This is a genomic window from Streptacidiphilus jeojiensis (assembly GCF_042510965.1).
Classification (GTDB): Bacteria; Actinomycetota; Actinomycetes; order Streptomycetales; family Streptomycetaceae; genus Streptacidiphilus; species Streptacidiphilus jeojiensis.
The window spans coordinates 1-114,621 of the sequence record NZ_JBEUKS010000009.1; the positions used below are offsets into that span (position 1 = coordinate 1).

The 114,621-nt window shown below is 71.9% G+C and carries 96 protein-coding genes, 1 other RNA gene and 1 riboswitch (1 of these 98 only partly in view); of the genes, 43 read left to right on the plus strand and 54 right to left on the minus strand.

Going from position 1 to position 114,621, the window contains the following annotated elements:
• Nucleotides 1–168 precede the first annotated feature (168 nt).
• The 4 genes from ABUW04_RS24135 to ABUW04_RS24150 form a co-directional block, all read right to left on the minus strand.
• Nucleotides 169–2,415, minus strand: coding sequence for a GmrSD restriction endonuclease domain-containing protein (locus tag ABUW04_RS24135; RefSeq protein WP_380566565.1), 2,247 nt, complete (start codon nt 2,413–2,415; stop codon nt 169–171).
• A 170-nt stretch (nt 2,416–2,585) separates the two neighbouring features.
• On the minus strand, nt 2,586–3,947 hold the full coding sequence (locus ABUW04_RS24140) for a glutamine synthetase family protein (protein WP_030251384.1): 1,362 nt from the start codon (nt 3,945–3,947) through the stop codon (nt 2,586–2,588).
• A gap of 157 nt (nt 3,948–4,104) precedes the next feature.
• Nucleotides 4,105–4,986 (minus strand): C40 family peptidase, encoded by an 882-nt coding sequence (locus ABUW04_RS24145; RefSeq protein WP_380566566.1) that lies wholly within the window; start codon nt 4,984–4,986, stop codon nt 4,105–4,107.
• On the minus strand, nt 4,983–6,086 hold the full coding sequence (locus ABUW04_RS24150) for an SPFH domain-containing protein (RefSeq protein WP_380566567.1): 1,104 nt from the start codon (nt 6,084–6,086) through the stop codon (nt 4,983–4,985). Before ABUW04_RS24150 ends, ABUW04_RS24145 begins: the two co-directional genes overlap by 4 nt.
• A gap of 232 nt (nt 6,087–6,318) precedes the next feature.
• On the opposite strand from ABUW04_RS24150, the gene ABUW04_RS24155 reads away from it, so the two are divergent.
• The gene (locus ABUW04_RS24155) at nt 6,319–8,088 is read left to right on the plus strand and encodes an NAD+ synthase (protein WP_380566568.1); all 1,770 of its coding nucleotides are present in this window, start codon (nt 6,319–6,321) and stop codon (nt 8,086–8,088) included.
• Between the two features lie 42 nt (nt 8,089–8,130).
• Here ABUW04_RS24155 and ABUW04_RS24160 read toward each other — a convergent pair whose 3' ends face one another.
• The 3 genes from ABUW04_RS24160 to ABUW04_RS24170 form a co-directional block, all read right to left on the minus strand.
• Nucleotides 8,131–9,144 (minus strand): endonuclease/exonuclease/phosphatase family protein, encoded by a 1,014-nt coding sequence (locus ABUW04_RS24160; RefSeq protein ID WP_380566569.1) that lies wholly within the window; start codon nt 9,142–9,144, stop codon nt 8,131–8,133.
• Nucleotides 9,145–9,267: 123 nt separating this feature from the next.
• Entirely contained in the window at nt 9,268–9,921 is a 654-nt protein-coding gene (locus ABUW04_RS24165) for a TetR/AcrR family transcriptional regulator (protein WP_380566570.1), read from the minus strand.
• A gap of 4 nt (nt 9,922–9,925) precedes the next feature.
• Nucleotides 9,926–11,530, minus strand: a complete 1,605-nt coding sequence (locus tag ABUW04_RS24170) for a DHA2 family efflux MFS transporter permease subunit (RefSeq protein ID WP_037594461.1) — start codon at nt 11,528–11,530, stop codon at nt 9,926–9,928.
• Nucleotides 11,531–11,720: 190 nt separating this feature from the next.
• On the opposite strand from ABUW04_RS24170, the gene panB reads away from it, so the two are divergent.
• The 4 genes from panB to ABUW04_RS24190 all read left to right on the plus strand — a co-directional run bounded on the left by panB (nt 11,721) and on the right by ABUW04_RS24190 (nt 15,371).
• Entirely contained in the window at nt 11,721–12,632 is a 912-nt protein-coding gene (panB, locus tag ABUW04_RS24175; RefSeq protein WP_380566571.1) for a 3-methyl-2-oxobutanoate hydroxymethyltransferase, read from the plus strand.
• A gap of 80 nt (nt 12,633–12,712) precedes the next feature.
• The gene (locus tag ABUW04_RS24180; RefSeq protein ID WP_380566572.1) at nt 12,713–13,462 is read left to right on the plus strand and encodes a class I SAM-dependent methyltransferase; all 750 of its coding nucleotides are present in this window, start codon (nt 12,713–12,715) and stop codon (nt 13,460–13,462) included.
• Nucleotides 13,463–13,551: 89 nt separating this feature from the next.
• A complete protein-coding gene (locus ABUW04_RS24185) occupies nt 13,552–14,562 on the plus strand; it encodes an ATP-binding cassette domain-containing protein (protein ID WP_380566573.1) in 1,011 nt (336 codons plus the stop codon).
• Nucleotides 14,562–15,371: an ABC transporter permease gene (locus ABUW04_RS24190; protein WP_380566574.1), complete on the plus strand. Its 810-nt coding sequence runs from the start codon at nt 14,562–14,564 to the stop codon at nt 15,369–15,371. The genes ABUW04_RS24185 and ABUW04_RS24190 overlap by 1 nt, the downstream gene beginning before the upstream one ends.
• A gap of 29 nt (nt 15,372–15,400) precedes the next feature.
• Here ABUW04_RS24190 and ABUW04_RS24195 read toward each other — a convergent pair whose 3' ends face one another.
• Entirely contained in the window at nt 15,401–18,763 is a 3,363-nt protein-coding gene (locus tag ABUW04_RS24195; protein ID WP_380566575.1) for a BTAD domain-containing putative transcriptional regulator, read from the minus strand.
• A gap of 146 nt (nt 18,764–18,909) precedes the next feature.
• Between ABUW04_RS24195 and ABUW04_RS24200 the strand changes: the two genes are divergently transcribed.
• A complete protein-coding gene (locus ABUW04_RS24200) occupies nt 18,910–19,716 on the plus strand; it encodes a site-2 protease family protein (RefSeq protein ID WP_380566576.1) in 807 nt (268 codons plus the stop codon).
• A gap of 38 nt (nt 19,717–19,754) precedes the next feature.
• On the opposite strand, the gene ABUW04_RS24205 is transcribed toward ABUW04_RS24200, so the two are convergent.
• On the minus strand, nt 19,755–19,916 hold the full coding sequence (locus tag ABUW04_RS24205; protein ID WP_380566577.1) for a hypothetical protein: 162 nt from the start codon (nt 19,914–19,916) through the stop codon (nt 19,755–19,757).
• Between the two features lie 120 nt (nt 19,917–20,036).
• A complete protein-coding gene (gene npdG, locus ABUW04_RS24210; protein ID WP_030251349.1) occupies nt 20,037–20,753 on the minus strand; it encodes an NADPH-dependent F420 reductase in 717 nt (238 codons plus the stop codon).
• A gap of 47 nt (nt 20,754–20,800) precedes the next feature.
• Here npdG and ABUW04_RS24215 point away from each other — a divergent pair, with 47 nt between their 5' ends.
• Both ABUW04_RS24215 and ABUW04_RS24220 read left to right on the plus strand, forming a co-directional pair.
• Nucleotides 20,801–21,427, plus strand: a complete 627-nt coding sequence (locus ABUW04_RS24215) for a hypothetical protein (RefSeq protein ID WP_380566578.1) — start codon at nt 20,801–20,803, stop codon at nt 21,425–21,427.
• Between the two features lie 74 nt (nt 21,428–21,501).
• Nucleotides 21,502–22,854 carry an MFS transporter gene (locus tag ABUW04_RS24220; RefSeq protein ID WP_380566579.1) on the plus strand — a complete coding sequence of 451 codons (1,353 nt, stop codon included), beginning with the start codon at nt 21,502–21,504 and terminating at the stop codon, nt 22,852–22,854.
• Between the two features lie 16 nt (nt 22,855–22,870).
• Here the strand turns inward: ABUW04_RS24220 and ABUW04_RS24225 are convergent, their stop codons facing one another.
• The 6 genes from ABUW04_RS24225 to ABUW04_RS24250 form a co-directional block, all read right to left on the minus strand.
• Complete coding sequence (locus ABUW04_RS24225) at nt 22,871–23,446, minus strand: hypothetical protein (protein ID WP_380566580.1); 576 nt, start codon at nt 23,444–23,446, stop codon at nt 22,871–22,873.
• The gene (locus ABUW04_RS24230; RefSeq protein WP_380566581.1) at nt 23,443–24,858 is read right to left on the minus strand and encodes a DUF58 domain-containing protein; all 1,416 of its coding nucleotides are present in this window, start codon (nt 24,856–24,858) and stop codon (nt 23,443–23,445) included. The genes ABUW04_RS24225 and ABUW04_RS24230 overlap by 4 nt, the downstream gene beginning before the upstream one ends.
• Nucleotides 24,855–25,910: an AAA family ATPase gene (locus ABUW04_RS24235; RefSeq protein ID WP_380566582.1), complete on the minus strand. Its 1,056-nt coding sequence runs from the start codon at nt 25,908–25,910 to the stop codon at nt 24,855–24,857. The genes ABUW04_RS24230 and ABUW04_RS24235 overlap by 4 nt, the downstream gene beginning before the upstream one ends.
• A 70-nt stretch (nt 25,911–25,980) precedes the next feature.
• Nucleotides 25,981–26,589, minus strand: a complete 609-nt coding sequence (locus tag ABUW04_RS24240; protein WP_380566583.1) for an NfeD family protein — start codon at nt 26,587–26,589, stop codon at nt 25,981–25,983.
• On the minus strand, nt 26,586–27,548 hold the full coding sequence (locus ABUW04_RS24245) for a DUF4129 domain-containing protein (protein WP_380566584.1): 963 nt from the start codon (nt 27,546–27,548) through the stop codon (nt 26,586–26,588). The genes ABUW04_RS24240 and ABUW04_RS24245 overlap by 4 nt, the downstream gene beginning before the upstream one ends.
• Before the next feature lie 324 nt (nt 27,549–27,872).
• Nucleotides 27,873–28,061: a hypothetical protein gene (locus ABUW04_RS24250; protein ID WP_030251329.1), complete on the minus strand. Its 189-nt coding sequence runs from the start codon at nt 28,059–28,061 to the stop codon at nt 27,873–27,875.
• A 116-nt stretch (nt 28,062–28,177) separates the two neighbouring features.
• Here ABUW04_RS24250 and map point away from each other — a divergent pair, with 116 nt between their 5' ends.
• Nucleotides 28,178–29,026 (plus strand): type I methionyl aminopeptidase, encoded by an 849-nt coding sequence (gene map, locus ABUW04_RS24255; protein WP_380520811.1) that lies wholly within the window; start codon nt 28,178–28,180, stop codon nt 29,024–29,026.
• 116 nt (nt 29,027–29,142) lie between these two features.
• On the opposite strand, the gene ABUW04_RS24260 is transcribed toward map, so the two are convergent.
• Nucleotides 29,143–29,868, minus strand: coding sequence for a bifunctional DNA primase/polymerase (locus ABUW04_RS24260; RefSeq protein WP_084713688.1), 726 nt, complete (start codon nt 29,866–29,868; stop codon nt 29,143–29,145).
• A 114-nt stretch (nt 29,869–29,982) separates the two neighbouring features.
• On the opposite strand from ABUW04_RS24260, the gene ABUW04_RS24265 reads away from it, so the two are divergent.
• Nucleotides 29,983–30,243, plus strand: coding sequence for a hypothetical protein (locus ABUW04_RS24265; RefSeq protein WP_380566585.1), 261 nt, complete (start codon nt 29,983–29,985; stop codon nt 30,241–30,243).
• On the opposite strand, the gene ABUW04_RS24270 is transcribed toward ABUW04_RS24265, so the two are convergent.
• Nucleotides 30,221–30,793 carry a hypothetical protein gene (locus ABUW04_RS24270; RefSeq protein ID WP_084713686.1) on the minus strand — a complete coding sequence of 191 codons (573 nt, stop codon included), beginning with the start codon at nt 30,791–30,793 and terminating at the stop codon, nt 30,221–30,223. The genes ABUW04_RS24265 and ABUW04_RS24270 overlap by 23 nt on opposite strands.
• A 140-nt stretch (nt 30,794–30,933) precedes the next feature.
• Between ABUW04_RS24270 and ABUW04_RS24275 the strand changes: the two genes are divergently transcribed.
• Nucleotides 30,934–32,538, plus strand: a complete 1,605-nt coding sequence (locus ABUW04_RS24275; protein WP_380566586.1) for a phytoene desaturase family protein — start codon at nt 30,934–30,936, stop codon at nt 32,536–32,538.
• Nucleotides 32,539–32,604: 66 nt separating this feature from the next.
• Here the strand turns inward: ABUW04_RS24275 and ABUW04_RS24280 are convergent, their stop codons facing one another.
• Entirely contained in the window at nt 32,605–33,315 is a 711-nt protein-coding gene (locus tag ABUW04_RS24280; RefSeq protein WP_084713684.1) for a TetR/AcrR family transcriptional regulator, read from the minus strand.
• A 142-nt stretch (nt 33,316–33,457) separates the two neighbouring features.
• On the opposite strand from ABUW04_RS24280, the gene ABUW04_RS24285 reads away from it, so the two are divergent.
• The 4 genes from ABUW04_RS24285 to ABUW04_RS24300 all read left to right on the plus strand — a co-directional run bounded on the left by ABUW04_RS24285 (nt 33,458) and on the right by ABUW04_RS24300 (nt 39,909).
• A complete protein-coding gene (locus ABUW04_RS24285; protein ID WP_380566587.1) occupies nt 33,458–35,401 on the plus strand; it encodes an anti-sigma factor RsbA family regulatory protein in 1,944 nt (647 codons plus the stop codon).
• Nucleotides 35,402–35,576: 175 nt separating this feature from the next.
• A complete protein-coding gene (locus ABUW04_RS24290; protein WP_380566588.1) occupies nt 35,577–36,995 on the plus strand; it encodes an aldehyde dehydrogenase family protein in 1,419 nt (472 codons plus the stop codon).
• 41 nt (nt 36,996–37,036) lie between these two features.
• The gene (locus ABUW04_RS24295; protein WP_380566589.1) at nt 37,037–38,116 is read left to right on the plus strand and encodes a Zn-dependent alcohol dehydrogenase; all 1,080 of its coding nucleotides are present in this window, start codon (nt 37,037–37,039) and stop codon (nt 38,114–38,116) included.
• A 179-nt stretch (nt 38,117–38,295) separates the two neighbouring features.
• The gene (locus ABUW04_RS24300) at nt 38,296–39,909 is read left to right on the plus strand and encodes a peptide chain release factor 3 (RefSeq protein ID WP_030251301.1); all 1,614 of its coding nucleotides are present in this window, start codon (nt 38,296–38,298) and stop codon (nt 39,907–39,909) included.
• Nucleotides 39,910–40,011: 102 nt separating this feature from the next.
• Here ABUW04_RS24300 and ABUW04_RS24305 read toward each other — a convergent pair whose 3' ends face one another.
• From ABUW04_RS24305 to rnpB, 11 genes are all read right to left on the minus strand, one after another.
• Nucleotides 40,012–40,362: a hypothetical protein gene (locus ABUW04_RS24305; RefSeq protein ID WP_380566590.1), complete on the minus strand. Its 351-nt coding sequence runs from the start codon at nt 40,360–40,362 to the stop codon at nt 40,012–40,014.
• A 9-nt stretch (nt 40,363–40,371) separates the two neighbouring features.
• The gene (locus ABUW04_RS24310; RefSeq protein ID WP_380566591.1) at nt 40,372–40,986 is read right to left on the minus strand and encodes a DUF2269 domain-containing protein; all 615 of its coding nucleotides are present in this window, start codon (nt 40,984–40,986) and stop codon (nt 40,372–40,374) included.
• Between the two features lie 77 nt (nt 40,987–41,063).
• Entirely contained in the window at nt 41,064–42,113 is a 1,050-nt protein-coding gene (locus ABUW04_RS24315) for a LacI family DNA-binding transcriptional regulator (protein ID WP_380566592.1), read from the minus strand.
• A gap of 181 nt (nt 42,114–42,294) precedes the next feature.
• Nucleotides 42,295–42,933, minus strand: coding sequence for a response regulator (locus ABUW04_RS24320; RefSeq protein WP_380566593.1), 639 nt, complete (start codon nt 42,931–42,933; stop codon nt 42,295–42,297).
• Entirely contained in the window at nt 42,930–44,282 is a 1,353-nt protein-coding gene (locus ABUW04_RS24325; protein ID WP_380566594.1) for a sensor histidine kinase, read from the minus strand. Before ABUW04_RS24325 ends, ABUW04_RS24320 begins: the two co-directional genes overlap by 4 nt.
• Before the next feature lie 13 nt (nt 44,283–44,295).
• Complete coding sequence (locus ABUW04_RS24330) at nt 44,296–45,099, minus strand: ABC transporter permease (RefSeq protein WP_380566595.1); 804 nt, start codon at nt 45,097–45,099, stop codon at nt 44,296–44,298.
• Nucleotides 45,100–45,164: 65 nt separating this feature from the next.
• A complete protein-coding gene (locus ABUW04_RS24335; protein WP_380566759.1) occupies nt 45,165–46,112 on the minus strand; it encodes an ABC transporter ATP-binding protein in 948 nt (315 codons plus the stop codon).
• 221 nt (nt 46,113–46,333) lie between these two features.
• Complete coding sequence (locus ABUW04_RS24340) at nt 46,334–49,489, minus strand: DUF3427 domain-containing protein (RefSeq protein WP_380566596.1); 3,156 nt, start codon at nt 49,487–49,489, stop codon at nt 46,334–46,336.
• Nucleotides 49,490–49,558: 69 nt separating this feature from the next.
• Nucleotides 49,559–50,737, minus strand: a complete 1,179-nt coding sequence (locus tag ABUW04_RS24345; RefSeq protein WP_380566597.1) for a caspase family protein — start codon at nt 50,735–50,737, stop codon at nt 49,559–49,561.
• Between the two features lie 7 nt (nt 50,738–50,744).
• Complete coding sequence (locus ABUW04_RS24350) at nt 50,745–51,119, minus strand: effector-associated constant component EACC1 (RefSeq protein WP_380566598.1); 375 nt, start codon at nt 51,117–51,119, stop codon at nt 50,745–50,747.
• 164 nt (nt 51,120–51,283) lie between these two features.
• An RNA gene (gene rnpB, locus ABUW04_RS24355) (RNase P RNA component class A) lies at nt 51,284–51,686 on the minus strand.
• A 144-nt stretch (nt 51,687–51,830) separates the two neighbouring features.
• Here rnpB and ABUW04_RS24360 point away from each other — a divergent pair.
• Nucleotides 51,831–52,391: a Uma2 family endonuclease gene (locus ABUW04_RS24360; RefSeq protein ID WP_380566599.1), complete on the plus strand. Its 561-nt coding sequence runs from the start codon at nt 51,831–51,833 to the stop codon at nt 52,389–52,391.
• Nucleotides 52,392–52,406: 15 nt separating this feature from the next.
• Here ABUW04_RS24360 and ABUW04_RS24365 read toward each other — a convergent pair whose 3' ends face one another.
• Nucleotides 52,407–53,852 (minus strand): RNB domain-containing ribonuclease, encoded by a 1,446-nt coding sequence (locus ABUW04_RS24365; RefSeq protein WP_380566600.1) that lies wholly within the window; start codon nt 53,850–53,852, stop codon nt 52,407–52,409.
• 368 nt (nt 53,853–54,220) lie between these two features.
• Between ABUW04_RS24365 and ABUW04_RS24370 the strand changes: the two genes are divergently transcribed.
• Complete coding sequence (locus ABUW04_RS24370; RefSeq protein WP_157623635.1) at nt 54,221–54,400, plus strand: hypothetical protein; 180 nt, start codon at nt 54,221–54,223, stop codon at nt 54,398–54,400.
• Between the two features lie 156 nt (nt 54,401–54,556).
• The gene (locus ABUW04_RS24375; RefSeq protein ID WP_380566601.1) at nt 54,557–56,317 is read left to right on the plus strand and encodes an HEXXH motif domain-containing protein; all 1,761 of its coding nucleotides are present in this window, start codon (nt 54,557–54,559) and stop codon (nt 56,315–56,317) included.
• A gap of 14 nt (nt 56,318–56,331) precedes the next feature.
• On the opposite strand, the gene fxsT is transcribed toward ABUW04_RS24375, so the two are convergent.
• Nucleotides 56,332–59,037, minus strand: a complete 2,706-nt coding sequence (fxsT, locus tag ABUW04_RS24380) for an FxSxx-COOH system tetratricopeptide repeat protein (RefSeq protein ID WP_380566602.1) — start codon at nt 59,035–59,037, stop codon at nt 56,332–56,334.
• A gap of 117 nt (nt 59,038–59,154) precedes the next feature.
• On the opposite strand from fxsT, the gene ABUW04_RS24385 reads away from it, so the two are divergent.
• Nucleotides 59,155–59,514 (plus strand): hypothetical protein, encoded by a 360-nt coding sequence (locus tag ABUW04_RS24385; protein WP_380566603.1) that lies wholly within the window; start codon nt 59,155–59,157, stop codon nt 59,512–59,514.
• 755 nt (nt 59,515–60,269) lie between these two features.
• On the opposite strand, the gene ABUW04_RS24390 is transcribed toward ABUW04_RS24385, so the two are convergent.
• From ABUW04_RS24390 to ABUW04_RS24400, 3 genes are all read right to left on the minus strand, one after another.
• A complete protein-coding gene (locus tag ABUW04_RS24390; protein ID WP_030251255.1) occupies nt 60,270–61,820 on the minus strand; it encodes a VMAP-C domain-containing protein in 1,551 nt (516 codons plus the stop codon).
• A 114-nt stretch (nt 61,821–61,934) separates the two neighbouring features.
• Nucleotides 61,935–62,885: a toll/interleukin-1 receptor domain-containing protein gene (locus tag ABUW04_RS24395; RefSeq protein WP_380566604.1), complete on the minus strand. Its 951-nt coding sequence runs from the start codon at nt 62,883–62,885 to the stop codon at nt 61,935–61,937.
• A gap of 137 nt (nt 62,886–63,022) precedes the next feature.
• Nucleotides 63,023–65,116: an NEW3 domain-containing protein gene (locus ABUW04_RS24400; protein ID WP_380566605.1), complete on the minus strand. Its 2,094-nt coding sequence runs from the start codon at nt 65,114–65,116 to the stop codon at nt 63,023–63,025.
• A gap of 263 nt (nt 65,117–65,379) precedes the next feature.
• Between ABUW04_RS24400 and yaaA the strand changes: the two genes are divergently transcribed.
• Entirely contained in the window at nt 65,380–66,177 is a 798-nt protein-coding gene (yaaA, locus tag ABUW04_RS24405) for a peroxide stress protein YaaA (protein ID WP_380566606.1), read from the plus strand.
• A 78-nt stretch (nt 66,178–66,255) separates the two neighbouring features.
• On the opposite strand, the gene ABUW04_RS24410 is transcribed toward yaaA, so the two are convergent.
• The 3 genes from ABUW04_RS24410 to ABUW04_RS24420 are packed head-to-tail and all read right to left on the minus strand — an operon-like array spanning nt 66,256 to nt 69,074.
• On the minus strand, nt 66,256–67,422 hold the full coding sequence (locus tag ABUW04_RS24410; protein ID WP_380566607.1) for a bifunctional RNase H/acid phosphatase: 1,167 nt from the start codon (nt 67,420–67,422) through the stop codon (nt 66,256–66,258).
• Nucleotides 67,423–67,439: 17 nt separating this feature from the next.
• Complete coding sequence (locus ABUW04_RS24415) at nt 67,440–68,183, minus strand: zinc ribbon domain-containing protein (RefSeq protein ID WP_380566760.1); 744 nt, start codon at nt 68,181–68,183, stop codon at nt 67,440–67,442.
• Between the two features lie 51 nt (nt 68,184–68,234).
• Complete coding sequence (locus tag ABUW04_RS24420; RefSeq protein WP_380566609.1) at nt 68,235–69,074, minus strand: Nif3-like dinuclear metal center hexameric protein; 840 nt, start codon at nt 69,072–69,074, stop codon at nt 68,235–68,237.
• A 258-nt stretch (nt 69,075–69,332) separates the two neighbouring features.
• On the opposite strand from ABUW04_RS24420, the gene ABUW04_RS24425 reads away from it, so the two are divergent.
• Together ABUW04_RS24425 and ABUW04_RS24430 are read left to right on the plus strand one after the other, a co-directional pair.
• On the plus strand, nt 69,333–71,489 hold the full coding sequence (locus tag ABUW04_RS24425) for an alpha/beta hydrolase family protein (RefSeq protein WP_380566610.1): 2,157 nt from the start codon (nt 69,333–69,335) through the stop codon (nt 71,487–71,489).
• Nucleotides 71,490–71,677: 188 nt separating this feature from the next.
• The gene (locus ABUW04_RS24430; protein ID WP_030251245.1) at nt 71,678–71,866 is read left to right on the plus strand and encodes a hypothetical protein; all 189 of its coding nucleotides are present in this window, start codon (nt 71,678–71,680) and stop codon (nt 71,864–71,866) included.
• A gap of 81 nt (nt 71,867–71,947) precedes the next feature.
• Here ABUW04_RS24430 and ABUW04_RS24435 read toward each other — a convergent pair whose 3' ends face one another.
• The 5 genes from ABUW04_RS24435 to ABUW04_RS24455 form a co-directional block, all read right to left on the minus strand.
• Entirely contained in the window at nt 71,948–72,892 is a 945-nt protein-coding gene (locus ABUW04_RS24435; RefSeq protein WP_030251244.1) for a 3-oxoacyl-ACP reductase, read from the minus strand.
• Between the two features lie 97 nt (nt 72,893–72,989).
• On the minus strand, nt 72,990–74,066 hold the full coding sequence (locus tag ABUW04_RS24440) for a Zn-dependent alcohol dehydrogenase (protein WP_030251243.1): 1,077 nt from the start codon (nt 74,064–74,066) through the stop codon (nt 72,990–72,992).
• A 90-nt stretch (nt 74,067–74,156) separates the two neighbouring features.
• The gene (locus ABUW04_RS24445; protein WP_380566611.1) at nt 74,157–75,020 is read right to left on the minus strand and encodes a MaoC/PaaZ C-terminal domain-containing protein; all 864 of its coding nucleotides are present in this window, start codon (nt 75,018–75,020) and stop codon (nt 74,157–74,159) included.
• A 276-nt stretch (nt 75,021–75,296) separates the two neighbouring features.
• Entirely contained in the window at nt 75,297–76,490 is a 1,194-nt protein-coding gene (locus ABUW04_RS24450; protein WP_030251240.1) for a lipid-transfer protein, read from the minus strand.
• Nucleotides 76,491–76,540: 50 nt separating this feature from the next.
• Nucleotides 76,541–78,706, minus strand: a complete 2,166-nt coding sequence (locus tag ABUW04_RS24455) for an acyl-CoA dehydrogenase family protein (RefSeq protein WP_380566612.1) — start codon at nt 78,704–78,706, stop codon at nt 76,541–76,543.
• A 148-nt stretch (nt 78,707–78,854) separates the two neighbouring features.
• Between ABUW04_RS24455 and ABUW04_RS24460 the strand changes: the two genes are divergently transcribed.
• From ABUW04_RS24460 to ABUW04_RS24485, 6 genes are all read left to right on the plus strand, one after another.
• The gene (locus ABUW04_RS24460) at nt 78,855–80,135 is read left to right on the plus strand and encodes a M48 family metalloprotease (protein WP_380566613.1); all 1,281 of its coding nucleotides are present in this window, start codon (nt 78,855–78,857) and stop codon (nt 80,133–80,135) included.
• Between the two features lie 171 nt (nt 80,136–80,306).
• On the plus strand, nt 80,307–80,978 hold the full coding sequence (locus ABUW04_RS24465) for a class I SAM-dependent methyltransferase (RefSeq protein WP_051724976.1): 672 nt from the start codon (nt 80,307–80,309) through the stop codon (nt 80,976–80,978).
• Between the two features lie 606 nt (nt 80,979–81,584).
• Nucleotides 81,585–82,847, plus strand: a complete 1,263-nt coding sequence (locus ABUW04_RS24470; protein WP_380566614.1) for a hypothetical protein — start codon at nt 81,585–81,587, stop codon at nt 82,845–82,847.
• On the plus strand, nt 82,837–83,901 hold the full coding sequence (locus tag ABUW04_RS24475; RefSeq protein WP_380566615.1) for an N-acetylmuramoyl-L-alanine amidase: 1,065 nt from the start codon (nt 82,837–82,839) through the stop codon (nt 83,899–83,901). The genes ABUW04_RS24470 and ABUW04_RS24475 overlap by 11 nt, the downstream gene beginning before the upstream one ends.
• Before the next feature lie 176 nt (nt 83,902–84,077).
• A complete protein-coding gene (locus tag ABUW04_RS24480; protein WP_380566616.1) occupies nt 84,078–85,256 on the plus strand; it encodes a hypothetical protein in 1,179 nt (392 codons plus the stop codon).
• A 176-nt stretch (nt 85,257–85,432) separates the two neighbouring features.
• The gene (locus ABUW04_RS24485; RefSeq protein WP_380566617.1) at nt 85,433–86,449 is read left to right on the plus strand and encodes an LLM class F420-dependent oxidoreductase; all 1,017 of its coding nucleotides are present in this window, start codon (nt 85,433–85,435) and stop codon (nt 86,447–86,449) included.
• A gap of 7 nt (nt 86,450–86,456) precedes the next feature.
• On the opposite strand, the gene ABUW04_RS24490 is transcribed toward ABUW04_RS24485, so the two are convergent.
• Nucleotides 86,457–87,236: a maleylpyruvate isomerase family mycothiol-dependent enzyme gene (locus tag ABUW04_RS24490; protein WP_380566618.1), complete on the minus strand. Its 780-nt coding sequence runs from the start codon at nt 87,234–87,236 to the stop codon at nt 86,457–86,459.
• Nucleotides 87,237–87,316: 80 nt separating this feature from the next.
• Here ABUW04_RS24490 and ABUW04_RS24495 point away from each other — a divergent pair, with 80 nt between their 5' ends.
• Entirely contained in the window at nt 87,317–87,595 is a 279-nt protein-coding gene (locus ABUW04_RS24495) for a hypothetical protein (protein ID WP_030251225.1), read from the plus strand.
• Nucleotides 87,596–87,623: 28 nt separating this feature from the next.
• On the opposite strand, the gene ABUW04_RS24500 is transcribed toward ABUW04_RS24495, so the two are convergent.
• The 3 genes from ABUW04_RS24500 to ABUW04_RS24510 form a co-directional block, all read right to left on the minus strand.
• Entirely contained in the window at nt 87,624–88,709 is a 1,086-nt protein-coding gene (locus tag ABUW04_RS24500; protein ID WP_030251223.1) for a prenyltransferase/squalene oxidase repeat-containing protein, read from the minus strand.
• A complete protein-coding gene (locus tag ABUW04_RS24505; protein ID WP_380566619.1) occupies nt 88,706–89,458 on the minus strand; it encodes a class I SAM-dependent methyltransferase in 753 nt (250 codons plus the stop codon). The genes ABUW04_RS24500 and ABUW04_RS24505 overlap by 4 nt, the downstream gene beginning before the upstream one ends.
• Nucleotides 89,459–89,615: 157 nt before the next feature.
• Complete coding sequence (locus ABUW04_RS24510) at nt 89,616–90,953, minus strand: glycosyltransferase family 4 protein (protein WP_380566620.1); 1,338 nt, start codon at nt 90,951–90,953, stop codon at nt 89,616–89,618.
• A 225-nt stretch (nt 90,954–91,178) separates the two neighbouring features.
• Between ABUW04_RS24510 and ABUW04_RS24515 the strand changes: the two genes are divergently transcribed.
• A complete protein-coding gene (locus ABUW04_RS24515) occupies nt 91,179–91,775 on the plus strand; it encodes a TetR family transcriptional regulator (protein ID WP_030251215.1) in 597 nt (198 codons plus the stop codon).
• Between the two features lie 143 nt (nt 91,776–91,918).
• On the opposite strand, the gene ABUW04_RS24520 is transcribed toward ABUW04_RS24515, so the two are convergent.
• Both ABUW04_RS24520 and ABUW04_RS24525 read right to left on the minus strand, forming a co-directional pair.
• Nucleotides 91,919–92,149 carry a ferredoxin gene (locus tag ABUW04_RS24520; protein WP_030251213.1) on the minus strand — a complete coding sequence of 77 codons (231 nt, stop codon included), beginning with the start codon at nt 92,147–92,149 and terminating at the stop codon, nt 91,919–91,921.
• Nucleotides 92,149–93,651, minus strand: coding sequence for an aldehyde dehydrogenase (locus tag ABUW04_RS24525; RefSeq protein WP_380566621.1), 1,503 nt, complete (start codon nt 93,649–93,651; stop codon nt 92,149–92,151). The genes ABUW04_RS24520 and ABUW04_RS24525 overlap by 1 nt, the downstream gene beginning before the upstream one ends.
• Nucleotides 93,652–93,840: 189 nt before the next feature.
• Here ABUW04_RS24525 and ABUW04_RS24530 point away from each other — a divergent pair, with 189 nt between their 5' ends.
• The 6 genes from ABUW04_RS24530 to ABUW04_RS24555 all read left to right on the plus strand — a co-directional run bounded on the left by ABUW04_RS24530 (nt 93,841) and on the right by ABUW04_RS24555 (nt 100,785).
• Nucleotides 93,841–94,896: an MBL fold metallo-hydrolase gene (locus ABUW04_RS24530; protein ID WP_030251207.1), complete on the plus strand. Its 1,056-nt coding sequence runs from the start codon at nt 93,841–93,843 to the stop codon at nt 94,894–94,896.
• Between the two features lie 84 nt (nt 94,897–94,980).
• A riboswitch (cobalamin riboswitch) is annotated at nt 94,981–95,088 on the plus strand.
• A 44-nt stretch (nt 95,089–95,132) separates the two neighbouring features.
• Nucleotides 95,133–96,410: a prenyltransferase/squalene oxidase repeat-containing protein gene (locus tag ABUW04_RS24535; RefSeq protein ID WP_380566622.1), complete on the plus strand. Its 1,278-nt coding sequence runs from the start codon at nt 95,133–95,135 to the stop codon at nt 96,408–96,410.
• Complete coding sequence (locus ABUW04_RS24540; RefSeq protein WP_380566623.1) at nt 96,407–97,084, plus strand: SCO2322 family protein; 678 nt, start codon at nt 96,407–96,409, stop codon at nt 97,082–97,084. The genes ABUW04_RS24535 and ABUW04_RS24540 overlap by 4 nt, the downstream gene beginning before the upstream one ends.
• Before the next feature lie 7 nt (nt 97,085–97,091).
• Complete coding sequence (locus ABUW04_RS24545) at nt 97,092–98,240, plus strand: CbiQ family ECF transporter T component (protein ID WP_380566624.1); 1,149 nt, start codon at nt 97,092–97,094, stop codon at nt 98,238–98,240.
• Complete coding sequence (locus ABUW04_RS24550) at nt 98,237–99,877, plus strand: ABC transporter ATP-binding protein (RefSeq protein ID WP_380566625.1); 1,641 nt, start codon at nt 98,237–98,239, stop codon at nt 99,875–99,877. The genes ABUW04_RS24545 and ABUW04_RS24550 overlap by 4 nt, the downstream gene beginning before the upstream one ends.
• Nucleotides 99,874–100,785, plus strand: coding sequence for an ECF transporter S component (locus ABUW04_RS24555; protein ID WP_380566626.1), 912 nt, complete (start codon nt 99,874–99,876; stop codon nt 100,783–100,785). The genes ABUW04_RS24550 and ABUW04_RS24555 overlap by 4 nt, the downstream gene beginning before the upstream one ends.
• 32 nt (nt 100,786–100,817) lie before the next feature.
• Here ABUW04_RS24555 and ABUW04_RS24560 read toward each other — a convergent pair whose 3' ends face one another.
• Nucleotides 100,818–101,987, minus strand: coding sequence for a steroid 3-ketoacyl-CoA thiolase (locus ABUW04_RS24560; RefSeq protein WP_030251191.1), 1,170 nt, complete (start codon nt 101,985–101,987; stop codon nt 100,818–100,820).
• 215 nt (nt 101,988–102,202) lie between these two features.
• On the opposite strand from ABUW04_RS24560, the gene ABUW04_RS24565 reads away from it, so the two are divergent.
• The 3 genes from ABUW04_RS24565 to ABUW04_RS24575 all read left to right on the plus strand — a co-directional run bounded on the left by ABUW04_RS24565 (nt 102,203) and on the right by ABUW04_RS24575 (nt 106,773).
• Nucleotides 102,203–103,435, plus strand: coding sequence for a cytochrome P450 (locus ABUW04_RS24565; RefSeq protein ID WP_380566627.1), 1,233 nt, complete (start codon nt 102,203–102,205; stop codon nt 103,433–103,435).
• A 175-nt stretch (nt 103,436–103,610) separates the two neighbouring features.
• Nucleotides 103,611–105,635 carry an MFS transporter gene (locus ABUW04_RS24570; protein ID WP_380566628.1) on the plus strand — a complete coding sequence of 675 codons (2,025 nt, stop codon included), beginning with the start codon at nt 103,611–103,613 and terminating at the stop codon, nt 105,633–105,635.
• Between the two features lie 127 nt (nt 105,636–105,762).
• Nucleotides 105,763–106,773: a peptidoglycan-binding domain-containing protein gene (locus tag ABUW04_RS24575; protein ID WP_380566629.1), complete on the plus strand. Its 1,011-nt coding sequence runs from the start codon at nt 105,763–105,765 to the stop codon at nt 106,771–106,773.
• 11 nt (nt 106,774–106,784) lie between these two features.
• On the opposite strand, the gene ABUW04_RS24580 is transcribed toward ABUW04_RS24575, so the two are convergent.
• On the minus strand, nt 106,785–107,369 hold the full coding sequence (locus ABUW04_RS24580; protein ID WP_030251179.1) for a TMEM165/GDT1 family protein: 585 nt from the start codon (nt 107,367–107,369) through the stop codon (nt 106,785–106,787).
• 338 nt (nt 107,370–107,707) lie between these two features.
• On the opposite strand from ABUW04_RS24580, the gene ABUW04_RS24585 reads away from it, so the two are divergent.
• The 3 genes from ABUW04_RS24585 to ABUW04_RS24595 all read left to right on the plus strand — a co-directional run bounded on the left by ABUW04_RS24585 (nt 107,708) and on the right by ABUW04_RS24595 (nt 111,203).
• Nucleotides 107,708–108,694 (plus strand): aldo/keto reductase, encoded by a 987-nt coding sequence (locus tag ABUW04_RS24585; RefSeq protein ID WP_030251178.1) that lies wholly within the window; start codon nt 107,708–107,710, stop codon nt 108,692–108,694.
• A 258-nt stretch (nt 108,695–108,952) separates the two neighbouring features.
• Nucleotides 108,953–110,638: a glycosyltransferase family 39 protein gene (locus ABUW04_RS24590; protein WP_380566630.1), complete on the plus strand. Its 1,686-nt coding sequence runs from the start codon at nt 108,953–108,955 to the stop codon at nt 110,636–110,638.
• Nucleotides 110,639–110,642: 4 nt separating this feature from the next.
• A complete protein-coding gene (locus ABUW04_RS24595) occupies nt 110,643–111,203 on the plus strand; it encodes a DUF1697 domain-containing protein (RefSeq protein ID WP_380566631.1) in 561 nt (186 codons plus the stop codon).
• A 51-nt stretch (nt 111,204–111,254) separates the two neighbouring features.
• Here ABUW04_RS24595 and ABUW04_RS24600 read toward each other — a convergent pair whose 3' ends face one another.
• Complete coding sequence (locus ABUW04_RS24600) at nt 111,255–111,689, minus strand: MarR family winged helix-turn-helix transcriptional regulator (protein WP_030251170.1); 435 nt, start codon at nt 111,687–111,689, stop codon at nt 111,255–111,257.
• 201 nt (nt 111,690–111,890) lie between these two features.
• Here ABUW04_RS24600 and ABUW04_RS24605 point away from each other — a divergent pair, with 201 nt between their 5' ends.
• Nucleotides 111,891–113,339 (plus strand): DHA2 family efflux MFS transporter permease subunit, encoded by a 1,449-nt coding sequence (locus ABUW04_RS24605; protein WP_380566632.1) that lies wholly within the window; start codon nt 111,891–111,893, stop codon nt 113,337–113,339.
• 37 nt (nt 113,340–113,376) lie between these two features.
• Here ABUW04_RS24605 and ABUW04_RS24610 read toward each other — a convergent pair whose 3' ends face one another.
• Complete coding sequence (locus ABUW04_RS24610) at nt 113,377–113,982, minus strand: methylated-DNA--[protein]-cysteine S-methyltransferase (protein WP_380566633.1); 606 nt, start codon at nt 113,980–113,982, stop codon at nt 113,377–113,379.
• A gap of 42 nt (nt 113,983–114,024) precedes the next feature.
• Nucleotides 114,025–114,621 carry the 3' portion of a class I SAM-dependent methyltransferase gene (locus tag ABUW04_RS24615; protein ID WP_380566634.1) on the minus strand. 108 nt of this gene lie beyond the right edge of the window, so the window shows 597 of its 705 coding nt (coding positions 109–705); the start codon falls outside the window, past its right edge; the stop codon is at nt 114,025–114,027.

Genomic DNA, 114,621 nt, shown 5'->3' on the forward strand with positions numbered 1-114,621 from the left:
CTCTGCCGCCGACACCACCTCACCAAACACCGCGCCGGCTGGCACACCCGCTACAACCACCACACCGGCAACGTCACCTGGACCGCCCCCACCGGCCACACCTACACCGACCAACCCGTGCCCCGTCTATGAAGAAGTGGAGCAGGTCGGCTCCCTGGTCCCCGACCGTCACGTTCGGCTGCCCCGTGTCAGGCGACCGTCCTGCTGGGCCTGCAGGCGTAGTTCCCGCAGGGAGACCCGCTGACCGTCTGCCGCAACCACATGCCAGAAGGCCATTCCGGCGCAGTGTCGCGTGCCACAGGCGATCTTTCCCGCCTCATCGGCGCTCACGAAGTAGTCGCCACTGGGCATGGCGATCCCTCCGTCCGCGTCGACCGTGGCGGTGTAGCTGACATCCCGGTACATACCTTCGATCCGGGTTCCCGGCGTAAGCACGTGTGCACGCATCATCCGTGCGAGGTCGGTTCGCAGAGGTCGGTGGCGCGGGGGTACAACGCACCCATTCGCGCCGGCCGGCGTCAGGCCGGCGACAGCGGGTTGCTCGACCGCAGAGCTGAAGCCGAGAGCAGCCGGGGCCCAGATCTTCGCGCACAGGCGGCGATACAGCTCGCCCCGGACCTCGACCACCCTCGTCAGGGATTCATTGCCGAACTCGCGAAATTGCTGTTCGATGCCGTTGTCTGCAATGAACCCTTTGAGCGTCGGATTGTTCTTCCGATAGTCGGGAGCAAGCACCGCTGCCAGAACGTTCTCGCGGGCATAACGCAGCCTCTTCTCCTCCAAGGGCAGGTCGTTGTAACTGGCATTGTCGGAGCGACGCAACAGGACCAGGACACCGAGCCGGGCCCGCAGTGCTCGGAACGCAGCGGCATCCGGCACTTCGTGCCGATGGCGCTCAGGGTGATTCGCATACAGGTGCTCGATCTGCCATGCGCGCTCCTCGCCGAGGTACTCAGCGATGAGGTTCGGCCTGCGGCAACCCGTCTCGATGTAGGCGGTAAGCCTGGCAAGCAGGTAGCGCACCTGGGCCTTGTTGTTGCCCCTCATGCCGAAGGTGCAGACACTCTCGAACGCAGTGCTCGGCAGTGCGGCCGACAGCACGTCAGCGACATCGTCCCGGGTGGCGCACCTACGCAGTCGGGGAATCAGCAACTGGAGGTCCGGCTCGAAATCCTTGGCTTGCACAGGATCGTCCGCGAGTACGCGCTCCACGTACAGACAGTCGAGGAAATTGGCTGCCAAGGCCGCCTTCTCCTTGGCCGAGGTGTCGGTGTCGTGCGACCGAACTGCGGCCAGGACGAGCGCCATCTGGTTGGTCAGCCCGTTGACCTCGTTGTAGAACAACGCCTCCAGCCCGTTCTCCCCATAGAGCCCCCTGCTGGCCCGGAGGAAGGTGCGATAGTGACCAGCGAGTTCGATCAAGTGGTCGACGAAGCGGAAGAAGTCCTCGGGACGGTGCAGCCCCAGCCGGTCGGTGTTCTTGCGGACCCAAATGTTCAGCCCGGCCTCGATCGAATCGCTGTCCGCCGTTCCCTCCTCGCCGAGCGTCGCGTAGTGGGCGATCAGGGCTGCCTTGAGGAACGTACGGGGTGCATGCGTATCGTCGCGGACGCTGGTGAGTTCGGCGAGCATGTGCCGCCAGCGCTGATTGAGCTTCTCCTCACCCTCACCGACATGGGACAGCAGGAAGCTCTTCAGGAGGTCGACCGGGGTCAGCCGGGCCCCGCGGTCGTTCATCGACTCAAAGATCCGGAAGCCGCTGTCGCGGCCGGGTGCCCGTATGCCCACCATGATGACCCTGGTGAGCAGCCAGTCGACGAACGACCTCAGCCGCTCCTCACCGAGGCGCTCGTCGATGAGTTCACTGATCTGGGCACTTCGCTCATGCAGGTTACGCACCGACAGTGACGCTCCCGGCTGCAGCTCGTACGGCTCGTCCCGGTAGAGCGCTTCCAGTAACTTCTGGCGCTCCTCGATATCGATACGAAATCGAGGACGGTCGCCGATGTAGAAGGCCGTGATCACTCGGTCCAGCTTGCTCTCCACGTCCCGGCGCCCCAGAGCGGCGGCCATCTGACGAAGATGCAGAAAGAGCAGGTGCAAGGTGGTGAACCGCTGCTGCCCGTCGACCAGGAAGCGGACCTGTCGATCCTGTTCCACAAAGACGAACGGTCCAAGGAAGAAAGGCTCACCGCGGTCACGTCGGGGAGCCCTTCCATCCTGCCAGGCCCGCTCGAATGAATCGAACAGATCAGCGACCAGGGTGCGTACATCCTCGGCCGACCAGGCATATTCACGCTGGTAGTACTCAATGTGATAGATGGCCTTCTCGAACAAGTCCATCAAGTCAAACGTGTCACCCTGAATCGTTCCAGCCGCCATCGTCGCCCCCTCCCGGTCGACTGCCGCGAGCACTGCCAGGAAACCTTCCCAAGCCCAGCGCTCGCCAAAGCCAATCCGCCCGTTCGGGCGGCGTCAGACATCGCCGTCCGGAGTGCGGGAACCAAGGAGCCCGGCCCGGTGGATCGCTCCACCGGGTCGGGCTCCTCTCGTCGGCCGTCGGCAGTTGGCCGGGTGACCTGTGGTTACAGGACCGGGAGGTTCTTGCGGAGTTCGAAGGCGGTGACCTCGGAGCGGTACTCCTCCCACTCCTGGCGCTTGTTGCGCAGGAAGAAGTCGAAGACGTGTTCGCCGAGGGTCTCGCGGACGAGTTCGCTGCGCTGCATCAGGTCGATGGCCTCGCCGAGGTTCTGCGGGAGGGGCTCGATGCCCATGGCGCGGCGCTCCATGCTGCTGAGCGCCCACACGTCGTCGTCGGCGCCGGGGGGCAGTTCGTAGCCCTCCTGGATGCCCTTGAGGCCGGCCGCGAGGATCACCGAGTAGGCCAGGTAGGGGTTGCAGCCGGTGTCCAGCGAGCGGACCTCGACCCGGGTCGAGCCCTGCTTGCTGGGCTTGTACATCGGCACCCGGACCAGGGCGGAGCGGTTGTTGTGGCCCCAGCAGATGTACGAGGGGGCCTCGCCGCCGGCGCCCGCGGCGCGCTGGGAGCCGCCCCAGATCCGCTTGTAGGAGTTGACCCACTGGTTGGTGATCGCGGCGGACTCGGCCGAGTGCTTCAGCAGTCCGGCGATGAAGGAGCGGCCCACCTTGGAGAGCTGGAACTCGGCTCCGGCCTCGTGGAAGGCGTTGCGGTCGCCCTCGAACAGGGAGAGGTGGGTGTGCATGCCCGAACCCGGGTACTGCGAGAAGGGCTTGGGCATGAAGCTGGCGTGCACGCCCTGCTCCAGCGCGACCTCCTTCATGACCGAGCGGAAGGTCATGATGTTGTCGGCGGTGGACAGCGCGTCCGCGTAGCGCAGGTCGATCTCCTGCTGGCCCGGGGCGCCCTCGTGGTGGCTGAACTCCACCGAGATGCCCATCGACTCCAGCATGGTGATGGCCTGGCGGCGGAAGTCGTGGCCGACGCCGCGCGGGGTGTGGTCGAAGTAGCCGGAGTGGTCCGCCGGGGTGGGCACCGAGCCGTCGCCGGGGAGGTCCTTCAGCAGGAAGAACTCGATCTCCGGGTGGGTGTAGAAGGTGAAGCCCTGCGCGGCCGCCTTCTCCAGGGTGCGCTTGAGGACGTAGCGCGGGTCGGCGTAGGACGGGGAGCCGTCGGGCATCAGGATGTCGCAGAACATCCTGGCCGTGCCGGGCGCCTCGGAGCGCCAGGGCAGTATCTGGAAGGTCCCCGGGTCCGGCTTGGCCAGCATGTCGGACTCGTAGACCCGGGCGAAGCCCTCGATCGCGGAGCCGTCGAACCCGATGCCCTCCTCGAAGGCCTGGTCCAGCTCCGCGGGGGCGACGGCCACGGACTTCAGGAAGCCCAGGACGTCGGTGAACCACAACCGGACGAACCGGATGTCGCGCTCTTCGAGTGTGCGGAGAACGAACTCCTGCTGCTTGCCCATGGCGACAGTCTCACCTCTGCTCTTTACGAATACGTTACGTGGGGGCGGCCACCAGGGGGCAGCGCTCCGCGCGCTGACTCGTCCGCTTGTCGCATCATTGCAGATTCAGCGCCGGGAAGAACTCCGTGCACGCAGCGAACCACGTCCGCACGGGCGCTCAGCGGGCGACACGGCCGAAGAACGTCGGGTAGTAGCCGGTGGACAGGATGGAGATCCGGACGTGCACGCCCGGGCGCGGTGCCTCGATGTAGCGGCCGCCGCCCAGGTACACCGCGACATGGTGGATGCCGGTGACCCGGCTGCTGGACGACCAGAACAGCAGGTCGCCGGGGCGGAGGTCGGCCGCGGTGATCGGACGGGCGGCCCGGAACTGGTCCACCGCCACCCTCGGCAGATGCAGTCCGGCCCGCAGGAACGCCTGCTGGACCAGGCCCGAGCAGTCGTAGCCGTTGGGACCGTTGCCGCCCCAGACGTACGGCTTGCCCAGCTGCGCCTCGGCGAAGGCCAGGGCGGCGTCGAGGGAGGACGGAGCGGCCTTCGGCGGGACGGGGTGGCCGCTGCCCGAGGTGTAGCGGAGGTAGATGTCGTAGTGGCTGGTCCAGCGCCATTGGCCGTTGCGCTGGAACCAGTAGCGGTGGCCGTCCCAGCCCTGGTGCAGACCGCCGGAGGACACGGTCTTGGCCGCCGACGAACCGGAAGCAGCACCGGACGTGCCGCCGGAACGGGAGGTGTTCTGCAGGTAGACGGCGTAGTGGCTGGTCCAGCGCCATTCGCCGTTGCGCTGGAACCAGTAGCGGTGGCCGTCCCAGCCGGCGTGGGAGGGGGCGGCCTCGGCGCCGGCCGGTGAGGTGCCGGCCAGGGCGAGGGCGGTGCCGCCGACGGCGACGAGGGCGCCGGTCGCGGCGAGGCGCAGCCGCGGGCGGTGCCGCGTCGGGAGCGTGGCCAGGGGCGCGCGGGGGGCGGCGGGGGCGGTGCAGCGGGAGCATCGGCAGATGCCGGGGTCGAGGGTGCTCGCGTCGAAGTCTATGAATCCGGTCATGCGGGGGTGGCTCCGTTCACGGAGGTGGCGTTACGGGGGGTGACCACGGTCGACGACGGCGCGTCAGCAGCTGCGGCAGAGGCGGCAGAAGCAGCAGAAGCAGAGGCGGCGGGCAGGGCCGGGGACGTCGCCGCCGGGGCGAGGAATCCCGCCACCAGGTCGCGGAGCAGGGCCGCGCGGGCCTCCGGGGGCAGCGACAGGCCCTGGGTGTGCTCCAGCTGGGACACCGTCAGGGCGGCGGTCTCCAGGGCGTCGCCGACGATGACCTCGCGGGTGCCCGCGTCCAGCTCGGCGAGCCGGCGGCGGCGCATCGCTGCGGCGAACTCCGCGGTGTAGTCGAGGGTGAGGGCCTGGGCCGAGAAGACGGTGACGCCCACCGGCGCGGCCTCGGCCGCCAGCAGCCGGGTGAGTTCGCCGCCCAGCCACTGCCCGTCGCGCAGGCTGGGGCCCGGGCTGGCGAAGCTGTCGCAGGGCAGCGTCGCGGCGACCCGGCAGAGCGCGGCCTCGGCCGCCGCGGCGAGGTAGGCCTGGTGGTCCGGGACCGAGAGGCGGGCCCTGGCGGTGTCCCGCACCGCCCAGACCAGCAGCAGCTCGGCCCGCAGCGGAGAGCCCTCGCGGTCGGTGGCGGCGATCGGCTCGCTGCGCCAGTGGCGCACCCTGACGTCCACCGTGCGCCGCTTGAGCAGCGGGTTCACCCAGACCAGGCCGGTGCGGCGGACGGTGCCGCGGTAGCCGCCCCAGCGGGTGAGCACCCTGGCCCGGCCGACCGGGTTGGCCATCAGCCCGAACACGGCGAGCACGGCCAGCAGCGCGCAGCCCGTCAGCAGGCCGCCGGCCAGCTCGCGGCTGAGCGGCGCTCCGGCCAGTGCGACGTCGAGACGGGCCGCTCCGGGGAGGCGGGCCGGCAGCGACCGCTGCCGCGCCTGCACCAGGACGGCGGCGACCGCCGCCGCGAGCAGGGCCACCAGGGCGACCCAGCCGGGGAGCACGCCCCGGGCCGGACGCTCCCTCAGCTCGCTGTCCACACGGGGCGGGCGCCGCACGGCGGAGCTGCCCACGACCGCTGACGGGGCTTCGGCAGGGCTGTTGTGCTGATCCACGTGGACGGTCTCCCTCTACGGGCGCGGGCCCGGTTCAGATACGGCAACGCTGGAATCGGCTCTGCTGGCGATGGGGCGAACGTACCTTTATTTCGGACAAATCGTCAATACGGCTATATCTCACCCCAGATAGGGTGTCCCCGCCCGGAATGGTGGTGGAAACCACCCCCTGACGCCCCGTCCGGCCCCGTTCGGAACCCCATAGCGTCGATTAGACGATTAGACTCATCGGGTGCCTTCTCTTCGCCTCGCGCTGAATCAGATCGACACCACCGTCGGTGACATCGCCGGCAACGGCGAGCTGGTCGTCCGATGGACCCGGCACGCCGCCGAGCAGGGCGCCCACCTGGTGGCCTTCCCAGAGATGGCGCTCACCGGCTACCCGGTGGAGGACCTGGCGCTGCGCCCCTCCTTCGTGGACGCCTCGCGCGCCGCGCTGGTGGCCCTGGCCGAGCGGCTGGAGGCGGAGGGCCTCGGCGGCACCGCCGTGGTCGTCGGCTACCTGGGCAGGTCGACCACCGCCTCGGACCGGCTCGGCCTGCCGGTCGGCTCGCCGCAGAACTGCGCGGCGCTGCTGCACGGCGGCAGGGTGGTCACCCGGCTGGCCAAGCACCACCTGCCGAACTACGGGGTGTTCGACGAGTTCCGCTACTTCGTGCCCGGCGACACCCTGCCGGTGTTCCGGCTGCACGGCGTGGACGTCGCCCTGGCCGTCTGCGAGGACATCTGGCAGGACGGCGGCCGGGTCCAGGCCGCACGGCAGGCGGACGCCGGGCTGCTGCTGGTGGTCAACGCCTCCCCGTACGAGGCCGACAAGGACGACGCCCGGCTGGAGCTGGTGCAGCGGCGGGCCGCAGAGGCGGGCTGCACCCTGGCCTACGTCAACCAGGTGGGCGGCCAGGACGAGCTGGTGTTCGACGGCGACTCGCTGGTGGTCGACGCCTCCGGCGAGGTGCTGGCCAGGGCGCCGCAGTTCGAGGAGGGCTGTCTGCTGCTCGACCTGGAGCTGCCGCAGGCCACGGCGCCGACCGACCCCCGGGAGCACAGCAGCCGCTTCGTCGCCGACGGGCTGGAGGTGGTCCGCACCGTGCTCTCCGAGGACGTGCTGCCGGTACCCGCCGAACCGGTGACCGCGGGTCAGGGCCCGCGCCTCGGCCAGCTGGAGGAGGTCTACGGCGCACTGGTGGTCGGGCTGCGCGCCTATGTGCAGAAGAACGGCTTCAAGTCGGTGCTGGTCGGGCTGTCCGGCGGCATCGACTCGGCCCTGGTCGCCACGATCGCGGTGGACGCGATCGGCGCCGGCAACGTCCACTGCGTGTCCATGCCCAGCGCCTACTCCTCCCAGCACTCCCGCGACGACGCCGCCGAGCTGGCCCGCCGTACCGGGCTGCACTTCCGCACCGTCTCCATCGAGCCCATGTTCGACGCCTACATGGACGCGCTGGGGCTGACCGGCCTGGCCGAGGAGAACCTGCAGTCCCGGCTGCGCGGCACGCTGCTGATGGCGATCTCCAACCAGGAGAACCACCTGGTGCTGGCCCCGGGCAACAAGAGCGAGCTGGCCGTCGGCTACTCCACCCTCTACGGCGACTCGGTCGGCGGCTACGGCCCGATCAAGGACGTCTACAAGTCGCTGATCTTCCGGCTGGCCAGGTGGCGCAACCAGGCCGCGGCCGAGCGCGGGGAGACCCCGCCGATCCCGGAGCACACCATCAGCAAGCCGCCCAGCGCCGAGCTGCGCCCCGACCAGGTGGACACCGACTCGCTGCCCGACTACGACCTGCTGGACGCGGTGCTCACCGCCTACGTCGAGCAGGACAAGGGCCGCGCCGAGATCCTCGCCGAGGGCTTCGATCCGGCCGTGGTGGACCGGGTGGTGCGGCTGGTCGACACCGCCGAGTACAAGCGGCGGCAGTACCCGCCGGGCACCAAGATCTCGTCCAAGAACTTCGGCAGGGACCGCCGGCAGCCGATCACCAACCGCTGGCGCGAAGGGTCCTGACCGGAGGTCAGTGTCGATTGGTCCTGACAGCCAGCGGGGCCGCTAGAGCTCGATGTGGGCGGCGATGGGCAGGTGGTCGCTGCCGGTCTGCGGCAGGGTCCAGGCATCGGTCGGGGTGACCCCCCTGGTCATGATCTGGTCGATCCGGGCCATCGGGAACGCGGCCGGCCAGCTGAAGCCGAAGCCCGCCCCGGCCGAGCCCTGCGCCGAGCGCATCTGCGCGGTGATGGGGGCCAGGCTGCGGTCGTTCATGGTCCCGTTGAGGTCGCCGAGCAGCACCACCTTGGACAGCTTCTCGGCGGCCAGCGCCTCCCCCAGCGCCTCGGCGCTGTTGTCGCGCTGGTTGGCGGTGAAGCCGCCGTCGAACTTCACCCGGACGGAAGGCATGTGGGCGACGTAGACGGCGACGTCGCCGTGCGGCGTGGCGACCGTGGTGCGCAGCGCCCGGACCCAGCCGATCTTGATGTCCACCGGCTCGCTGTCGGACAGCGGGTACTTGGACCACAGCCCGACCGTGCCCTCGATCACGTGGTACGGGTAGGCCGCGGCCAGGTCCTTCCGGAAGGTGCCGACCTGGTTGACGGACAGCTCCTCCAGCGCGATGACGTCCGGCTTCGCCGCCTCCAGGGTGGCCACCGTCCCGGGGATGTCGCTGTTGGTGGCGTTGACGTTGTGCTGGACCACGGTGAAGTCGTAGGAGCCGCCGCCCTTGTCGGTGAGCAGCGCCCCGAACAGGTTGAACCAGACCAGCACCGGCACCAGCAGCACCACCAGCGCCGTCGCCGAGCGGCGCAGCAGTCCGAGTACCAGCAGCACCGGGACCGCCAGGCCGGCCCAGGGCAGGAAGGTCTCCACCAGGCTGCCCAGATTGCCGACGCTGTTGGGGATGTCGGAGTGGAAGATCAGCAGCAGCCCCAGGGCCAGCGCCAGCGCGGCCAGGACCCACCCCCGCCGCCAGGTGCTGCGGCCCCTGCCGTCCCGTCCCCAGCCGCCGACGCCGGGAATCCGCGACCCCTTCGGGGCAGTGCTCGGCTGTGCTGTGTCTGCCTGTGCCATCGATGAACCCCAACGCCGTTCGCGTACCCATCCGCAACCCTAGGGGGTGCGGGTAAGCCGGACTCCTATGCGAATCAGGACGCGCCGGGCGGCGGCAAAGGTTCCGTTCTGTGGCAAATGCCGCTATAGGGGTGGTGCTCCGGACCCGGTCACGGGCGGTGCGATGCCCTGCAGCACGGTGTCCACGATGGTGGCGCTGAGGGTGGGGTCGTCCAGTTCGGCGCCCGGCCGCAGCAGCGTCCTGGACAGCATCGGGCCGATGACCAGGTCGCCGAGCAGGTCGAGGTCCAGGTCGCCGCGGATCTCGCCGCTCTCGACGCCGCGGGCCAGCAGCTCCCGCATCCGGGCCCGGCGCGGTTCGATCACCTTCTCGTGGTACCTGCGGTAGAGCTCGGGCATGGAGCGCAGCTCGGTCGACAGCACCGCCAGCGAGGTGTGCGCCCGCCTGGCCAGTGCCGCCTGGCGGAGGAACTCCAGGACCGCGACCAGCGCGTCCCGCACGCTGCCGTCGTGCCGCGGCGGCTCGGGTTCGTCGATCCGCTGCAGCACGTCCAGCAGCAGTTCCTCCTTGTTGGGCCAGCGCCGGTAGATGGTGGCCTTGCCGACCCCCGCCTCGGCGGCGATGCCCTCGACGGAGAGCAGCGCGAGCGGGTAGCCCCGCTCGATCAGCCGCAGCACCGCCGCCACGATGGCCTGCTCGGCCGCCTCGCTGCGGGGGCGGCCGCGGCGCGGCGCGGGGGCGGCCGCCGTCTCTTCGCTGGTCCCGGTCCTGGTCACGCGCCTATCCTGCCGGGTTTTCCGGGGCGCCGGTCCCGGCCCCCTCCTGCGCCGCGGCCGGCGGCCTGCCGGGCAGGAAGGAGAAGGCCACCACGGCTCCGATCGCGGCCACCCCGCCGGCGGTCAGCGCGGTCACGTGCATGGCGTGGATGAATGCCTCCTTGGCCGGGTCGACCAGGGCCGCGGCGCGCGGGCCGATCTTCTCCACCACACCCAGGGTGCCCTCGATGGACTCCCCCGCCGTGCCGCGGTACGGCGCCGGCAGCGCGCCCAGCCTGTCCTGGATGCCGCTGCGGTAGGTGGTGGACAGCAGCGCGCCCAGCACCGCGACCCCGAGCGAGCCGCCGACCTGCCGGAAGGTGTTGTTGACGGCCGATCCGGAGCCGGCCTTCTCGCGGGGCAGGGTGCCCATGATGGTGACCGTGGCCGGTGGCATCACCAGGGCCATCCCGGTGCCCTGGAAGAAGGAGAGCACCTCCAGCACCCAGATCCCGGTGTGCTGGCCGAGCAGCAGGAACCCGGCGAAGGTGGCGGCGATCAGCAGCATCCCGGTCGCGCAGGTGGCCCGTACCCCGAAGCGGGCGACCACGAAGCGGGCCCGCGGCGACACCAGCAGCTGGGCGGCGGCCAGCGGGAGCAGCAGCAGGCCGGCCTGCAGCGGCGAGTAGCCGCGCACGCTCTGCAGGTAGAAGACGCCGAAGAAGGTGACGCCCATCAGCGCGAAGAAGGTCAGCCCGACCGAGACCACGGCGGCGGAGAAGTGCCGGTTGCGGAACCAGCCCATGTCCAGCATCGGGGTCCGGCTGCGCAGTTGGTGCAGCACGAAGCCGGCCAGCACCAGGATGCCGACCAGGATCGGCAGCCAGGCCTGGGTCACCGTGAAGTCGGCGACCTGGCCGCCCTTGATGATCCCGTAGACCAGCGCGACCAGGCCGACCACCGACAGCAGCACGCCCAGCGGGTCGGGTCGGCCGGGGTTGGGGTCGCGGGAGTCCGGGACCAGCCAGACCATCCCGATCAGCGCCAGCACCACGATCGGGACGTTGACCAGGAAGACCGAGCCCCACCAGAAGTGCGCCAGCAGCAGCCCGCCCGCGATCGGCCCGATGGCGATGGCCAGGCCGACCGCTCCGGACCAGATGCCGATGGCCTTGGGCTGCTCCTCGCGCTCGAAGACGTTCATGATGATGGCGAGGGTGGCCGGCATCACGAAGGCGCCGCCGAAGCCCATCGCCGCGCGGTAGCCGATCAGTTCGGCCGGCGAGGTGGCCATGGAGCAGAGCAGCGATCCGGCGCCGAAGACCACCATGCCGAACAGCAGGGTCTTCTTGCGGCCCAGCCGGTCACCGAGCATGCCCGCGGTGAACAGCAGCCCGGCGAAGACCAGGGTGTAGGAGTTGATGGCCCATTCCAGCTGGCTCTGGGTGGCGCCGATGCCGGTGGGGGCGGGGCTGGCGATGGTCTTCATCGCCACGTTGAGGATCGAGCTGTCGAGTACGACGACCAGCAGGCTGAAGATCAGTACGGTCAGGATCCCCCAGCGGCGGCGGTGCACGGCCTCGGGTATCCGGCGTTCGACGCCGGCGGGGGTACGGGATGTGGTGGCCATGAGACCACGCTACCGCCCTTTACGATACGACTCCGTCTCGTATCGTAAAGATTGGGCAATGCCCCGGCTCGTCCGAGTGTTCCGATGGTCCGCACCCGCCTCTTTGCGGGCAGACCGCGACGTGTCAGCATGGAGGGGAATCCGGGGACGCCCTCCGCGGCGCCACGAGACGACCAACAGGAGAACAGCCATGCAGCACGGTTCGCTCCCGCCTGCCCAGAATTCCGGCCACGGCGACAAGCCCGCCGCCGAGAAGCCCGCCGCCGAGAAGGCGCCGCAGTCCCTCTACGGCGGTGTCACCTCCCGCCGCGTCACCGTCCGCGACCTCGCCTCCGCCAAGCAGCGCGGCGAGCGCTGGCCGATGCTCACCGCCTACGACGCCCCCACGGCCGCCGTCTTCGACGAGGCGGGGATCCCGGTGCTGCTGGTCGGGGACTCGGCGGGCAACTGCCACCTCGGCTACGAGAACACCGTGCCGGTCACCATGGACGAGATGGTGATGATGTCCGCCGCCGTGGTGCGCGGCACCAAGCGCGCCCTGATCGTCGCCGACCTGCCGTTCGGCTCCTACCAGGAGTCCCCCGCCCAGGCGCTGCACAACGCGGTCCGGCTGATGAAGGAGGCCGGGGTCGGCGCGGTGAAGCTGGAGGGTGGCGAGCGCTCCGCCGCCGCGACCGAGCTGCTGGTGCAGGCCGGCGTCCCGGTGATGGCGCACCTCGGGCTCACCCCGCAGTCGGTGCACGCCTTCGGCGGCTACCCGGTGCAGGGCCGCGGCGACGAGGCTGCGCACCAGCTGCTCGCCGACGCCAAGACCGCCCAGGCCGCCGGCGCCTTCGCCGTCGTGCTGGAGGCGGTCCCGGCCGAGCTGGCGGTCCAGGTCACCGCCTCGCTGCACATCCCCACCGTCGGCATCGGCGCGGGCGTCGGCTGCGACGCGCAGGTGCTGGTCTGGACCGACATGGCCGGAATGACCGGCGGCCGGGTGCCCAAGTTCGCCAAGCAGTACGCCGACCTCCGGGCCACCCTCGGCGACGCAGCCCGGGCCTTCTCGGCCGACGTCATCGGCGGCAGCTTCCCGGCGGCGGAGCACACCTTCCACTGACGGGCCGTCACCCGGGTCCCCTCGGGGCCCGGGTGAAACCCCGGCGACGCCCGGGCCGGCGGGATGAGAAGGTACGCGGCATGAATCGACAGAGGATCTCCGCCATCGCGCACCAGTACCACTCGATAGCCGCCCCGCTCGACTCCGACTCGGCCGACCTGCTGCTGCGCTGGGGGCTGCCGGTCGGGGACGAACGGGTGCTCGACCTCGGCTGCGGGCGCGGGGCCTGGCTGGAGCTGGCCCTGGACGGGCGCCCCGAGCTGCAGGTGGTCGGGGTGGACCTGGACCCCGCGGCGTTCGAGAACGTCCCCGAGGTGCTGACCGGGAAGAACGTGGAACTGCGGGTCGGGGACGCCGCCGAGTACAGCTCCGAGGAGCCGTTCCACCTGGTGCTCTGCATGGGCGCCACCCATGCCTTCGGCGGCCTGCTGCCGACCCTGGAGGCCGCCCGCCGGCACCTCGCCCCCGGCGGGTCGGTACTGGTCGGCGACGGCTACTGGGAGCGCGAGCCCGGTCCGGCCGCCCTGGAGATCTTCGGCGACGGCAGCGGCGCCGACCCCTTCACCGACCTGGCCGGCACCGTCGACCGGGTGGTGCAGGCGGGCTGGACCCCGGTGTTCGCCCACACCAGCACCACCGCGGAGCTGGACGAGTACGAGTGGTCCTGGACCGGGACGCTGTCGGAGTGGGCCCTGGACCACCCGGACGACCCCGACAGCGCGGCGGCCCTGGAGGCGGCCCGGGTGCACCGCGAGGAGTGGCTGCGCGACTACCGGCGCACGTTCGGGTTCGTCTCGCTGGTGCTGCGCAGGACGGACGGCGGGGCCTGACACCCGGAACGGCCGCCTCGACGGAGGTCTGACGGGGCCTGACGGAGGCGTGACGGGGGCCTGACGGCCGGGGGCGCGAGAGTCCTGCCATGACCAAGAGCGCAGGAAGCCCCTCGGCCGTCACGGTACGGGGGATGGCGAAGTACTACGGGGAGACCAGGGCGCTGGACGGCGTCGACCTGGAGGTGCGGGAGGGGACCGTCCGCGGTGTGCTCGGCCCGAACGGGGCCGGGAAGACCACGCTGGTCCGCATTCTGTCCACGCTGATCAGGCCGGACGCCGGCAGCGCCACGGTGGCCGGCTGGGACGTGCTGCAGCAGCCCCGGCAGCTGCGTCGGGCGATCGGGCTGACCGGGCAGTACGCCTCGGTGGACGAGCTGCTGTCCGGCTACGAGAACCTCTACCTGATCGGCCGGCTGCTGGACCTCAGCGCCAAGGGCGCCAGGGCCAGGGCGCTGGAACTGCTGGAGCGCTTCTCGCTGACCGAGGCGGCCAGACGGCCGGTGAAGACCTACTCGGGCGGGATGCGGCGCCGGCTGGACCTGGCCGCCTCCATGATCGGTCAGCCGCGGGTGCTGTTCCTGGACGAGCCGACCACCGGCCTGGACCCGAGGACCCGCAACGAGGTCTGGCAGGAGGTCCAGCGGATGGTCTCCGAGGGCTCCACCGTGCTGCTGACGACCCAGTACATGGACGAGGCCGAGCAGTTGGCCGACGACGTGACGGTCGTCGACCGGGGCCGGGTGATCGCCGAGGGCAGTGTCGAGGCGCTGAAGCGGCAGGTCGGCGGGCAGACGCTGACGGTCCGTCCGGCCCGTCCCGAGCAGCTCGACGAGATGGTGCGCTGCCTGGCCGGGCACGGTGCCGTGGCGGCCCGCGGCGAGCTGGTGCTGCCGGTGGGCGACGAGGAGCAGCTGACCGCGTTGATCGGGGAGCTGGGGCGCCGGGGGTTCGGCGTCGCCGGGATCGAGACCAGGCTGCCGAGCCTGGAGGACGTCTTCCTGGCCGTCACCGGCGCGACCGCGAAGGACGTTCCGGCGCAGCCCGCAGAGCGGGATCAGCAGGCAGAGCAGGACCAGAGCCGGATGGAGCGTGTCTGATGAGTGCCGCCGTACTTCCCCTGCCGCCGCTGGACGACCAGCGGATCAGCCCGCGCGCCTACCTGGCCCACATCGGCGCGCTGACCCGCCGCAATCTGATGCGGATCAAGGCCGACCCCGAGTCGATGTTCGACGCCATCCTGATGCCGATCATCTTCACCGTGCTCTTCGTGTACGTGTTCGGCGGTGCGGTGGCGGGCAGCCAGGGCCACTACATCCAGTACATGGTCCCCGGGATGCTGGGGCAGATCGGCATCAGCCTGGCCATGGCCGTGGGCACCGGGCTGAACTCCGACTTCCAGACCGGCGTGATGGACCGGTTCCGCACCCTGCCCATCGGCCGGGCCTCGGTGCTGATCTCCAAGCTGATCTCGGAGAGCTGCCGTTCGCTGCTGTCGCTGGTGATCCTGATCTCCTTCGCGATGCTGCTGGGCCTGCGGATCCACACCGGGCCGCTGCAACTGCTGCTGGCGCTCGCGCTGGCGATGGCGTTCGGGGCCGGGATGGTCTGGGTGTCGATGCTGCTCGGCATGGCGCTGAAGAGCCCTCAGGCGGTGCAGGGGATCGGGTTCCTGATCATCATGCCGCTGCAGTTCGGCAGCTCCACCTTCGCACCGACCAGCACCATGCCGGGTTGGCTGCAGGCGTTCACCAAGGTCAACCCGCTGTCCGCACTGGCCGACTCCAGCCGGGCGCTGATCAACGGCGGCCCGGTGCTGCACCCGGCGCTGGAGGTGCTGGCCTGGTCGGTGGGGCTGACGGCGGTGTTCGCACCGCTGGCGGTGATGAAGTTCAAGAAGCGGACCTGACGGTCCGACGGGGGTGCGAGGACAGGCGCTCAGTCCCGCAGCAGCGCGACGATGCCGTCCGTGTCGAGGGCCGCTCCCTCGGCGCGGGCGGCTTCGTAGGCCTCGTCGCCGACGATCCGGCGCAGCTCGTCCGCCGTCTCGGCCAGCATCGGTCGCGCCAGGTGGTGGACGGCGGTGAGCGGGATCCTGCTGTCGTGGGCGCCGAGCAGCCGGATCGCCCGCAGTTCCGGGTGCTCGGCCCGGCCGAGGCCGGCCCGGTGGCAGGCGAGCAGGATGTAGGCCGAGGTGGGCGCCATCAGCAGCGCGAAGGTCTCGTCGACGAACGAGGCCATCGGGTGGTCCAGGATGGACGCGAGGCCGCGCCGCAACCGCTGCCGGCCCTCCTCGGGCCGCCCCTCCATGGCGTCGATCCAGCCGAGGAAGCAGTCCAGCATCCCGCCCAGCATGGAGGCCAGACTGTCGTCGCTGAACGGCGGGAGCAGCGGTTCCAGGAAACCGCGCGCCTCCGCGAACCGGCCCTGCTGGGCCCGCAGCGCAGCCAGCACCACCGCTCCGTAGAAGCCCGCGCCCTGCCCGAACGGGCCGTGGCTGTGGGACGACTCCACCCCGAGCCGCAGCCAGTGTTCGCCCTCCTCCGGACTGCCCGCACCCAGCAGTGCGTCGCCGAGCCGTACCTGGAGGATGGGGATGCTCTGGTCGGCGCCGACGCTCTCAGCGAGTTCGATGGCCTCGCGGGCGCAGCGGGCGGCGGTCCCGTAGTCGCCGATCATCCCCGCCGTCTCCGACTGCCCCGCCAGTGCCTCGGCCATGCCCCAGCGGTCGCCGAGCCGGGTGAACAGGCCCAGGCTCTCGGCGGCGTCGGCCTCGGCGGGCACCCGCTGCCCCGACTGGTCGTTGCGCAGCTTGCAGCGCAACTGCAGGGCGTAGGCGAGTTCCCAGGGGCGGTCGTGCAGCCGGCAGGACTCGACCAGGTCGTCGATGCCCGGGTACAGCTCGTTCATCAGCCCCGACTGCATCGCCAGTTGCACCCGGTAGAGCACCGGAAGCCGGGCCGACTGCGGGAGTTCGGGGCGGTAGCCGGTCAGCATCGCGGCGACGGCCTGCTGTTGCGGCTGTGTCGGCATCCGGCCGAACTCGCTTCCCAGGCTCACCAGTTGCAGTACTCGCAGTCCGCGTACGGCCTCGTCCTGCAGCTCGGCGGACCAAGGCGGCGGCAGGTCGAGCGGTCCCTGCGGCAGCGGTTCCTGCGACGGCGGTCCGGGCCGCTCCGCCGCCGGCTCGTCCGGGTAGATCGCGGCCACCGCCGCGACCCAGTTGCGGGCCTCCTCCTGGAAGTCGCGCAGCGTCCAGAACCAGGCCAGCGAGAGCACCAGGCAGAGCGCCTCCTGCTGCTCCCCGCCGGCGACGGCCCGGCGCAGCGCGGCCCGGAGGTTGTCGTGCTCGGCCTCCAGCAGGGCGAGGGCGCCGAGCTGCTCACCGCCGCGCAGCAGCGGGTCGGTGGTACGCGCCAGCTCCCGGGCCCAGACCAGATGACGGCGCGTCATCTCTGCTTCCTCGTCGGCCGGTTGTTCGGCCAGCCGCTCGCGGGCGTACTCGTGGATGGTCTCCAGCATCCGGTAGCGCGGGCCGCGGCCGTCCGCGGTCCGCAGCGAGACCTGGACCAGCGACTTGTCGACCAGGGAGGCCAGCAGGGCGACCGCCTCCTCGCGGGGCAGCGAGTCGTCCGCGCAGATCTCCTCGACCGCCTCCAGGGTCCAGCCGCCGGCGAACACCGAGAGCCGGGCCAGCAGGGTGCGTTCCGGCTTGTCCAGCAGGTCCCAGCTCCAGTCGACCACGGCGCGCAGGGTCTGCTGGCGCGGCAGCAGGGTGCGGCTGCCGGTGCCGCCGCCGAGCAGCTGGAACCGTCCGTCCAGCCGGTCGGCGAGTTGACGTGGCGTCAGGGCCCTTAGCCGGGCCGCCGCCAGCTCGATGGCGAGCGGCAGCCCGTCCAGGCGGCGGCAGATCTCGGCGCAGGCCTCCGGGTCCTGGGCCGGATCGGCCGGGTCGAAGCCGGGGCGGGCGGCGGCGCCGCGCTCGGCCAGCAGCCGCAGCGCGGCCGGGTCGGGCAGCGGGTCGACCGGGACGACGGCCTCGCCCGGCACGCCCAGCGGCTCCCGGCTGGTGGCCAGGACGGTGACCCCGGGGCAGCCGGTGATCAGCCGCTCGGCCAGCTCGGCGGCGGGCTGCACCAGGTGCTCGCAGTTGTCCAGGACCAGCAGCAGCCGGCGCTGGGCGCAGTGGTCCAACAGCTGCCGCAGCGGCGTCTCGGCCTCGGGCGCGGTGCCCAGCGGACCGGAGAGCAACTCGGCCGCCAGCGGATCGGTCTTGCCGCCGACGTGCAGCTGAGTGGCGCGCAGCCCGAGGGCGCTGAGGACGGCGCCGGTGACCGCCTGCGGATCGTCCAGCGGCGCCAGCTCGACCATCCACACCCCGTCCGGGAAGTCGCCGGCCCGTGCCTCGGCGGCCTGCTGGGCCAGCCGGGTCTTGCCGCTGCCGCCGGGACCGATCAGGGTCAGCAGCCGCCGGGACGCGAGCGCGGACCGCAGCGCGGCCAGGTCGGTGTCGCGGCCGACGAAGCTGGTCATCCGGGGGCGGAGGTTGGTCCGGGCGGCCTGCGGCGCTGGCGCGCGCTCGGGCGGGGCCGCGGGCGCCGGGGCGGGGGTCGGTCCGGGCGCCGGCGCGAGCAGTTCGAGGTGCAGGGCGCGCAGCTCGGGTCCCGGGTCGGTGCCCAGCTCCTCGGCGAGGCGGCGGCGGAAGTCCTGGTAGCCCAGCAGTGCCTCGGGGGTGCGCCCGGCCCGGTGCAGGGCGCGCAGCTGGAGCGCCCGCAACGGCTCGTCCAGCGGCTGCCGCTCGATCAGCTCCGCCAGCTCGGCCAGCACCCCGGCCGGGTTCCCGAGCGCCAGCTCCTCGGCCAGCAGCCGCAGCCGCACCGCGTCCCGCTGCGCCTCGCAGCGGGCGGCCGCGTCGGTCCGGGTCGGCAGGTCGGCCAGGGCGGGTCCGCGCCACAGCGCCAGCGCGGCGCGCAGCGAGCCGGTGTCGGCGGCCGTCGCCAGCTCCTCGAAGCGCCGCAGGTCGCTGCGGTGGCCCGTCAGCCGGTAGCCGTCCGCCGCCGAGACCAGCTGGTCGGCGCCCAGGGCCCGGCGCAGCCGGGCGACCAGCGTCTGCAGCGCGTCCTGCGGATCGGCCGGGGGCTGCTCGCCCCAGATCTCCTCGATCAGCGCCCAGGCCGGCACCGCCCGCCCGCCGCGCAGCACCAGCGCGGCCAGCAGGGCGCGCAGCCGCTGCCCCCCGAGCGGCACCTCGGTGCCGTCGTCGCGGAGCGCCTGCGTGGTGCCGAGGACGCCATACTGCATCGGATCATTCTCCCGTATGGACGCCATCGGTTGGAACGCACTGCCGAACACGGTCGTTCCAGTGGTTGACACCTGGGTGTCGCTTGTCGCGGGGAGAGGCGAGGCGGCATGATCGGCACTCCCCCGCCCTTCGGAGCCACGCACTGATGACGTACACCGACGCCCGTCCCTCACCCTCGGCCGACCGGAAGATCAGCGTGATCTTCTGGGTGCTGCTCGCCGTCCTGGTCGCCTCCGGGTGGGCCCTCTGGAGCGGATGGGGCGACGCCAGGGTCGGCGTGTTCCTATTCGTGGTGGCCGGCTGGCTGATCTCGCTCTGCCTGCACGAGTACGCGCACGCCCGGACGGCACTGCACGGCGGGGACATCTCGGTGGGCACCAAGGGCTACCTGACCCTGAACCCGCTGAAGTACACCCACCCGATCTACAGCTTCGTGATGCCGCTGATCTTCATCATCCTGGGCGGCATCGCGCTGCCCGGCGGCGCGGTCTTCATCGAGCGCGGCCGGATCCAAGGGAAGTGGAAGCACAGCCTGATCTCGGCGGCCGGCCCGGCCGTCAACCTGGTGCTGGCGCTGGTGCTGCTGATCCCGCTGAGCCAGGTCGGCACCGACACCGCCCACCCGGCGTTCTTCTCCGGCCTCGGCTACCTGGCGATGCTGCAGCTGATGGCCGGCATCCTCAACCTGGTGCCGATGCCCGGGCTGGACGGCTACGGGATCATCGAGCCCTGGCTCTCCTACGACAACCGGCGCGCGTTCGGCAACCTGGCCCCGTACGGGATGATGATCGTCTTCCTGCTGCTGTGGAACCCGACGGTCAACAACTGGTTCTTCAACGACGTGATCTACCGGGTGCTGAGCTGGTTCGGCGACAGCGCGCTGTTCGCCTCGGTCGGCTCCAACGCCTTCCACTTCTTCAACTTCCACCTGGGCAGCCTCTTCGGCAGCTGACCGGCGGAGGCCCCGGGCTCGGACCGGGTCACATCGGCTCACATCCGGGCGCGCCGCCACTGCACCCAGCCGACGTTGCTGGAGATCCCCGCCAGCAGCACCCAGACCAGGCCGATCCAGAAACCCGCCAGCACCGAGACCACGGCGGCGACCAGGGCCAGGGCGGCGAGGACGAAGGCAAGCAGGGCGAAGCGGGGCATCGGGGACTCCGGGGAGCGGGACGACGGAACGGGCCGGACGAGGACCATTGTGTCCGACGTCCGGCCCGTTCCGGTCCGAGGGGTCCCAGGGATCCGTGCCGGGGTCCCGTCCCGGGGGTTTCAGATGTCCGTGACCCGCAGGCCCGCGTGGGCCTTGTAGCGGCGGTTCACCGAGATCAGGTTGGCGACCAGCGACTCCACCTGGTGCGCGTTGCGCAGCCGTCCCGCGAACACCCCGCGCATCCCCGGCACCCGGTTGGCCAGCGCCTGGACGGCGTCGGTCGCGGCCCGCTCCTCGCCCAGCACCAGCACGTCGATGTCGACCTCGTCCACCGCCTGGTCCAGCAGCAGCACCGCCGAGAGGTGGTGGAAGGCGGCGGTCACCCGCGAGTCCGGGAGCAGCGCGGCGGCCTGCTGGGCGGCGCTGCCCTCCTCCGGCTTGAGCGCGTAGGCGCCCTGCTTGTCGAAGCCCAGCGGGTTGACGCAGTCGACGACGATCTTCCCGGCCAGCTCGGTGCGCAGCGAGGCCAGCAGCTCCGCGTGGCCCTCCCAGGGCACCGCGACGATCACGATGTCGCTCTCGGCCGCGGTGGTCGCGTTGTCCGCGCCCCGCACGCCGTGGCCCAGCTCGTCGGCCTTCTCCTGGGCGCGCTCGGCGCTGCGGGAGCCGATCACCACCTGCTGGCCGGCCTTGGCGAGCCGGTAGGCCAGGCCACGGCCCTGCGGCCCGGTGCCGCCGAGGACGCCGACGACCAGGCCGGAGACGTCCGGCAGGTCGAAGGGGCTGCGCGCGGGGGCCGGAGCGGCGCCGGCTGTGGTCTCTTGAGGTGCAGTCATTCCCGAATACTCCCATCAGCGGCGCCGACTACGGCAGCATGAGGGGCATGGATGCGGCCAGGGTCACAGTGCTGCGGGAACTGCTCGCCGGATCGGGCTGGCCGGAGCGGACCCAGGGCTTCGCCGGCGCCCTGCGCGGCGCGGTCACCCGCCGCTCGGCCGCGCCCGGCGGGCTGCTGCTGGTCGGCGCCGACTCCGAGGAGCCCTGGCACCTCGCCGCGCACCTGGACGACGAGGCGTCCTGGAGCGGTCTCCCCGAGCTCTCCCCCACCCTGTTGCGGCGCACGGTTCCGCCCGGCGCGCCCCCGCACCTCGCCGTCCCGCTGCACCGTCTGGAGCAGGCCGGACGCGGCGAGACCGTGCTGGTCGTCGCCCCCGGCGGCTCCGACGGCGGGCTGCTGGAGCGGGTGCACGGGGCGCGGCGCTCCGGCGCCACCATCCTGGCCCTGGAGGCGGACCTGGGCGCCGCCGACGGCGAGCTGCGCGGGCTGGCCCACGAGGCGCTGACCGTCCCCGACGGCGCCGGGGCGCCGGACTTCGACATCGTCCAACACCTCGTCAGCGCGGCCGCCGGCGAACCGTCAACTCCCGCACCGCGCAGCGGCGCACTGCGCGGCGCACTGGCCCGCGCGATCGAACGGCTGACCGCCGCGCCGCCGCCGATGCGCTGGTGAGCAGCCGCGACGACGGCTCCGCCCGCGGATAACGGTTTGCCTCCGCCCGGCTGCCCGGGTCAGGATCGACCGCTGTGACCTCGAACGACATCCCGCCCGCCGCCCCCGGTGCACTGCGCCGCCTCGCCGCCGCGTTCACCGTGGACCTCTCCCCCTGGCGCGGCTCACGGGACTTCAGGCTGCTGTGGAGCGCCGGGGCGATCACCGTCTTCGGCAGCTACCTCACCCTGGTCGCGGTCCCGCTCCAGCTGAAGCAGCTGACCGGCTCCTCCCTGGCGGTCGGGCTGATCGGCGCGGTCGAGCTGGTCCCGCTGATCGTCTGCGGTCTGTGGGGCGGGGCGCTCGCGGACGCGATGGACCGGCGCAGGCTGGTGCTGCGCAGCGAGGTCGCCCAGGGCCTGTGCGCCGCGGCGCTGCTGGGGAACGCGCTGCTGCCGCATCCGGCTGTCTGGCCGCTGTACCTGGTCGCCGCACTGAGCTCGGCCTTCGGCGCGATCCAGCGTCCGGCCCTGGACGCCCTCACCCCGCAGATCGTCGCGCACGACCAGCTCACCGCCGCCGCCTCGCTGAACTCGCTGCGCTGGAACGCCGGCGCCATCGCCGCCCCGGCCCTGGCCGGTGTCATCGCCACCTCGGCCGGTGTCTCCGTCGCCTACGCGATCGACCTGGCGACCTTCGTCGCCTCGGTGCTGCTGATGTACCGGCTGAAGCCGGTCCCCGCCCTGGCCTCCGCCGAGAAGCCCTCGCTGCGGGCGATCGCCGACGGCCTGCGCTACGCCCGCAGCCGTCCGGAACTGCTCGGCACCTACGCGGTCGACATCGCCGCGATGCTCTTCGCGATGCCGACCGCGGTCTTCCCCTTCCTCGCGGACCGGCTGCACGCCGACTGGTCCCTGGGGCTGATGTACGCGGCCTTCGCGGTCGGCGCGCTGCTGACCACCCTCACCAGCCGCTGGGCCTCCTCGGTGCACCGGCACGGCCGGATGGTGGTGTGGGCGGCGATCGGCTGGGGTGCGGCCGTCGCCGGCGCCGGGCTGTTCAGCAACGTCTGGCCGGTGCTGCTCTGCCTGGTCGCGGCGGGCGCGGCGGACATGGTCAGCGGGCTGTTCCGGGCCACCCTGTGGAACGGCACCATCCCGGACGAGCTGCGCGGTCGGCTCGCCGGTGTGGAACTGCTCAGCTACTCGGTCGGTCCGCAGCTCGGCCAGGTCCGGGCCGGCGGGATGGCCGCCCTGGTCGGCGTGCGGGCCTCGATCTGGGTCGGCGGCCTGGCCTGCGTCCTCGCGGTCAGCGCCCTGGCCGCCGCGCTGCCCTCGCTGATGCGCTACGACGCCCGCACCGATCCGCACGCGGTCGCGATGCGGGAGCGGCGCGCCGCGGAGGCGGTGCGGCAGCAGGAGGCCGACCCGGCCGTCCTGGCCGGCTGACCCCGCCGCCCGGCCGCTATCCCCGCCGGCCCCTGATCCCCAACGCGACCGCCACCGCGGCCCCGGCGCCGATCAGGGCGAGGGCGGCGATCAGGCGGGACGACGGGCCCAGCGAGGTGGTCGGGAGCAGGGCGGCCGCCAGCACGGCTGCGGTGCCGCCGTAGGCGGCGAGCAGGGTGAGCGGGCGGCGGAGCAGGCGCAGGCCGGGCGGGCCCGCGGCCACCGCGTCGACCGCGAGCAGGTAGGTGAGCAGCAGGGCCGCGTCGACGGCGGCGAGCCAGGCCGGGGGCGGGTCGGTCGCGGCGAGGACGATGCACAGCACCGCGAAGGCGGTGTTGCGGTGCCGGGCCAGCCGGGCGTACCAGCGGTAGCCGTCGGCGACCGGACGCGCCGTCAGCGGGGCCGCCGCGAACAGGGCCGCGGCCAGGGCGAAGAGCGGCACGACGTAGTCGACGGCGGGCCGGCCGGCCCAGGAGGTGGGGTCGGTGACCAGCAGCGCCAGCGCGCAGCCGAGGAGCTGGACCGGGCGGTCGAGGCCGGGCCCCGGTGTTTCGGTGGTCGTGGCCGAGGTCGAGGCCTTGGTCGTGGTCAACCGACCCTCCCGGAGAGACGGCTGCGCAGCAGCGGGGCGAGGGACAGGTCGAGGGTCTCGCCCAGCCAGGGGACGACCGGGATGCCCTTCTCGACCAGGCTGAAGCGGACCGCCTCGCGGTCCAGTCGCCAGAGCCGCAGGGCCAGTTGCTCCACCGGGTCGTCCGCGGCGATCCTGGGGTCGCCGATCGGGATCTCGACCACCGCGATCGGGTTGCCGTGCTCGGCGAGGCCGCCCAGCACGTCCATGATCCGGTTGTCGGCCAGCGGCGTGACCGCGTAGACCAGCGCGCCGTGCGGCAGCGCGGGCGGCGGGAGCCGGCTGAGGTCGGGTGTGTGGAAGGTGAGGTCCCGGCGGACGTCCAGGACGGTCTGCACGATGCGGTAGAAGTAGGCGTCGCCGGTGCCGGGCTGCAGCCAGTGCAGCTTGCCGCCGACCGAGACGATGCCGACCCGGTCGTGGCTGCGCAGATAGGTGCGGACCAGGCCGGCGGCGACCCGCAGCGACTCGTCCAGGCTGGAGCTGCCGGTGACCGGGTCCGCGACGTCGCTGAAGGCGTCCAGCAGGACCACCGCGTCGGCGGTGCGCTCGGCGGCGAACTGGTTGATCTGGATGGAGCCGCGCCGGGTCGTGGACGGCCAGTGGATGCGGCGCTGGCGCTCGCCCCAGACGTGCGGCCGCACCCCGATGACCTCGATGCCCTCGCCGGACTGGCGGGCGGTGTGCTCGCCCAGCCGGTCCGGCAGCCGGACCGGGATAGGGGTGAGCCTGCCGTCCGCCGGCACCGGGAAGACCTCGATCTCGCCGAGGTCGACCCGGACCGTGGAGCGGGCCAGCCCCCCAGCGTCGTAGAGGTCGAGGTCGACCACGCCGAGCGACCAGCGGCCCCAACGGGTGGCGGTGAAGCCCAGGGTGACGACGGATCCGGTGACGTCCACGGAGAGCAGTTCGGTGCCCGGGCCCGGGGCCACACCGGGGTCGATCCAGCCCACGGCGCCGTCGAAGTGGACGGTGATCCGCACGGTGACCGTCTCGTCCTCGAAGTAGCGCCGGGAGCCGACCTCGGCGGTGGCCCCGGCCCGGTCGGGTCGGCCGCCGACGCCGGCCAGGACCAGCAGCACCGCCGGGCCGACGGCCAGCGCCAGCAGCCAGGGCTGCCCGGTCAGCACCGCGGCCGCCGTCGCCACCGCGGCCACCGTGGCCAGCCGCAGCGCCCGCTCGGACGGGCGGGCGCCGTCCGGGCCGGGGGCGGGCGGCTCGGAGTCCGGGCGGTGGGTGCCGTCGCCGCCGAGCGCGCGGCGCACCTCCGGCGGGAGCAGCGGCGCGGGCTCGACCGGGGCCGCCGCGGCACCGGTCGCGCGTCCCGCTGCGGCCCGGGCCGATCTGCGCCGGAGCGTCCGACCCACTGTCATGCCTGGGGCGGAGTGGTCTGCGGGGCGATCTGCGCACCGGTCCGCGTGGCGCTGCGGGGCGTGGTCCGCGGTGTGGGCACGGTCTCCACCACCCCCGCGATCACGTCGTCGGCGCTGATCCGGCGCACCCAGAGCTCCGGCTTGAGGCTGATCCGGTGCGCCAGCGCGGGGACCGCCACCGACTTGACGTCCTCCGGGGTGACGAAGTCGCGTCCGGCCATGACCGCCCGGGCCCGGGCCAGCTGCACCAGCGCCAGGCCGCCCCGGGGCGAGGCGCCGACCTGGATCTGGGCGTGCTTACGGGTCGCGTCGATCAGCGCCACGATGTAGTCGACCAGATCGTCGTCGATCTCGACCCGCTCCAGGCTGTCCCGCATCGCCAGCACCTCGGCCGGGTCGGTCAGCGGCTTGAGGACGGCCTCCGGCGCGGACCGGTCCAGGCGGGCCCGGAGCATCGCGGCCTCGTCGGCGACCGGCAGGTAGCCCATCCTGACCCGGAGCAGGAAGCGGTCCAGCTGGGCCTCGGGCAGGGTGTAGGTGCCCTCGTACTCGATCGGGTTGTCGGTGGCGATGACCACGAAGGGCGAGGGCAGCCGACGGGTGGTGCCGTCCACCGAGACCTGGGCCTCGGCCATCGCCTCCAGCAGCGCCGCCTGGGTCTTCGGCGGGGTGCGGTTGATCTCGTCCGCGAGCAGCAGGTTGGTGAAGACCGGCCCGGGACGGAACACCATCTCTCCGCTGCGCTGGTCGTAGAACGGGGCGCCGGAGACGTCGGAGGGCAGCAGGTCGGGGGTGAACTGGATCCGGCTGAAGTCCAGGCCGAGCACGGTGGCGAAGGACCGGGCCAGCAGGGTCTTGCCCAGGCCGGGCAGGTCCTCGATCAGGACGTGTCCGCCGGCCAGCACGCCGAGCATGACCAGTTCCAGCGCCTGGCGCTTGCCGACGACGGCGCGCTCGACCTCGGTCAGCACCTCGTGCGCGCGGCTGCCCGCCTGCTGGGGCGTCAGGACCGGGGCGTCCTGCGGGCTCACGGTTGTCACTGCGCTCCTCATGTCCGGTTCGGACGGTTCGGACGGTTCGGGAAGGGGCGGTATCGGCGGGGTCGACGGATCCGGCGTCACGTCACATCTTTTCCAGGCGTTCGACGAGGGCGGTCAGGACGGGCCCGCTGATGGGGTCGGGGGCGAGCCGGGGGTCGACCCGGCGGGTGGTGCTGCGCCGCTGCCGGCCCGCGGCCCCGTTGCCGGCCGCGGGCGCCGGCGGGCCGACGTCCAGCGGATGGCGCCCGGTGCGGGGCCGGGTGGGGTCGATCCAGGGCCACAGCTCGGGGCCGATGATCGCGGCGGCCTGCCGGGGCTGGGTGTCCAGGGAGACCCCGTGCCGCTCGGCCAGGCGCACCGCGTAGAGGCGCTGCAGCAGCGGCCGCAGGTGCAGTTCGTAGCCGCTCATGGAGTCGAGGGCGTCCTCGATCGCGGCGTCCCAGTAGCGCAGGGTCGGCTCGCGGCTGCCGACCAGGTGGACCTTGCGGCGGTAGTCGCTGTCCATGGCCTGGGCGCCGTGGACGTAGCGCACCGCCAGGATCCCGGCGACGGCCAGGACGGCGGCCCCGGTGGCCGCCCCCGGCAGCCCGCCGACCAGCGCCAGCGCCACCTCGGAGCAGAGCGCGGCGGCGCCGAGCCAGAGGAGCGACTCCGGCAGGACGGCCAGGCGTGGTACCGCTCGCGGACTCATCGGGCCTCCGCCCCCTTCGACACCGGCACCGCTGCCGCCTCGGCCGCTGCCGCCTGCTCGGCCAGCGCAGCCGCCGCTGCGGCCTCGGCCTCCAGCCGGGCGGCGCGCTCCGCGAGCAGGGCGCTGATCTCGTCGAGCGCGGCCCGCGCCTGCTGCAGGTCGGACTCGGTCATCGGATGGGTGGAGTAGCGCGCCTCGCGGAACAGGCCGGCGAGCTGATGCGGTGCCAGACCGGCCAGCAGACCCGCCTCGGAGGCCCGGCGCAGCAGGTCGGCCGGGCTGTCGGCGGCGTGGCGGCGCACCCCGCCGGCGACCAGGGACTCCTCCATCGCGGCGTAGCAGGCGATCACCGCGGCCCTGACGTCCTCGCCCTGCAGCGCCAGCCGCCCGGCCCGGACGGCGTCGCCGAGCGTGGCGCCGTCGTCGTCCTCCGGGGCGAGGGTGGACCGGAGCACCGGCGGGGGCGTCCTGCGGGCCTGGAGCCAGCGGCTCACGAAGACCGCCAGGACCACGACGGCCGCCACGGCCAGCAGGCTGATCAGGACCAGCAGCACCTCGCCGACCGGAAAGGGGTGCGAGCCGCTCTTCCTGGCCGGTGCCAGGCTGGGCAGGGCCAGGGGGCTGGGCTGCTGGTTCGGCGGCGGTGTGACCGGGGTCAGGTCCGGTGGCGGCAGGTCCGGCGGGCCGGTGTGGGTCAGTCCGAGCATGGCCACCCCGACGGTGGTCGCCAGCCCGATGATGCCGAGCGCGGCGACGGTCAGGGTCTGCAGGCGCTCCTCGCGCGGCGTCCCCAGCGGCCGCTCGCCCTGCCGGGCCTGGTACTGGGCCACGCCGTACCAGCCGCCGGCGAAGACCACCAGGGCGACCAGCAGCCACAGCCCGTGCAGCACGCCGACCCCGCCCAGCGGGGCGGAACCCCCGGCCCGCAGGCACACCGCGGCCACGGCGGTTCCGACCACGACGGCGAGCAGCAGGAGCGGTCCGCGGGCACTGGGGCGGCGGGCGCTGCGGCTAGGGGCGCCGGAGCGGGATTCGGCAGGGGCTGACCCGGGATCACCGCTCCGCCGCTGTGCCGCCGCTGCCCTGTCCGCCACCCGCGTGCGCCCCCGCCGTGCCCGTACCCTCACCGGTGCGGGAAGTGCGTACCCATGCCGGTCTCGACGGCAACCCTGGCACGATCAGCGCCGCCACGCCAAGAGCTGTCCGGAATATCCGGAATGCCAGCCCCTTACCGTGTCGCTGCCGTCCGCCCGCCGTCCGTGCGGGGTTGGTGCGGGGTCCGCTCACTGCCAGCGGGGGTCGTTGTCCCACTCCTCGTTGCGCTCCTTGGTCTTCTCCAGTGCCCTTGCGGCCTCCGCCTCGGTCGCATACGGCCCGAGCCGGTTGCGCGCGGGGCAGACCATGCCCTGCTCCACGGTCTTGTGCTTGAGGCAGTAGAACCAGCCCTCGGCCTTGTCGGCACCGTCGGCCATCACGCTTCTCCCTACGTTTCCCGGTGTTGCGCCGCGCTCGCGTCCGCCATCAGCATCCTGCCCAGGGCTTCGCGTCGCACTCCGGGGCCCGCCGGACACCCCCTAGAATCGCCCGCATGTCTCCACTCGTTCCCGGCACCCTGTCACCGACCCGCAGCGTCCCGGCGCACATCCCGCGCCCCGAGTACGTGGGCCGCAAGGGGCCCGCCCCCTACACCGGCCCGGAGGTGCAGTCCGCGGAGACCATCGAGAAGATGCGGATCGCCGGACGGATCGCGGCCAGGGCCATGGACGCCGCGGCCGCGGCCATCGCGCCCGGCGTGACCACGGACGAGCTGGACCGGATCGCCCACGAGTACATGTGCGACCACGACGCCTACCCCTCGGACCTGGGCTACCGGGGCTTCCCCAAGTCCATCTGCACCTCGGTCAACGAGGTGATCTGCCACGGCATCCCGGACTCGACCGTGCTCCAGGACGGCGACATCGTCAATCTGGACGTCACCGCGTTCATCCATGGGGTGCACGGCGACCTCAACGCCACCTACCTGGTCGGCAATGTGGACGAGGAGTCCAAGCTGCTGGTGGAGCGGACCAGGGAGGCCACCCGACGCGGGATCGCGGCGGTCAAGCCCGGGCGGCAGATCAATGTGATCGGGCGGGTCATCGAGTCCTACGCCAAACGCTTCAACTACGGCGTCGTACGGGACTTCACCGGGCACGGCATCAACACGTCGTTCCACTCCGGCCTGATCGTGCCGCACTACGACAGCCCGTATGCGACCACGGTGATGCAGCCGGGGATGACTTTCACCATCGAGCCCATGCTGACCCTGGGCACCTACCAGCACGACATCTGGCCGGACGGGTGGACGGTGGTGACCAAGGACCGCAGGCGCACTGCGCAGTTCGAGCACACGCTGGTGGTGACCGAGAGCGGGTCCGAGGTGCTGACTCTGCCGTGACCTGTGGTGCGGTGGCTGGTCGCGCAGTTCCTCGCGCCCCTAGGGGGCTGCAAGTGAGCCAGTTGCAATCGGCAGGGGCGCGGGGAACTGCGCGACCAGCCAGGCAGGCGCCGCAGCTAACCGATAAGCCAATGCTCCCCCACCGCGACGGCGCCAACCGCGGTGCAGGCGTCCGTGAGGACGTCCAGGACGCGTAGCGGGTCGGGGAGGGGGCGGTCCGGGTCGCGTACCCAGCTGACCGTGGAGCCGTCGGCGAGACGGGACGGGGGCAGCAGCACGTAGCTGCCGCGCGTGTGCCACCGCAGGCCCGGGTGTTCGGAGACGTCCTCGGGGCTGGTGTCCAGTTCCGAGGTCCACCACTCGTCCTCGTCCAGCGCGTAGCGGCTGGTGGTGAAGAAGAGGTAGCGGTCCTCGCCGACCGCGGCGACCGGACCGACCGCCACGCCCAGGCTGTCCATCCGCTCCAGCGCCAACCGACCGGCCTCCGCCGGTACGTCCAGCACGTCGTGGTTGCGGCCGGTCGCGGTGACCGCGTTGGCCTCGGGGTCCCGGGTCAGCCAGCGGGTGACCTGCTCGGCGTCGGCGGACGCCTGCGACTGCCAGGCGAAGGAGAGCGGGTGCTGCGCGGGGGCGGGACAGCCCACCCGGCCGCAGGAGCACCGGTAGTCGACGGCGTGCGCGGCCGGGGCGACCGGGAAGCCCGCGCGGACCGCGCGCAGCAGCTGTTCCAGCCGGGACTCCAGGCGGGCGGCAGCCTCCGCGGCGCCCAGCGGACCGGTTTCGCGCGCGCCCAGGCCCGAGCGCCTGCGCCACCAGTTGGATCGCCTGCCCGCGGATTGCATCGAGCCCCTCTCGCCACCGTACGCACCCCAGGGTTACCGGAATGTGTACAGAGCAGGATACGGGTGCGACAGGGGTGGTGTGTGCCAGGGGCCGGAAGTGAGAGGCTGGGGTCCATGCGCCGAGCCCGGGTCCAGTTCGTGGGAGGGCCGCTGGACGGCAGGGTCGCGGCGGTCCCGGTCAACCTTGCCGAACGCGTGCCCCCGGAGCAGCGGACCACGGTGCCCGCCGCGTCGGACCGGCCGGCCCAGACGCTGGTCTACGTCCGGGAGCAGTTCCACGCGGCGGACGGCCGCAGGCAGTGGCGCTACGTCTTCGCGCGGGCCGAGGCCGGTGCGGCCGGGGCCGAAGGGGTCAGCTCGACACCATCTGGGTGAGCTGGCCGGCCGAGGGCACCTGGTCGGTGACGTTGAGGCCGTTCTGCGAGGCGGCCTTCTTCACCCCGTCGACGACGCTCTGCACCTGGTTGAAGTCCGCGTCGGTGGCGTTGCCGCCCCTGATCTTGCTCGGCAGGTTCTTGATGCTCTCGATACCGGACGACAGCGCGTCGGTGGCCTTGGACAGGGTGGGGTCACCCTTGGCGTCGTTGAGCGCGGCCTTCAGCCGGTTGTAGGTGAAGGCGCCGGCCAGGCCGCCCTTCACCAGGGCGAAGGTCCTGCCCTTGGCGCCGCTCTTGAAGGTGCCCGCCTTGAACGGCTTGTAGAGCCACTGGTACGCGGCCCCGGCGGCCAGGCTCGCGTTGGCCACGAACTTGGTCTTGGCGAACTTGACCCGGTCGGCGCTGCTGGTCGGCGTCGCAGCCACGGCGGCACCGACCGCGCTGACGGAGCTCTTGCTGCTGCCGCTGGAGCAGGCCGGCAGCACCAGCAGCGACGCGGCCAGCGCCACCGCCGCGAGCGAGGTACGAAGGCGGGTGTTCGTCAGCACGACGGGTCCTCCGGAAATCTGGCTGTCTCGGACGCCCTCACGCTCACACGCGCCCGCCCGCCCGGCGACCCGCTGCGGGCCGAACGGGTGAGCGACGACGAGGTCTGGCCGAGGACCCGTCCGGCTGGTAGGACTTCCGAATGAGCGATTCCTCTTCCGTCTACGTGTCCCCGCTGCAGCGCCGCTACGACGTGGTGGTGGTCGGGGGCGGCCACAACGGGCTGGTCGCAGCCGCCTACCTGGCCCGGGCCGGGCGCAGCGTGCTGCTGCTGGAGCGGCTGGGGCACACCGGCGGCGCGGCGGTGTCGGAGCGGGCTTTCGCCGGGGTGGACGCCCGGCTGTCGCGCTACTCCTACCTGGTGAGCCTGCTGCCCGAGCGGATCAGGACGGATCTGGGCCTGAAGGTGGAGCTGCGCCGGCGCAGGGTGTCCTCCTACACGCCGGTGCAGCGGGCGGACCGGTCGACAGGGCTGCTTGTCGACAACGGCGACGAGACGGCCACCGCCGAGGGGTTCCGCCGGCTCACCGGCTCGGGGCGGGAGTTCCAGGCCTGGCGCGAGTTCTACGGGCGGACCGGGCAGGTGGCCAGGGCGGTCTTCCCGACGCTGACCGGACCGCTGCCGACCCGGACGGAGCTGCGCAAGCGGATCGGCGACGACGCCGCCTGGGAGGCGCTGTTCGAGCGCCCGCTCGGGGAGGCGGTGGAGGCGTCCTTCGCCGACGACCTGGTCCGCGGGGTGGTCCTGACCGACGCCCTGATCGGCACGTTCACCCATGCCCACGACCCCTCGCTGCGGCAGAACCGCTGCTTCCTCTACCACGTGATCGGCAACGGCACCGGTGACTGGGACGTCCCGGTCGGCGGGATGGGCGCGGTCACCGACGCGCTGGCCTCGGCCGCCCGGAAGGCCGGGGCCGAGCTGCTGACGGGCTGTGAGGTGACGACGGTGCGGACCGACGGCAGCGAGGCCGAGGTGGTGTTCCGCCTCGGCGGGGAGGAGCTGCGGGTCGACGCGGCGCAGGTGCTGTGCAACGCCGCCCCGCGCGAGCTGGAGCGGCTGCTGGGCGAGGCGCCCGCCGGGCCCGACCCGGAGGGCTCGCAGCTGAAGGTGAACATGCTGCTGCGCCGGCTGCCCCGGCTGCGCGACCGGGACGTGGACCCGCGGGCCGCCTTCGCCGGGACCTTCCATGTGGCGGAGGACTACCGGCAGTTGGAGGACGCCTACCGGGACGCCGAGGCGGGTGCGGTGCCGTCCGTCGCACCGTCCGAGCTCTACTGCCACTCGCTGACCGACCCGTCCATCCTCGGCCCGGAACTGCGCGAGCAGGGCTACCAGACGCTGACCCTGTTCGGGCTGCACCTGCCGGCCCGGCTGTTCGCCGGCTCCGACCACGACAGCGTGCGTGAGGCCGCGCTCGCGGCGGTGCTGGCCCAGCTGGACGCGGTGCTGGACGAGCCGCTGGCCGACTGCCTGGCGGTGGACGCCGAGGGCAGGCCCTGCCTGGAGGCGCGCAGCCCGCTGGACCTGGAGCGCGACCTCGGCCTGCCCGGCGGCAACATCTTCCACCGCGACCTGGCCTTCCCCTTCGCGGAGGACGACACCGACGCCGGTGCGCCGCCGGACCGCTGGGGCGTCGCCACCGCCCACCCCAACGTCCTGCTCTGCGGCGCCGGCGCGGTCCGCGGCGGCGGCGTCAGCGGCATCCCCGGCCACAACGCCGCGATGGCCGCGCTGGGTTGGTGAGAGCCCGTCAGACCGCGGTCGTCACCAGGCCGCAGTCGTCACCGAGCCGCCGTCACCGAGCCGCCGTCACTCCGACGGCTTGCGGTAGCGGGCGCCGTGCAGGCGGGGTTCCAGGCCGATCCAGATCACCGACATCAGCCGGCGGGCGGTCTCCTCGGGCGGCTCGGGGCCGGTGTCGAGGACCCAGCCGGCCAGGGCGTCCGCAGCGCCGACGATGGCCTGGGCGACCGCGGCGGCCTCGCCGCGGTCGGGGCGCTCGCCGGGGCGCGGCGGCGGGACGGAGTCCAGCGCCGCCCGGCGGACCAGCGCGGTGACCGCGGCGGTGACCTGGCGGCGGGCCGCGGCGACCTCCTCGACCACCGGCTCGCCCTGGGCCCGGGCCTGCTGGTAGAGCACGATCCAGCTCTCCCGGTGCTCGGCGACGAAGCCGAAGAAGGCGGTGAGCCCGCGCCGCAGCTGCTCCCCCGCCTCCAGCCCCGGCTCGGCCGCCTGGCCCACGGCCACGATCAGCCGGTCCGCCTCGCGCCGGATGCAGGCGGCGAAGAGCTCCTCCTTGGACCCCAGGTAGAGGTAGAGCATCGGCTTGGAGACCGCGCACTCCTCGGCGATCTCGTCCATGGAGGCCGCGTGGTAGCCGGAACGGGAGAAGACGCGCACGGCGGCGTCCAGCATCTGCTGTTCGCGCTGGGCCCGCGGCACCCGCTTCGCCCTGGGCGCGGGCGCGGTGGCGCGCGCGCCGGTGGCACTCTTGGCCGCGGGGTGTGCATCCGATCGCATTGCCTGAGTCTATGGGTTCGCGGGGGCACGGAATCGCTCACCGCAGGCATCGGATTTCGCCAAGGTGCTGACCTGATCTACCGTTCCGCCCTAGATTTGCGGCATCCGCGGCATTCGGAAGCCGCCGGCAGCAGGAGGCCTGATGGCCACCGTCCAGCAGCCCGTGCCCGTCGGCGCCGTGCGGCCCAATGACCACCTCTGCTTCGTCTTCGGGGACGAGCGCGAACGCGCCGCGGTGACCGCCGCCTTCGTCCGCGACGGGGTGCAGTGGCACGACAAGGTCATCTACATCGCCGAGGACGACGGCCCGGCCCTGGTCCGGGTGCGGGAGACGCTGACCGGCGCCGGCATCGACGTGGACGGCCTGGCGGCGAGCGGGCAGTTGCTGATCGTCCCGGCCGACCTGGTCTACATGATCGACGGGTACTTCGACATCGACCGCACCGTCGCCATGATGGACTCGCTGATCGAGCAGGCCGCCGCCGAGGGTTACCGGCTGCTGCGGGTCACCGGCGAGACCGGCTGGGTGCCCAGGCACGGCATCACCATGCAGCAGATCGTCGCCTACGAGCAGGCGGTCTCCCCGCTGGCGGTCGGCGGCAAGGTGCTGGCGCTGTGCCAGTACGACCACCGGGCCTTCGCCTCGGCCGACATGGCCGTGGTGGACGCGGCGCACAACGGCAGGGCGGCCGAGAACGCCCAGTTCGAGGACGGCGAGCTGGTCATCCGCCGGCACCGCGGGGCGACCCCGGGGCTGGGGCTGAGCGGGGCGGTCGGCGACGGCGGGCACACCCCGCTGGCCCAGGCGCTGAAGGCGGCCCTGGCCGACGGGGCCGACCTGGACGAGGATCTCCATGTCGACATGTCGGGTCTGGACTTCATCGACCTGGAGGGCCTGCGGCTGCTGATGGCCACCAAGCAGGACCTCAGCGACGGCCGCTCGCTGCACCTGGAGCGTCCGGCCGCCCACGTCCGACGGGTCATCAGGATGGCCGGCTGGGACACCGCCGACAGCTTCCGCTCCACCGATCCGGACTTCCGGCACCAGGTCTGCGTCTACGGCTCCGACGAGGAGTTCCTGGCCATGGCGCTGCCCTTCGTGGAGGAGGGCTTCCGGCGCGGCGAACCGGTGCTGGCCGCCACCACCTCCGCCAATCTGGAGCTGCTCAGCGAGGCCCTGGGCGACCGGGCCGACCGACTGGACTTCGCCGAGACGGCGTACTTCGGCCGCCGCCCGCCCCAGCGCGTGGCCGCGTTCGAGCGCTACTGGCGGCACACCGCGGCGACCGGCGGCAGCACCGCGAACGGGGACGGCCCGCGCCACGTCCGGATCATCGCCGAGCCGGTCTGGGCCGGCCGCTCCCGGGCCGAGGCCGCCGCCTGGAAACAGATGGAGTCGCAGCTCAACGCACTGCTCACGGACACCAACATCTGGATGATCTGCCCCTACGACTCCCGCATCGCCGGCCCCGACGTGCTGGCCGACGCGCTGCGCACCCATCCGCAGCGGATCGACGGCACCAGGACCACCGTCTCCGACGCCTACCTGGAACCGGTCCACTTCCGTGTGCAGAGCCCGGCGGCCGCACCGCTGGAGCCGCCGCCGGCCGGCGCCGCCCGGCTCAGCTGGAGCACCCCCGCACCCGGCAGCGCCCATCTGCGCGGCTTCGTCGCCGACCACGCCATGCACCTGGGCCTGGACCGGGAGCGGGCCGAACTGCTGGTGCTGGCCGTCGCCGAGGTCTCCCGGCTGCTGGCCCACGCCGCGGCGGAGGCCGAGGACCCGGACCCGGCCGTACCCCTCACGGACGGATCCGTGGCGATCTGGTCCAAGGCCAGGACCGTCTCGGTGGAGCTGACCCAGCCCGGCCCCCGCCCCGCCGACAGCGCCCTGGACGACCCCACCCTCGGCTACCGGCTCCCCCGCCCGGACGGCCCGCAGCCCGGCGAAGGGCTCTGGCTGGCCCGCCAGATCTGCGAGAGCGTCGAGGTCAGGACCTCGGACACGGGCTGCACCGTGCGGATGGAGCTGGCCGGCGCGCGGGCCGAGGAGCTGCGCCAGCGCGAGGCGCCGTTCCCGTCCTGACCTCGCCCGACCCCCCGGCGCCGACCTGACGCTGCATGTCGGATGCACCGTGACGTGCGGCACTCGACACGGCACTTGCGTCGGAGCTGCCCGGAGCGATTAATTAGCATTGCTAGTTAACGTCGGCCGACCAACAGCCGGCCCGGCAGCGCAGCCGCGACGGAAGGACCACCTGGTGCAGCAGCATGGAGATCAGTACATCGGCGGCGAGTGGGTCCCGTCCCTGGGGACGGACAGCATCCCGGTACTGAACCCGGCGACCGAGGAGGTCATCGCGTCCGTCCCGGCCGGCACCGCCGAGGACGTGGACGCCGCGGTACGCGCCGCCCGAGCGGCGGCCCGCGGCTGGGGCGCGACCACCCCGGCCGAGCGCCTGCTGCCGCTGACCCGGCTGCGCGACGGCCTCGCCGCCCGCCAGCAGGAGATCGCCGCCACCGTCGTCGCCGAGCTCGGCTCCCCGATCGGCTTCGCCACCAACGTCCAGGCCGCCCTGCCGCTCGGCGTCGCCGGCTCCTACCTGGACATCCTGGCCGGGTACGAGTTCACCGAGCAGGTCGGCAACTCGACCGTGTACGCCGAGCCGGCCGGGGTGGTCGCCGCCATCACGCCGTGGAACTACCCGCTGCACCAGGTGGTCGCCAAGGTCGTCCCGGCCCTGGCCGCGGGCTGCACCGTGGTGCTCAAGCCGGCCGAGGACACCCCGCTGGTGGCCCGGCTGTTCGCCCGGATCGTGCACGAGGCCGGCTTCCCGGCCGGGGTGTTCAACCTGGTCACCGGGGTCGGCACGGTCGCCGGCGCGGCCCTGGCCGGACACCCGGGGATCGACCTGGTCTCCTTCACCGGCTCCACCGCGGTCGGCGCGAAGATCGCCGAGATCGCCGGCGGCGGCATCAAGCGGGTCGCCCTGGAACTCGGCGGCAAGTCCGCCAACGTCGTCCTGCCCGGCGCCGACCTGGCCCGCGCGGTCAACGTCAACGTCGGCAACGTCTTCGCCAACTCCGGCCAGACCTGCACCGCCTGGACCCGGCTGCTGGTGCACCAGGACCAGTACGAGGAGGCCGTCGCGATCGCGGCCAAGGCCGCCGCCAAGTACGTCCCCGGCGACCCGACCTCCCCGGAGACCCGGCTCGGCCCGGTTGTCAACGCCAAGCAGCGGGACCGGGTCCGCGGCTACATCGAGACCGCGGTCGCCGAGGGCGCCAGGGTCGTCGCGGGTGGCCCGGAGGCCCCCGAGGGCCTGGAGACCGGCTTCTACATCCGCCCGACCGTCCTCGCCGACGTCACCCCGGACGCCACCGTCGCCCAGGAGGAGATCTTCGGCCCGGTGCTGTCGATCCTGTCCTACCGCGACGAGGCGCACGCCCTGGAGATCGCCAACGGCACCGCCTACGGCCTGGCGGGCGGCGTCTGGGCCGCCGACAACGAGACCGCGGCCGCCTTCGCCCGCGGGATGGACACCGGCCAGATCGACATCAACGGCGGCCGCTTCAACCCGCTCGCCCCCTTCGGCGGCTACAAGCAGTCCGGCGTCGGCCGCGAACTGGGACGCCACGGCCTGGAGGAGTTCCTCCAGCCGAAGTCGCTGCAGTTCTGATCCGCACCGCCCACCCCCTCCCGCCGAGAAAGGCCCGAGCCATGGTCCGCGCCGCCCTGCTCCCCACCGTGGGAGCCCCGCTCGAACTCACCGAGATCGAGCTCCCCGAGCCCGGCCCCGGCCGGGTCCGGGTCAAGCTGGCCGCCGCCGGCGTCTGCCACTCCGACCTCTCACTGGCCAACGGCGTGCTCAGGGCCAAGACCCCGGTGGTCCTCGGCCACGAGGGTGCGGGCACCGTGGTCTCCGTCGGCGAGGGCGTGGACTCGGTCCGTCCCGGCGACCCGGTCGTACTCAACTGGGCCCCCGCCTGCGGCAGCTGCCACCTCTGCACCATCGGCGAGCCCTGGCTCTGCGAGAACCAGTACGCCGCCTCGGTCGAGACCTACGCCGCCCTCCCCGACGGCACCGGCCTCTACCCCGGCCTGGGCGTCGCCGCCTTCGCCGAGGAGACGATCGTCAACGAGAACGCGATCATCCCGCTGCCCGAGGGCGTCCCGCTGACCTCGGCCGCGCTGCTCGGCTGCGCCGTGCTCACCGGCTACGGCGCGATCCACAACGCGGCGCGGGTGCGCGCCGGCGAGTCCGTGGTCGTGTTCGGCCTCGGCGGGGTCGGCCTGGCCGTGCTCCAGGCGGCCCGGATCGCGGGCGCGTCACCGATCATCGCGGTGGACGTCAGCCCGGAGAAGGAGGAGCTGGCCCGGCTGCACGGCGCCACCGAGTTCCTGCTCGCCGACGAGCAGACCCCCAAGGCCGTACGGAGGCTCACCGGCGGCAACGGCGCGGACCACGCCTTCGAGTGCGTGGGCCGCAGCACGACCATCCGCGCGGCCTGGTCCTCCACCCGCAAGGGCGGACGGGTGACGGTCGTCGGCATCGGCGGCAAGGACGACCTGGTCTCCTTCTCGGCCCTGGAGGTCTTCCACTTCGCCCGCACGCTCACCGCGTGCGTCTACGGCAACAGCGACCCGGTCAAGGACATCCCGGTCCTCGCCGAACACGTCCGGGCCGGACGGCTCGACCTGGACGCCCTGATCACCGACCGGATCACCCTGGACGAGATCCCGGCCGCGTTCGAGCGGATGGCCGCGGGGCGCGGCGGGCGCTCGCTGGTGGTCTTCTAGTCTTTTAGGGGCGCGGGGCTCTGCTCGATCAACTGCGCGCGCTGCCGACCATGCACCTTCGTAGGGGGCTGGTCGCGCAGTTCCCCGCGCCCCTGGGTAGGAGCGTGGTTCGACTCGGGGGCGGGTTCCTCGTTAAGGTGGTTTGTTCCCCCGCATGCTTCAGGACCGAGGAAATCACCGTGAGCTCCGACCAGCCCGCCAGCGCGACCCAGGTCCTCCAGGAAGCCTCGCGGCGGCGAACCTTCGCCGTGATCAGCCACCCCGACGCCGGTAAGTCCACCCTCACCGAGGCCCTGGCCCTGCACGCGCAGGCGATCACCTCGGCCGGTGCAGTCCACGGCAAGAGCGGGCGCAAGGGCGTCACCTCGGACTGGATGGAGCTGGAGAAGGAGCGCGGGATCTCGGTCACCTCCGCCGCGCTGCAGTTCGGGCACCGCGACCACGTGATGAACCTGGTCGACACCCCCGGCCACGCCGACTTCTCCGAGGACACCTACCGCGTCCTCTCCGCCGTCGACTGCGCGATCATGCTGGTGGACGCGGCCAAGGGCCTGGAGGAGCAGACCCGCAAGCTGTTCTCGGTCTGCCGCCACCGCGGCGTCCCGGTGATCACCTTCATCAACAAGTGGGACCGCCGCGGCCGCGAGTCGCTGGAACTGCTGGACGACATCCAGAACGTCCTGGAGATCACCCCGGTGCCGGTGGTCTGGCCGGTCGGCAACGCCGGCAACCTGCGCGGGCTGGTCGAGGCGAGCAACCCGGAGCAGATGCGCCGCTTCACCCGCGTCCCCGGCGGCACCCACAAGGCCGAGGAGGAGAAGCTGACGGCCGATCAGGCCGCCGAGCAGGAGGGCGAGGTCTGGCAGACCGCCCTGGAGGAGATGGAGCTCGTCCTCTCCTCCGGCCCCGGCTGGGACGAGGAGGAGTTCCGGGCCGGAAGGATCACCCCGGTGTTCTTCGGCGCCGCGCTCACCAACATCGGCGTGGGCCTGCTGCTGGACGCCGTGGTCGACCTGGCCCCGGCCCCCGGCCCGCGCCCGCTGGCGACCACCGGCTCCCGCCCGGTGGAGTCCGACTTCTCCGGCCTGGTCTTCAAGATCCAGGCGAACATGGACCCGGCCCACCGCGACCGCATCGCCTTCGTCCGGGTCTGCTCCGGCGTCTTCGAGCGCGGCATGTCGGTCACCCGGGCCGCGAGCGGCCGCTCCTTCGCCACCAAGTACGCCCACACCGTCTTCGGCGCGGAGCGCACCGTCGTCGACACCTCCTACCCCGGCGACGTGGTCGGCCTGATCAACGCGACGGCGCTGCGCGTCGGCGACACCCTCTACGCGGGCAAGAAGGCCGAGTTCCCGCCGCTGCCGGCGTTCGCCCCGGAGCACTTCGCGGTGGCCCGCCCCAAGGACATCAGCCGCTCCAAGCAGTTCCGCAAGGGCATCTCGCAGCTGGACGAGGAAGGCGTGGTGCAGGTGCTGGTCTCCGACCGCCGCGGCGACCAGGCGCCGGTCCTGGCCGCCGTCGGCCCGATGCAGTTCGACGTCGTGCTGCACCGGATGGAGCACGAGTTCTCGTCCCCCATCGCGCTGGACTACCTGCCCTACAACATCGCCCGGGTCACCGACGCCGAGGGCGCCGCCGTCCTCGGCCGCAGCCGCCTGGTCACCGGCGAGGCACTGACCCGCCGCTCCGACGACGTGCTGCTGGCCCTGTTCGGCGACAAGTGGCAGATGAACAGCTTCGTCCGCAGCAACCCGGACGTGAAACTGGAAACCCTGATCGCCACCGCGGATTAGTTCCGTTCCGCACAGCGGGCAAGTTGCAGCCCCATAGGGGCGCGGGGAACTGCGCGACCAACCCCTCGCGACCCGCAGCCGAAGAACAGCAGAACCCCGACCTCACCGCCGCCAGCGGCTCCCGCCTCCCCGTTCCCCCGGCTCCGCCCGGGCCACCTGCTCCACCGCCTGCTTCGCCTCCAGCAGCCCCACGTGGGTGAGCTCCCGGTACGCCTTGATGGCCTGGATCAGCTTGTCCTGCCGGAGGAACGCCATCACCTCGGGCATCCCGCGCGGATCGGTGGCGTCGTACGCCACCGGCGCCGCGTCCACCGGTGCCGCCGGTCCCGTCGGCGTCGCCTGCGCCGCCGCCGCGCCGATCCCCAGATGGGCGATGATCGAGTCGAGCTTGGCCTCGATGTCCGCCAGCCGCTGGTCCGTGGTCCGAATGTCGATCTTGCCGAACATATCCATGGCCAGAAACTAGGGCATCGACGCCCGCCTGCGTGAGCCCCTCGGCTTGTAGACCGAGAGCGCCGTCGCCGTGGTGTAGAGCGTCCCGGCCACGATCGGCGCCGCAACCAGGCTGTTCCCGGCCCCACCGGGCCCGCCACCGGCCAGGCAGTTCGCCACGGCCCGGTCCATCAGCGGCAGCAGCGCGAACACCGTAGCGACCAGGGCCACCAGCGTCAGCACCAGCTTGATCACCACCCAGCGGTACCGCAGCAGCCCCCAGTACGTCCCCAGCGACAGCACCACCCCGGACACGCCCGCGACCAGCGCGACCGGCAGCACCACCGCGTACCCGAGCAGGTCGATCGCCCGGTACACCCCCAACTCCCCGTCCCCGGGCGTGAACCAACGCCCCGTCACCCCCAGCGCCAGCACCCCCAGGTCCAGCCCCAGCCACCCGACGGACGTCACCACGTGCAGCAGCACCCACAGCCGCCGCCCGCGCCGCGACAACCGGAACAGCGGCGGCGCGGCAACAGCGGCCCGGGTCGGTACGGCAGGCGTCGCTGCGGCAGGCGTCAGCGCGGCGGGCGTCGCTGCGGAAGGGATGCTCGACGCGGTGTGGTCGGAGGTCTCGGCGGACATGTGCCCACCCTGCCGCGCCGGCCGCACCCGCGCGTCGTAGCCGGAGCGGCACTTCGACTACTCCGGCGGGAGTAGGGCTACGCCGATCCGCGGATCACCAGCGTCGGCTGGAACACCACCGACTGCAGCGACTCCTCCGGTTCCGCGATCTGCTGCAGCAGCAACTGCGCCATCCGGGACGCCATCTCCTCCAGCGGCTGCCGGACCGTGGTGAGCTGCGGGTCGCAGGCCAGCGCCGCGCTGCTGTCGTCGAAGCCGACCAGCGCCACGTCCTCGGGGATCCTGCGGCCGGCCCGGTTGAGGACCGGGACCGCGCCCAGGGCCATCAGGTCGGAGGCGATGAAGACCGCGTCCAGCTCGGGGGCCTGCTCCAGCAGCAGCCGCATCGCCGCGGCGCCGCCGGCCTGGGTGAAGTCGCCCTCGACCACCCCGGCCTCCGCCAGGCCGTGCGCGGCCATCGCCTGCCGGAAGCCGGCCAGCCGCTCCTGGGCGGACGGCATGTCCAGCGGGCCGGTGAGCGTGGCGATCCTGCGGCGGCCGATGGCGACCAGGTGCTCGACCCCGAGTACCGTACCGGCGCGCTGGTCGGCCTCGACGAAGCTGATCGGAGTGGGCTGCCCGGGTCGGCCGGACAGCACCGCCGGAACGGCGGCGTCGGCGAGCAGCCCGGGCAGCGGGTCCGCCGCATGACCCGAGATCAGCACCACGCCGTCCACGTGCCCCTGGCGCAGATAGCTGACCAGGTGGGTACGGGAATCGGCGTCGTCCACCAGCATCAGCACCAGTTGCACGCCGCGCGGGCGGATGACCTCCATGACGCCGGTGACCATCCGGCCGAAGAAGGGGTCGGTGAACATCCGGCCGAGGAAAGGGTCGGCGACGTTGCGCTGCTCGGCCTCGGAGACGACCAGGGCGATCGAGTCGGTGCGCCGGGTGACCAGGGAACGCGCTGCCCGGTTGGGGACGTAGTCGGTGGCGGCCACGGCGTCCTCGACCAGCCGACGCATGGCGGGATCCACGGTGGTGCTGCCGTTGATGACACGCGAAACCGTGGCCCGGGACACGCCTGCGACCCGGGCCACGTCCTCGAGCGTGACCGAACCATTGGACGGCGGCTTCCTGTTCATGCCGTAGTTATACCTGCTGTCACGACGTGGGGAACCGCCGACCGCCGGGTCAATCGATCACGGACGGCCGATCAGCTCACCGCCGTCGGCACGAACCTTCCGCAAGCGCCCCAGTTCCGCCCTGCAACCGCTAGGGAACCGCTCCGGATCCGCCCCGGAACCGCCCCGGAACCCCCGCGGCTCAGTCGCGCCCGAGCAGCCCGCGCTCGTACGCCGCCGCCACCGCCGCCGCGCGGTCCCGCACCCCGAGCTTGGTGTAGAGGTGCATCAGATGGGTCTTGATGGTGGCCTCGCTGACGTGCAGTTCGCGGGCGACCGCCTGGTTGGTGGCACCGGCCGCGACCCTGCGGAGCACCTCCAGTTCGCGCGGGCTGAGACTGCCCGCCTCGCGCACCCCGAGCCGACCCATCAGGGCCCCCGCGATGGACGGAGCGAGCACCGACTGGCCGGCGTTGGCCGCCCGCACCGCGCGGATCAGCTCCTCCCGCGGTGCGTCCTTGAGCAGGTAGCCGGTGGCCCCGGCCTCGATCGCGGGCAGCACGTCACGGTCGGTGTCGAAGGTGGTCAGCACCAGCACCCGGGCGGGATGCCGCAGTTCGCGCAGCCGGGTGATGGCCTCGACGCCGCCGGTGCCGGGCATCCGCAGGTCCATCAGGATGACGTCGACGCCGATGTCGGTCCGCTGCGCCTGCCGCACCGCCTCCGCTCCGTCCCCAGCCTCGCCGACGACCTCGAACGCGTCGTCGCCGGCGAAGACCCCGCGCAGGCCGTCGCGCATGACCGGGTGGTCGTCCACGATCAGCAGCCGGATCGGGCTCATCGGACCGCCCCCAGCGCCGGGTCGCGGACCGGGACGGCGGCATTGACGGTGGTGCCGTAGCCGGGGGTGGACTCCACGTTGAGGTTGCCCGAGAGGCGTTCCAGCCGGCGCCGCATCCCGGGCAGGCCGTAGCCGCCGGAGCGGTGGGAGTCGCCGGAGGAGCCGGCTTCGTCGCCGGAGGGACCGGCTTCGTCTGCGGAGCGACCGGCTTCGCCGGCGGGGGCGGTTTCGTCGGCGGGCGTGAATCCCACCCCGTCGTCGGCGACGTCGAGCAGCAGCATGTCGTCAAGATAACTGAGGGTCAGATGCACCTGGGTGGCCCGGGCGTGCTTGCCGACGTTCGCCAGTGCCTCCTGCGCGACCCGGAACAGCGCCGCCTCCACGTCCGTGCCCATCGGAGCCGGGATCCCGGTGGTCTCCACCTCGGCGGCGATGGCCGACTGCTCGGACCAGCTCCGGGCGAGGGCCTCGATGGCCTCCGGCAGCGTGGCCCGCTCCAACTGCTCCGGACGCAGCGCCCGTACCGACCGGCGGGCCTCGGTGAGATTGGCCCGGGCCAGCGAGTCCGCCAGGTCCAGGTGGCGGTTCCACTCCGGCTCGTCGTGGCGTGCCCGCCGGGCGGCCTCCAGTTGGGTGATGATGCCGGTCAGTCCCTGCGCCAGGGTGTCGTGGATCTCGCCCGCCAGCCGCTGCCGTTCCTCGACGATGCCCGCTTCGCGCGCCTGGACCAGGAGTTGGGCGTGCAGGCCGGCGTTCTCGGCCATCGACTCCTGCAACCGGCGGTTGGCCTCACCCAGGTCGTCGATCATCCGGCCCCGCTCGGTGTTCTGCTCCAGTACCCGATTGAGCAGGCCGACCATGAACAGGACCGCTGTGACGTTGAAGGCCACCATCACCAGGTAGATCACGGTGTGCAGGTTCCAGGCCACCGGATAGCCGTTGGTCTGCGAGGCCGAGAGCACCGCGGCGACCAGGACGAACGCGGCCTTGCGACGGTCCGGCTCCAGCTCGTCGGCGAAGAAGTAGCAGCTGAAGGCGAACACCCCGAACCAGGGGTTCGCCCAGACCAGGACTCCGCTCAGCAGGATGTGCACGCAGAAGACCACGGCCCGTACGTTGCCCGGCACCCCGGTGACCGGGTAGCGGATCAGCGCCGCCGACCAGCAGGCGGCCACGGCGACGGCGACCGTACCGGTCAGACCGTGGGCCGAGGTGAGCGACGGACCGCCACTGTCCGAGGGGCCCAGCACGGCCAGCGTCGTGGCCACGCCCAGGATCGGCAGGAGCAGCAGCCGGGCCAGGCGATCGGAGCGGGCCTGCCAGGCATCCGGAACGGGGACAGCAGTCATGGTCTCGATGGTGTCACTCCCAGCGGAACATCCGCGACGCCGCGAAGCCGCAGACGATCGCGTACCCGGCCAGCACCAGCAGCGCCGCGGTGGGCGGCCAGTGCCCGGCGATGGACGCCTGCAGGGCGCGCACACCGGCACCCAGCGGGCTGTAGTCGCTGATCGTGCGCAGCGGCACGTTCATCTTGTCCCGGGGGATCCACAGCCCGGCGAAGAACATCAGCGGGAAGAAGGTGACCAGCCCCAGCGCGTTGGCGATCCGCTCGGTCTTGGCGATGGCGGTGATCAGCATCCCGATCCCCAGCGTGGCCGCGGCTACCAGCAGCAGCGACACCACGAAGCCGCCGAACTGTCGCGGCGCCGGCGCCCCGCAGACCGTCGCGACCACCAGGATCACCACGTCGATGACGACGCCCAGCCCAAGGTAGATCAGCCCTTGAGCGCCGAGCAGACGGCCGGGCGGCACCGGCGTCGTGGACAGCCGGCGCAGCACGCCCTTCTCCCGATAGCTGCTGAGCACCGCCGGAAGCATGTTCACGGCCGCCATCAGGAACACGTACATCATCAGGATCGGCACGTATACCTGCAGCGGACTGAGCCCGCCGAAGGACCGGCTGGCGTGACGGGTGCCGGGGACGATGCCCAGCACCACCACGGCGACGATCGGCAGCAGGGCGGTCCACACGACCGACCCGGCGTTGCGGAAGAACAGCAGCGCCTCGGTCCGGGCCAGCAGCCAGAACGCCCTACGTCGGACGGCCATCGCGCCGGCCGGCGCGGGTGCGGGCGTGGATGCGGGGGATGCGACGGTGGTCATGGCAAACTCCTCGAAGTCAACGGTCGTGTCTCGTGGGTCGTATCTCTATGTCCCGATGTCTCGTGTCAGCGGTCGTGACGCAACGGTCGGACACCTGGGCCCGGGTCCGTCACCTCGTCCCGCCCGGTGATGGCGAGGAAGGCGTCGTCCAGGCTCGGCTGCTCGACCCGCAGCCGGTGCGCCAGCACCCCCTGCCGGGCCAGCCGCGCGGCCACCGCGGCCAGCGCGTCGGCACCGCCGACCACCAGCACCTCGTCCCCGCGCCGGCTCACCGACTCGACCTCGGGCAGGTCGGCGAGCAGGGAGTCCTCGATCGGGACGGACGGCACGAAGCGGATCCGCTGCTGCACGTCCAGGCGCGCGGTCAGCTCGGCGGGCGTGTCCAGGGCGACCACCCGTCCGGTGTCGATCACCGCCACCCGGTCGCAGAGCCGCTCCGCCTCCGCCATGAAGTGCGTGACCAGCAGGATGGTCACGCCCCGGTCCCGCACCGACTCGATCAGCTCCCAGGTGTCGCGTCGCGCGGCCGGGTCCAGACCGGTGGTCAGCTCGTCGAGGATCGCCACCCGGGGGTTGCCGACCAGCGCCAGCGCGATCGACAGCCGCTGCTGCTGTCCTCCGGACAACTTCCCGTACCGGGTCCCGGCCTGCGGACCGAGGCCCAGCACCTCCAGCAACTCCCGCCAGTCGGCCGGGCGTTCGTAGAAGGAGCTGTACAGCCGCAGCGCCTCGCCCACCTTGAGGTTGGGCGGCAGCTCACTGTGCTGCAGCTGCACCCCGAGCTCGGCGACGACCCGGGCCCGGTCCCCGACCGGATCCAACCCGAGCACCCGCAGCCTGCCGCCGTCCGCGCGCCGCAGCCCGCCGATGCACTCCACCGTGGTGGTCTTCCCGGCCCCGTTGGGCCCCAGGATCCCGAAGATCTCGCCCTCGTTCACCGAGAACGACACATCGGCCACAGCCGTCCGCTCCCCGTACTGCTTCCGCAGCCGCTCCACCTCGATCACCGGCACCGACATCACCCACGACTCCCGCCCGCTCACCCGAGCCCACCCGCCGACGCCCTTCGCCGACAACAGCCAGTCTCGGCGCGGTGCCGGGGTCGCCGAATCGCCTGACCGGCCAGAAGCCGATGACCGTCCGGTGGAGCCGCACCATCAACCGATCGGCTGATGGCAACGGCAGAACCCGGGGACCGCCACAGCGGAACGTGCCGGGTGGAGCGCGCTCTGCGTCAGCCGACGCCGGCGACGGCTGAGTAGAGCTCGATGTCGGCCGGGATCGGGGTGCGTACCTGCCAAACCACGGCCATCGGCTTGCTGCCCTCGTGCGACTTGTAGTCCACCGGCCCCAGCAGGGTCCACGGCTGGGGTCCGCCGGAGTCGGTGTTCTTGAAGCGGCGGACGAACAGCAGCACATGACTGCCCTGCTCCCGATGCTGGCGGTAGCGCATGCCCACCCCGGAGGTCGGCGAGGTGCTGTTCTGGGACTCCCAGTGGAAGAGGGTCGGGCTGAGAGCGTAGTCGTGGTAGCGGGTGGTGGGGCTGAAGTCCTTCTCATCCTTGGTGAGGGTGACCATGAGGGCGTCGGTGTTGATGGCCGGGCACCACTTCACACCCTCGCGGAAGTTGCCAGGCACAAAGCCCCCGAGCTCGGCGGCCTGGAGCGCCGGCAGGATCTCCTCGCGCGAGTACTCGGCATGCAGCGCCAACGGCACGCTGCTGTGAGCTCCCAACAGCGGACTGGTGGGGCGGCGCGTGTGGTCCAGGTTCCAGGCCAGCAACTGCCGAACCTCGCTGCGGAAGGCGCTCTGCTCGCGCAGGCTGTCGAATCCCGCCCGGTAGTCGGCGAAGCCGCCGCCGGTGGGCCAGAGGGAGAAGAAGAGCATGTGAGCGAAACCGCGCTGTTGCTCCGTCAATTCTCCGTAGTCGGGGGCATCGTCGGACAGGATCTCGGTGTACGCCGCGACCCGTAGCGGGTCGGCTGCGTGCAGGAACGTGGGGACCCGCTTGAGCAGCGCGTCCTCGCCCGCCGGAGGCTCGCCGTCCAGCAGGCCGGCGCGGCGCAGCAGAGTCGTCCAACTACTGCGGCCACGGTAGAGGTCGACCGGCTCGCGGCGGCTCTCCCTTAGATACTCGGCCAACTCCGGGCGGGCGTACTCGCGCACCTCGTTCGTCAGTCCCTTGATGCCGAGATTGAGTTGGGCCTTGATGTTGTCGAGGACCGCCTGCTTGGACTTGCGATCCAGGATGATCTGGCAGCCGGAGGGCAACTGCGGGAAGTCCTGCTCGACGTGCTCGACCAGGCGCCGCCGCGTGAGGTTGGTCAGCGCTCGGAACTGCTCCTCGATGCGGAACTCGGCCCGGTGCTGGCCCACGAAATCTATGACGGTCAGCACCGGCTTGTCCTCGGTGCGCCGCAGGCCGCGCCCGAGTTGCTGGAGGAAGACCGTCGCACTCTGGGTGGGACGAAGGAGCAGCAGCGTGTCCACGTCCGGGATGTCCAGGCCCTCGTTGAACAGATCGACGGAGAACAACACCTGCAGGTCGCCCCGCCGCAGCGACTCGAGCGCGGCGTCGCGCTCGGACTGTGGCGTGCTGCCGTCCACGGCGCCCGCGGCGATTCCGGCTCTGCGGAAGTACTCCGCCATGAAGTAGGCGTGGCTGACGGAGACGCAGAAGCCGAGCGCGCGCATCCGCTGCGGTTCGGCAACCTTGTCCTGCAGCGCTTTGACGACGAGTCGGGCACGGGCCTCGTCGCCGGTGAAGAGTCGGTCCAACTCGTCCGGGTCATACGCCCCTCGGCGCCAGCCGACCGTGGACAGGTCGGTGTTGTCGGCGATGCCGAAATAGTGGAACGGGCTGAGCAGGTCGTTCTCCAGGGCCTCCCACAGCCGCATCTCGGCGGCGATGCGGCCATCGAAGTACTCGACGTGGACGTGCCGACCGTCGCCGCGCTCGGGGGTCGCCGTGAGCCCGAGCAGTTCCCTCGGCTGGAAGTGGTCGATGATCCGCCGATAGGTCGGCGCGGTGCTGTGGTGGAACTCGTCGATGACGATGACGTCGAAGTGGTCGGGCGCCAGTTCTTCGAGCCGGTCGCGTCCCAGCGACTGCACGCTCGCGAAGACATGCCGCCAGTTCTCCGGCACCTTGCCGCCGACCAGCAGTTCGCCGAAATTGGCGTCGGTCAGCACATCCTGATAGGTGCGCAGCGACTGCTTGAGGATCTCCTGCCGGTGCGCGACGAAGAGCAGCGAGAGTTGCTCCGGCTTCCGCCCGAGCTTGCGCAGCATCGCACGGTAGTCCAGGGCCGCCATTACGGTCTTGCCGGTGCCGGTGGCCGCGACCAGGAGATTCCGGTGCAGACCATGGACCTCACGCTCGGCATTCAACTGGTCGAGCATGTCGCGCTGGTGAGGATAGGGGCGGACCTCCAGGCCGGACAGGCTGATGCGGGTGGTCTCCTGGCCGCCGTCACTTCCACCGCGCCCGGAGGCCGAGCGCAGCGCCTCGTCGAGCCGGGACGCGTCCTGGTCGGGGGTGTAGAGCTCGAAGGAGGGGTCGCTCCAGTACGACTCAAAGGTCGCCTCGAACTTCTTCAGCACCGCGGGAGTACTGACCGAGGACAGCCGCACGTTCCACTCCACGCCGTCCAACAGCGCGGCGCGGGAGAGGTTCGAACTGCCGACGTACGCCGTGTCGAACCCGCTGCGGCGGCGGAACAGCCATGCCTTGGCGTGCAGCCGGGTGGAGCGCAGCTCATAGTTGACCTTCACCTCCGCCCCGAACTCGCGCACCAGACGGTCCAGCGCATAGCGGTCCGTAGCCCCCATGTACGTCGTGGTGACGACCCGGATCGGTACGTCGCGGGCTGCGGCGGCGCGCAGCGGCTCCTCCAGAACGCGCAACCCGTACCATTTGACGAAGGCGCAGATCAGGTCGACCCGGTCGGCGGTGGCCAACTCGGCTCGCAGTTCGGTACCCAGACTCGGGTCCTCCGGAGCATTGGTGAGCAGGGCGGACTCGGACAGGGGGGTGGCCGGCCGGACCGTGTACACCCCCGGCGCCTCCTTCTCGGCGATGGCCAGGAGTTGCCGTGGGCCGTCGGCGATGCGCTCCGCGGGGCCGCCATCGCGTCGCTGCTCAAGGGCGCGCAGAACCTCGTTCGCCGCGGCGACCCGTTGCTCCTCAGGCAACGCGGCGAGGGCCTCCGCAGCGCGTTGTCCCAGGTAGCGAGCCAGTACATGCGGTGACGACTCCGTACCGACCGGCGCCTCCACAACCTGCCAGCCCGCACTTCGCAGAGCTTCGACCTGTTCCTCGACGGTCCGTGTCACCAGTTGCTCGTACAGACCGGCGGCCGGCTCCTGGCCACTCTCGAGGTTCCCCACAACGGCTCCTGACCATCACTTGGATTCTCTGCAAACGAACAGGCCACTACCACACCACACTGAGGATCCTCAGAAGGTCACATACTCGCGCATCCGTCCCTGCACGGCTGGATGGGCATCACCGAGTGCGAAGGGCAATCCGGGTAGCCGTTCCGCCAGCCGTTCCGGAGCCAGCAAGGGCGCACTCACCTGCAGCGCCAGCTTGCCGTTGTCGCCAGCGGCGGTGCGCTCCTCGTCCACCCCGAACACTTCGCGTATGCGATGGACTCGGCCGTCGCTGACCACGACCAGTGCCTTGAGGTTCGGGATGCGCCATCGCGCTATGGGCCACCACATCCGGTCGGCCTCCTGCTGCACCTGCTCGTCACGCCCGGTCTCTCCGTACCAACGACCGGTCGGGTCAGCCAGCAGAGTGACGCTCTTGCGCCACACCACCAATGCGTAGCGCTCCCCCACCCCGAGCTCGGTCGACGCTGTGGACGGCACCTCGACGCTCTGCATCACTGCTGCCAGATGGGCGCGGTTGCGCGCCAGCGGGAAGAGGCCGGCGGTGTCCGTGGTGCGCTGATTCGGCTCCGGGAGTCCGCGCTCCACCAGCCGGTTCCGCAGCAGCGGATAGATCTCCTGGAGGGTGAGGGTCTCCGTACCGTGCGGCCGACCTGCTTTGACGACGTCCAGCAGGTGGCGGGTGAAGGAGGTGCACGCTTCCACCTGCTCTGCGGCAGGCACCACATGGGCGGTCTGATCGTGATCGGCGGCGGTGATGACGGTGGTGCCCGTGGCGACCATGCTGTCGATGACGTCGCCGCCGAGCGACTCGATGGCCTGCCCGGAGAAACAGCAGTCGAGCACCACGGCCTTGAGTCTCGCCGGACTGCGCCGGAGGACCTCCTTGACCTTGCGGTACTCCAACCCGGTCATGTCGGCGTGCCGTCTGTCGGTATCACTCAGCGTCAGACAGAGCTCTGACCTGGCGCTCAGAGTGCCGTGCCCCACGAAGTAGAGGAACAGCGCGTCCTCGGCTGAGGCCGCCAGGTCCGCCAGCTGTGCTGCGAACGCACCTGTGGCGCGCGGGTCCAGGTAGACCGAGACGCGCTCCTCCGGCCATCCGCCCAGCGTCGGGTCGGTGAGCATGGCCTGCATCGCAGCCAGACTGTTCGCCGCAGCCGGGACGGGGCGGAAATCCTCGTCGTCGTACTGGGCCACGCCGATCAGAATGGCGCGGGAATGGGCGTAGTCGATGCCCACAGACCCCTCAGGCACGAGCGTCGTCGCCCTTGACCGCCTTGAGGTACTGCGCCACGGCCTCGGGCTTGGTGCCGGTGGGAAATTCCGCACTCCTCCCGTCAACCGTGATCTTGATCGTCTGCTGCCGACCACCGAGCCAGGCGCTGAGGGCGCTGCTCAGTACCGAGACCACACCGCCCGAGCCGATGGCCACCGACAGGAGTTCAACGGCCCCGCCGCTCAACTCCTGCTCACCGACCTCCCCCTGCACCTGGACGACTCTGCCCACGAGGCCCCGCTGAGCCGCCAGCCAACGTCCCAGCTCGGCCACCTCGGCCCTGCCGGCTTCCCCCACGACCCGTATCTCCGCGTTCATGCCCTTCCCCGCCTGATCCTCGACCATGTCGATACTGATCGACCACGAAGGCATCTTGCCAAGAAGCGGCCTAGCAGGGTGGGCACTTGAACACTTTTGCGCAAGCTGTGAACCGGTGGCGGCATTGCCCGGCGCTAAGCGAGTAGGCAAAAGGAAGGCCCCCGCCGTAGCGGAGGCCGCTCTGCAGGCGGCGGACGAGTCGGCCTGTACGCCGGGTTTTGTCTCGCGGGGGCCTTGCGGCCCGCGCGGAGGCGGTCATCCATCTACGACTGCCGTTGCCGACAGCCTCCAGCGGTCTACCCGCAGGCTCGGGCGGGCAGCCCTCGAACGCCTGCGCGGAGCGCCTTCCGGCGTTCCATCTTGACCTTGCTCCAGGTGGGGTTTACCTAGCTGCCCAGGTCACCCTGGGCACTGGTGGTCTCTTACACCACCGTTTCACCCTTACCGGCTGCCGAAGCGGCCGGCGGTCTGTTTTCTGTGGCACTTTCCCGCGGGTCACCCCGGGTGGGCGTTACCCACCACCCTGCCGTGTGGAGCCCGGACGTTCCTCGGCACACCCCGTGAGGGGTGTAACGCGACCGCCCGGCCGGCTCGTCCGCCGTGTGGACCATGGTAGCCGCTCACAGCGAGGCTCCTGACCCCCGTGACTTCGGCGAAGGCGTCTCATTGGGCGATAAAGTCGGTTGTGGACCGCAACGCGCTCGGGAACCGGCAGCGCCGGGGAGGAGTAGGCACATGATGGTTGCGCACGAGGTGTTCACTTACCAGGAACTGCTCGACATTCTTGAGAAGCTCGAGGCTCCCCCCGGTTTCAAGTCCGAACTGGTACGTGGGGAGATCGTCTTGTCACCTCAGGGGCGTGTGCACAGCGAGATCATCCTGGCGGGGCAGGAAGCGGCTCGGGCCGCCGGGTTGCCACGCTGGCGGGTCCTGTCGGACGTACTGAGTCCGTTTCCCCACACCAGGAGTGGTTTCTGCCCCGATGTGTCGATCCTGCGGAGCACTGCCTCCAGGACGGCCAAGCCGTTGCCCCGAAGCGACATCGCCGGGGCCATCGAGGTCATCTCCAGCGACCTCGGGGAGAAGGACTACGGCATCAAGGTCCAGGAGTATGCGGTCGCCGGGATTGATTCCTACCTCATCGCCGACCCGTACAAGGGCCTGTGCACGCTGTTCACCAGGCCGGAGAACGGGGTGTACCCGGAGCCCGAGACCTACCCCTTCGGGGAGACGGTGACCTTCACCGCCGACGGCACCGACTTCGTTCTCGACACCTCCGACTGGCCCCGGATCGGCTAGTCGGCTAGCCGATCCTCACGCCGGGGCGAAGCGCACCGTCCCGCTGCCGGGCTCGACGATGGTGAGGCGGACCCGGAGGTGGGTGCCCAGCGGGAGGGCCAGGGCGCCCGGGCGGTCGTCGGTGAGGCGGGCGCGGACGGCCGGGTCGCGGAGTTGGACGGTGCCGGTGAGTTGCTTGCGCTCGTCCACGTCGACGACCACGCCGTCGAAGACCTCGCCCTCGCGGCCGCGTAGCAGTTCCGCCTCGACCAGGTCGACGCTGGCGCGTTCCACCTCGTGGGCGCGGCGGTCGCCGGTCTCCATCAGCTTGGGGATCTCCGGCAGCGCGGCCCGTACCCAGTCCGGCACCGGCTCCCCCGCCGCCAGCGCCGCGCAGACCTCGCCGGCGAAGCGGTCGGCCAGGCGGCGCAGCGGGGCGGTGCAGTGCGCGTACGGGGCGGCGACGGCCGCATGGCCGGGCTCCGGCGGGACGCTGCCGTCGAAGGCGGTGTAGCCGGCGCCCCGCAGCAGGCCGGTGCACTCGTTCAGGAAGGCGGCGTGCGCCGGGAGCTCGGGGTTGAGCGAGCGGATCAGCTGCGGGTACGGGAGGCCGGCCGGCCAGTCCACGCCGAGCGCGGCTGCGGTGCGGCGCAGCCGGTCCTGCGCGCTTCGCGGGGCGGCCGGGAGGGTGCGCAGCAGGCCGACGGCGCCGTCGAGCATCATCTCCGCCGCCGCCATGCCGGTGAGCAGGGAGATCTGCGCGTTCCAGCCGTCGGCGGGACGCGGTGCGCGGTAGCTGAGGGCGTAGCCGCCGTCGACCGGCTCGATCTCCTGCTCGGGGATGGGCAGGCTGATGCCGCCGCGGTCCTGTTCGCGTTCCTCGCGCAGCGGTCCGATGACGCCGAGCAGTGCCAGGGCCTCGTCGGCGGTGCCGCTGTCGATGGCATGCTGTACGCCCGCGTAGTCGAGCTTGCGGCGGCTGCGGACCAGGGCGCGGCGCAGGTCGGTGCAGAGCAGCACCCCGTCGGCGTCCAGGTCGAGCTGCCAGAGCAGGGCGGGGACGTCCTGGCCCGGGAGCAGGCTGGCCGTTCCCTCGGAGAGCTGCGGCGGGTGCAGCGGCACCCGGACGTCGGGAAAGTAGAGGGTCTCCACCCGGCGCCTGGCCTCGGCGTCGATCGCCCCGCCGGGACGGACGAATGCGCCCACGTCGGCGATGGCGTAGTAAACCCGATAGCCGCTGCCGCGTCGCTCCAGGTGCATGGCCTGGTCGAGGTCGCGGGAGTCGGGCGGGTCGACGGTGAACAGCGGCAGCGCCGTGGCATCGTGGAGCGGCGGCCTGGGCGTCCGGGCCGCCTGCTCGACCTCGGCCAGCACCTCGGGGCTCCAGCCCTCCGGGATCTCCATCCTCTCCCGGACTGCGACGAGTTCGCTGTCGATCAGCGCGGTGCCTGCGGTGCGCAGGTTGAGATGGCGGCGGGGCATGGGGGCCAGCGTACGAGCAAGGACAGGTGAGTGCGTGGCGACGCTCCAGTCTGCGTCCTGTTCGACGCAAACACATTCGAAGGGCGAGCAGCTCCCAACGGGTCGAACGCGGGACTTCGCTCGCCGCCAGCTTTCCTGGACCTATCGCCCGGCCGGACGCAGCTGTTCAATTACTCCTAATACGGGACACTCACATCGTCAGATCAGAACATCAGGAGAACCTGAACGACCAGGGGCCCTACGGGCACCCCACGATTGGTACTCACTGTCCACTCATGGCAAAGTTACCCACCATCTGTTTCTCTGGTTGAATCGCACCTCAGACATGTGCGCGATTCGGCCGGTCGAGCCCATTCAGGAGCCCGCCGATGGACCTGTCCGAGACGCCGCCAAGCCGTGTGCTCACGTCATGGCTGCCTGATCTCACTCGCGTCTCGCTGGCAGAACTCACCTCACTGGACCAAACCACACTTGGCCCAGCCATTGCGTCCATGCTGAGCCGGGTCGAACGCCCGCTGGCAACCATCGCCGGCAGCAACGGGAGCTGAGGCAGTCCCGTGCAGAGTTCGCTCCTGGGGGGAGCCGCTGGTGTCCCCGCCGGCCATCGTTTATCATCCCAGGCCCTTCTGGCCCTTAGTTCGGCGTACGAGCACGAGTCCGTGGTCGCGCCACTCCTCGGAGCGGCACTCAGCAACCGTCTGCTCATGCTGCGCACGCTGCTGTTCCGCGCGCCCCAGGGGCGACTGAGTGAAGCCTGGAACCTTCTGGTACTCGCCGAGAAGTGCGACCCGGACCTGGTGCGACGCCTCCTGCTCGACCCGCAGACCGGGCTCTGGCTCACTCAACTGCTCCGACGTCTCGGCAGCACCGACGCCGAGGACGGACCTTACCGGTTCCCACTTGCGGTCGACCTCGGCTATCTGAGTCAGCTCGCAGCAGGAGCAGCGATTGCCTCCTGTCTCGACGCCACCATCGACGTCCCTCTCCGCGACGGCAGCGTCATGTTGCCCGGCCTCGGTCGCGCCACCTTCGACCACCCGGGCGAGGGCGGCTTCGCCGAGGTCCGCGTTGTGTCCGGGGCCGCGACCGTGTCCGCATACGGCCAGACCATGGAACTCCCCGCCGACCCCGAGAACGACGCGCCCGGATGGGAGGGCCTGCGTCGGCTGCGGGCCGCGGCAGGCGAGCACCTGCTCGTCGTGGCCGTCGACGACCTGGGCCCCTACGGACTAACCGAAACTGCCCCACCTGCTGCCAGGATCGATGCCGCCTCGCACCGGCGCTGGCAGGAGTTGACCGAGGCGGCCTGGTCCCTGCTGTTGCGCGAGCACCCCACGAGCGCGCGTGCACTCTCGGCGGGGCTGCTGTCGGTGATACCGCTGCCACGCGGTGAGATCCTGCGGCCGTACAGTGCCTCCACCTCGGACGCCCCGGGATGCGTCCTTCTTTCGGAACCGGAAGGAAGTGACGAGCATCAGGCCGCAGTACAGCTGGCGGTGACACTCATTCACGAATTCCGCCATTCGCTGCTCAATGGCCTTCTCTACCAAGTACCGTTGTTCGGGGAATGTTCAGATCTGTTTCACGCCCCTTGGCGCGACGACCCGCGACCGCTCGGCGGGCTTCTGCACGGCGCCTATTCCTTCTCCGGCGTGACCGCCTTCTGGCGCGATCGGCTCCACCGGGACAGCGGCCCTGAAGCGGAACTTGCCGTATTTGAATTCTCGCTCTGGCGTCGACAGACCTGGTCGGTCCTCAGCTCCTTGGATTCCCATGCCGCACTGACCGGAACCGGTGCGGACCTGGTCCGCTCCCTGCAGGCGCAGGTGGCGCCCTGGCTGAGGGAGCCGGTGGCCGAGGGGCCGCGGCAATCCGCCACGGTCGCAGCCTGGCATCACCACCTGGGCTGGCGCGCCCACCATCTCACGCCGGCGAACGCGACGGTGCGTCGAGCCGTTGCTGCCTGGAAGGCCGGCCAGGCCGCTCCGACGGCCTGGGGCAGGGGCGACGGTGACAGCGAGAGTTCGGTCCTTCACATCGATCCGCTGGCCTGCCGTCTCGACGTGTTGGCCGTGCTGCACCGGATGCGCATCGTCCGACCTGAGGATTTCGAACGGTTGCGGGCTCGCCCCACGCTTCTGCCGGCGGAGGTCCCCGGCGCGACCCGCGCCGACCTCGCGCTGGTCGCGGGAGAAACCGGGGACGCAGTGAAGCTCTACGAGGAGGAGTTGCTCTGCCCGGAACCGCGGCCGAACGCCTGGGCAGGCTTGGTACTGGCCATGTCGTCGTGCGCGAGCGGTAGTGCCGACGACGTGGAACGCAGCGCCAATGAGCCGTACGATCCCCCGTTCACTCGGACAGAACTGATCAGAGCCGTCCATCGGACGCTCAGTTCGTCCCTGTCAGCATCCTCAACGCAGCCGACGGAGCTGGTGCGTTGGTTCCTCTCCGCTGGAAGCCGGTGACCCGGCCGCTGTTCTCATAGCGGCATCGGATCTATGTCGCAGTCGGCACGGTGGTCGCCTGCCACCGCCTGGGCGACTGCCGGGTGTTCGGAACCGAGACGGTCGCGAAGCAGGTTCACCGTCTCGTCGTGGAGGATCGACGCCGCGTCCTGCTGCCCCAACGCCCGAAGGTCCATGGAGAGGTTCACTGCACAGGCCAGCGTCGAAGGATGTCCGGCGTCAAAGACCCTGCTGGTACGTCGTAATGTGTCCTGATCCAGTGCCTCCGCCTGCGCGAAGTCGCCGAGGCTGAAGAAGTCGCTGGCCAGGTTCGTCCGACAGACGAGACTGGCTGGGTGATCTTCTCCCAGGCAGTCGCGGAACTTGCTCAGAACCCGGTCGTTGATGTCGCGTGCGGTTTCCGGATGGCCGAGGAGGCGGTGGGTGATCGCGAGATTCACAGCAGCCGAGAGGGTGTGCGGGTGGTCGGTCCCGTAGGTGGCGGCGTATTCGTCCAGAATCTGCTCACCCAGACTGCGGGATTCGCTCAGTTCCTCAGGGGTGCGCTGCGCGGAATCGGTCTGCTCGGGATGCCTGAGGTGAACGGTCAGTTCCAGCGTCGCAGCCATCGACTCCGGATTGTGCTCACCGTACCGTCGAATGAGGCTTCCCCTGGCCAGTTCGGCCACCTCTCGGGCTTCGTTGTGCTCTCCGGCCTTGCGTAGCGCCACCGCCAGGTGGCGGACCGCCGACAGCGTCAACGGGTTCTCGGGGCCCAACAGGCTGCGCGCCTGTTCGACGATCTCCCGGTGATAGGTCAGCGCCGCACCGTAGTCCCCCAGTTCACGGATGTCCAGGATGAGTCCGAGCCAGGTCCGCAGACTGTCCACGTGGTCCTGCCCGTATATCTGGGTCCAGCTGTGCCAGGTCTCCCGGTCCAGGTTCTGGGCGCCGTTGAAGTCACCGGTCAGCCGCAGACTGACGCCCAGGTTGTGCGCCGCCCGCAGCGTCTCCGGTTCATCAGGGCCGAGCAGTCGAAGATAGCGCTGGTGCACGGACCGGGACAGCTCCAGGGCGGCGCTGAACTCCCCCTGCACCCGACGGTCGATGGCGACATTCCCGGTCGCGTCGACGGTGTCCTGGTGGTCCTCACCGAACGACCGGCGATAGGCCTCCACCACGACGGCGTTGAGCGAGGCGGCCTCCGTGTACCGTCCCATGCTGAACAGGAGGAACCCGAGCCAACGGGCCACCTCCAGGGTTCGCGGGTGATCCGCGCCGAGTTCCTGGGACCACAGGTCGTAGGCGGTCTGTGCCATGGCCCGGCCCGGCTCGTAGTCACCCCAGTACATCAGGTACCGGACTTCGTTGATGACCAGATTCCGCACCCAGGGATCGCCGGACTGAACCGCCTCGGAGACCAGCACATGCGGGTAGAGCTCCCCGTAGCGGCTCCACCGGGTCACATTGGTGGGGTCATTGGGGTCATTGGCGGCAAGCAGGAGATGGGTGCCCTGCCGCATCCTGATGCGCTCCTCCTCGGTCATCCGGGACAACAGGGCGGTCTGCACCAGGCGGTGCATCTGGATGGAGTTGGTGCGGTGGTCGAAGCGAGCCAGCGAGTACCGGCCTATCTCTCGGATCACCTGCCCCAACCGGATCGGGTCTGCCAACGCGGCATCCAGTTCCGGTGCGATGGGGCGGCCCTGCATGCGCGCGAAGAGCGATCGCGATATCGGGTCCGGAGCACAGAACGAGCAGACCTGGAGGAGTTGGAGCGCTGCAGGGTTCTTGCTCTCCAACTGGTCCAGGGAGATGTTCCAGGCTGCGATGACCGGCATCTGGTAGTCGAGGGGTGCGGAGACCGAGAGCAGGTCCACCCGCTTCTCGTCCAGCAGCCGCAGGTACTCGTCGGCGAGCATTCCGGTCTCGGCGTGCCAGGCTGCCGCCTGTTCGATGGCCAGCGGGAGATCGCCCAGTGCCTCCGCCAGCCGGTCCGCGTCCGCGTCGCTGATCTCGGGGCCGCGGATGCGGAGCAACTGCTTGCTCTCCTCACGCCGGAAGACGTCCACCTCGAGCGGATGCGCGATGCTGGCCCACTGCGGATTGCGCGACGTGATCAGAATGTTCCCCGGCCCCCCGGACGGGAAGAAGGCGCGCACGGCCTCCGGACTCTCCGCATTGTCGAACACCAGCAGCCAGTTGGCGTAGGGCTCGCCACGGCGCAATGCCTCCAGAACCGCAGTCACCGTGGAGGACGAGTCGCTGCCGGGCTGCAACCCCAGCCGAGGCGCCAACTCCACCAAGGAGAGCGAGATCTGTGTGGTGCGCTCGGCCGGAATCCACCAGACCACGTCGTACTCACCCAGCCTGCGGTAGAGGTACTCGACCGCGAGCAAGGACTTGCCCACACCACCCATACCGTGCAGGGCGTGCGGAAGCACCGCCGTGGCCTTGCCCTGGAGCAACCTCGCGTGCAGGGAGTCCAGCAACGCCTCACGGCCGGTGAAGTTGGGGTTCCTGGGCGGGATGTTGCCCCACACCGTGGGCGCCGTCCTGCCCCGCTGATTCACCGTCGCTCGGGTGGTCTGCTCCGACATGGCTGTCCCCTTCTCCTGCTTGGGATGGTGCTTGGCACGCCCGGCCCCGGGGACAGTCGTCGCCGTTCCCAGGTATTCGGTGATCAGGAGTTCCAGTTCGTGCGCCGGAGCCAGGCACTCATTGGACAGGGCCTGGAGCACTGCCTTCTCGACCTCGACCCAGGGCAGCGTGGCCGAGGTCACCGGCCCCCAGTCGGGACGGGCCGAGCTCTGGAGCAGGGCCGGCAGCCGCCACAGGCGCTCGCACCGGGGATCGAGGTGGTCACCCACGACCTGGACCACGCGCCGAAGAGTGTCCTTGCGCCCCTTGGCGAGCAGTTCCTCCCGGACGCCGGACGGCATCGTGAAGGCGAAGCGCTCACCGGTACCCTGCTGGTCGGCACCCTGCTGGTCGGCCACCGGTTCGAGCACGCCGAGCAGTACCAGTTGGGCGAGGTCAGCAGGGCCGCCGGTCGGGAGCAGCACCCGCTGGACTCGCAGGACGAGTGGGAGCGTCAGCGGGGTGGCAGCGAGTACCGTGGCGAGCTCCGACACCCCCGGACCCGCCAGCCGCCGCAGTACTGCCACCCGGTCGGCAGGCGGCACCACCGGATCGGGGCCCGGATCCGCGGGCGGTGACGGATCCGAGCCGATCGGTACAACCGGCAGCGCCACTCGTTGTTGAGGACCCGTGAGCAGGTCCACCCAGACGTCCAGCGACCTGCGGCTGAGAGCGAGTACCGGAACAGCCACCGGATTCGACGGCACCGAACCGACCGCCACCTCGGGATCGTCCGGTCCGAGACCTCGGTAGCGCCATTCGAGTTCCTCATTGGGAACCCCTGGTGCAGGGGCTCTGACCAGGGCCGGCCAGGTGGCGAAGCCAGTCGGCTGCCAAGCGGCGATCGGCAGCAGTTGGAGCACGGCAACCGGCCCCTGCCGGGCCCATCTGCGCAGCAACGGCTCGAGCGCGCCACTGCGCCAGGAGGAGGAACTGCCATCGGTCACAAACAGCACGATCCGCCGGTCGCCCTCCCGGCAGGGGGCCGCCGCCTTCCGAGTCTCCTCGGAACCGTCCGAAGGGTTCGGGTGGCTCCCCAGCACCCGCACAGCAGGACGGCCGAAGGCCTCCGCGCCGCTGAGAATCACCACCAGTTCCTGGAGCGTGTCCTCCCAGAACGGCTGGGTGGGGCCCCGGTCCAGGACCAGCTCCAGGCCCCAGTCCGATCCTCGCTCACCGGTCGACGTACCGGGCAGGGCGGCGACGAGGCGACGGAGTGCAGCGATCAGACCCTCGCGGTCCTCCAGCCCGGACCGACCTCCGATCGGCGGCTGGGGATCCGACACCGCTGCCATGAGACACCTCCGATCGCTTGATCTTCTTTTGTCTACCGTCAGTAAGGGGTGCTGGGGATGGGCTTGTGGTCCGGGTCGTCCCAGAGCACGGCCAGGTGGCGGCCGATGTGCTGGGACTGCCGTTCCGGATCGATCCCCGCTGCCTGCCGCCTGAAGGCGGCCAGTCTGGCCGGGAGGTTCTGCAGGCCCTCTGCCAGCAGATCGTCCAGGGCGGCCCTGAACTCGGACGTGAGGCCGCTGCTGCGGTGCCAGATGACCACGGGAAGCCCGCTGCGGAGGGCAGCCCGGATTTCCCGGTGCCCCTGCTCCCGGTCGGGAGTGGGAGGCTCGCTGAGGACCAGCGCGACATACTGCTCGTCGCTCAGCCTCGCCTCCAGGCTCCGCAAGGCGGCGTCCGGATGCTGGGGTCCGTTGATGCAGACACTTGCGCCGACGGCACCACCCATCAGCAACCGGTCCCAGCGGTTGCGCCAGCGCCGGTGCCAGTCGCCGTTCAGCAACCGGTCCAGGCTGCGGACGACCACGGGGTAGTCCAGCGCAAGCGGTATACCCGGCGTCTCGTCCACGTCACGGGGCCACCAGTCGACCGGCAGGTTCAGCAGTTCGAAAGGGAGTACGAACTCGAGTCCCAGGTGGGCGGCGCGGTCACCGTTCGCCCGTTCCACCTGTGACACCAGCCGGCTGACGGCGTGCTCCAACTCCGAGCGGCACACCCTGTGCATCACGTCCCCCTGTTCCCAGCCCTGATCGCGGGCATCCGTGAGGAAGGAGTGCGAGACGGTGTAGTACTCCTCCTGGAGCGGGTCCGGAGATATCTGGATGGCCAGGTACTCCTGGTGCCGGGGCGGGACGAACGGGCTGTGCTCGGGGGATATCCAACGGGCGCGGTCCAGCTCGCCGGCAATCTTCCAACGGAACGCCCACTTGCGGTTGCGGGCCCGAACCTCCAGTGCGGCAGCGTGTTCCATCCAGGACGTCGCCCGTTCGAGGTAGAGCATCCAGGGCGGCAGCCGTGCCGGTGCTGCGTTCTGCCCCATCAAGTACAACAGGTCCGTCCAGGGTGTACCGCTGTGCGCGGGAGGCGCCGACAACTGAGCGTTGGTGGCCTCCTGGACGAAGCGCGAACGGACCGCCCGCGGCAGCGGCAGCGCGGCCATGACGTGCTCCAGATAGCCCCAGGAGTGGATCAGCTCTGGTACTGCCTCCAGTGCGTTCCACTCGTCGGCAAGTTGCCGGACGGCGGAGCCCTGCGGGGTGTCCCGCTCGATGGCCGACACACAACGGGCGAGGCTGGAGATGCCGTCCTCGGCGGCGGCACAGAATCGGAAGAGCTCGATGAGGTGCAACTGCTCGGTCGGCTGCTCACGAAGTGACACCCTGCGACCGGTGGCCTCGGCAACCAGGTCGACCAGGAGAGCTCGTGCTTCTCTGCTCTCCAGTGCCGGTATCTCCATCAGCGCGTCCACGATGGCGTCCCGGATGCGTTCTCTGATCCGCTCCCTGATGCGCAGCGCCATCTGCGCGGGGTCACCGGACGGATCGGCGGCGTCGAGGTGAGGTGCGTTCGCTGTGACCGCCTCCTGCCCCACGAGGACTCCGGGTTCCCCAGGAAGCCTCACGGACTTGCGAGTTGGCTGCCCGGCCGCTGACACAACGTTAGCTGGAGCGGGGGCTCCGGAGTAGACCTCGGTCGGGCGAGCCAATCAGGCAGGGAACGCAGGGGGCAGATGCGGTTTGGAGCGACCGGTGAGCAGCGCAGCGATCTTCTCCAACAGCACTTCCCTGGCACGGTCGGGACTCAGGTCGAACAGGTCGAAGGAGACGACGCCTCCCAACAGCCCGGACTGGTCGCAGGGGGCAATGCGGATCGGTACCAGTTTGCGGGCAAGGCCGCCAGGATCCTGACGCTGCGCCGCCTGCCGCTCCTGAGAGCCGTAGGCGGAGTCGAGGTAGGCAGGGGAGAGCAGCGCGATGGTCCGCTCACAGTGCTGCACCCCGCGTTCCATGACGGCATACCAGTTGCTGCCAGGAACGATGTCCCACTCCTGGATCAGGGTCCGATAGCCGGCCTCCTCCAGCTGCCAGGCGATCCACACCGCCCAGCCGCGGTCCACGCCGGTGTAGGAGATGAAGAAGTCCCAACGGTCAGGGGCCGGGGGGACTGTCGGGGTAACAGCCGAGGACACGGCGGGAATGCGGCCGATGGCGGTCCGGTGGGGCGGGGAGGACAACATGGGCATGGGTGGTGGCGGCAGAGTGCCGTCGGCACGACGATCACGGTCGCCGGCATCGGTGCGTTCCACCGTGAAGCGGACCGACGTCCACGCCTCCCCGGCCCGGCGCCAGGCCCCAGCCAACTCCCGCACGTCCTCCGTCGCGCGAGAACGCCCCGCGAGTGCAGACACGGCCTCGGCCAGGGCATCCACCCCGTCCTCCTCCTTGGAGCACTGGTGGAACAGTTCCAGCAACTGGGTGCGGGCGGTGGGCTGCTCCCGAAGTGACAGCCGGCGGCCGAGCCGGCCGCCCACCGCATCGACCAGCAGGGCCCGTGCCTCTCTGCTGCTGAGTTCGGGGATGTCCTGCAGAGCCGTCACCATCGCGTCGGTCAGCCGCGCTCGCTCCGGTCCCGTGAGGGCGTTCTCGGGTTCGGTCATGCTCAGTCCCCTCTGCCGGATTCCAGGGTAGGAGCGGGCCCGGACGGACGGGAAGAAGCAGCGGGGCCGGGGACGCCCCTCAACGTCCCCGACCCGGTCATGGGCGGCTGCACCGTGTGCGCGCAGCCGACGCTGCGTCAGTTCTGGCTGAAGCCGGTGAAGTCGGCCTCGCCGCTGGTGCCGTCGCTGTGGGAGGTGGTGAACAGGCCCACGTCCCCGGTGGCGGCGATGCCGGGCAGGGTGGCGGTGCCGACCTGGGTCCAGGTGCTGCCGTCGGTGGAGTAGTAGCCGGTGACGGCGGAGCCGGAGCGGACCAGCTTGAGCCAGCTCGGGTAGCTGGCGGTGCCGCTGCCGCTGTCGCTGGGGGCGCTGTTGCTGTCGAGCTGCCCGTCGCCGTTGCTGTCCCACTGCAGGACGTAGCCCTTGCCGGGGGCCTCGGCGAGGATGGCGTAGCCGGGCGAGGAGCCGGGCTTGGTGATGTCGTTGCGGATCATGATGCCGGACTTGGCCCAGGGGTTGGTGTCGGCCTGTGCGGTGATCTTGACGACGGTGGTGGACCCGTCGTGCTCGGCGCCCTGCTGGTAGATGGTGCTGTACTGGTCGGTGCTGCCGTAGACGTCGGCGCCCGCGCCGCTGATGGCCAGGTTCGCGCCCTGCTGGCCGAAGAGCGCGGTGTTGTCGGTGTAGGTCTTCCAGGGCGCCTGCACCGGCGAGGCGAGCAGCGTCGAGGCGGTGACGGAGGCCTTCTCGGTGCCTCCGCTCCAGCCCGCCGAGGCGGTGGCGGTCAGGTCGTAGGTGGCGATGGGGGCCGGCAGCGTGGTCGGCGCGGTCACCTTGAAGGCGGCGAGGACCTCGTGGCCGACGGCCACCCGGTCCGCCTTGGTCGCGGTCAGCGCCTTGACGGTCCAGCCGGTCGGGGCCTTGAGCCCGACCTTGACGCCGGTGACCGTCTCGGCGCCGTTGTTGACGAAGGTGGTGTTGACAGTGGTGGACTGGCCCGCCGCCTGCTGCGGCACCACGCTGCTCAGGGTCAGCTGCGGCGGGTACCGCTTGGGCTTGGAGGTGCCCGCGACCCGGTACATCACCGTGCCGTGGCCCGGGACGGAGGCGCTGATCACGCCCTTGGTCGTGGTGGTCGTCTTCGACCACAGGTCGTGCAGGGTGTAGGCCTTGGCGCTGCCCAGGCCCACCGCGGCGGCGTCGGTGGAGATGGTCGCCGGGGCGCTGTTCTCATTGAAGAGGGTGACCGCGACGCTGCCGTCGGCGAGCGGCTTGGCGAGGACGTCCAGGCCGCCGGCCGAGGAGACCTCGGTGGCCTGCTTGCCCAGGCTGTCCTGGTCGACCGCGATGACGTCCTTGTTGGCGTAGATCGCCAGGGTGTCGGCGCTGGCGGTGCGCAGGTCGGTGCCGGAGATCAGCGGGGCGGCCATCTCGGCCCAGAGCGAGAACTCGGAGCGGTCCTCGGTCTGGGTCATGCCGTTGCCGACCTCCAGCATGTCGGGGTCGTTCCAGGCGCCGGGCTTGGCACCGGCGGTGAGGCCGACGTTCTGGTGGAAGATCGACAGCATCGAGCTGTACGAGGCGCTGATGTCCCCGGTGGTCCGCCAGAGGTTGCCGACCGAACCGCCCCAGCTCGCCACGGAGTCGTCGCCCCAGCTGCACAGGCTGTAGACGATGGGACGGCCGGTCTTCGCCAGGGCGTCGCCCATGGCCTGGTAGCGGGTCTGGTCCGGCACGCCCTGGTTGTTGCAGTTGTCGTACTTGAGGTAGTCGACGCCCCAGGCCGCGAAGGAGTCCGCGTCCTGCTGCTCGTGCCCGAGGCTGCCCGGGTACCCGGCGCAGGTGAGGGTGCCCGCGGTCTCGTAGATGCCCAGCTTGAGGCCCTTGGAGTGGACGTAGTCGGCGACGCCCTTGATGCCGTCGGGGAACTTCACCGGGTCGGGGACAAGGTTGCCGTCGGCGTCGCGGCTGTGGGTGAGCCAGCAGTCGTCGATGTTGACGTACTGGTAGCCGGCGGCCGCCAGACCGCTGCTGACGATCTTGTCGGCGGTCTGCTCGACCAGCTGCTCGCTGACGTTGCAGCCGAAGGCGTTCCAGTCGTTCCAGCCCATCGGCGGGGTGAGCGCCAGGCCGTTGTCGAGGGCGGCGGCGGGGGTGGCGCTGAGCGGGACGGCGGCGAGGGACGCCGTGGTGAGCACGGCCGCGACGAGCGCGGCCCAGGTCTTGCGCATGCCTTCTCCTGTATCCGAGTGGGTGGAACGGACAGGTGTGGTTCGGCAGTGCAGGCAGTGCTCCCTGCGCAGGGCGTGATCTAGCGAACCAAAACACACAGCAACCGTCAATATCAAACACAGACTCACGTGATATAGGGCCCGGCGATGGTGGATTGGTTTGGATTCGCCCCGGCGGCATCAGGCCCTACAGTGACGCGGGGGCCGTTCTCGATCGGTCCCCGCCGTTTTCCCGATCCGCCGCGTCACCGAGGGGTACTGCTGTGCTGGTGCTGTTGCCGCCGTCCGAGGGAAAGGCCGTCACCGGATCGGGGGCTCCGCTGGCGCTGGACGGACTGGTCCTGCCGGAGCTCGGCCCGGCCCGGACCCGGGTCCTGGACGCGCTGGTCGCGCTGTGCACCAGCGGTGACGAGGACCGGGCCGCAGCGGTGCTCGGGCTCAGCCCGGGGCTGCGCGGGGAGATCGCCCGCAACGCGGTGCTGCGCACGGCCCCGACGCTGCCGGCCGGCGAGCTCTACACCGGCGTCCTGTACGACGCGCTGGAGCTGTCCACGCTCAGCCCCGAGGCCTACGCCCGGGCCGAGCGCTCGCTGCTGGTGTTCTCCGGACTGTGGGGTCCGGTCCGGATCAGTGACCGGATCCCGCCGTACCGCTGCTCGGGCGGGGTGAAGCTGCCGCCGCTGGGACCGCTGGGCGGCTACTGGCGCAAGGAGACGGCGGAGGCGATGCCGCGGGCTGCCGGCGGCGGGCTGGTGCTGGACCTGCGGTCGTCGGCGTACGCGGCGCTGTGGCGCCCGCAGGGGGAGGTCGCCGGACGGACCGCCATGGTGCGGGTGCTGCACGAACGCGAGGTGCGCGGGGTGCTGACGCGGACGGTGGTGAGCCACTTCAACAAAGCGACAAAGGGACGAATCGTCAGAGAGCTGCTGGAGTCCTCGGCCGAGCCGGACTCCCCCGCCGAACTCGTGGAAGCACTGCGGGAGTTGAAGTACACGGTGGAGGCCGAGGCACCTGCGGCGGGGAAGGCCTGGACGCTCGACGTCGTCGTCAGCGAGCTCTGACAGGCTTCTGAGGGATCTTGACTGCGAGCCGTGGCGGGCTTGTCGCGCAGTCCCCCGCGCCCCTGGCGGTGCAGCGGCCTAGCGCAGGTGTGCGGTGTCGTTCAGCAGCCGCAGCGACGCGTTGCCGTCCGCGTAGTACTGGATCGCCGAGAACGAGGCCGCCGACAGCTCCATCCGGAACAGCGACTCCGGCGGAGCCCCCAGGGCCAGCCTGACCAGGGTCTTGACCGGGGTGACATGGGAGACCACCAGAACGGTCCGGCCCGGGTAGCGGGCCAGCAGCCGGTCGCGGGCGACCGAGACCCGGCGGGCGACGGCGGTGAAGCTCTCGCCGCCCGGGGGCGCGGTGTCGGCCGAGGCCAGCCAGGCGTCGAGTTCGGCCGGGAACCGCTCCTTGGCCTCGGCGAAGGTCAGCCCTTCGAAGGTGCCGAAGTCGGTCTCCCGCAGCCCCTCCTCGATCCGCACCTCCAGTCCGAGCCGGTCCGCCGCTGCCTGCGCGGTCTGCCGGCAGCGGAGCAGCGGCGAGCTGACGATCGCCTGGACGGTGCCGCGCGCGGCAAGGGCCTCGGCGACCAGCTCGGCCTGGGCGCGACCGCGTTCGGACAGCTCGGGGTCGGCGCCGCGGCTGCCGGAGAAGCGCTTCTCGGGGGTCAACGCGGTCTCGCCGTGGCGCAGCAGCACCAGGGTGGTGGGGGTGCCCATGTCGGCAGCGCCCCAGCCCACGGGGGCGGCGGGGGCCTCCGGGAGCGGCTCGGGAAGCGCCTCCTGGGGTTGCTGCCGCGGCGGCGTCTGCGCGTGCGCCTGCGGCTTGGCGACCCACTGCCTGCCGGCCTTGCCCGCGTCCATCGCCTCGTTGGCGAGCCGGTCCGCGTGCTTGTTCTGCGCGCGCGGCATCCACTGGTAGCCGACCCGGCCGCGCGGGAAGATCCCCCGGGCCTCGGCGGCCAGCGGCTGCATGTCCGGGTGCTTGATCTTCCAGCGGCCCGACATCTGCTCGACGACCAGCTTGGAGTCCATCCGGACCTCGACCGTCGCCTCCGGGTCGATCGCGTGCGCCGCTCGCAGCCCCGCGATCAGCCCCCGGTACTCGGCGACGTTGTTGGTCGCCACGCCGATGAACTCGGCCGCCTCGGCCAGCAGTTCGCCGGTGTCGCCGTCGCGCACGGCCGCGCCGTAGCCGGCCGGCCCCGGGTTGCCCCGGGAGCCGCCGTCGGCCTCGATGATGAACCGTCGGGTGGACGCCATGTGGGCCGGACCGCTCTCTAGAGGCCGGAGTCGGCGGTGCGGATCAGGATGCGGCTGCAGTTCTCGCAGCGGACCACCTCGTCCGGCGCGGCGGCGCGGATGGTGCGCAGGTCGGCGGTGGCGAACTCGACCCGGCAGCCCTCGCAGCGGCGCTGGTAGAGCCGGGCCGCCCCGGTGCCGCCCTGGGTCTCGCGCAGCCGGGTGTAGAGCTTCAGCAGGTCGGCGGGGATGACCGCGGCGACCGCCGCGCGCTCCCTGGTGACCTTCTCGGCCTCGGCGTCGATCTCGGTCTGGGCGGCGTCGCGGCGGGTCTCGGCCTCGGCGAGGCTGTGCTGGGCGTCGTCGCGGCGCGCGGTCATCTCGGAGACCCGGGCCTGCCCGGTCTCCACCCGCTCCATGATCTCCAGGACGACGTCCTCCAGGTCACTCTGACGCTTCGCCAGGGCGCCGACCTCGTGCTGCAGGTTGGCGAGGTCCTTGGCGGAGCCGACCGCGCCGGAGTCCATCCGCTGCTGGTTGCGGGCGGCGCGGGTGCGGACCTGGTCCACGTCCTGCTCGGCCTTGACCAGCTCGCGGCGGGTGTCGCTGAGCTGGGTCTCGGCGGCGACGGTGAGCGAGCGCAGCTCGGTCAGGTCGCTGCTGCGCTGCTGGATGTCGGCGTGCTCGGGCAGGGTGCTGGAGCGGTGGGCGAGCTGGTCCAGGCGGGAGTCGAGGGCCTGCAGGTCGAGCAGGCGGATCTGGTCGGCGGGCGCGGCGTTCAGGGGGTGCTCCTCGGGGTGGTGCGTCGGTCGGTCAGGGGGCTTGCGTGGCTGTTACGGGGCGGCGGCCGGCATCGGCGTGTGCAGCGTCCAGGCGTCGGTGACCTGCGTGGACACCCGGGTGTCGAGGGTCCAGCCGTGCTTACCGGCGGCCGCCAGCAGCTCGCGTTCGGCACTGCGCAGCCAGGGCCACTCGGTGGCCCAGTGGGCCGCGTCCAGCAGGGCCAGCGGGCTGGCTTCGCGGGCCTCGGAGACCGGGTGGTGCCGCAGGTCGGCGGTGAGGTAGGCGTCGACGCCGGCCGCGCGGACCGCGTCGAAGAAGGAGTCGCCGGAGCCGCCGCAGACGGCCACCCGGCGCACCGGCGCCTCCGGGTCGCCCGCGGTGCGGACGCCCTGCACGGTGGCGGGGAGTCCGGCGGCGACCCGGGCGGCGAAGGCGGCGAGGGGTTCCGGGGCGGGCAGCTCGCCGATCCGTCCGGTGCCCCGGCGGCCGGCCGGGTCGGTCGGGTCGGGGATCAGCGGTCCGGTCACCCGCAGGCCGACCGCCTCGGCGAGGGCGTCGGAGACGCCCGGGTCGGCGGAGTCGGCGTTGGTGTGGGCGGTGAGCAGGCCGACGCCGTGCCTGATCAGGGTGTGCACGACGCGGCCCTTGAAGCCGGTGGCGGCGACCGAGGTGACCCCGCGCAGATACAGCGGATGGTGCGTGACCAGCAGGTCGGCGCCCCACTCCACGGCCTCGTCGACCACTGCGGCGACCGGGTCCACGGCGAACATCACCCGGCCCACCTCGGCGTCCGGGTCCCCGCAGACCAGCCCGACCGCGTCCCAGGACTCCGCCCTGGCGGGCGGGTAGAGCTCGTCGAACACGCTGAGGACGTCGGAAAGGATCGGCACCCGTCGAGATTACACGCAGGCCCGGCGCCCGCCGCCCTCCTGGCGGGTGCTCCGCCGCCGCCCGGACACCGGTGGCCCCGGCCGTCCACGGGCTCACCCTTATGAGTGAAGGGGCATCGATCCGTTCGGGTGCGGGGGGTGGCGTAAGTAGCGTCTGTGGTGCGGCGGGGGCGGCAACGCTCGGTTGGTCCCGGCTGCGGACCCGCGGCGGGGAGCCGTTCGGGTCCGACCCCCATGACACCTGGTTGGTGACCTCCCATGACTGCGACACCTCTCACTCTCGTCGGCTCCTTCCCGCACACCAGGGCGGCGCCCGCGCTGCGCCGGGTCGGCTTCACGTTCTCGGCCGGCGGCGGCTACGCGGCCTGTATGGCGTCCTCGGGCGAGGGCAGCTGGTATGTGGAGAGCTGGCGGCTGGACACGGCCGCTAACGAGGAGTCCGCGGAGCAGGTCGTCGGCGGTCTGATCGTGGGCGGTCTCGGCAGCCTCGGCGGCCCAGGCGCCGGTGCCGGCGGGACGGACCAAGGCGGCGCCGAGCGTGGCGGGGCCATACCGGTCGCGCTGCCGCAGGCGCCGGGCGCGGCTCCGGAGAGCCTGCGCTCGCAGCTGGTCTCGCTGCCCGACGGCCGGGTACTGGTCTGCCGGTTCCAGGGCGACCGGTACGACCTGGTGGTGCGCACCCCCGCCTCGGTGCGGGAGACCTTCGTGGGCATGCTGCGGCTGCCGGGGCTGCGGCTGATGGCGATGCCCTCGCCCGAGCCCGGCGCGCCGGTCGCGGTGGCGCTGGGCAGCGACGGCCGCGCGGTGACCTCGGTCTGGCTGGTGAGCGCCGACGGCGGGGTGCAGCCGCAGCAGGTCGCGGAGTTCGCCGGGATGTCCGGCGGCGGGGTCTGGCTGGACCGGGGCGGCCGGATGCTGGCCCTGGACCATCTGGTGCCCGGCGCCACCGGGGGACCCACCGTGCCCTCGGTACGGACGGTGGTGCTGGACCTGGCCACCGGGTCGGTCAGCCCCTTCCTGGAGCTGGCCCCCGGCAGCAACGACCGCCTGGTCGCCGCGGACCCGGCGAGCGGGCTGATCCTGGTGCGCAGCGACGCCCCGGGGCAGGACCGCCTGGGCTGGGGCGTCCTCGGCGGCGACGAGCCGCTGCGCTTCCCCGACTGCCTGCACCGGACCAGGGAGTTCCTGCGGCCGGTGGCGATCGAACCGGGCCGGGCCGGGCTTCCGGCGGCCGAGCAGCGGGTGGCCCTGCAGGGCGACTGGGGGGCCGGCTCCACGCTGGCGACCTGGCGGCCCTCGTCCGGGCAGCTGGAGACGCTGCCGGTGCCGGCCGGACGGCTGGGCGGCGTGGGCCACTGGTCGGCGGCCGGGCTGCGGCTGCCCTACTCCTCCCCGGACCATCCGGCGGGCATCGCCACCGTGCAGGTGGACCGGCTGCTGGAGGGTCCGCCGGAGGCCGAGGAGCCGGTGCCGACGATGCCGCTGCGGCTGGCCCCGCTGCAGGGCGGCGCCGCCGGAATGGGCAGCGTCATCCGGATACTCCCGTCTCCCCGCGCGCTCCGCGAGAGCCGGGCCGGCACGTCGTCCGGCTGGCGGCTGGACGGCAGTGCGGCGCCGGGCGACGGCGGCCGCTGGCACGGCGCCCGCACCGTGGAACTGGCCGGAGCGGTCGGTCCGATGGAGGCCGTGGTCTACGGCGGGGACACCTGGCTGACGGCGCAGCACCTGGTGGTCGCGCTGCACGGGGGTCCGGCGGACGCCTGGCGGCTGGAGTTCGATCCGGCGCTGCAGCGGATGGCCGGCGAGGGCCTGGCCGTGGTCGCCGTCAACCAGCGCGGCAGCACCGGCTACGGCGTCGAGTACGCGCAGGCGCTGCAGAACGCCTGGGGCGGTCCCGACCTGGACGACGTGCTGGCGCTGCTGTCGTCGGTGAGCGGCCAGCGGGCGGCGCTGGGACTTGAGCCGGCGTCACTGTTCGGGGTCAGCTACGGGGCGTTCCTGGCCCTGCTGGCCGCTTGTTCGGCGCCGGAGCAGATCGCCCGCTGCGCGGTGGTCGCGCCGTTCCTGTCCGGTCCGCGGCTGCTGGCCGAGGCCGGCCCCGCCGTCCGGGCGCTGACGCAGCGTCTCGGCGGGGCGCACGAACCGGAGGACGGCAGCGGCGCCCGGGACGTCCTGCGGGTGTGCCACCGGCTGGCCGCGCCACTGCTGGTGGTGCACGGCGACCGGGACGAGGTGGTGCCGGTGACGCAGTCGCGCACGCTGCGTCAGGAACTGCTGCGGATGGGGCACACGGAGGGTGCCGACTTCCGCTATGTGGAGGCCGCGGGGGCGGGCCACGAGGTGCTGGCCGAGGACGGCGCTCCGGTGCTGCACGAACTGCTGGCAGGCTTCCTGCGGACCGGGCGCCCGACCTGACCGCACGCCGTGATGCAGATGCGGATCCGCACCCGGATCCGTGCCCGAGGGAACGTACCGGCGAGTACCGATCGTGGACGCTTTGTTACAGACCCGACAGGACCCGAGCAGGGTGCATTGCATAGGGTGATCACGACAGATGACGCAACAAAGGCATTGAAGCTCACACAACGGAGAGACGACTTCTCATGTCAGATGCCCTCACAGACATCACTGAGAACCGCCTGGACGCTGCTCCGGGGGACACGCACGACCGGTTCGACACCGCGGGCAAGCACCGCGGCTCGGTGGCCGACGACGACGTGGAGGGCCGGCGTGAACCGGCCGGCCACGGCCGGCACCGCCGGGTGCTGCACAACGGGACGGTGGCCGACTGACCTGCCGCCGTTCCGCAGGACACGACCCCTGCGGAACGGCGGCTGCCAGTACCCGACCTCCCGGTAGTACCCGATGGTCCGTCAACTCCCGTGCCGCAGGCCCAGGACGGCGAGGTTGGCATAGCCGTCGCCCGGGGTGCGCCCCTGATAGAAGGGGCTGAGCAGATCGTCCAGCTCGGCCGGGGTGAACTGGTCCTTGGCGGTGTCGAACTTCGCCAGCACCGGCGGCTGTCCCAGGATCGCGACCATCCCGCCGTGCACCACGAACAGCTGGCCGTTGACCCGCTCGGCGGCGGGCGAGGCCAGATAGCCGACCAGCGGTGACACATGCTCCGGCGCCAGCGGGTCCAACCCCTGTTCAGGAGCGCCCATCGATCCCACGAACACGTCGTCGGTCATCCGGGTGCGCGCCCTCGGGCAGATCACATTGGAGGTCACTCCGTAGCGGGCCAGCGCCGAGGCGCAGCTCATCGTCAGCCCGACGATGCCGCCCTTGGCGGCGGCGTAGTTGGGCTGCCCGGCCGAGCCGGCCACGAACGCCTCCGAGGAGGTGTTGACGATCCGTCCGTACACCGGCCCGCCCGCGGCCTTGGAGCGCTCGCGCCAGTGCGCGGCGGCGAAGCGGGTCGTCGCGAAGTGGCCCTTGAGGTGGACGTGGACGACCGAGTCCCACTCCTCCTCGGTCATCGAGAAGACCATCCGGTCGCGCAGGATGCCGGCGTTGTTGACCAGGATGTCGAGCTGCCCGTAGGTGTCCACGGCCAGGTCGACCAGGGCGCGGGCGGCGTCCAGGTCGGCGACGTCGCCGTAGTGGGCCACCGCCCGGCCGCCTTCGGCGACGATCTCCGCGACGGTCTGGTCCGCCGGGGCGGCCGAGGCCCCGCCGCTGCCGTCCCGGCCGGGCGCGCCGAAGTCGTTGACGACCACATTGGCGCCGAGCCTGGCCAGTTCCAGCGCCTCGGCGCGGCCGAGGCCGCGGCCCGCACCGGTGACGATCGCGGTCCTGCCGGAGAGAGAGGTGCTCATACCGGGGTGACTCCTTCGCCGGGGTCTGGGGGTATCAAGGTCTGGGGGTATCGGGGTCCGGGGGTATCGGGGTCCGGGGGTATCGGGGTCCGGGGTCTCAGAGGTCGATGACGGTGCGGAGGGCCTCGCCGCTGCGCATCTGCTGCACCGCGTCGTTGATCCCCTCCAGCCGGACGTGGTGGGTCACCATGCCCTCCAGGTCCAGCCGTCCGGCCCGCCACAGGTCGATGACGGTGCGGTAGCCGCGGAGCACGTCGGTGCCGCCGTAGAGCGAGGGCAGGATGCGCTTCTCGTTGAAGAACAGCTCGAACATGTTGAACTGCACCATGTCGTCCATGGCCCCCGCGCCGACCACCACCAGCGCGCCGCCGCGCCGTACCGCGTCGTACGCCGCCCTGACCGTGGACGAGCGGCCGACGACCTCGAAGGCGTAGTCGAAGCCCTCGCCGCCGGTCAGCCGCTGCTGCACCTCGGCCAGCCCCTCGGGCGCCACCGCCTCGGTCGCGCCGAAGCGCAGCGCCCACTCCCGGCGGCCGGCGACCGGGTCCACCGCGACGATCTGCGCGGCGCCGGCGACCCTGGCTCCCTGGATGGCGGCGATGCCCACCCCACCGCAGCCGATCACCACCACCGAGGAGCCCGGTTCGACCTTCGCGGTGTGGATCGCCGCGCCCACGCCGGTGGTCACCCCGCAGCCGATCAGCGCGCCGACCTCGAACGGCACGTCGTCCGGCAGCTTCACCGCGCAGCCGGCCGCCACCACGCTCTCCTCGGCGAAGGTCCCGGTGCCGGAGAAGCCGAAGATGTCGGTGCCGTCGTGGTGGTAGTTGGGGCTGCCCATGTTGGCGAAGCCGGCCAGGCAGAGGTTGCCCTCGCCCCGGACGCAGCTGGGACACCTGCCGCAGGGCGGCATCCAGCAGACGACGACATGGTCGCCGACGGCCAGCCCCTCGACGCCCTCGCCGACCTCGGTCACCTCGCCGGCGCCCTCGTGGCCCGGCACGAAGGGGGCGGGCTGCGGCAGCACCCCGCTCATCGCGGACAGGTCGGAGTGGCACAGGCTGGCCGCCCGCAGCCGGACCTTGACCTTGCCGGGGCCCACCTCGGGAAGGGTGACCCCCTCGTGGACCTCGAGCTTCTCCTGACCTGTCTCGTGCAGGACTGCTGCGCGCATGGCTGCTCCCCTGTGGCTGGTGCGGATCGGGTGGGTCGGTGGGTCGGTGGGTCGGTGCTGAGTTCTCGTCGGTCAGCGGTATCTCGTCGGTCAGTGGTAGGTGATGACGGTGTCGGCGAGGACCGGCGCGTCGGCGCGGTCCACCGAGGTCGCGGAGACCAGGAGCCTGCTGCCGCCCTCGTCCCAGACCCGGATCCGGAGCGTCTCGCCGGGGAAGAAGATCCCGGCGAAGCGGGTGCTGTAGCTGAGGACGCGGCTCGCGTCGCCGCCGAGGACGGTGTCCACGACGGCCTTCAGGGTGGTCCCGTACGAGCAGAGCCCGTGCAGGATGGGACGGTCGAAGCCGGCCAGCTTGGCGAAGTCGGGGTCGGCGTGCAGCGGGTTCCAGTCGCCGGAGAGCCGGTAGAGCAGTGCCTGGTCGTGGCGGACCGGAACCTCGCGCTCCCACTCGGGCGCCCGCTCGGGCAGCGCGATCCGGTTGCTCTCGCCGCGCTCCCCGCCGAAGCCGCCCTCGCCGCGGACGAAGATCTCGGTGTCGGTGGTCCACAGCGGACCCGCCTCGTCGGCGGCCTCGCCGCGCATCACCAGCACCGCCGCCTTGCCCTTGTCGTACGCCGCGGCGAGGCTGCTGGTGAGGACGGCCCGGCCCTCGGCCGGGACCGGCCGGTGCAGCTCGATCCGCTGGCCGCCGTGCAGCACCTGGGCGAGGTTGATGTCCAGCCCCGGCAGGGTGAAGGCACCCGCCTTGGCCAGTCCGCCGCCGGCCACGGTGACGAAGCTGGGCAGCACCTGGAGGTCCTTCTCGTAGGTGTAGCGCAGTTCGTCGGGGTCGGTGGCCGGGCGCTGGGACCCGGCGCCGACGCCCAGGTGGTAGAGCAGGACGTCCTTGGCCTCCCAGGCCAGGTCGGTGGTGCGCGGCGGGGCCGCGAGTGCCGTGGCGGCGTCGATGGGCATCGGTCCTGCTCTCCTCGTGTCGTGCCGTCTGGTGGACCCCGACGCGTCCGTCCGCACCGTCGTACGCGTCGGGGCCGCTCTGCGCGGGCCACGGCTCCGTGGGACGGCCGGACCCGCGGGTCTGGTGGTGGGGCTCCCGCGGGAACCCCTGCTGGCACCTTAGTAGAACGTGTTTCATCTGACTCACCGTCAGGTATAACGCATCGCGGGGCCCTTGAGAACTCCCCCGAGCCACCTGACCGGCCGTCGGCCGACCCTCGGCAGGCCGCCGGCAGGTCAGCGCCGCAGCATGGTCACCACGGCGGCGCCGCCCAGCCCGATGTTGTGCGCCAGCCCCACCCTGGCGCCCGCGACCTGGCGTTCCCCCGCCTCGCCGCGCAGCTGCCAGACCAGTTCGGCGCACTGCGCCAGCCCGGTGGCGCCCAGCGGATGCCCCTTGGAGATCAGGCCCCCGGACGGATTCACCACCCACCGTCCGCCGTAGGTCGTCGCGCCCTCGGCGACCAGCTTGCCGCTCTCGCCGTCCGCGCACATGCCCAGCGCCTCGTAGGTCAGCAGCTCGTTGACGGAGAAGCAGTCGTGCAGCTCGACCACGTCCACGTCCTCGATGCCGAGCCCCGACTGCCGGTACACCGCCAGTGCGGCGGCCCGGCTCATCGGCTTGCCGACCACGTCGATGGACGATCCCGAGCCGAAACTGGCCTCGGTGTCGGTGGTCATGGCCTGGCCCAGGATCTCCACGGCGCGGTCCTGCAGACCGTGCTGCTCCACGAAGCGCTCCGAGACCACGACCGCCGCCGCGGCGCCGTCCGAGGTGGGCGAGCACTGGAGCTTGGTCAGCGGGTCGTGGATGGTCCTGGACGCCAGCACCTGCTCCAGGGTGTAGCTGTCGCGGAACTGGGCCCGGGGGTTGGCCGCCGAGTGGCGGTGGTTCTTCACCCCGACCAGGGCCAGCTGCTCCGCGGTGGTGCCGTAGCGCTCCATGTGCTCCCGGGCGGCGTTGCCGAAGATCTGCGCGGTCGGCGGCGTCGCGGCGAAGCCGTGCTTGGCCGCCATCACCCCGTAGTGCCGGGCCACCGGACTGGTCGCGAAGTCACCGGCCCCCGCGCCCGCGCCGAGCGCCCCCCGGCTCATCTTCTCGAAGCCCAGTGCGAGGACGCAGTCGCTGATCCCGCCGGCGACGAACTGGCGGGCCATCATCAGCGCCGTGGAGCCGGTCGCACAGTTGTTGTTGACGTTGTAGACCGGGATGCCGGTCAGGCCCAGCTCGTAGACGGCGCGCTGGCCCGCCGTCGACTGCTGCTGGCAGTAGCCCACCGGGGCCTGTTCGACCAGCGCGTAGTCGATCCCGGCGTCGGCCAGCGCGGCCTGCCCCGCCTCGCGGGCCATGTCCCAGTACTGCCAGTCCCGGCTCTCCGGCTTCTCGAAGTTCGTCATGCCGACGCCGACGAGGTAGCTCTTTCCAGGCATTGCCCCACTCCAGTCCATGGTCGTGACTTCCCCATCCGCCCGGCGGCGGCTCAGTCCCTCGGCAGGCCGAGGATCCGCTCCGCGACGACGTTCAGCTGCACTTGCGTGGTACCGCCCGCGATGGTCAGGCAGCGCGCCATCAGAAAGGCCCGGGCCGCCTGACCGCCCACCCCCTCCGCCACGGCGCCCGCCGGACCGCACAGCTCCAGCGCCAGCTCGGCCACGTTCTGGGCGTGCGGAGCCGACAGCAGCTTGCGGACGCTGGCACCGGGGCCGGGGTCGAGACCGTCCAGACTGCTCAGCGCCGTCCTGAGGTCGATGCAGGCCAGCGCGTGCTCGACGGCGACCAGTCGACCCAGGCGGGTGCTCCGCTCGCTGTCCGCGCCCGGCAGGGCCAGCAGCCTCCGCACCGCGTCGGCGGTCGGGCTGGAGTCCGCCATGTGCACCCGCTCATGGCCCAGGGTGTGCCTGGCCACCCGCCAACCGCCGTCGACCTCGCCCACTACCGCGTCGGACGGAAGCACCACGCCGTCGAGGAACACCTCGTTGAAGACCGCGTCGCCGGTGAGCTCGCGCAGCGGCCGGATGTCGATACCTGGAGTCGTCCGCATGTCGACAAGGAAGTAGGTCAACCCCTGGTGCTTGGGCCGGTCCGGCGAGGTCCGCGCCAGCAGGATCCCGAAGTCCGCAGTGCGCGCACTCGACGTCCACACCTTCTGCCCGTCCACCTGCCAGCGCCCGTCCGGCAGCCGGACGGCCCGGGTGCGCAGCGAGGCGAGATCGGAGCCGGCCTCGGGCTCGGAGAACAGCTGACACCAGGTCAGTTCGCCTTTGAGCGTCGGCATCACGAACCGCTCGCGCTGCTCCGGCGTGCCATGGGCGACGATGGAGGGGATCACCCAGGTGCCGATGGTGAGATCCGGAAGCACCACCCCCGCCGCCCGCAGCTCCTGCTCGACCACCAACTGCCGCAGCGCATCCGCCCCCAGCCCGTACGGCGGCGGCAGATGCGGAGCCGTCCAGCCGCCCGGGGCCAGCCTGCGTCGCTGCTCGGCCGGCGCCAACCCCTGCACGGCCGCCGCCGCGGCCCGCGGCGCGGTACGGAACTCCTCGGCCTCGGGCGGCAGTTCCAGCGCCGGGCGGTGCAGACCCCGCTCCCCTGCGATCCGAGCCACCCGCCCGTTCAGCGCGGCCCCGGCGCCCAGGAACTGACGCACCGCCAGTGCCCGGCGCAACCGCAGATGCGCCGGATGCTCCCAGGTGAAGCCGATCCCGCCGAGCACCTGGATACAGTCCTTGGCGTTCTCGAACGCCGCCTCCAGCGCCAGCGTCGCAGCGATCGCCGCGGCCAGGGGCTCCGGTTCGCGTGCCGCCTGCCAGGTCGCCGCGCGTGCCGCCTCGGCGCGGACCAGCATCCAGGCGCAGAGGTGTTTGACCGCCTGGAACTTCCCGATCGGCCGCCCGAACTGCTCGCGGACCTTGGCATGGCCGGCAGCCGTGTCCAGCGCCCATCCCGCGATCCCGCAGGCCTCCGCCGCCAGCACCACCGACGCCAGCGCGGCCACCTGCTCGGCGTCGACGGCGAGCCGCTGCTCCTCCCCCACCAGCAGCCCGTCGGCCTCGACGGACGCCACGCCCCGGGTCAGGTCCAGCGCCGGCAGCGGCCGGACGGCCGGTTCGGCGGCCTCCACGGCGAACCAGGCGGACTCCCCGCCCTCCAGCACCGCGGCGAGCAGCAGCAGATCCGCCTGGTCACCCCCGAGCACCGGGCCGGCGTCCCCACTCAGCCGCCACCCACCGGTGACCGGCTCGGCACGCAGACCCCCAGGCTCCAACGCCAGCGCCCCGGTACAACTCCCCTCGGCCAGCGCGGCCAGCCGCCGCTTGGCCTCCGCCCCACCGGCGGCGGCAAGCACGGTGGACACCAGCACCGTCGGCAGGTAGGCGCCCGGCAGCACCGCACGGCCCGCCTCCTCCAGCACCACGGCCAGGTCCAGCAGGTCTCCTCCACCCCCGCCGAACTCGCCGGGCAGGTGCAACCCCAACAGCCCCTGCCCGGCCAGTCCGTCCCACCACTCCGCCCGACCATGACGCACCGGCGCACGCCCGTGCTCCCCGAACCCGTCGCGCACGACCTCCGGCGGAACCTCCCGCTCCAACCGGCCCCGCACGGCCGCCTGCAGCTGGCGATGGTCCTCGCTGATCCCTATGGCCATGCGCTCCCCTTCAGCTCAGGTCGCCCCGGTGGCGTACGCCGCCCACAATCTGACGCACCGTCAGATTAGAACCCGTTCCAGCTTTCGGAAACCCCCCACCTGTGAATTGGCTACGCCAACGCATGCGGATAGGGCATGATCCCCTCCCGTGACCACGCCTCCGACCATCAGTAGCACCACCCCGACCTGCAAGAACTGCGGCAGCACGCTCACCACGGACCCCCGATTCACCCAGTGGTGCACCAGTTGCGGGTGGAATGCCCTCCCCGACCCGCAGCCCGAGCCGAACACCGCCGCGGCAGCAGCGGAGGAGAAGCTGTACCGCGCAGTGACAGGGGCCGGTGATCTACGACCACACCGGGACGGGGCCTGGTTCGGTGCGCTGGCCATCGCCTGCGCGGTGCACGCGCTCAGCCTGGCGACTCTCGCCTTCACCGTCTGGCTGCTGATTCCGCCGGCCGGTTTCACAGCGCGGATCCTGGGCGTGATCCTGCTGGCTGCTGCCGTCATCCTGCGGCCCCGCCTCGGCAGTGTGCGACGGCTCCGCAAGAGCGGCCGGGTTCTCGACCGCACGGCCGCGCCGGCGCTGTACGCGGTCACGGACCGTGTCGCCGCCCACCTGGGCTGCTCTCCGGCTCACCTGATCATCGTCAACGGACGCTTCAACGCCTCATACGCCCGCATCGGCCTCCGCCGCCGGAGCGTGCTCACCCTCGGTCTGCCACTCTGGGAGACCCTCACGCCCCAGCAACGCATAGCCCTGCTCGGCCACGAGTTCGGCCACAGCGCCAACGGGGACAGCCGACGGGGCCTGTGGATCGGCACCGCCCTGCAGACCCTGGACGGCTGGCGTGATGTGCTCGCCCCCGCGGACATCCAACTGCCCCGTGGCGGACTGGACGCCACGGTCCACTGGATCGTCCGCTGGGCTCTGGCCTGCGTCAACTGGCTGGTGGCAAGGCTGCAGCGGTTGCTGCACCGACTCACCCTGCGCTCCGGCCGACGCGCCGAGTACCTGGCCGACGCACTCGCCGTACGCACGGCAGGCTCGGACGCTGCCATCGGTCTGACCCTGGCACTGACCCGCCTGAGTTCTGTCCAATTCGTCCTCAACCGACGCCGGGGACGGGTCGTCTCCCCGAGGCGCCGTCGCGGGGAGGCGCCTCCGGTCGACAGCACCGACCTCTGGGAGGAACTGCGCGAGTACCTGAGTTCCGTCCCCGAGAGCGAGCGGGCTCGCCAACTCCGGGTCTCCGAGTTGGAAGGCTCGACGTCGGACAGCAGCCACCCGCCGACCTACCTCCGAGTCGCCTTCCTGCGCCAACTCCCGGCAACAGAACCGACGATCGTCGTCGAACCGGAACAGTGGACCGCAGTGGACCACGAGCTCGCTCCGCTACGGGCACAGGTGGCCAAGCGACTGAGCTGACGGAACTGCTGTCACCAGCGCGACAAGGGCAGGCGATGGAAGGAGTCGGGACGGGGGCTCGGTCGCGGGACGTGCCCCGCCGCTCCGGCGGACGCCGCTCCGCCTCCCCCGCGGACTGTCGAGTAGGGTCCAACCCCGGAACGCAGGAAGTCACAGGCAGGAGCGGCGAGCATGACGGACACCGACACGGCGGCCAGTAGCGGCGCGACCTCAGCCGATGCGCCCTCGGCCGGCGTGCTTGCGGCGTTCGAGGCGGCGACCGGGTTCATGCCGGTGGACGAGGGGCTGGCCCTCTACGGCGTGGCGGCCGAGGCCGCTGCCCGGACCGGGTTGCCGTTGCTGGAGGTGGGGACGTACTGCGGGCGCTCCACCATCCTGCTCGCCGATGCCGCTCGACGGGCGGGCGTGGTCGCGCTGACCGTCGACCATCACCGCGGCTCCGAGGAGCAGCAGCCCGGCTGGGAGTACCACGACACCTCGCTGGTCGACCCCGAGGTCGGGCGGATGGACACCCTGCCCCGGTTCCGCCGGACCCTGCACGCGGCCGGTCTCGAGGACCACGTGATCGCCCTGGTGGGCCGGTCACCGCAGGTGGCGGCCGTGTGGGGGACCCCGCTGGGGCTGGTGTTCATCGACGGCGGTCACACCGACGAGCACGCCACCGGCGACTACGAGGGCTGGACGCCGCATCTGGCCCCGGGCGGGCTGCTGGTGGTCCACGACGTGTTCCCCGATCCGGCCGACGGCGGCCAGGCCCCGTACCGGGTGTACCTGCGCGCGCTCGCCGAGGGCTTCGTCGAGGTGTCGGTGACGGGCTCGCTGCGGGTGCTGCGGCGGGGGTAACGGTACCGGCGCACGGTGCGGGCCAGGGTACCCGCCCGTCCCGCACCGGCACTGATCACGGACAAGCTCCGCACCTCGGAGGCCGCCTTCGGTACGGTTGCGGGAACAGTCACGCATGCGGGAGGCGGGGAGGGACCGGCAATGGCCGAACCGGAGGAGACCGCGCCCGCGGTATGGGACCCCACAGCCAGGAACGGCGCCGGGGGCTGGGTACGCCGCCGCGACCCGAAGACAGCCGCGATGTGGCAGAGGCAGGAGCCCCCGGAGGGCCCGGAGAATCCGGCAACACCGGATTCTCCGGCAACACCCGCAACGCCGGAGACTCCGGGGAGCCCGGAGTCCGCGCAGGGCCCGGAGGGCCAGCCGCAGGGAGCCGGGTCCGCCGACGACCCGAGGGCGGCCTCCGACCTGTCGCCTCCGCCCGTTCCGCCGGTACCTTCGGCCCCACCGACCCTTCCGCTGCAGTCGACCCTTCCGACCCGGCCGACAACCGCCGGCGGCTCCGGCTCGGGCGGCCCCACCAGCCCCGCCCCCGCCGTCCCGGCCCCGGCCTCCGACGATGCGCCGACCTCGGTCATGCCCCCGGTCCCGCCCGCGCAGCCGAATGTGCCGTCGCCGCAGTCGCCGCCGACGCAGTCCGACCCGGCGGCGGGCCGTCCCTACGTCCCCACGGCCAAGGACCTCCCGAAGGTCACCGAGCCTCAGGCGCAGCAGGCGTCCCGGCCTCCCCAGCTGCCCCAGGCACCCCGGACGCCGCCGCCCGCCCCCCAAGCGCCTCCGACCGCGCCCGGGGCCCGATACGGCTACCCGCAGCCGGGACAGGGCTCGCCGAGCTACAGCGCTCCCGGGTACGGCGCACCGGGCTACCGCGCGCCGGGAGCCCCGGTCGGCCCGCCCTACGGCCCGCCGCCCGGCAGCCCCCCGGCCTCCTATCAGGGCCAGGGTCAGGGCCAGGGTGCGACGATGCCCGGCCAGGGGTACGGCCCCGGCTACGGCCAAGGCCCCGGGGCCGGCCCGCGCCAGCAGCCAGGTCAGCCTCCGCTCTACCCGCTCCAACCGCAGCAACAGCAGTTCGGTCAGCCGCCCGCCTATCCCGGTGGCCCCAGTGGCCCCAACGGCCCCGAGGACCCGGGCGGCGGTGACGGCGGCCGCAGAAACCTTCCGCTGCTGATCGCCCTGGTCGTCGTGGTCGCCGCGCTGCTGGGCGTCGGCGTGGTCTGGGGCCTCGGCCTGACCAAGGACAACAAGCAGGCCTCGGGCCACACCTCCACGCCGCCGGTGGCGACCACCGGCGCCACCCCGACCGGGTCGTCCGCCGGTTCGCCCTCGGACAGCACCAACCCCTCGGACTCGGCCTCCGCCTCGGCGAGCGCGTCCGCGAGCCCGTCGGCGAGTGACACGGCGCAGGCACGGTCCCAGGCCGCTGCCGTCGACCAGTTGCTCTCCTCCTCGGCGAGCTCCCGCTCGCAGGTCGCCAACGCCGTCCAGGCGGTCGACAACTGCACCGACTCCGGTGCGGTCTCCAATGCGCAGAGCGTGCTGAACCAGGCCGCGCAGGCCAGGCAGTCGCTCTCCCAGCAGGCGGCCTCGCTCGACGTGTCGCAGCTCCCGGCCGGGGCCGCGGCCGCGCTGCAGACACTGAGCCGCGCCTGGTCCGAGTCGGCTGCGGCCGACACCGACTTCGCCAACTGGGCGGGAGCGATGGCCAACGGCGGCTGCACCCCCGGCAACTCCCCGCACAATGCCGATTGGAACAACGGTTTGAGTCAGAGCACCTCCGCCACCACCGACAAGAAGAGCTTCGTCGCGGCCTGGAATCCGATCGCGACGCAGTACGGCCTGGCGACAAGGACAGACGGTGAGATCTGAACACCCGCTGGACCGTTACGATGTCCCCGAGCAGCGCCGCCGCCGAGGCCGGGCAGCGACCACCGCCGTGGTGCTGGCCGCCCTGGTGCCGCTGGGGTTCGCCGGCTGGCTGGGCTGGAAGGCCGTCACCGGACCGCAGGACAGCGGGCACAGCGTGGCGGTGGGCGGCGGCCCCGGCCCCGGCCTCGCCACCGTGGACGCGGGAGCGCAGCCCGGGGGTTCGTCCTCCTCGGCGGCCGGCTCCGGGAACGCCGGGGTGTCCTCCTCGCATCCGACCGCCACCCGCTCCCCCGCCTCGAAGTCGACCTCGGCAGCGACCTCGGCCTCGGCGTCGAGTTCCGCCGCGGGCAAGGCCCCGGCCGTATCCGCCGGGCACCCCCTGGCGGGGAAGACCGTGGTGATCGACCCGGGCCACAACCCCGACAACGGCAGGTACGCGACCGAGATCAACAAGCTGGTCCAGATCGGCAACGGCACGACCAACTGCGACACCACCGGGACCGAGACCAACGCCGGCTACCTGGAGGCGGACTTCACCCTGGACGTGGCCCGGCGGGCCCGCACCCTGCTGGAGGCCGAGGGTGCCAAGGTGGTGTTCACCCAGGACGGCGACCGCGCCTGGGGACCGTGCGTCACCGAGCGCGCCGCCATCGGCAACGCCGCCCACGCCGATGCGGCGATCTCCATCCACGGCGACGGCGCCGGGGCGAGCGACCACGGCTTCCATGTGATCCTCCCGGCCGCCGTGGACGAGGGCGCCGCCGACAACCGCGCCATCGTCGCCCCCTCCCGCTCGCTGGGCCTCGACGTGCGCTCGGCGTTCCACAGCGTGACCGGCGAGCCCTTCGCCAACTACATCAGCGACGGGTCCGGCCTCGACGTGCGCAGCGACCTGGGCGGCCTGAACCTGTCGACCGTGCCCAAGGTCTTCATCGAGTGCGGCAACATGCGCAACGCCACCGACGCGAACGAGATGACCAGCGCGTCCTGGCGGCAGCTGGCCGCGCAGGGGGTCGTCAACGGGATCACCACCTTCCTGAAGAGCGGCAACTGACGGATCGTCCGCCGCGTGCCGCAGCCCGTCGGCGGCGTCGGCAGCGCCGTCACCGGCAGCGACTTTGACGCGCACACGAAACCGGAATGATCCAGACGTCTCCGTTCAAAGCCCGAGCACCGTACGCTATGGGCGGTCCAAGCTTCCGCCCCACCAATCACGAGAGGGCTCTCACGGTGAACCCCAGAACCGTCACCAGGGGAGACGCGGCGCTCGCGGCTGCGGCGCTCCTGTTGCTGATCTCCTCGTTCCTGCCCTACTACAGCGCAGACTGCGGTTCCACCGGCAGCTGCACCGCCAACGCCTGGCACGGCAGCTTCTTCCCGCTGCTGCCCGCAGTGTTCTTCCTCGGCGTGATCGGCGCAGCGCTGGTACTGGTCGGCCGACTGGCGCCGCAGGCTCCCAAGGTCGCAGGAATCGAACTGGCGCACTGGGGCACGGTCCTGACCGTCGCATCGCTGTGGTCCTCGCTGTGGTCGCTGTTCTCCACCCCGTCCCCGCTGCTCAGTCACTCGTTCGGGGCCTATCTCGGCTTCCTGTTCGCCCTGCTGACGGCCGGTGCCGCGATCGCGACGCCGCTGCTGCCCGCACTGGCCGCCCCGCTGACCGCCGCGTCGCCGACGGGGCCGCAGCAGATGACTGGCCCCGGCGGCTACCCGACGTACGGTCAGCCCGGCCAGCCTGGCCAGCCCGGTCAGCCCGGTCAGCAGCCCTACCAGCCGCAGCCCGCGCAGCAGTTCCACCACGGCCAGCCGGTGCAGCAGGCCCAGCCGGGCCAGCCCTTCAGCGGACCGGTCGCCCCCGCGCCCGGCCCCAACCCGGCCCAGGCGTACCAGCCGCAGCCCAGCGGCTACGGCTACCCGCAGCCCGCCGCGGCAGCAGCCCCGGCGCCCGCGCCGTCCCCCGCACCCGCTCCTGCACCGGCTCCCGCCGCGACCCCGCAGGACGCCCCGCCCCGCGAGCGCGAGGACAGTGCGACGGCGCTGCTCACCCCGGTGGTGAAGCCGCAGTCCTCCTCCGCCGCGGAGGAGCAGGCCGCAGCGGAGACGCCCGCCGCAGCTGCTGCGGCAGGAGCAGCGGCCCAGCCGCACAGCCTGGAGAAGGGCGCGGAGCAGCCGGAGCCCGCACCGGCGGCGGAGAACCCGGCCGCCCCGGCGTTCGCGCCGTTCTGGTTCGCCGTGCCGGCGCCCCGCTCGCTGGCTCCGGAGGGCGACTCCGGCGGTCCCTCGGTCGGGGAACTCGTCCCCGGCACCTGGTACCTGGCCATCGCGCAGCGCGGTGACGCCCTGCTGACCCAGACCCAGGAGGGCAAGCGCGGGCTGCTCTCGGACACCTCGGGCATCCAGCGCGGCTGACCACGCGCCGCGCACAGCGCGGCGGCAGCCGTAGCCGCAACCGATACGGGCGCGGGCCGGGACAGTACCCACTGTCCCGGCCCGCGCCCGTTGTGGCCTCACGTCCCGCGCCCTACGCTCACCCCCAAGCAGAACTGACGGTCCATCAGATAGCGGATACCTTGGGGGTCCCCACCATGCGCCTCGGGCTCGCACTCGGCTACTGGGGCGCCGCCCCCTCCCCCGGCTTCGTCGACCTCGCCGTCGAGGCCGAAAGCCTCGGCTACCACAGCGTCTGGACGGCGGAGGCCTGGGGCTCCGACGCCTTCACCCCGCTCACCTGGATCGCCGCCCGCACCAGCCGGATCCTGCTGGGCACCGGGATCGCGCAGATGGCGGCCCGCACCCCGACCGCGACCGCGATGCACGCGATGACCCTGGACCACCTCTCCGACGGCCGGCTGCTGCTCGGCCTCGGGCTGTCCGGACCCCAGGTCGTCGAGGGCTGGTACGGGCGGCCGTTCCCCCGCTCCCCGCTGACCGCCGTCCGCGAGTACGTGGACGTGGTCCGCCAAGTGCTGCGCCGCGAGAAGCCGGTCACCCTGGACGGCGCCTACCACCCACTCCCCTACCCGGGCCCCGACGGGACCGGCCTCGGCAAGCCGCTGAAGCCGATCCTGCACCCGCTCCGCGCCGACCTGCCGATCCTGCTGGGCGCGGAGGGCCCGAAGAACGTCGCCCAGACGGTCCGCATCGCCGACGGCTGGCTGCCGCTCTACTTCTCCCCCACCCCCGGACGCGCCGACCTCTACGCGGACGCCCTCGCCCCGGCCCGCCCCGGCTTCACCGTCGCACCCCTGGTCCATGCCCGGGTCTGCGAGGACGTCGCCGAGGGCCTGGCCCCGATCCAGGCCATGCTGGGCTTCTACGTCGGCGGGATGGGGGCACGCGGCCGCAACTTCCACGCCGACCTGATGGCCAGGATGGGCTACGAGGCCGAGGCCCACCGGATCCAGGAACTCTTCCTGGCCGGCCGGCAGGCCGAAGCCGTGGCCACCGTCCCGGCCGCCTTCGCCGACGAGATCTCCCTGGTCGGACCCCGGGCCCGGATCGCCGACCGGCTCCAGGCCTGGGAGGCGAGCCCGGTCACCGACCTGCTGGTCACCACCCGCGACCCGCTGACCCTGCGCACCCTCGCCGAACTGGTGCTCTGACGAAGCGTCAGTCCAGGGTCAGCCCTTCGAGCCAGAGCGCCACCGCACGGTGGTCGCCGATCACCTGGAGGTCGTTCCTGCCGTCCGGCAGCCGCTTGTTGAGCAGCAGCATCAGCTCCTCGGCGGATCCGCGCACGGCGGCATCGCCCTTGGCGTGCCCCTCCTCGTAGGCGAAGCCCTCCGGCACCTGGGCGCGCCGCAGCAGCCACTCCCCCCGCACATCGGTGCAGTGCAGGTGCAGGGTGCCGCCATCGCCCCGCAGCCGGCCCCGGTTGGGGAACGCCCTGGAGGCAGGGGCCGCGGCGTTGTGCAGCAGCTCGTCGATGTTGTCGGCGGCCAGCTCGGCATCGATCCGCCCCGGCCGTCCGTCGACCGCGAGTTCGGCGTCGATCCGGTGGACCAGCGTCTCGTGGGCCATCCGCCGGCCCCACCAGCCGGTGCTGAACTCCCCGGCCCAGCCCCACACCTCCAGCCCGGTCCCGACCTCGCGCAGCACCGCGGCCACCGCCGACGCTCCGCGCAGCAGCCATTCGGCCTGCCCCGCGGGGTCGGTGGGGATCGCCGCGTCGGGAAGCGCGTCCCAGCCGACCCTCTCCTGGGAGCGGGTGGTGACGATCTGGTTCACCCAGCGGTGCACACGGCCCAGGTGGGCGCAGAGGTCCGCCAGTTGCCAGTCCGGGCAGCTCGGCACCTCGGCCTCGGGGTCGCCGGCGGCCACCATCTCGGCGAAACGCCTCGCGTCCGCCTTCACCCGATCCAGGTACTGCTCGTGTCCGAGCCAGGCCATCGCAGGTCACGCCCCCTTCTGGAAACTTCTTCCGACTGCGTGGAAGTTAGCATCCTGCGGGGCGGGGCAGGCGACAGCACATGAGTGGACTCATTCGCCTGATCGGACTCGCCCTTTATATAGGGGCGTTGATCCTCGTCATCTGGTTCCTGCTGTACCTCTTCGACGCGAACACCGGCAACACGGTGGTCAACTGGTTCCGTGAGGCAGCAGACTGGCTCGCCACCTGGTCCCGCAACATCTTCAACAACAACGGCATCCACAACAGCAAGCTGCGCGCCCTGCTGATCTTCGGCCTCCCGGCCCTGGTCTACGGAGCCGTCGGCAACGCTCTCGGCCGCACCGGCTCCCGCGAGTAGGCGGAATCCGAACAGCATTGACGTAGCGTCAGCAGTCCTGCGGCGCGCAGCACTCGTCGGCCAGTCCGGTCGGCAGCCGCGCGCCGCCGAACACGGTCGCGGTGGCCTCGTCCCCGCCGAGGGCCGCCACGGCCAGCAGCAGCGCGCCCGCGGTCCAGGTGGTGCGCTCCTCGGGCCAGACCGCGTCGTCCTCGAAGACGTAGCCGGTCCAGTAGCCGCCGTCGCGGTGGCGCAGGTGCTGGATCGAGCGGAGTATCTCGACGGCGCGGTCCGACTCGCCGATCGCCCAGAGCGCCAGGGCCAGTTCGGCGCTCTCGCCGCCGGTGACCCAGGGCCGGTCCGAGACGCAGCGGACGCCCAGCCCCGGCACCACGAAGCGGTTCCAGTCGCGTTCGATCCGCTCCTGCGCGGCCGCTCCGCGCAGCGCCGTCCCCAGCACCGGGTAGTACCAGTCCATCGAGTAGCGGTCCTTGTCCAGGAACGCCTCCGGGTGGCCGGTGACCGCGTGGCCGAGCCGGCCCGCGGCCAACTCCCAGTCGGGCTGCGGCTCCTCCAGGCAGTCGGCGATGGCCAGCGCACAGCGCAGCGCGTGGTGGACGCTGGAGCAGCCGGTGAGCAGCGCCTCGTCGGGCGCGCTGCCGTCCTCGTCCCGGCGCCAGGCGACGGTGCCGTCGGGCCGCTGCAGGTCGAGCACGAACTCGACGGCGCGGACGACGGTGGGCCAGACCTCCTCCAGGAAGGTGTCGTCGCCGGTGGCCAGGTGGTGGTGCCAGACGCCGACGGCGATGTAGGCGCAGAAGTTGGACTCCCGGTTGCGGTCCGTCACCGCTCCGTCCGTGTAGGCGGAGTACCAGGAGCCGTCCGGGTTCTGATGCTTCATCAGCCAGCGGTAGGCGGCCTCGGCGGCGGCATGCTCACCGGCCACGTCCAGGGCCATGGCGGCCTCGGTGTGGTCCCAGGGGTCGAGGTGGCCCCCGGCGAACCAGGGGATGCCGCCGTCGGCGCGCTGGTCGGCGAGGATACTGCCGACCGTGGCGGCGGCCTGCTCGGCGTCCAGCACGCCCGGCAGGACCAGGACGTCCGGAACTGCGACGGGCCCGGACCCCGCCGTCATCCGAGCTGCTCCGCGAGCGAGGCGGCGTCGCGGGGCTTGGTGGCGTAGGCGACGAAGCTCTTGCCGATCAGCGGGTTGAGGGCGCTCTCGGCGGCCCGGGTGAGCTTGCTGATCACCGGGGTGCCGACGATGTCCCACACCAGCAGCTGGTGGTAGGCGCGGACCGGCAGCGCCTTGTCGTTGTCGACGCCGACCGCGCACTTGATCCACCAGTACGGCGAGTGCAGCGCATGGGCGTGGTGCTGCCCGTAGGGCTCCAGGCCGGCCTCGCGCATCTTGCCGACCAGCTCGTCGCCGCGGTAGATCCGGATGTGGCCGCCCTCGACCTCGTGGTACGCGTCCGAGAGCGCCCAGCAGACCTGCTCGGGGAGCCAGCGCGGCACGGTGATCGCGATGGAGCCGCCTGGCTTGAGCACCCGCACCATCTCGGCGAGCACGCCCTTGTCGTCCGGGATGTGCTCCATCACCTCGGAGATGATGACCTTGTCGAAGCTGTCGTCGGGGAACGGCAGCGCCAGCGCGTCGCCCTCCATCGCCACGGCCGAGGCGCCCGCCGGAGCCTCACCCTCCTGCTCCATCGCCGAGAACCAGCGCTTGACCTCGCGGATCTCCTCCGCGTTGCGGTCCAGGGCGACGACGCGGCCGCCGCGCCGGTAGACCTCGAAGGCGTGCCGGCCGCCACCGCAGCCGAGGTCGAGCACCCGGTCGCCGGGGGCGATCGGGAAGCGGGAGAAGTCGACGGTCAGCACGGTCGCAGGGCTCCATTCGCGTCGTCGACGCCGGCCGCTTCGGGCAGCGGGCGTCAGTCACGTGGAAAGACGAGGGGAAGGTCGGGGCGGAAGGTCAGGGCGGAAGGTCAGAGCGGAGGTTCGGAGCGGGGGTCAGGGGCGTCGGACCAGCCGCCGACTACACGTACCTCCAGCCGTCGCCGGCCCGGGCGCGCTGCCCGGCCCCGGTGGCGATGGCCTCGCGGTAGCGCTCCGCGGTGAGCTCGGCGGCGCGCTCCCAGGTGAACCTGGCCAGCACCCGCTCGCGTCCGGCGGCCCCGATCCTGGCCCGCAGGTCGGGATCGTCCAGCAGCCGGCCCAGCGCCACCGCGAGCGCTCCGGCGTCGCCCGGGGGCACCGCCAGGCAGGTCTCGCCGTCGGCGCCGGCCACCTCGGGGATCGCGCCGCCGGTGGTGGCGACCAGCGGGGTCCCGGTGGCCATGGCCTCGGCGGCGGGCAGCGAGAAGCCCTCGTAGAGGGAGGGGACGCAGGCGACCTCGGCGCTGCGCACCAGGTCGACGAAGTCACGGTCGTCGATGCCGCCGCGGAACTCCACGGCGCCCTCCAGGCCGAGCCTGCGGATCGCGTCGGCCACCGGGCCGTCCTCGCGCCGCCGGCCGACCACGACCAGATGCGCCTCGCGCTCGGTGCGGACCTTGGCCAGCGCCTCGACCAGATGTATCAGGCCCTTGAGCGGGACGTCCGCGCTGGAGGTGGTGACGATGCGCCCGGGCACCACGGGCACGGACGCGTCCGGCGACCACAGCCGGACGTCGGCGCCGATGGGCACCACATGGACCCGTTCGGGGCGCACGCCCAGGTGCTCGCTGATCTCCCGGGCCGAGCTCTGCGACACCGTCAGCACCGACTCCAGCCGCTGGGCCACCCGCCGCTGCATCCGGGTGAAGCCGTACCAGCGGCGCACCGAGAGCTGCTTGACCAGGCCCTCGGCGGCGGCCAGGTCCAGCTCGCGGTCGACGGTGACCGGGTGGTGGACCGTGGTGACCAGCGGGAAGCCGATGCGCTCCAGGCCGAGCAGCCCGTAGCCGAGGGTCTGGTTGTCGTGCACGACGTCGTAGCGGCCGCGGTGCCGGGCCAGGTGTCGGCGGGCCCGCATGCTGAAGGTCAGCGGCTCGGGGAAGCCGCCGGTGCGCATGGTCGCGTACTCGACCACGTCGGCCACGCTGCGGTACTCGCCGAGGCGGGGGTTGCGGAAGGGGTCGGGCTGCCGGTACAGGTCCAGGCTGGCGATCTCGGTGAAGGAGAGCCGCCCCACGGCGCCCTCCCCGACCTCGTCCAGCACCGGGTACGGCTGGCCGCCGAGCACCTCGACGTCATGGCCGAGGCGGGCCAGCTCCCGGGAGAGGTGGCGGACGTAGACACCCTGCCCACCACAGAAGGGGTTGCCCTTGTAGGAGAGCAACGCGATCCGCAGCGGCCGGTCAGCGGGCGCGAGGCCTCGCACGGCACTGGTCACCTTGGATTCTTCTCCTCTGTCAACGGCTGCCTCGGTCAGGGTAATCTAGAACACGTTCCAATGATGCAGCGTATGGAGTCCCTGAGATTACCGGCCCGTAGCTTTGTGCTCCGGGGCAGGGCTGGTGATTCGCGCCACCCGTGGTGTCTGCGCCATCATTCGGAGCGCTGACGGAACGCTGACGGAACGCCACGAGACGGAACCACACCAGACGGGGTGAGCGACCTGACCACCAATCCCAGGCCGCCGGCCGCGCCGCCGCTCACCGAGCGGCAGGAGGCCCGCCGCCGCCGGATCCTGCACACGGCCGCGCAGCTCGCCTCCCGCGGGGGGTTCGACGCCGTGCAGATGCGCGAGGTCGCCGAGAGCTCCGGCGTCGCCCTGGGCACGCTGTACCGCTACTTCCCCTCCAAGGTGCACCTGCTGGTCGCGACCATGCAGGACCAGCTCCAGCTGATGCAGTCGCAGCTGCGCAAGCACCCGCCCTCGGCCACCGACCCGGGCGCCCGGGTGACCGAGACCCTGATGGGCACCTTCCGCGGGCTGCAGCGCGAGCCGCAGTTGGCCGAGGCCATGGTGCGGGCGCTGACCTTCGCCGACCGCTCGGTGAGCGCGGAGGTGGACCAGGTCAGCCGGCTCACCGCGGTGCTGATCACCGAGGCCATGGCGCTGGACCACCCGCTGAGCCGCGACCAGCTGGCCGCGGTGCGGGTGATCGAGCACACGTGGCACTCGGCGCTGGTCACCTGGCTCAGCGGGCGCGCGTCCATCGCCCAGGTGCGGATCGATCTGGAGACGGCCTGCAAGCTCCTTGCGGAGTAGGTGCAGCACTTGCAGGGTTGGGAGCGCAGTTCCCCGCGCCCCTGGGGGCTGCAACTTCTCCACAGCGGTTCAGCTGCAGCCCCATAGGGGCGCGGGGAACTGCGCGCCCAACCCCCTACGGTCCGCACCCGAAGAACAGACCGTCAATCCGGCGGAAATACGGGTTCGCTGCTGCCGGCCAGCCGCAGGCGAATGGCCTCGACGGGACAGCTCTCCGCCGCCGCCAGCAAGGACTCGGCGGCGTCCGCCTCGTCCTCGACCGGATGCGACTGCCGCGCCCCGTCCAGCCGGAAGCCGTCCGGCGCGGAGGCGACGCAGAGCCCGGAGCCGATGCACACCGCCCGGTCCACCTCCACCTGCCAGCGGTCCCCCATCAACCCTCCCCGCCCTGCGCAGCCCCGTCCGCAGCCGCCGGCGCCACCGCGCTGTACCCCTGCGGCAGGTGGATCGTCTTGGCCTCCAGGTACGAGTCCAGCCCCTCCGGGCCGAACTCACGCCCGATCCCGGACTGCTTGTAGCCGCCGAAGGGCCCCTTGAAGTCCAGGCTGAAGGTGTTCACCGAGAACGTCCCGGTACGGATCTGCCGCCCCACCTCGATGCCGTGCTCGACGTCCCCGCACCACACCGAGCCGGACAGTCCGTAGTCGGAGTCGTTGGCGATCCGCAGCGCGTCCGCCTCGTCCTCGTACGGGATCAGGCAGACGACCGGGCCGAATATCTCCTCGCGGGCGACCCGCATCCGGTTGTCCACGCCGCCCAGCAGGGTGGGCTCGACATACCAGCCCTTGGGCTGGGCCGCGGGCACCCCGCCGCCGGTGAGCACCTTGGCGCCCTCCTCCTGGCCGATCCGGATGTAGTCCAGGTTGCGCTGCTGCTGACGGCGGGTCACCAGCGGCCCGAGCTGGGTGGCCTCGGCCAGCGGGTCGCCGACGACCAGCGAGTCCACCGCGGCGACCAGCTGCTCGGCGATCTCGTCGTGGCGGGCCCTGGGGGCGAGGATGCGGGTCTGCGCCACGCAGGCCTGGCCGTTGTTCATGTAGGCCGAGCCCATCAGGCTGGTGACGGCGGCCGGTATGTCGGCGTCCGGCAGCAGGATCGCCGCCGACTTCCCGCCCAGTTCCAGGGTGACCCGGGTGAGGTTGCGCGAGGCCACCTCCATGATCCGCTTGCCGGCCGCCACCGAGCCGGTGAAGGAGACCTTGTCCACACCCTGGTGGCCCACCAGGTACTCGCTGACCTCGCGGTCCGCGGGCAGGATGCTGAGCACCCCTTCCGGCAGCCCGGCCTCGCGGACGATCTCGGCCAGGATGTAGGAGTCAAGCGGGGTCTCCGGCGAGGGCTTGAGGATCACCGGGCAGCCCGCGATCAGTGCCGGGGCCAGCTTGGCGGCGGCGACGAACTGCGGGACGTTCCAGGGCACCACGGCGGCCACCACCCCGACCGGCTCGCGCCGCACCAGGATCGGCCCGAGCACGCCGGAGCGGTGCTCCTCGAAGGAGAAGTCCCTGGCGGTGGCGATGGCGGCGTCCCAGATCATCATCGGGCCGTAGGCCTGGGCCAGGATGCTCCAGGAGTACGGCGAACCGTTCTCCGAGCTGATCACCCGGGCGATCTCGTCCGCCCGCGCCGCGATGCCGTCCTTGATCCGCTCGGCGACCGCGAGCCGCTCGGCCAGCGTCATCCTGGGCCAGGGCCCCTCGTCGAAGGCCTTCCGGGCGACGGCGACGGCCCGGTCGACGTCCTCGCGGGAGGCGTGCGGCACCCGGCCGATGACCTCCTCGGTGTGCGGGGAGACCACCTCGATGACGTCACGCCCGGCGGGGGCGACCAGTTCGCCGCCGATGAAGAGTTCGCCGTACTCCACTACCTCGGCCATGCCGTCCTCCGGATCGACGATCAGCGATCAACGCAACGCCCGATGTCCTGACGCCCCGTCACTTATGGCGGTTGATAGAACTGATATCAGTTCTACTTATTGAGGGCAACGGTCGTGCAGTAGGCTGCGCAACTAGTTGCCCTATACATAGAACACGTTCTATACCGTTGGCCCGGAGAGGACGGCAGCATGCCCGCCACCGAGAAGTCCCCGCCCCCGCCGACCCAGGACCTCGGCGGCGGGGTGTGGAGCATCACCGTCCCGATCCCTGACAACCCGCTCCGCTACACCCTGGTCTACCTGCTGGAGAGCGACCGCGGCCCGGTCCTGGTGGACACCGGCTGGGACGACCCCAGCGGACGCGAGGCCCTCGCCGCGGGCATCGCCGCGGCCGGGCACAGCCTCTCCGACGTCCACGGCGTGCTGGTCACCCACCACCACCCGGACCACCACGGCCTCTCCGGCCACGTCCGCGAGCAGTCCGGCGCCTGGATCGGCATGCACGGCGCCGAGGCCGCGATCGTCCGGGCCCTGCACAGCAACAGCTCCGGCCGCTGGATGAGCCGGATGGCCGAGCTGATGCGCGGCTCGGGCGTCCCGCAGGAGCACCTCGACGGCCTCAGCCACTTCGGCAGCGCCGGCGCACCGCTGGCCGACACCCTGCCGGACCGGGAGCTGGTGCACGGCGAGTCGGCCGGAGTGCCCGGACGTGAGCTGCGCGTCATGTGGACCCCCGGGCACACCCCGGGCCATGTCTGCCTCTACCTGGACGAACCGGACCGCCCGACCCGGCTGCTCTCCGGCGACCACCTGCTGCCCACCATCAGCCCGGTGGTCAGCCTCTACCCCGAGACCTCGTATCCCGGGAACGAAGGCGGCGACGACCCCGCCGACCCGCTCGGCGACTTCCTCGACTCCCTGGAACGGATCGCCGCGCTGGCCCCCCGGGAGGTCCTGCCGGCCCACCAGTACCGCTTCGACGACGCACCGGGACGCGTCCGCGAACTGCTGGACCACCACGCCGTCCGGCTGGCCGACCTGCACGTGCAACTCAAGCACGAGCCACTGACAGTCTGGGAGTGCGCCCAGCGGATGCACTGGAACCGCCCCTGGGCGGAGCTCACCTTCGTCGCCCGCCACCTGGCCCTCTCCGAGGCGGCGGCGCACGTCCGCCGGCTGGTGAAGACCGGGCTGGCGGAGGAGAACGGCTCCGGGGAGCCGCAGCGGTTCGTCGCCACGGGCTGACGGGGTGACGGCCGGGCCGGTCTCACGGTGCGGATACAGTGGCCGCACAACCTGAGTCCGCTCGATCCGTCACGTCTTCTCCCGCAATGTCTCCATCCGCTTGACCCGCCCCCTGACGGGGGAAGCCGGTGCGATTCCGGCACTGACCCGCAGCCGTACAGTCGGATCACCCGTCAGGAGGCGAGCGGCACCGTCGAGGTCTACGGTCGCCCACCGCTCTCCGAAAGGCTCCACCCATGCCCACCGCCGCCCGCCTGGGCGCCGTCGCGCTGTCCGCCGCCGTCCTCACCGGTACGGCCGCACCCGCGTTCGCCTCCTCGGCAAGCACCGGCGCCAGTCTGAGCGCCAGCCCCAGCGCCAGTCCGGTCAGCATCCCCGTCGGCCTGTACGGCACGGGCGACCCGACCTACGACGGCGTCTGGCGGCAGGGGCTGAGCCTGCTGGCCCTGCACTCCCAGGGGGTCACCCCGGCCGCCTCGGCGGTCGACTGGCTCACCGGCCAGCAGTGCGCGGACGGCGGCTGGCCCTCCTACGACGCCGACCCCGCCAAGGGCTGCGCGGCCGCCACCGAGGACACCAACGCCACCTCCGCCGCGGTCCAGGCGCTGGCCGCCCTCGGCGGCCACGACGACGCCGTGTCCAAGGCCGTGGCCTGGTACCGGAAGGTCCAGAACGCCGACGGCGGCTGGTCCTACAACCCAGGCTCGGCCAGCGACGCCAACTCCACCGGACTGGTCGTCAGCGCGCTCGCGGCGGCCAAGGCCGACCCGGCCTCGGTGGCCAGGGGCGGCAGGACCGCCCTGGACGGTCTGCACGGCTTCCAGCTCGGCTGCTCCGCCGCCGCTGCCGAGCAGGGCGCCTTCGCCTACCAGCCGGACAAGAGCGGCAAGCTGGTGGCCAACGACGCCGCCAGTGCCCAGGCCGCGCTCGCGACCGGCAGCGGCTTCCTCCCGGTGCCGGCCGGCACCGCCGCCGCCTCGACGGCCACGGCCGCCTCCTCCACCGCGGCCTGCGCGGACTCCGAACAGTCCGCCGCCCAGTACCTGGCCCGGCGGCTCGGCTCCGGCCAGGAGCACCTGACCAGCCAGCTCGCCGGCGCCAGTGCCACCCCCGACTACGCCAGCACCGCCTGGGCCGCCCTGTCGCTGGCCGGCACCGGCCACCTGGACCAGGCCAGGAAGGCGGTGGACTGGCTCAGCGCCAACAGCGCGGGCTGGGCCCGGGGAGCGGGTGCCTCCGCCGACGCCGTACTGATCCTCAGCGCCCACGCCACCGGCGTGGACCCGACCCGCTTCGGCGCCGCGAACCTGGTCGCGCAGCTGGAAGCCGCCGGACCGGCCCCGGCCGCCACCGCCGCTGCCAGCGCGACCGCCGGCGCCACCACCGCCTCCACTGCCACCGCCGAGAAGTCCTCCAGTAGTTTCAACCCCTGGTGGCTCGTCGGCGTCGGCCTGGTCGCGGGCGCCGGCATCGGCATGTACATCAGCTTCAACCGGAGTAGGCGGCGGGCATGACAGTACGTCGTACCGGCACGGTGGCCGGGCTGCTGGCCACCGTGCTGTTCCTGGTCCTGGCTGCGGTGACCCCCGCCTCCGCCAGCAGCTACCGCTACTGGTCCTTCTGGCAGGGCTCCGCCGGCAGCTGGACCTACCAGCAGTCGGGACCCAACACCTACCGCCCCGCTGACGGCTCGGTCGACGGCTGGCGCTTCGGCATCAGCGTCAACAGCTCCAGCGCGGCCAAGCCCGGCGCGACGCCGGACTTCGCCACGGCCTGCGCCGGCACCCCCGCGGTGAGCGGCAAGAAGCGGGTCGCCGTGGTGATCGACTACGGCGTCGCGGGCGACGTCCCGGCCGGTTCCACGCTGCCCCGCAGCACCCCGTTCACCACCTGCGCGGTGCTGTCCACCGACGCCACCTCGGCCCAGCTGCTGGCCCAGGTCGCGCCCCCGCTGCGGTACGACAGCAACGGCATCCTCTGCGCCATCGGCGGATACCCGACCACCGGCTGCGGCGAGATCGTCACCGGCACGGCGGCCGGCGGCGCGACCACCGCCGCCCCGAGCGCCACCGGCAAGGCCGCGCCCGCCAAGTCGTCCAAGACCGCCGGCTGGGTCGTCGGCGCCGTACTGCTCGCCGTCCTCGCCGGAGCCGGCTACTGGCAGACCCGCCGCCGCAGGCCGGAGTAGCCCGGCGATGCCCCTGCCGCCCGTGCCACAGCGCAACCTGCACCCGGGCGCCTGGTGGCTCTGGGCGCTCGGCCTGGCCACCGCCGCCTCCCGCACCACCAACCCGCTGCTGCTCCTGCTGGTCACCGCCGTCGCCGGCTACGTGGTGGCGGCCCGCAGAACGGACGCGCCCTGGGCCCGCTCCTACAGCGTGTTCCTCAGGCTCGGCCTGCTGGTGCTCGCCGTCCGGATGGTGTTCTTCACCCTGCTGGGCTCCCCGATCCCCGGTACCCACATCCTCTTCACGCTCCCTCAACTTCCGCTCCCCTCCTGGGCCAAGGGCGTCCAGCTGGGCGGCCCGGTCAGCCTGGAGGGGCTGCTCTTCGCGCTCTACGACGCGATGAGACTGGCCGTGCTGCTGGCCTGCGTCGGTGCGGCCAACGCCCTGGCCAACCCGGCCCGGCTGCTCCGCAGCCTCCCCGGGGCGCTCTACGAGGCCGGCGTCGCGGTGGTGGTCGCGCTGACCTTCGCGCCCAACCTGGTCGCGGACGTGACCCGGCTCCGCGCCGCCCGCCGACTGCGCGGCCGCAGCGGGCGCGGTGCCAGGGCGCTGCTCACCGTCGGCGTCCCGGTGCTGGAGAACGCCCTGGAACGCTCCATCGGCCTGGCCGCCGCGATGGACACCCGGGGCTTCGGCCGCACCGCCGACGTACCGCCCGCCGTGCGCCGCACCACGGCCGCGCTCACCCTCGCCGGGCTGCTGGGCGTCTGCGTCGCGGCCTACGGGCTGCTCGGCGCGGACGGCAGCGCCTGGGCCCTGCCGCTGCTGGCCACCGGAGCCGCGGCCACCGCCGGCGGACTGCTGCTCGGCGGCCGACGCGCCGTCAGAACCCGTTACCGGCCCGACCCCTGGGCCTGGCGGGAGTGGACCGTGGCGGGCTCGGGTATCGCCGTCGCAGCGGTAATGGTCAGCCTCGGCCCGGCCTTCGCCGACGCCCTCGATCCCCCCGTCGTACCGCTCGCAGCACCCACGCTGCCCCTCCTTCCCGCAGCAGCGATCCTGATCGGCCTGCTGCCCGCCTTCACCGCCCCGGTCGCACCCCGGACCGCGCCCGCCCCGACCTCACCCACGACCGCCGCAACCACTGCCGCCACCTCCCCGGGAGGAGTCCGATGATCACTTTCGACCAGGTCTCGGTCACCTACCACGGAGCATCGCACCCGGCACTGACATCCCTCGACCTGACCGTCCCCGAGGGCGAGCTCTGCCTGCTGGTCGGCCCCTCGGGATCCGGCAAGTCCACCCTGCTCGGCACCGTCAGCGGCCTGGTCCCGCACTTCACCGGCGGCGTGCTGCACGGCCGGGTCACCGTCGCCGGGCGCGACACCCGCACCCACCGCCCGCGCGACCTCGCCGACGTCGTCGGCACCGTGGGCCAGGACCCGTTGGCGCACTTCGTCACCGACACCGTCGAGGACGAACTCGCCTACGGCATGGAGTCCCTGGGCCTCGCCCCCGAGGTTATGCGGCGCCGGGTCGAGGAGACGCTGGACCTGCTCGGCCTCGCCGAGCTCCGCAACCGCCCGCTGGCCACCCTCTCCGGCGGCCAGCAGCAGCGGGTCGCCATCGGCTCGGTGCTGACCGTCCACCCGAAGGTCCTGGTCCTCGACGAGCCCACCTCGGCCCTGGACCCCGGCGCCGCCGAGGAGGTCCTCGCCGTCCTCCAGCGCCTGGTGCACGACCTGGGCACCACCGTCCTGCTCGCCGAGCACCGCCTGGAACGCGTGGTCCAGTACGCGGACCGGGTCATCCTGCTGCCCGGCGGCGGGCAGCCGCCCCGCTACGGCGAGACCGCCGAGATCATGGCGGTCTCCCCGGTGCACCCGCCGGTGGTGGCCCTGGGCCGCGCGGTCGGCTGGTCCCCGCTCCCGCTGTCGGTCCGCGACGCCCGGCGCCGGGCCGCCCCGCTGCGCGCCCGGCTCGCGGAGCTGAGCCCGGCGCCGGCGCCCGCACCCGCGCGCCCCAGCGGACCCCCCACTGGATCCCCCGCCGTCGCCACGGTGACCGCCCTGGCCGTCCGACGCGGCGGCGTCGAAGCACTGCGCCGGGTGGACCTCACCCTCCGCCCCGGCGAGATCACCGCGCTGATGGGCCGCAACGGCGCGGGCAAGTCCACCCTGCTCAGCTCGCTCGTCGGCCTGCACGCCCCCACCGCCGGCCGGATCGACATCGGCGGCACGGTCCCGCACAAGGCCAAGCCGGCCGCGCTGCTCAGGCAGGTGGGCCTGGTCCCGCAGGAACCGCGCGACCTGCTCTACTGCGACACCGTCGGCGCCGAGTGCGGCGCCGCCGACCAGGACACCGGCTCCGCCCCGGGCAGCTGCCGCGCCCTGGTCGAACAGCTGATCCCCGGCATCCCCGACGAGGCCCACCCGCGCGACCTCTCCGAGGGCCAGCGGCTCACCCTGGCCCTCGCCGTGGTGCTCACCGCCCGCCCGGGACTGATCCTGCTGGACGAGCCCACCCGCGGCCTCGACTACGCCGCCAAGGCCCGTCTGGTCGACATCCTCCGCGAGCTGGCCGCGGCCGGCCACGGCGTCCTGCTCGCCACCCACGACGTGGAACTCGCCGCCGAACTGGCCCACCGCACGATCGTCCTGGCCGAGGGCGAGATCGTCGCGGACGGCCCGACCCGCGAGGTCGTCGTCTCCTCCCCCGCCTTCGCCCCCCAGGTCGCCAAGATCCTCAACCCGGAGCCCTGGCTGACGGTCCGCCAGGTCACCGAGGCGCTGGCGGCGGACGGCACCGCATGAGCACCGACCGGAACCCGCTCGCGCGTCCGGTCCCGCTGGGCCGCCGCGCCACCGCCATGCTGCTGCTGGTCTCGGCGATCGGCGTGGTCGGCTTCGGCTGGCCGCTGCTGGCCTCGCCCGCCTCCGGCCTGGCCCACTCCGGCGACGCCCCCTGGCTGTTCGCCCTGCTGCTGCCGCTGCTGCTCGCGGTGGTGGTCGCCCAGATCGCCGAGGGCCGGGCCGGCACCGGCGGCCAGGCCGGGCTGGAGACCAAGTCCATCGCCCTGCTCGGCGTCCTGGCCGCGGCCGGAGCCGCCCTGCGCCCGCTGGGCGCGGGCACCGCCGGGCTGGAGCCCACCTTCTTCCTGATGGTGCTCTCCGGACGGGTCCTCGGCCCTGGCTTCGGCTTCGTCCTCGGAAACCTCTCGCTCTTCGCCTCGGCCCTGCTCACCGGCGGCGTGGGCCCCTGGCTGCCGTTCCAGATGCTCGCCATGGGCTGGGTCTGCCTGGGCGCCGGCCTGCTCCCGGGCCCGGCCACCCTGCGCGGCCGCCGCGAACTGTGGACACTGGCGGTGTACGGGGCGGTGTCGGCCGAGCTCTACGGGCTGGTGATGGACCTTCAGGGCTGGCCCTACATCGCCGGCCTGGGCAGCTCCATCTCCTACGTCCCCGGCGACCCCCTGGGCGCCAACCTGGCCCGCTTCCTCGTCTACCACTTCAGCACGGCCCTCGGCTGGGACATCCCGCGCAGCCTGCTCACCGCGGCCCTCTGCCTCGCCCTCGGCCACCCGCTCCTCAACGCCCTGCGCCGAGCGGCACGACGCGCGGCCTTCGACGCCCCGGCCGCCTTCCGACCGCGCGCCGCCGACACAGCCGGCGACGCAGCTGCCGACACCGACGTCGACGCCGATGCCGGCTCCGGGGAGTGACACCCGGGCCGGCAACGGCAGTACCGGTCCCCTCAGATCCGCTGCAGGATCGTCCCCGTCGCCAGGGCGCCGCCCGCGCACATCGTGACCAGCGCGAACTCCTTCCCGGTGCGCTCCAGTTCGTGCAGCGCCGTGGTGATCAGCCGGGCCCCGGTCGAGCCCACCGGGTGCCCGAGCGCGATGGCTCCGCCGTTGACGTTGACCTTCTCCATGTCGGCCTCCAGCACCTGGGCCCAGGAGAGCACCACCGACGCGAAAGCCTCGTTGATCTCCACCACGTCGATGTCGGAGAGCTTCATCCCCGCCTTGCCGAGCACCGCCCTGGTCGCGTCGATCGGACCGTCCAGGTGGTAGTGCGGGTCGGTGCCGACGACCGCCTGGGCGACGATACGGGCGCGCGGGGTCAGTCCCAGCGCCCGCGCCGCACGCCGGGACGCCCACATCACCGCGGCCGAACCGTCGGAGATCTGCGAGGATGTACCGGCCGTGTGCATCGCCGTGGGCAGCACCGGGCGCAGCCCGGCCAGCGCCTCCAGCGAGGTGTCCCGCAGCCCCTCGTCCCGGTCGAACAGCCGCCACATGCCCTGTCCGGCGAGCTGCTCGGCCTCCGTGGTCGGGACCTGGACCGCGTACGTCTCCCGCTTGAACCGCTCCTCGGCCCAGGCGTTGGCGGCCCGCTGCTGCGAGGCCTCGCCGAAGCGGTCCAGGTCGCTGCGGCTGAGGCCGCGCCGCCGCGCGATCCGCTCGGCGGCCTCGAACTGGTTGGGCAGGTCGACGTTCCACTCCTCCGGGAACGGCCGTCCCGGCCCGTGCGCGGAGGCCGCGCCCAGCGGCACCCGGGTCATCGACTCGACGCCGCAGGCGATGCCGACGTCGATCACCCCGGCCGCGACCATGTTGGCGACCATGTGGTTGGCCTGCTGCGAGGACCCGCACTGGCAGTCGACCGTGGTGGCGGCGACCTCGTAGGGCAGGCCCATCGCCAGCCAGGCGGTGCGGGCGGGGTTCATCGACTGCTCGCCGGCGTGGGTGACCGTCCCGCTGACGATCTGCTCGACGACGTCCGGCTGCACACCCGTGCGGGCGAGCAGCTCCCTGAAGGTCTCCCCGAGCAGATAGCCCGGGTGGAGGTTGGCGAGGGCTCCGCCTCGCTTACCGATGGGGGTGCGCACTGCTTCGACGATGACGGGTTCAGCGGCCATGACTCGCCCTCCGGAAGCTCCGGCGTCCGCAGGACACCGAAGAGAACTGATACGCGTTCTAGTTCTGGCCCCCTTTGTATTCGCCGTGAGCACTGTCACGCAAGGCTCTTGCGCGGACTAGAACGCGTTACTACGGTCTAAGGCAGATCTGACACTCCGTCAGCTAAACAGCGGCTGACCCAGCAGCTGACCGTCGGTAGCTTTGGAGGCCCCCGATGACCTGCCCGGCCCTGCCCGACGGCTTCGACTTCACCGATCCGGACCTGAACCAGCAGCGGGTGCCGCTGCCCGAGTTCGCCCTGCTCCGCAGCACCGCCCCGGTGCACTGGATCGCCCAGGCGCACGGCACCACCGGGTTCGACGACGGGGGCTACTGGGCCGTCACCCGGCACGCCGACGTCAAGGAGGTGTCGGTGCACCCGGAGACCTTCTCCTCCAACACCAACACCGCGATCATCCGCTTCAACCCGGAGATCACCCAGGACGGCTTCGAGGGCCAGAAGCTGATCATGCTCAACATGGACCCGCCCGAGCACACCCGGCTGCGCCAGATCGTCCAGCGCGGCTTCACCCCGCGGGCCATCAACGCCATGCAGCAGGCGCTGCGTGACCGGGCCGAGCGCATCGTCGCCTCCGCGCTCAAGGAGGGCAGCGGCGACTTCGTCCGCGACATCGCCTGCGAGCTGCCGCTCCAGGCGATCGCCGAGCTGGTCGGAATACCCCAGCAGGACCGGGCCAGGATCTTCGAGTGGACCAACAAGATGGTCGCCTACGACGACCCGGAGCTCGCCGTCTCCCAGAACGTCGGCATGCAGTCCGCGTTCGAACTGATGATGTACGCGATGGGCATCGCCGAGGAGCGCAAGGGCTGCCCGGCCCATGACATCGTCACCCAGCTGGTCAACGCCGAGGGGCAGGGCAACCTCAGCTCGGACGAGTTCGGCTTCTTCGTGCTGCTGCTGGCCGTCGCCGGCAACGAGACCACCCGCAACGCCACCAGCCACGGGATGCACGCCATGCTCACCCACCCCGAGCAGTGGGAGCTCTACAAGGAGCGCCGGCCGCAGACCGCCGCCGACGAGATCGTCCGCTGGGCCACCCCGGTGATGTCCTTCCAGCGCACCGCGACCGAGCACACCGAGCTCGGAGGCGTCGCGATCTCCGCAGGTCAGCGCATTGGAATCTTCTACAGCTCGGCCAACAACGACCCCGAGGTCTTCGACCGCCCGGAGGAGTTCGACATCCTCCGCGACCCCAATCCGCACCTGGGGTTCGGCGGCGGCGGACCGCACTTCTGCCTGGGCGCCAACCTGGCCCGGCTGGAACTCGACCTGATCTTCAACGCCATCGCCGACACCGTCCCGGCGATCCGGCTGACCGGCGAGCCCCGCCGGCTGCGCTCGGCCTGGCTCAACGGGGTCAAGGAACTCCCGGTCCAGTACGTGTAGCCGGGCCAGTTGCAGACCCCCAGGGGCGCGGGGAACTGCGCGACCAGCCAGCTACGATCCGCAGCCGAAGAACCTTGCTCTACCCCGTTCGGCTCCCACCGCAGGCACCCCCGCCGCTCTGCTGAAAACCTGATGCCCAGTCCCATCCATCAGGCAGGCGGACAGCGGAGGGTCGATGGCCCAGCAGCAGGCAACCGCGGGAGCACCGGGTACGGCACCGATCGAGGAGAGCTCCGGACGGGTCCGGCTGGTCTTCCTCGGCGTGATGCTGGGCATGTTCCTGGCCGCCCTCGACCAGACCATCGTCTCCACCGCGCTGCCCACCATCGTCGGCGACCTCGGCGGTGCCAACCACCTCTCCTGGGTGGTCACCTCCTACCTGCTCGCCGCCACCGCCACCACGCCGCTGTGGGGCAAGCTCGGCGACCTCTTCGGCCGCAAGCACGTCTTCATCATCTGCATCGTCATCTTCCTGATCGGCTCGGCCCTCTGCGGCGTCTCGCAGAACATGCTCCAGCTGATCGTCTTCCGGGCCCTGCAGGGTCTGGGCGGGGGCGGGCTGATGGTGCTGGCCATGGCCGTGATCGCGGACGTGGTCCCGCCCCGCGACCGGGGCCGCTACCAGGGCGTCATCGGCGCCGTCTTCGGCGTGTCCTCCGTGGTCGGGCCGCTGCTCGGCGGCTTCCTGGTGGACAACCTCAACTGGCGCTGGGTCTTCTACGTCAACCTGCCGGTGGGCATCGTCGCGCTGTTCGTGATCGCCACCGCGCTCAAGGCCAAGAACCCGGACGTCCGCCCGAAGATCGACTACCTCGGCACCTTCCTGCTCGCCGCCGCCTCCACCTGCCTGGTGCTGATCACCAGCCTCGGCGGCACCACCTGGTCCTGGAACTCGGTCGAGGTCTGGGGCTGCGCCTTCGGCGCGGCCCTGCTGATCTTCGCCTTCGTGCTGGTGGAGCAGCGGGTGGACGAGCCGGTGCTGCCGCTGCGGCTGTTCCGCAACCCGGTCTTCTCGGTCTGCTCGGGCATCGGCTTCGTCATCGGCCTGTGCATGTTCGGCGCCCTGTCCTACATCCCGCTGTACATGCAGGTGGTCAACGGCAACTCGCCGACGGTGTCCGGGCTGCGGCTGCTGCCGATGATGGCGGGCGTGCTGATCACCTCGATCGGCACCGGACAGCTGATCAGCAGGACCGGCAGGTACAAGATCTACCCGATCATCGGCACGGCGCTGACCGCGGTCTCGCTGGTGCTGCTGGCCCAGGTGGACGACACCACCAGCGACACCGTCATGGGCGTCTACATGCTGCTGCTCGGCCTGGGACTGGGCCTGGTGATGCAGGTGCTGATCATCGCGGTGCAGAACGCCTCGGACTTCTCCGACCTGGGCACCGCGACCTCCGGGGTCACCTACTTCCGCTCCATCGGCGGCTCCTTCGGCGCCTCCATCTTCGGCACGGTGCTCAACAACCAGCTGAACCACAAGATCAACACGGCCCAGGCCAACGGCACCCTGTCGGCGCAGTTCCCGGTGAAGGAGGTGCTGGCCAACCCGACCATCGTGCACAGGGCGCCGGCCGCCGAGAAGCCGCTGCTGGAGCCGTTCCTGCACATCTACGCGATCTCACTGCAGACGGTCTACCTGGTGGCGGCCGCGATCGCGGTGATCGCCTTCCTGCTGGCGCTGTTCCTGCGCGAGGTGCCGCTGCGCACCTCGACCCGCACCTCGCAGCAGGGCGAGGCGGCCGGCCCGCCGACCTTCCGCACCTCGGCCGAGGAGATCGAGGGCATGGTCACCCGGCTCTCCAGCCGCGAGAACATCTGGGAGCGCTACGGCCGCGCCATCGAGAGGTCCGGAATCGACATCAGTGTGCCGGCCGCGTACGGGCTGTTCCGGCTGCACCACGCAGGTCCGGTGACGCTGGAGGAGATCTGCCGCCGCAACAAGTTCAAGCCGGACGAGATCCGACCCAAGCTCGCGGCGATGGAGCAGTCGGGCCGGATCCGGACGGACCCGGACGGCACGATCCGGCTGACCCCGCACGGCGAGGAGATCGTCACCAAGCTGAGCGAGGCCCGACTGGCCCTGCTCAACGAGAAGCTGGACGGCTGGTCCCCGGAGCAGCACGCCGACCTGGTGGCGATGCTCAAGGAGTTGGCGGACAACTCGATGGACGCCCCGGGAAAGGTGATGAACTGACCGGGGCGACATATCCCCACAGCTCCACTCCCTCCCCTCGATTTTCGCTGCTCTCCCTGGACACCGCTGCCACTGTGAACTGATGTCCTGCATAATCGTCCCCTGTTCGACTTCGCACAGGGAGCTGATGGTGGGACAGATCTGCGGCAGATGCGGCCTGGCGCTGTCGAGCGGCGGCTGCGGCTGCCGCCCGGACGACGCCGAGACGGCGGTGCTGCCGGTGATCGGCGGACCGGAACTGGTCCGTCCCTACGTCCATCCGGCCGACGCCGCCGACCCGGTGGACCCGGCCGAGGCCGCGCACCTCGCCGCCGAGGCCGCTGAGGCCGCTGAAGCCGCAGGGGCATCGGCCACGAGCGGCGAGCTGCTGCCGGCCGCCCGGTACCTCCCGGCCACCTCGCGGCTGCCGGAGCCGCGCAACGACGCGCTGCCGGTGCTGCGCACCTCCCCGCTGCCGGCCGTCCGGCACCGCGCCGCGCCCCCGGCGAAGGGCCGGCGCAGGCGGCGCGGCCTGCTGATGGCGGCGGGCGCGCTGGCGGTGGCCGGACTGGGCACCGTGGCGGCGGCCCTGCCGCACATGCTCAACAGCGACACCACGGACCAGTCGCTGCCCGCGCCCGGAGTGACCGTGGCGATGGCCTCGTCGGGACCGGACGACGCGACGTCCGACGCCCCGTCCGCCACCGCCGGCAGCGCCTCGTCCTCGGCCGCCGCCTCCGCCGCGGCGACCCGGCGGGCGGCGGTGGCGCAGACCTCCGCGGCCCGGTCCACGGCCAGTTCCTCGCCGACGCCCGCAGCGACGCCCTCGCGGAGCAGCAGCCCCTCGGCGAGCACCGCTCCCAGCAGCGCGGCATCGGCCTCGGCGAGCACCACGGCCTCCGCATCGCCCGCACTGGCCTCCGGCTCGACCACGCTGCAGCTGGGCGACTCCGGGTCGGCGGTGTCCACGCTGCAGTCGCAGTTGCGCGCGCTGTGGGTCGACCCCGGCCTCAAGGTCGACGGCAACTACGGCTCCCGTACCGAGCGCGATGTGGCGACGTTCCAGATCTGGTTCGGCGTCCAGGGCGACCCGCAGGGCGTGTACGGGCCGAACTCCCAGGCCATGATGGCCCAGCAGCTGCAGGCCCAAAACCGCTGACGGTCAGTCGGTCAACCGGTGATCGCGCCGAACAGGCTGACGCCCGCCATCACGATCATGATCACGGCGGCCACCTTGGTGATCACCGCCAGCGGAACGTGCTTCATCAGCTTCTGACCGCCCACGATCGCGACCCCGGCCACCGCGCACAGCCCCAGCCAGGACCCCAGGAACACGGACAGCGGATCGGAGTACTTCGCGGCCAGGTTCGCGGTGGTGATCTGGGTCAGGTCGCCGAACTCCGCGATCAGCACCATCAGGAAGCCGGTCCCGGCGACCCGCCAGAAGCCGGTGGAGCGGGGCTCCTTCACCGACTCGTCGTCCTCGTCCTCCTCCTTCTGCAGGAGCAGCATCAGCGCCCCGCCGAGGAACAGCAGGCCGACGACCAGTTCCACCCAGCGGTGCGGCAGCAGGGTCAGCAGGCTACCGGCCGCGACGGCCAGGGCGGCGTGGACCGCGAAGGCGGCGGCGATTCCGGCGAACACATAGCTGGCGCGGTAGCGGGTGCCCAGGACCAGACTGGCCAGTGCCGTCTTGTCCGGGAGTTCGGCGAGGAAAATGATGCCGAAGGTGATTCCCAGAATGATGATGTTCACGTGGTGAGTGTCCTCGGGAGGTCATGAGCACTGCCGTGGCTTCATGATCCGTTCCCGGAGTCGCTTCGGCCCGGCAGGACTCGGGGCCGAAGCACGTCGGTCTACGACGACGTACCAGCTGGAGTGACTGCGCGGCCGAAGGTCTCACCAGCACCGCGCCCGACAACGGACTCCTGCAGTGCCCCGGGCGCCGGGCGGCCCGCCATGACGCGTGGGCTGCCGGTATGTCGACGTTCCGGTAGGGGGCTACTCCCCTTCGATCAGCCGTAAGTCTACCTGACACACCCACTTGCCTGACACCCTCGACAATCCATGCCCCCAAGGGTGAGGGTGAGGGTATGGAGTACACCTCACTCGGCCGTACCGGCCTGTCCGTGTCCCGTCTGTGCCTGGGCACGATGAACTTCGGCCCGCTCACCACCGAGGCCGACGCCCACCACATCATGGACGCCGCCCACCAGGACGGCATCAACTTCTTCGACACCGCCAACGTCTACGGATGGGGCGAGAACAAGGGCCGCACCGAGGAGATCGTCGGCACCTGGTTCGCGCAGGGCGGCGGCCGCCGCGAGCGCACCGTGCTGGCGACCAAGCTCTACGGCAGCATGAGCGCCGACGACAGCAAAAAGTGGCCCAACGAGGACAAGCTGTCCGCGCTGAACATCCGCCGGGCCGTGGACGCCAGCCTCAAGCGGCTGCAGACCGACTACATCGACCTCTACCAGATGCACCACGTCGACCGGGCGACCCCCTGGGAGGAGATCTGGCAGGCGATGGAGGTGCTGACCGCCCAGGGCAAGATCCTCTACGTGGGCAGCAGCAACTTCGCCGGCTGGCACATCGCCACCGCGCAGGCCGCCGCGGCCAAGCGCAACTTCCTCGGCCTGGTGGCCGAGCAGTCGCTGTACAACCTGCTGGCGCGCACCGTCGAGCTGGAGGTGCTGCCCTCGGCCGAGTACCACGGCCTCGGCGTCATCCCCTGGTCCCCGCTCCAGGGCGGGCTGCTCGGCGGCGTGCTGCGCAAGGCCGGCGAGGAGGGCGGCCGCAGCGCCGACCGCGCCAAGAAGCTGTCGGCCACCGAGCGCGAGCAGCTGCAGGCGTACGAGGACTTCTGCGACAAGCTCGGTCAGGAGCCCGGCACCGTGGCCCTGGCCTGGCTGCTGCACCAGCCGACCGTCACCGCACCGATCGTCGGGCCGCGGACGGCGGGCCAGCTGGACACCGCCCTCAAGGCGCTCGACGTCAAGCTGGAGCAGGGCGACCTGGACCGGCTCGATGAGATCTTCCCGGGCCACCGCACCGCGCCCGAGGACTACGCCTGGTGACGACCGGCTCCGGCAGCGGGTCAGGCGCTTCAGGAAACCGGTAAGAGCGCCCCGGGCGGTCAGCGCCTGGTGGCAGCGCTGTGCAAGAAGCCGGAGTCGCCCTTTACCGGGTCGACTCCGGCGACGCCAGCCCGTGGACAGACCTCGACGCAACATTCACGTTGTACGATCCGTCACGCCCGCCTACGCACGTGAGTCGGCGCACTCCGACGACCAACGAGGTGGCGCGTGCCGCAGCAAGCAAGTCTCAGCCACCCCGTGCCGACACCGACCACTGCGCGCAGCGAGTCCCGGTGGGCGAGGACGGCGCTGTGGGCGGTACCGACCCTGGTCTCCTTCCTCATCGGCGTGTTCCACTCGTCCCGTCCGGAGCTGTGGCGCGACGAGCTCGCGAGCGTCAGCGCCTCCGGCCGCAGCCTCGGCCAGCTGTTCGACCTGCTGGGCAACACCGACGCGTCGACCGGCTTCTACTACCTCGTCCTGCACTTCTGGACCGCCGCCTTCGGTGATTCGCTGACCCTGCTCCGGATGCCCTCGGCGCTGGCGATGGCCGGCGCCGCCTGCTGCGTCGCCCTGACCGGCCGGCTGCTGTTCGGACGCTGGGCCGGTCTCGGCGGCGGCCTGCTGTTCGCGCTCGTGCCCGGCATCAGCCGGTACGGCCAGGAGACCCGCGCCTACGCCTTCGTGGTCTGCTCGGTCGCCCTCGCCACGCTGCTGCTGGTGCGGGCCGTCGACGCCGCCGCGCGGCAGACCCCGGAGCGAGCCCCGGAGCAGGCACCGGGGCAGGCAGCCGAGCGGGTCCCCGAGGGCGTGCGTCCGGCGGTGCCGAAGGGCCGCTGGGTGGCCTACGGTGCCTCGCTCGTCCTGATCGGGCTGTGCCACATCGTCGCCCTGGCCTGTCTGGCCGGGCACACGGTCCTGCTGCTGCTGCACTGGCGACGGACCCGCTCGGCCCGTGCCCTGCGCTGGTGGGCGGGCAGCGTCGTGGTGGCCCTGGCGCTGCTGACGCCGCTGCTGATCCTGGGTCAGTCCCAGGTGGACGGCCAGCTGTTCTGGCTGAAGCCGCCCTCGCTGAAGCATCCGACGGCCACCCTGCTGCAGATGCTGCGGCCGATGTTCTCCTCCACCGGGTACCTGGCGCTGTTCGCGGTGCTGAGCCTGTGCGCGCTGCTGCTGTGGCGCCGTCACCGCGACGCGCTGCTGTTCCTGGTCGCCAGTGTGGTGCTGCCGATCGCCGCGATCTTCGTGATCTCCCGGGTCGGATCGACGTCCTACTGGTTCGGCCGCTACATGCTCTTCACCCTGCCGGCCTGGTCCGTGCTGACCGGTGCGGGGCTGGCCGCCGTCGCCCGGCTCGCGGCAGGCCTGCTGACAGCGGGTCAGCCGGCCCCCGGAGCAACCCCCGCAGCCGGCCGGACCGGGCCCGCCGTCCGGCGCCGGGTGTTCGCCGCCGTGACCGCCCTCGGCGTGGCGGCCGCCGTCCTGGTCGGCTACTCGGACCAGGTGGCCGTTCGCTCCTACATCTCGCACAGTTGGACGAACTACCCCCTGGACTCGGCCGGTGACGCGTGGGGCTACCAGCCGGCGGCGCAGTTCCTGCTGCACCGGGCCAAGCCCGGGGACGGCGTCTACTACGGCGGTTCGCACCTCTACATGGTGGGCGCGGGCGTCGAGTACTACCTGCGGGGCCGCCTGCCGCTGAACCAGTTCCTGACGACCGAATCCGCAGCCGACAACGGCAGTTACGGTCCGACCCTGTGCCCGGATCTGGCATCGTGTGTCGCCGGGGCCCCGGACCGGGTGTGGCTGGTGATGGCACCTGCACGGCCCGTCCCGGAGGACGCCAAGGTCCAGAAGGCCCTGCTGGACTCGGGCGCGTACCGGATCAGCGAGCTGTACAACGTCCCCGGAATGAGCCTGTACCTCCTGGAGCGGAAGAGCTGACGCCATGGCCGAGCCGTACATCGCCTTCCTGCGAGCCGTCAACGTCGGTGGCCGCAAGGCGCCGATGGCCACGGTCCGCGAGCTCTTCGGCGGGCTGGGGCTGGAGGACGTGCGCAGCTACATCGCCAGCGGCAACGTCTTCTTCCGGCCGCCGGGCGGGCAGCGCGGGGCGGTCGACCGCCCCGCGCTGACCTCGGCCATCGAGGCCGCGCTGGCCGAGGGGCTCGGGTTCGAGGTACCGGTGATGGTCAGGACGGCCGGCGAGCTGGAGGCGGCCCTCGCGGCCGCCCCGTTCGACGACGTGGAGGTCACCCCGGAGATCCGGCTGAGCGTGGCCTTCAGCTCCGAACCGCTGACCGGCCTCCAGCTCCCGCTGCGCTCCCCGAAGGGCGACTGGGAGGTGCTCGGGGCGACCCGGGGCGAACTGTTCGTGGTGCTGCACCTGCCGGACGGGCGGATGAACGGCAATCCGATGGCGGCGATCGAGAAGGCCCTGGGCGTGAAGCTCACGGCCAGGTTCTTCCACACCTCGGCGAAGATCCTGACGGCGGCCCGGGCCTCCTGACCCGACTCGCCGCGCCGCCTACCCGCTGACGGCCTACTCCTCGCTAGCCGCCTACTCGCTGACGGCCTGTCGGATCACCGCGAGCAGCTCCCGCAGCCGGGTCCGGTCGGCCTCGTCCAAGCCCCGGGTGGCATGGGCGAGGGCGTCCCGGTCCACCGCTTCGGCCTCCCGGTGCCGCACCCGTCCCAGCTCGGTCAGGGTCAGCAGGAAGGCCCTGCGGTCGACCGGGTGACGCACCCGCTCCACCAAGCCCTCCCGCTCCAGGCTGTCCACGATGGTGGTGGTGGTCCGCGCCGCCACGCCGAGCATCTCGCTGAGATCCCGCATCCGCAGCGGCTCCGGGGAGGCGGCCAGCATGCGCATCGCCCGTACCCGGGCCACCGAGGCGCCGCACTCCCGCAGCCGCGCATCCGTGAAGGCGCGCAGACGCATGGTGGTGGCGAAGAGTTCGTCCACCAGGATGTCGCTGCTGCCGGGTGCCTTCATCCGCACGCCCTTCTTCTTCGTCCGCAATTCTTGTGAGCACGCACATAGTGAGTATGCTCAGTATGTGCGGAGGGCCCGAGCGGTCGGGACCGGTCCGCCCCGACCGCCGTTCCGTGGAGGACCGGGGGTCCAGTTCCGCCGAGTTCCTGCGCTGACACTGCCGTCACGATCATCCACCATGCGCCCACAGGACCCTTTCCCATGGCTCACCGCCACTTCAGCCAACGCGTCGTCGTCCCCGTCATGTTCGTCGCCACCGTCTTCATGGTCATCGTCGACGGTGCCATCACCACCGTCGCTCTCCCTGCCATCGCCCGGCAGTTCCAGCTGGCGCCCGCCCGGCTGGACGCCGTGGTCGTCGTCTACCCGGTCTGCGTGGGAGTGGCCGTCCCCGCCTCCGCCTGGCTCGGCGACCGCTTCGGCGGCAAGCGCCTGATGCTGGTGTCCATGGCCCTGTTCTCGGCATCGTCGGCCCTGTGCGGGGCCGCGGGCAATCTCGGCACCCTGGTCGCCTTCCGCGCCCTGCAGGGCCTGGCCGGCGGGCTGCTCATGCCGGTGGCCGGCGCGCTGCTGTACCGCACCTTCTCGGCCCGGGAACGGGTCCGTGCCTCCCGCGTGCTGATCTTCCCTCAGCAGATCGCCCCGGCCGTGGCCCCCATCCTGGGCGGGGTACTGGTCGACGGCCTCTCCTGGCGCTGGGTGTTCTACGTCAACCTGCCGCTCGGGCTGGCGGCGGTCCTCTTCGGGCTGTTCTTCCTCGATCCGCACCGCCCCGAGCAGCACGGCCGCGGCCGGCGCTTCGACCTGCCCGGGCTGCTGCTCTCGGCCGGCGGTCTGGCCGCGATGACCTACGGCATCTGCGCGGGCTCCGACCACGGCTGGACCTCGCCCGGCATCGTGATCTCCCTCGCCGCCGGGGCCGTCCTGCTCACCGCCACCGTCCTGGTCGAACTCCGCACGGCCGAGCCGATCCTGCGGCTGCGGCTGTTCCACGACCGGCTGTTCCGGGACTGCAGCCTGATCTCCCTGGTCGGGCTGGTCCCGATCCTGGGCGCGATGTTCCTCGGCCCGCTGTTCATCCAGGACGCGCTGGGCGGCAGCGCCATGGACTCGGGCACCAGCACCTTCACCGAGGCCTTCGGCGTGCTGCTCACCGTTCAGGTCGCCGGCGCCCTCTACGCCAGGATCGGACCGCGCGCGATCATCGGCGGCGGACTGCTCGGCGTGGCCGCCGTCCTGGTGCTGCTGTCCACCTGCGATCTGCAGACCAGCCTGTGGACCTTCCGGCTCTACATGTTCCTGCTGGGCGTCGCCATGGGCGCGGTGTTCATGCCGACCACGGTGGCCTCGATGAGCACCATCTCCAAGGCCGACATGGCACAGGCCTCCACGCTGAACACGGTGGTCCGGCAGACCGCGGGCGCGCTGGCACCCGCCGTGGTCACCACCCTGCTGGTGATGGGCGGCACCGGTACGGTCGGCTCCGGCGGCGCGGGGCCCTCGGTCGCCACCTACCAGGACGCCTACCTGGTACTGGCCGCCATCGCCGTGGTGTCGGCGCTCTATGCGTTCACCCTGCGCGACGGTGCCGCCCGGCAGGCCGCGACCAGCGGAATCCCCGAGCCCGCCGAACCCGCGCCGGTGGGCTGACCATGATGACTGAGGGCGCTCCGCGGCGTGAGCGCCCTCAGCCCGGACCGCCCCAGTCCAGCGTCGGCGCGAGCACCCCCTCCAGGGTCAGCAGCCAGCGCTTCACCTCCATCCCGACCACTCCCCCGCCGAACCCGCCGATGCCGTCCGCCGCGACCACCCGGTGGCAGGGCACCAGCAGGAACAGCGGGTTGGAGCCCATGATCTGGCCCACCGCCCGCGCGGCCAGCCCGCCCTGGTCCAGCACGTCGTCGAAGACGCCGCTGCGGGCGGCCAGTTGGCCGTAGGCGATGGTCTGCCCGTAGACCACGGTCCGCTGGAGCTTCTGGAGCACGGCGCGCTGCGGTCCGGCGGCCGTCGCGCGCCAGTCGATCGGCAGGTCGAAGGCCCGGCGCCGCCCCGCGAAGTACTCCCCGAAGCGCGCGGTGACCAGCGCGGCCTTCTCCTCGTCGCCGGGCCGTACCGCGTCCGGCCCGCGCTCGCCGAAACTGGTCGCGACCACACCGGCGTCGGTTATCCCGACCCGGACCGGACCGCTGGGCAAGGGCGTGGGCACACCGAACCAGGACGTCGGGACGGACACCGCCGCGACGGAGCCGAAAGGTACCGACGGGGTGGGGACGGACGGAGTGGGAACGGACACGGGCGCGACCCCCTTCAAGCTCTCAAGCCGCTGCCCGCCACGCTATCTGCCGCCACTGACAATCGGCCGCGCCCGCACCCAGGTCCGGTCCTCGGTCAGGTAGGCGTCCACCGACAGCCCGGCCCCGGCCAGCGCCGCGGCGAAGGTCTCGTCCGTCAGCGGGCGGGAGAGGAACACCTGGCTCCAGGCCGCGTCCGGGAAGACGTAGTCGAACCGGACCGAGTTCACCCCGTCCCCCACCGGCTCCGAGGAGGCCAGCCGGAAGATGCCGCCCTGGGCCTCGCGCTCCCAGGGGACCCGGTCGTGCCAGCCCTCGCCCTCCCGCTGGACCAGCACGCACCCGTCGTCCGCGACATGCCGCCGGCAGGCCCGCAGCAGTCCGTCGCGCACCGCCAGATCCCCGGCGTGCACCAGGAACGAACCCAGCAGCACCACGTCGAACCGCTCGCCCAGGTCCAGTTCCTCGATCGGGCTGCACACGGTGCGCGCACCGTGCACCCTGGCCAGCATCTCCGGCGACTCGTCCACCGCCGTGACGGTGAAGCCTCGCTCCAGCAGCGGGTGCGTCACCCTGCCGACGCCGCAGCCCAGCTCCAGGATGCGGGCGCCGGCCGGAACCGCCCGCTCGATCACCTCCGG

Coding starts and splice junctions, on each gene's coding strand:
- ABUW04_RS24140 (WP_030251384.1), bottom strand. CDS start 3,947: ATGGGCAAGCAGCAGGAGTTCGTTCTCCGCACACTCGAAGAGCGCGAC.
- ABUW04_RS24145 (WP_380566566.1), bottom strand. CDS start 4,986: ATGACCGGATTCATAGACTTCGACGCGAGCACCCTCGACCCCGGCATC.
- ABUW04_RS24160 (WP_380566569.1), bottom strand. CDS start 9,144: ATGGCACAGGCAGACACAGCACAGCCGAGCACTGCCCCGAAGGGGTCG.
- ABUW04_RS24170 (WP_037594461.1), bottom strand. CDS start 11,530: ATGGCCACCACATCCCGTACCCCCGCCGGCGTCGAACGCCGGATACCC.
- panB (WP_380566571.1), top strand. CDS start 11,721: ATGCAGCACGGTTCGCTCCCGCCTGCCCAGAATTCCGGCCACGGCGAC.
- ABUW04_RS24180 (WP_380566572.1), top strand. CDS start 12,713: ATGAATCGACAGAGGATCTCCGCCATCGCGCACCAGTACCACTCGATA.
- ABUW04_RS24185 (WP_380566573.1), top strand. CDS start 13,552: ATGACCAAGAGCGCAGGAAGCCCCTCGGCCGTCACGGTACGGGGGATG.
- ABUW04_RS24190 (WP_380566574.1), top strand. CDS start 14,562: ATGAGTGCCGCCGTACTTCCCCTGCCGCCGCTGGACGACCAGCGGATC.
- ABUW04_RS24195 (WP_380566575.1), bottom strand. CDS start 18,763: ATGCAGTATGGCGTCCTCGGCACCACGCAGGCGCTCCGCGACGACGGC.
- ABUW04_RS24200 (WP_380566576.1), top strand. CDS start 18,910: ATGACGTACACCGACGCCCGTCCCTCACCCTCGGCCGACCGGAAGATC.
- ABUW04_RS24205 (WP_380566577.1), bottom strand. CDS start 19,916: ATGCCCCGCTTCGCCCTGCTTGCCTTCGTCCTCGCCGCCCTGGCCCTG.
- npdG (WP_030251349.1), bottom strand. CDS start 20,753: ATGACTGCACCTCAAGAGACCACAGCCGGCGCCGCTCCGGCCCCCGCG.
- ABUW04_RS24215 (WP_380566578.1), top strand. CDS start 20,801: ATGGATGCGGCCAGGGTCACAGTGCTGCGGGAACTGCTCGCCGGATCG.
- ABUW04_RS24230 (WP_380566581.1), bottom strand. CDS start 24,858: ATGACAGTGGGTCGGACGCTCCGGCGCAGATCGGCCCGGGCCGCAGCG.
- ABUW04_RS24235 (WP_380566582.1), bottom strand. CDS start 25,910: ATGAGGAGCGCAGTGACAACCGTGAGCCCGCAGGACGCCCCGGTCCTG.
- ABUW04_RS24240 (WP_380566583.1), bottom strand. CDS start 26,589: ATGAGTCCGCGAGCGGTACCACGCCTGGCCGTCCTGCCGGAGTCGCTC.
- ABUW04_RS24250 (WP_030251329.1), bottom strand. CDS start 28,061: ATGGCCGACGGTGCCGACAAGGCCGAGGGCTGGTTCTACTGCCTCAAG.
- map (WP_380520811.1), top strand. CDS start 28,178: ATGTCTCCACTCGTTCCCGGCACCCTGTCACCGACCCGCAGCGTCCCG.
- ABUW04_RS24260 (WP_084713688.1), bottom strand. CDS start 29,868: ATGCAATCCGCGGGCAGGCGATCCAACTGGTGGCGCAGGCGCTCGGGC.
- ABUW04_RS24265 (WP_380566585.1), top strand. CDS start 29,983: ATGCGCCGAGCCCGGGTCCAGTTCGTGGGAGGGCCGCTGGACGGCAGG.
- ABUW04_RS24275 (WP_380566586.1), top strand. CDS start 30,934: ATGAGCGATTCCTCTTCCGTCTACGTGTCCCCGCTGCAGCGCCGCTAC.
- ABUW04_RS24280 (WP_084713684.1), bottom strand. CDS start 33,315: ATGCGATCGGATGCACACCCCGCGGCCAAGAGTGCCACCGGCGCGCGC.
- ABUW04_RS24285 (WP_380566587.1), top strand. CDS start 33,458: ATGGCCACCGTCCAGCAGCCCGTGCCCGTCGGCGCCGTGCGGCCCAAT.
- ABUW04_RS24295 (WP_380566589.1), top strand. CDS start 37,037: ATGGTCCGCGCCGCCCTGCTCCCCACCGTGGGAGCCCCGCTCGAACTC.
- ABUW04_RS24305 (WP_380566590.1), bottom strand. CDS start 40,362: ATGGATATGTTCGGCAAGATCGACATTCGGACCACGGACCAGCGGCTG.
- ABUW04_RS24310 (WP_380566591.1), bottom strand. CDS start 40,986: ATGTCCGCCGAGACCTCCGACCACACCGCGTCGAGCATCCCTTCCGCA.
- ABUW04_RS24315 (WP_380566592.1), bottom strand. CDS start 42,113: ATGAACAGGAAGCCGCCGTCCAATGGTTCGGTCACGCTCGAGGACGTG.
- ABUW04_RS24320 (WP_380566593.1), bottom strand. CDS start 42,933: ATGAGCCCGATCCGGCTGCTGATCGTGGACGACCACCCGGTCATGCGC.
- ABUW04_RS24325 (WP_380566594.1), bottom strand. CDS start 44,282: ATGACTGCTGTCCCCGTTCCGGATGCCTGGCAGGCCCGCTCCGATCGC.
- ABUW04_RS24330 (WP_380566595.1), bottom strand. CDS start 45,099: ATGACCACCGTCGCATCCCCCGCATCCACGCCCGCACCCGCGCCGGCC.
- ABUW04_RS24350 (WP_380566598.1), bottom strand. CDS start 51,119: ATGGTCGAGGATCAGGCGGGGAAGGGCATGAACGCGGAGATACGGGTC.
- ABUW04_RS24360 (WP_380566599.1), top strand. CDS start 51,831: ATGGTTGCGCACGAGGTGTTCACTTACCAGGAACTGCTCGACATTCTT.
- ABUW04_RS24365 (WP_380566600.1), bottom strand. CDS start 53,852: ATGCCCCGCCGCCATCTCAACCTGCGCACCGCAGGCACCGCGCTGATC.
- ABUW04_RS24370 (WP_157623635.1), top strand. CDS start 54,221: ATGGACCTGTCCGAGACGCCGCCAAGCCGTGTGCTCACGTCATGGCTG.
- ABUW04_RS24375 (WP_380566601.1), top strand. CDS start 54,557: ATGCTGCGCACGCTGCTGTTCCGCGCGCCCCAGGGGCGACTGAGTGAA.
- ABUW04_RS24395 (WP_380566604.1), bottom strand. CDS start 62,885: ATGACCGAACCCGAGAACGCCCTCACGGGACCGGAGCGAGCGCGGCTG.
- ABUW04_RS24400 (WP_380566605.1), bottom strand. CDS start 65,116: ATGCGCAAGACCTGGGCCGCGCTCGTCGCGGCCGTGCTCACCACGGCG.
- ABUW04_RS24410 (WP_380566607.1), bottom strand. CDS start 67,422: ATGGCGTCCACCCGACGGTTCATCATCGAGGCCGACGGCGGCTCCCGG.
- ABUW04_RS24425 (WP_380566610.1), top strand. CDS start 69,333: ATGACTGCGACACCTCTCACTCTCGTCGGCTCCTTCCCGCACACCAGG.
- ABUW04_RS24430 (WP_030251245.1), top strand. CDS start 71,678: ATGTCAGATGCCCTCACAGACATCACTGAGAACCGCCTGGACGCTGCT.
- ABUW04_RS24435 (WP_030251244.1), bottom strand. CDS start 72,892: ATGAGCACCTCTCTCTCCGGCAGGACCGCGATCGTCACCGGTGCGGGC.
- ABUW04_RS24440 (WP_030251243.1), bottom strand. CDS start 74,066: ATGCGCGCAGCAGTCCTGCACGAGACAGGTCAGGAGAAGCTCGAGGTC.
- ABUW04_RS24445 (WP_380566611.1), bottom strand. CDS start 75,020: ATGCCCATCGACGCCGCCACGGCACTCGCGGCCCCGCCGCGCACCACC.
- ABUW04_RS24450 (WP_030251240.1), bottom strand. CDS start 76,490: ATGCCTGGAAAGAGCTACCTCGTCGGCGTCGGCATGACGAACTTCGAG.
- ABUW04_RS24455 (WP_380566612.1), bottom strand. CDS start 78,706: ATGGCCATAGGGATCAGCGAGGACCATCGCCAGCTGCAGGCGGCCGTG.
- ABUW04_RS24465 (WP_051724976.1), top strand. CDS start 80,307: ATGACGGACACCGACACGGCGGCCAGTAGCGGCGCGACCTCAGCCGAT.
- ABUW04_RS24485 (WP_380566617.1), top strand. CDS start 85,433: ATGCGCCTCGGGCTCGCACTCGGCTACTGGGGCGCCGCCCCCTCCCCC.
- ABUW04_RS24490 (WP_380566618.1), bottom strand. CDS start 87,236: ATGGCCTGGCTCGGACACGAGCAGTACCTGGATCGGGTGAAGGCGGAC.
- ABUW04_RS24495 (WP_030251225.1), top strand. CDS start 87,317: ATGAGTGGACTCATTCGCCTGATCGGACTCGCCCTTTATATAGGGGCG.
- ABUW04_RS24500 (WP_030251223.1), bottom strand. CDS start 88,709: ATGACGGCGGGGTCCGGGCCCGTCGCAGTTCCGGACGTCCTGGTCCTG.
- ABUW04_RS24520 (WP_030251213.1), bottom strand. CDS start 92,149: ATGGGGGACCGCTGGCAGGTGGAGGTGGACCGGGCGGTGTGCATCGGC.
- ABUW04_RS24525 (WP_380566621.1), bottom strand. CDS start 93,651: ATGGCCGAGGTAGTGGAGTACGGCGAACTCTTCATCGGCGGCGAACTG.
- ABUW04_RS24530 (WP_030251207.1), top strand. CDS start 93,841: ATGCCCGCCACCGAGAAGTCCCCGCCCCCGCCGACCCAGGACCTCGGC.
- ABUW04_RS24535 (WP_380566622.1), top strand. CDS start 95,133: ATGCCCACCGCCGCCCGCCTGGGCGCCGTCGCGCTGTCCGCCGCCGTC.
- ABUW04_RS24540 (WP_380566623.1), top strand. CDS start 96,407: ATGACAGTACGTCGTACCGGCACGGTGGCCGGGCTGCTGGCCACCGTG.
- ABUW04_RS24545 (WP_380566624.1), top strand. CDS start 97,092: ATGCCCCTGCCGCCCGTGCCACAGCGCAACCTGCACCCGGGCGCCTGG.
- ABUW04_RS24550 (WP_380566625.1), top strand. CDS start 98,237: ATGATCACTTTCGACCAGGTCTCGGTCACCTACCACGGAGCATCGCAC.
- ABUW04_RS24555 (WP_380566626.1), top strand. CDS start 99,874: ATGAGCACCGACCGGAACCCGCTCGCGCGTCCGGTCCCGCTGGGCCGC.
- ABUW04_RS24560 (WP_030251191.1), bottom strand. CDS start 101,987: ATGGCCGCTGAACCCGTCATCGTCGAAGCAGTGCGCACCCCCATCGGT.
- ABUW04_RS24565 (WP_380566627.1), top strand. CDS start 102,203: ATGACCTGCCCGGCCCTGCCCGACGGCTTCGACTTCACCGATCCGGAC.
- ABUW04_RS24570 (WP_380566628.1), top strand. CDS start 103,611: ATGGCCCAGCAGCAGGCAACCGCGGGAGCACCGGGTACGGCACCGATC.
- ABUW04_RS24575 (WP_380566629.1), top strand. CDS start 105,763: ATGGTGGGACAGATCTGCGGCAGATGCGGCCTGGCGCTGTCGAGCGGC.
- ABUW04_RS24585 (WP_030251178.1), top strand. CDS start 107,708: ATGGAGTACACCTCACTCGGCCGTACCGGCCTGTCCGTGTCCCGTCTG.
- ABUW04_RS24595 (WP_380566631.1), top strand. CDS start 110,643: ATGGCCGAGCCGTACATCGCCTTCCTGCGAGCCGTCAACGTCGGTGGC.
- ABUW04_RS24600 (WP_030251170.1), bottom strand. CDS start 111,689: ATGAAGGCACCCGGCAGCAGCGACATCCTGGTGGACGAACTCTTCGCC.
- ABUW04_RS24605 (WP_380566632.1), top strand. CDS start 111,891: ATGGCTCACCGCCACTTCAGCCAACGCGTCGTCGTCCCCGTCATGTTC.